Source organism: Eggerthella lenta DSM 2243, assembly GCF_000024265.1.
GTDB lineage: Bacteria > Actinomycetota > Coriobacteriia > Coriobacteriales > Eggerthellaceae > Eggerthella > Eggerthella lenta.
Map to the genome: position 1 here is coordinate 288,357 of NC_013204.1, position 115,343 is coordinate 403,699.

A 115,343-nucleotide genomic window follows, 5' to 3' on the forward strand; every position below is an offset into this window, starting at 1 on the left:
CTGGTCTCGCAATGGCAAAAAGATACCGAATTCGGAAGCGAGCGGGCGTCCCTGTTCGGCATCGGCGCATGATGCTGGAGACGGGATCGTTTTGACCGGGCGTTATCGGGAGAGGCCCTTTCCTGCTTTCTGAGGAGAGGCGCAGCGACTTCCGAATTCGACGCCTTTTCGCCATTGGCCGTGCTGTCGGTTGCACGGAGGCGGCCGCGGGCTGCGAGACGACGACGGCTGCTGCTGGCGCGAGGCATAGCCCGCGGCTCGGCGAAGCGCTGGCTATGCGCGCAAGGATCAACAAGCGTACGAATGTTTCACGTGAAACATTCGGGGTCGAACAGGAGAAGGAGCCCGAACGACGGTTTTGAGAGCCGGCGGCCACGATGCGGCTGCGACCCGTTCGTATGCAAAGCGCCCTCCGGCGAGAGCCGGAGGGCGTGAGGGGAGGGAAGGCGGTGTGATGACGCTCGGGCGTCGGGCGTGCCGGCTCCCGAGCGTTCGGCGCGTTACGCGCCGTAGTACTCCAGAGCCGACTGGGCGGCGATGCGGCCGGTGACGGTGCCCATGCACATGGACGAGCCGCTCACGGCGTAGCGCATGTAGAACAGCTCGGCGTTGCCCAGCGTGCCGCCGGCATACAGGCCGGGGACGGGCTTGCGGTCGGCGTCCAGCACTTCGGCCTTCGTGCTGATGGCCAGCTGGCCGAACGAGTCGTTCGTGTTCGGTGTGATCTGGATGGCGTAGAACGGCGCCTTCTCGATGGCCTGCAGGTCTTCGGGCTTCTTGTGGAAGTCGGCGTCCTCACCGGCCTCGCACAGCTCGTTATAGCGCTCGATGGTCTTCATCAGCGGGTAGGAGGGCAGCCCGGCCGCCTCGGCCAGCTCCTCGATGGTGTCGGCCGTGTCGACGACGCCCTTCTCCACGCCCTTCTTGATAAGCTCCATGCGCTTGTCGGGCTGCTGCGAGTCGCAGATGATGGTGAATTCCTTGCGGCCGCTTTCCACGAACGGCGTGAAGTAATCGAACTGGCTGGTCATAGACTCGTTCGCGCAACGATAGCCCAGGTCGGTGACGAACACGCCCGTGTTCACCATGCGCAGCGCGCTCAGCTCGTCGTTGAGGGGCAGCGGTTCGCGGCCCACCAGGTGGATCTGCGACAGGCCGCCCTTCAGCAGCGTCATGGCGCCGGCCTGCTTCGCCAGCTCGATGCCGTCGCCCGTGTTGCTGGGGCTGCTGAACGTGTGCCAACCCACGGCACCCGGCGCGTACAGCTCCTTCGCCCAATCCTGGCCGTCGAAGCCGCCCGAAGCCAGCATGACGGCCTTCGCGTTGATGGTGTACTCGGTCTTGCCCTGGCGCGCCTTCACGCCCGCGGCCTTGCCGCCGTCCATGAGCACTTCGATGGCGCGCGTTTCCATCATGATTTCCACGCCGTTCTTCTCGGCTTCGGCGATGAGGTTGTCCACGATGCCCTTGCCGCTGGTGGTCGACAGCATGGAGCGGTCGGACACGTTGTCGCCGGGCTTCTTGTCGAAGTCGCAGCCCAGCTCCACCAGCCAATCCATGGCCGCGCCGCCGCCCTCGGCCACGAGGCGGCAGATGTCCATGTTCGCGTCGCCGTCGGACTGATCGAAGAAGAACTGCGCCACCTCCTCGGGTGTGCCATAGTCCGTGTAGCCCAGCTCGTCCTGCTTCTTCGCGCCGCAGCAATAGAAGTTGCCGGAGCAGATGGACGAATCGCCGCCGGTCACGTTGTGCTTTTCAAGCACGACCACCTTGGCGCCGGCGCGCGAGGCCTCCACGGCCGCGCTCATGCCGGCCACGCCGCTGCCCACGATGACGAAGTCGACGTCCTTGGTTTCCTGCTTCTCGGCCGGGGTCTCGGCGGCGGCTTGGATGGTGTCGGGCTTCTGGGCGCCGGTTGCGCTCGACGTGTTGTTGGCGCTTGCGGCATCGGAGCCGCTTTCGGCGCTTGCGGGCGCCGCGGTGCTTTGCGGCGCGCAGCCGGCGAGGCCGCTTCCGGCTACGACGGCTGCCGTCGCGCCCAGTCCCATAAGGAACGAGCGGCGCGAAACGCCTGCGGATGCGATGTTCTTTCCCTCTGTGCTCATGATGATCCTCCCTGTTCGACGATGCTTCTTGTCGGCGGCCGACCCTCCTCCGGTCGATCCGCTGTCGCCATCCTGCCAGGGAACGGGGTCGCCCCGCCAGCGCCAAAGTGGGTGGATTGCGAAAACCCTCCATAGTGGAGGGGTGGAGGGTGGAGGCACGAAGGCGGGTCGGGAGGCGGAACGCTGCTGCACACCTTGTCTTCCTGAGCGCAGCGCCGTAAGGCGCGGGGTCGAAGGATCCCGTGCGGTGCCAACTGGAAGCGCCGCAGCTGCCGCCGCACGGGATCCTTCGACCCCGCGCTTAGCGGGTCTCCCTGCGCTCGCTTCGCGCGCTCGGGAGTTCGACAGTCTGCTGGCCTGTCGAATGCTGCGCTCGCTCAGGACGACAGCGGGCGTCCCTCCGCGTGGAGCTCGACGCGGTCGAGGAGGTCTTGCTTGTCGACGGCGCTGCTCTTCTGGTACACGTTGTGGATGTAGCCCTTGATGGTGTTCGGCGACAGCCCCAGCTCGTCGGCGATGTACGTGCGCGTGCGGCCTTGGCACAACAGGATCAGCACGTCGGTTTCACGGGCGGTGAGGGCATGGGCGGCGGCGAACGAGCGCAGCAGATCGACTTGCATCGTGCGCACGTCGCTCGTCTCGGGTACAGGCGACGACGACGGCGCTTCCTTCTGCGCGCGTCGGGTTTCCAGCCGCTTCGCCACGATGGGGTTGAGCGCCAGCACGAACAGCGACACAAGTGAGATGAGCGCGAGTCCCGTCACCAGCACATCCTGCGCGATCACCGCCGCGCCGAACGCGACGCCTCCGAGGATCAGCAGCGCCGACGCCCCCAGCGCAACGCTCAGGTACACCCACATTGATACGTGGTCGCGTTCGCCCAGCAGGCACACGGCGATGCGAACGTTCATGCCCGACAGGTAGAACGCCACGAACACGAGCACCGCCGCAATCACGTGCACGATGGGCGAAGTGATGAACGGCAGCGCGATCAGCGCCACGGCCACGATGGGGAACAGGATGTCGTACAAATCGCCCACCGACAACGCGTGCTTCTTGCGCACCACGTACGCCAGCATGATGCCGGCTGCCAGCAAGATGTCCAGCACGGCCTGCGCGGCGATGGGCACGGGCTCCTCGACCACGGTTGCCACCTGGCTCACCGCGCCGAACACGAACGAGAACACCGCCAGGTACGACACCGCTTTCACGAAGTCGCCCGCGCCGCCCTGCGCGAGGCTGACGCGCCGCGCCGTTGCATCCATCGGTGCCGTGCGCGCAAGCGGCAACGCCGAAACCACGATGATGGCCAGCGCGAACAGCAGCTCGAAGGTGCCCGATGCGACGAAGATGACGGCCGCCACCGCCCCGCCGCACAGAAACGACAGCGGCACGGTGCGCGCAAGCGACACCTGGCCGCGCTCGTGTAGGCTGGTGATGCGCGCCATCCATGCAAGCTCGGCGGTGGCCAATCCGTAGCCGATCAGGCTCGAGGCGGCGATGGCGTACGGCCAGCCGCCCTCGATGAGCCCCACCAGCCGCGCGAACATGAGGGCGTTGCCCAGGAAGGCTGCGGCGAAGGCGCTGACGATGCGCGCGCGGCGCGTGGGCTTGCGGCGCAGAGCGTAGGCCAGCGCGGTGCCGGCCATCGTCAGCGCGTACGCGAGGAAGAACAGTGCGCCGAACGCATCGCCCGCCCCGTGCGACAGGCTCATCTCCTGAAGGAACGTGCTGGAGATCATGAGGGGGAACGTCAGCCCGCACACGATGCCGTATCCCACGGCGCTGCCCGCGAGCGTGCGTTTCGCGCCCGCGGATTCCGGCTTGGTTTCGTGCTGCATATCCCCTCCCTCCTCGTTCCCCGTATTCTACTCGACGCGCGCGCCGAGTAGCGGACAGGTTTCGCGCGCATGCAAAACGCATAGCGCATCGGAAGGGAGAGCGGACGGTGGCGTACGAATGTTTCACGTGAAACATTCGCGTTCCGACGCGGGAGGGCCTCGGCGAGGACGGCATCGCGACCTGCCAGGCCATCATTCCGCGCCAGCATTCCTCCTCTGCTCGCGGGCCTCGTTCGGGCGTTGGCGGGCTTCCCCACGAGTGCGCGACGCTCTGCTGACCGTTCGGTTTCCGTGTGCTGCGGCCGCATGCTCGTCCGCGCGACCGCGACCATACTGGAAAGGATCACGCAGCGATAAGGAGCAGGCATGGAAGGCATAGACCGGACGGCGCTCGCGCCCGCGGACGCGGCGCGCGTGCACGAAAGCGACGAACCCGAAACCACCCCGCTGACCTCGACCGTCGACGATGCCGAGCGCGCGGCGGCCTTTGATGCGCCTTCGACCGCAGCACGCTCCGGCCATGTCTCGGCCTCGGCCACGTCCGACGCGGCCCGCGACGCGGCGGCGCGCACCCGCGCGCACGAGCTTGCCGCAGCGTCGGCGCGGCAGGGCGGCGTGCCCGCGAGCGAGCCCAAACCCGAGCATTCGCGCGGCGTGGCCGCCGTGTTCGCTGGCTTGCTGCTGGCCATGTTCGCCAGCACGCTGTCCGAGACGGTGACGGCCACCGCGCTTCCCACCATCGTGGGCGATCTGGGCGGCGTCGACCATATGCAGTGGGTGACCACGGCGTACATCCTGGCGTCCACCGTCATGATGCCAATCTACGGCAAGCTGGGCGACCTGTTCGGCCGCAAATACCTGTTCATCATCGCGCTGTCCATCTTCATCGTGGGGTCGGCCACGTGCGGGCTCGCGCCCAGCATGGACGGCCTCATCGCGGGCCGCGCCGTGGAGGGGCTCGGCGGAGGCGGCCTTATCATCCTGGCGCAAGCTACCATCGCCGACATCATCCCGCCGCGTCAGCGAGGGAAGTACATGGGCCTCATGGGCTCGGTGTTCGCGGTGTCCACGGTGGTGGGGCCGCTGTTGGGCGGCTGGTTCGTGCAGGTGACGGGGTGGCGCTGGCTGTTCGCGTTCAACATCCCGCTGGCGCTGCTGGCCATCGCGGCCGTGGCGTTCTTCCTGACGAAGCCCGTGCGGCGCGACGACCGCCCGCCTATCGACATCGGCGGCATGATGGCCATGGCCGTGTCGGTGTCGTCGCTGGTGCTGGCCACGGCGTGGGGCGGCACGCTGTTTCCGTGGATCTCGCCGCAGATATTCGCGCTGTTCGCGCTGTTCTTCGTGGCGGCGGTTGCGTTCGTACTGGTGGAACGCAAGGCGAAGGAGCCCATCATCCCCATGCTGCTGTTCAAGAACCGCAACTTCGTGGTGTGCACGGTCACCGGAATGTTCATCATGCTGGGCATGATGGGAACCATATCGTACCTGCCCACGTACTTCCAGATCGTCGAGGGGCTGGCGCCCGAGCAGGCGGGTCTCATGACGGTGCCGATGATGGCGGGCGTGCTGATCACGGCGGTGGGCACGGGCTTCCTCGCCACGAAAACGGGCCGCTACAAGTGGATGCCCATCGCGTCGTGCGCCGTGACGGCCGTGGGGTTCGTGCTGCTGTCGCAGCTGACCGTGGGCACGCCGCTGGTGGTGACGGGCGTGTTCCTGTTCGTGCTGGGCTTCGGCATCGGTCTGGGCCAGCAGATCCTCGTGCTCATCGTGCAGAACGAGTTCCCGCACGCCATCGTGGGCACGGCGACGGCGGCGAACAACTTCTTCCGGCAGATCGGCTCCACGCTGGGCGCGTCGCTGGTGGGCGCGCTGTTCACGTCGCGCCTGACTGCCGACTTGGCCGCCAAGCTGCCGCACGTGGACAACATCAACATGAACCGCATCACGCCCGATTTCGTGCAGCACCTCGACAGCGGCACGCGCGCCATCATCACCTCGGCGTACAGCGACGCGCTCGTGCCTATCTTCCTGTACGTGGTGCCGTTGCTAGTGGTGGGCTTCGTGCTGATGCTCACGCTCAAGGAGCACCCGTTGGCCACGAAGGTGAACCACACCGGCCACCCTGGCGACACGGTGTAGAGCGAGACATCAACCTACCGGCGCAGCTGCCAGAAGGCTACGGCGCTGGCGGCGGCCACGTTGAGCGAGTCCACCCCGCAGGCCATGGGGATGCGCACGGTGTAGTCGCAGCGGGCGATGGTGTCGTGCGCGAGGCCGTCGCCCTCGGTGCCGAACACCAGCGCCAGGCGCTCCTCGGCGTTGAGGGCGGGATCGTCCAGCGGCACCGAGTCGTCCGTCAACGCGAAGGCTGCGGTCTTGAAGCCCAGCTCATGCAGCAGCGGCACGCCGTCGGGCGCCCAGCCGCCCGTGCCCGTCGCGCCCGCGCCGGCCTCTTCGCCGATGCGCGTCCACGGCACTTGGAACACCGTGCCCATCGACACGCGCACGGCGCGCCGGTACAGCGGATCGTAGCAGGCGGGCGTCACCAGCACGGCGTCGATGCCGAGGGCTGCGGCCGAGCGGAAGATGGCGCCGACGTTCGTGTGGTTCGTGATGTCTTCCAGCACCGTGATGCGCCGCGCTCCGCGTACGATATCGGCCACGCTGGGCAGCTGCGGGCGGCGGAACGCTCCCAGCGCGCCGCGCGTCAGCTCGAACCCGGTGAGCTTCGTCAACTCGTCGTGCGGTGCGACGAACACGGGGACGCCGTCGCCCCAGCGCGCGGAGATCTCGTCGATGATCGGCTGCATCGCGGGCAGCCATTTCGCTTCCATGAGCAGCGACAGAGGCTCCATGCCAGCCGCCAGCGCGCGCTCAATCACCTTGCCCGACTCGGCGATGAACAGCGCTTTCTCCGGCTCCAGCTTGCTGCGCAGCTGCGCCTCGGTCAGCCGCGCGAACGCATCCAGCCGCGGATCGTCCAGCGTTTCCACGTTCTCGATCATCGGGCTGCCTCCTCGAAGCATGCCTCGCGCACTCCGCCCGCCACGTCTGCGACGTTCGCCAGACCGCGTTCGCAGAATTCGTCGCAGGTCATGATGTGGGCGCCGATGAAGGCCATGTCCTCGATGTTCGCCGCCTGCACCTCCGGCGTGCGCGACGACGTGCAGTCTTCCAGCAGCACCACATTGTAGTCGAGCGACAGCGCGTCGTAGCAGGTGGTGCGGATGCAGTTCGGCGTGGTGGTGCCGATGAGCACGACGGTGCCCACGCCCAGGCGGCGAAGCACCAGGTCCAGCTGCGTGGCGAAGAACGCGGAGAAACGCGGCTTCGCGATCACGCGGTCGCCCGGCTGCGGCGCCAGCGGTTCGTACTCGTCCAGCGTGCGCGGGCTGGCGCAGGCGCGCGACACGGGCTTGCCGCCTTCCACCCAGCCGCGATGCCGCGCGGCTTCCACATCCGAGCCGTCGGCAGCGTACTCGCGGATGGCGTGGAACACGGGCATTCCCAGCTCGCGCGCTCGGTTGAGCGCTCGCGTGCAGGCGGGCACGGTGGCTGCGGCTCCCGCCACGCATAGCGCCGACGAGGAGTCGAGGAACCCGTGTTGCATGTCGATGATGATGAGGGCTGCTTTGCGCGGGTCGATCATAGGGCGCTCCTTCGCACGATCTCGAACTGGTTCCTATTGTAGTCGATGAGGCCGTCCCTTTTCATCCGCGACAGCTCGGCGCACATGGCACTGCGGTCCACCGACAGGTAGTCGGCCAGCTCCTGGCGGTCGAACGGGATGACGAAGCGGCTGGCGTGCGCGGCTTCCGCCTGGTCGGAGAGGTACGACAGCAGCTTGGCGCGCGTCGTGCGCTTCGTGGTGTGCTCGATTTTGCGCGTCAGCGCGTGGGTGCGCTTCGCCACGATGCCCAGCAGGTTGCGGATGAGCCGGGCGTGGAACGCGCACGACGACGGGCACATGGTGGTCACGCGCCCGATGTCCAGGAACAGCACGGTCGCGTCTTCGGCTGCCACCACGTTGATGTCGAAGGCCAGGTCGGGCTCGCAGGCATACACTTCGGCGAACGATTGGCCCGGTCCGAACGATGCGAGGATGCTGCGGTTGCCCCAGTAGTCCTCCTTCTCCAGCCGTACCGAGCCTTCCAGCATGATACCCATCGCCGTGGTGCGGTCGCCCACGCGGAAGAGGTAGGAGCCTTTGGGGAATGTGCGCTTCCGCGCGCCCAGGCACTGCAGCATGGGCGCGAGGTCGGCGGCGTCGATGTTCGCGAACAGGGGCGATCGGCCGATGAGGGGCAGGTGGTGTTCCATAGGGCTCCTTTGTTGTAAATACAACGGAAATGCTTGAACCAGTATCGTAGGGTAAGCGTCATCAGGCAAGCAAGCGATGACCGAGCGCTGCGCACTGCACCGTGAACGGCATGCGGCGCGAAGGGGGGCAGTCCCCTTTCGCGCCGCTCTGGCGGGGTTTGAGCGCAGGCGCAAGAGAGGACGAGACATGGGCGATACGGCGACGATGTTCTGCTTCCAATGCGAGCAGACGGCTGGATGTACTGGCTGCACCGGGGCGACCGGCGTGTGCGGCAAGCAGGCGAGCACGGCTGTTTTGCAGGACGAGGTGACGGGCGCGCTCGTTGCTCTGGCGCGAACCGTACGTGCTGCGGGGATGAACGGGGACGCGCGGCGAACGGCGGACGATCTTGCGATGGAAGGTTTGTTCGCTACGCTGACGAACGTTGATTTCGACGATGCGGCCTTGGCCGACCTCCTCGCGCGCGTCCATGCCGAGCGCGATTCCGTTGCAGCGTCGGCGCAGGTGGGGGCTGCGCCCGACTACGATCTGGCCATGCTGTGGAACGCACCCGAGGACGCGCGTTCGCTCAAGTCGCTGGTGCTGTTCGGTCTGCGCGGGCTGGCGGCCTACGCCTATCATGCAGCGGCGCTGGGCTATCGCGACGACGCGGTGTCGTCCTTCCTGCATGAAGGCTTGGCCGCGCTGGCCGACGACGAGGCCGACGCCGACGTGTTGCTGCCGCTGTCGCTCAAGGTGGGCGAGGTGAACCTGCGCTGTATGGAGTTGCTCGATCGGGCGAACACCGAGACGTTCGGCACGCCGGAGCCCACCACGGTGACGCGCGCGGTGGAAGCCGGCCCCTTCATTGTGGTCTCTGGTCACGACCTGCACGACCTCAAGCTGCTGCTCGATCAGACGGAAGGCCGCGGCGTGAACGTCTACACGCACGGCGAGCTGCTTCCCGCGCACGCGTATCCCGAGTTGAAGCGCTATGCCCACCTCAAGGGCAATGTGGGAACCGCATGGCAGAGCCAGCGCGTCGAGTTCGCCGACCTGCCCGCGCCCGTCCTGTTCACCACGAACTGCCTCATGCCGCCGGCGGCCTCCTACGCCGACCGCGTGTTCACCACCGGTCCTGTGGCGTACCCCGGCATGATGCACGTTGAGGCTGCGCCCGACGGCGGGAAAGACTTCGAGCCGCTCATCCAGCGTGCGCTGGAGCTGGGCGGTTATGCGGCTGCAACCGATACGACCGGCACGTTCACCACGGGCTTCGGCCACAGCGCCGTCCTCGGCGTGGCCGACACCGTGGTCGACGCGGTGAAGCAAGGCGCCATCAGCCGTTTCTTCCTTGTGGGCGGCTGCGACGGTGCGCGTCCGGGCCGCAGCTACTTCCGCGACTTCGTGCAGCAGGCTCCCGACGACAGCATCATCCTGACGCTGGCGTGCGGCAAGTTCCGCTTCAACGACCTGGACTTGGGCACTATCGGCGGTCTGCCGCGCATCATGGACATGGGTCAGTGCAACGACGCGTACGGCGCCATCCGCGTGGCCGTGGCGCTGGCCGAGGCGTTCGACTGCGGCGTGAACGACCTGCCGCTGACGCTGGTGCTGTCGTGGTACGAGCAGAAGGCCGTGTCCATCCTGCTGACGCTGTTGCATCTGGGGATTCGCGGAATCTACCTGGGTCCGACTCTGCCCGCATTCGTGTCGCCCGGCGTGTTGGATGTGCTGGTGCGCGAGTTCGACGTCCGCCCCATCACCACGCCGGAGGAGGACTTGAAGGCGATTTTGGCGTAGCTCCCGACCATGCGTGCGAAGGAGCGAAGCGAGGTGCTAAAAACGAAATTGAGTTGAGAATCCGGCGGGTATTCCGAAGTTTTCTCAATTGGTTTGAGAAAACTTCGGAACGTTTCAAAGCGGAGCTGTACCAAGCGCGTCAAAGCGTGTCAAAGGGACGGGTGATTTGACACGCCTTCGATACGCTCACGAATGGCGCGAAAGGGGACTGTCCCTTTTCGCGCCACTTAGATATCCACGCCCAGGAACTGCTTCACCAGGATGCCGATGACGAACGACAGCGCCGCCACGCCCAGGCTGATGCCGGCCATCTGGCCGAATCGTTTCTTGAACGGAAGATCCTGCGCCACCGAGAGATAGTAGTTGAACACCACGAGTATCAGCAGCACGATGACTACCATGGTACCCATGGCCCACAGGTAGTGCGACTCGTCGAACAGCAGGTACGGCAGAATCAGCAGCGCTACCGTCACGAGGTAGGCGACGCCCGTGTACGAAGCCGACTTCAGCGCGTCGGGACGCCCCTCGCTCTTCGACGACAGGTACTCGCTCGACGCCATCGACAGGGTGGCTGCGATGCCGGTGATCAGACCCGAAAGCGCGATGAGACGCGTGTTCTGCATAGCCAGCGTCAGACCCGCCAGCGTACCGGTCATCTCCACCATGGCGTCGTTCATGCCCAGCACCATGCTGCCCACGTACGACAGGCGCTCCTCGTCCAGCATCGCCAGCAGCGCCTGCTCGTGCGATTCCTCGTCGGCGCGGATGCCCAGCGCCTCGGGCGCTTCTTTCGCCAGCTCCTCGTACGAGATCTGGGCCTTCTCCTCGCCCCGCTCCATCAGCTTGACGGCGAACGTGAAGCCGAACACGCGCGCGATAAGGGAGAATCGCAGCACCTTGCCGCGCTGGGGCTTCATCGCCTCGCCAGTGTAGCGCTGCCAGATGGCGGCGTGCTTCGCCTCCTCGTCGGCGATGCGCAGCAACGCGGCGCGGTTGCTCTCGTCCTTGGTGCCGGCCGCGATGCGCCGGTACACTTCGGATTCGGTCACCTCGTTCTGCTGGAAGATGCGAACCTGTGCGAGCGCTTCGGGGGAGAGCTGCGCGGTCGGGGCGGGTGCGGTATCGATCATGATGCTCCTCGCTGTTTCTTTTTCGGTTCGGCTGCCAGCATATCCGATTTTGCTATGTCGTGGCTGCTGTTTTCCGGTTGCGCCGCATCTTTCTCGCTCCGTGTCCGATCCCGTGCATCCGATGGTGCCGCCGGTGGCGAAAAAGGCTCGAATTCGGAAGTTTCGGAGCGTGCCGCAGGCGCTGCGAAAAACGCTCTTTCTCGTAATACCTGGTCATCGAAGTGCCCTTCATGGATACAGGCATGCCGTGCCCTCCTGAGGGGCGCGATGGTTTCCGAATTCGGCATCTTTTTGCCATTTCGAGCCCGGGGCGTTGCACGCTCTCAGGTCTGGGGCGTTGCACGCTTCACCCAGAGCAGCCACCCGAAGGCGGCCGCCATCAGCACGAGGCCTGCGGCGTCGAACAGGATGAAGCGCTCGATGCTGGCGGAAAGCGCGGCGTGGCCGGCGGGCAGCCCGAAGCGCAGCCACGATTCGCCGGCAAGGCCGATGGCCTGCTGCACCAGCACGATGACGGCCACGGCGCGGAAGCGCAGCGGGCTGGCGATGACGGCGGGGTAGGTGGCGTTCCACATGAGGAACGCGATGCCGAGGCCCTGCACGGCCGCGGCGCCCGGCACGCCCGCCACCTCGAACGACGGTGCGTAGGCATCGGGCCAAAGCACGAACGACGCCGCGCACTGCACGTTGATGGCAAACACCAGCAGAAACGCTGCGCGCGCCAGCCACGCGGCGCGGCGTACGCGCACGGGCAGGTCGTTCGTGTCGGCGGGTTGGTTCATACCGATATCCTTTCGCATTGTCGTGCAGCATACCACGCCCCTCGCGCGGCGGTATACTGCTGTTGAGCAACCGAAGAAAGGATCTCCATGACTGCCTCCGAACCCACGCCGCCCATCGCATCCCCGTCTCCTGCCGCGCCCCTCGCAAGCCAGCTTGCGGCCAACCCCTGCAGCCATCCGTCGTTCGACCAGTTCGTCGCCACCATCGCCGCGCTGCGCGCGCCGGACGGATGCCCGTGGGATCGCACGCAGACGCACCAGAGCATCGCGCACAACATGATCGAAGAGGCATACGAGGCGGTGGACGCCATCGAAGCCGCCGATGTCGCGCACCTGCGCGAGGAGCTGGGCGACGTGCTGCTGCAGGTGGTGTTGCAAAGCCAGATAGCTTCCGATGCCGGCGAGTTCGACATCAACGACGTGTGCGCCGACGTGAACGAGAAGATGGTCCGCCGCCATCCTCACGTGTTCGGCGAGGCGCAAGCCGCCAACGCCGGGGACGTGCTGGATCTGTGGGAACGGGTGAAGATGGCGGAGAAGGGCGCCGCCGACGAGGCGGCCGACGGTGCGGGCGAGCGGCGCGAAGGCCTGCTGGACGGCGTGCCCACCAGCTTCCCCGCGCTCATGCAGGCGCAGAAGATATCTCGCAAGGCCGCGGCCGCCGGGTTCGAGTGGGACTCGCTTGACGGCGTGTGGGAGAAAGTGCGCGAGGAAATCGCCGAGCTGCAAGAAGCCTACGCCGTCGCGCCCAAGGCGGCGAACGGCAAGGTGGACGCCGCGGCCGCTTCCGCAGGCGCGGCCGTCGACCCCGCCGCGGCCGAGGCGGCCGTCGCCGCCGTCGAGGACGAGCTCGGCGACGTGCTGTTCTCGCTGGTGAACGTGGGCCGCCGCATGGGCGTGGACGCAGAAGGTGCGCTGCGCTCCACCTGCCGCAAGTTCCGCGACCGATGGGCCTGGATGGAGCAAGCCGCCTGGCAGCAGGGTCGAACCATCGAAGACCTCTCCAGCGAAGAGCGCGAAACCCTGTGGAACGAGGCGAAGAAGCGCGAGCGATCGTAGGGTCGCCTCCTGTCGTCCTGGGCGCCCGCACCGCTTCGTTCGGGTCTCCGCTTCAACCCTTTGGCACATTTGATGGCGCAGGTGGGCGTAAAGCGCTAAACTGTATCCCCATCGTCATACATCCTACCAAGAAGGCGAGGGGGGCGATGCGTCCTGCATGGGAATTTGGAATCGAAAAAGACTCGCTGGAGGAAGAAAAAACCGACGGGGGGGGGGGGGGCTCATTCGGGCCTTCTGAGCACGACGCCCTCTCGGGTCTTCTAAACCGCAGCGGATTCAACGTGCGCGTGCGCGCATTGATCGACGCCCATCCCGATGAGGCGTATGTTCTTGTGTACGGCGACATCGATCGCTTCAAGGCGTATAACGATCTGTTCGGCACTTCGGCGGGCGATAGCCTGCTCGCTGATATCGGCGAGATGATCCGCCGCAATCTGCCGAGCAATGCGACGGCGGCTCGGTTGCGCGCCGATCATTTCATCGGCTGCTTCCCGCGTTCTCTGTTCGACGCCGATCGCATGCTCGCCGTGTTCAACGACTGGTTCGCTGCCTATCGTCAGGACTTCACCTTCTTCGTTCGCATGGGGGTGTATTCCATCGACGATCCCGAGCTGGACGTCAACCTCATGTGCGACCGTGCGCTCTTGGCGCTGCGCGCCGCGAAGAGCGGTTCTGCGGGCAGCCGCTATGTGCTGTACGACGAGACGCTGCGTGCGTCGCTGCTGAAGGAGCAGCAGCTGGCGGGCGAGATGACTACCGCGCTCGACCGGGGGCAGTTCGTGCCGTTCTTCCAGCCTCAGTACTGCTATGCGACCGGCCGTATGATCGGCGCCGAAGTGCTCGCGCGCTGGAAGCATCCCAAGCGTGGTCTGCTGGGTCCCGCCGAGTTCATTCCCGTGTTCGAGCGCAACGGCCTCATCTCCCGCTTCGATTACTATATGTGGGATCAGGCGTGCCGCTGCCTGCGCGCGTGGATCGACGCGCACGGTCGCGACGCCGTGCCGCATCTGTCGGTGAACCTGTCGCGCGCCGACATCTATCGATCCGACCTGTGCTCGTATCTCAAGGGGCTCGTGGAGCGCTACGATGTGCCGCCCAGCCTGCTGAACCTCGAGATCACCGAAAGCGCGTACATGGAATCGCCTGACCAGCTGGTTGGAGCCGTCATGGAACTGCGCCGCGCCGGCTTCACCGTGGAGATGGACGACTTCGGCAGCGGATACTCGTCGCTGAACACGCTGAAAGACGTGCCTGTGGACGTGTTGAAGCTGGACATGGGCTTCCTCGATGCGCACGAGAGCTCGCGCGGCGGCCTCATCCTCGCCTCCATCGTGCGCATGGCGCGCTGGCTGAACCTGCCCGTCATCGCCGAGGGAGTGGAAACCCAGAAGCAGGCAGCATACCTGGCCAGCATAGGGTGCGAGTACATGCAGGGCTATCTGTTCTCGCGTCCGGTAGATCGCGAGACGTTCGAGCGCATGTTGATGGACGGCGGTCGAGAGTCCGTCAAGCGGCCGATCATTGAGAATCTGCAGGATGATGCATCCGAGTTTTGGAACGCGGATTCCCCGGTAACCCATTTTTTCAACAGCTACGTGGGCGCCGCCGCCATCGCCGAATACGACAACCGAACGTTGGAGATCGCGCGTGCGAACCATCAGTTCGCTGAGCTGTTCGGCATGCTCGATGATTTGGACGCGGCGGAGAGGATACGCAAGGACCTGCTGACGCAGCTGTTGGACGAGGATCGTGCCGCGCTGCATGAGGCTATTTTGCGCGCGGTGCGCGATCGCGGCGACTCCGAGAGCGAGCTGCGTTTCCGCAGCGGCGGACGAGGGCGTTGGATCCGTGTCCGCATCCGTCTGCTCTCGCGCGCGGGCAATCTCAGCAACCTCTATTTGCTTGCCGAGGAAACCACTCAGGAGCAGGCTTTGCGCGATCGGCTGGCTGCCACGCGCGACACCATTCCGGGCGGTCTGGCGTTCTACGAGGTGGCGGATCGCATTCGTCTGTTGGATTTCAGCGATGCCGCTGCCGATATGATCGGCTACACTCGCGAGGAATACCAGGCCCGCACGTTGGACGACGCGCTTGCGGTGGTGCATCCGGAAGATCGCGCACGCGTCGAAGCGGTGGCTGCCGAACTGGATGCGGGTGCGTCGCGGTCGTCGTGCACTATGCGCGTTCTGCGCGGCGACGGCAAGGTGGCGTGGCTGCATCTTTCAGCGTCGACGATGTATCGAGACGAGACGGCGCTGTACGTGGTGGCCGTGCTCATCGACGTGACGAACGAGAAGGAGAATGAGCAACGCCTCAAGGCGCAAAGCGAGCTGCAGTGCCGGTTGAGCGATTCCGTTCCGTGCGGCATCGTGCGCTATACGGTGGACGACGAGCCCCGCGTGCTATTCGTCAACCGTACGGGATGCGAGATATTCGGGTACGCCGATTTCGCTGCATATCGTGCTGGGACGGCGGGCGGTAAGATCGTACCCATCCACGATGACGACGATGAGCTGCATGCCAAGACGGTTGCGGCGCTCAAGGCCGGGGCGGCGCCCATCGGCTTCACGTATCGTTTCGTGCGAAGCGACGGCTCGATGGGATGGATCGAGGGCACGTCGGCGCTGGAGCGCGATATCGACGGCAGGACCGTCGTCCAAAGCGCGTTCCTGGATGTGTCCGACCGCCAGCAGAAGCGCTACGAACAGGATATACACCGTTATTCGATGGTGTTGTGCTCGGTGTACGACGAGATCGTCGAGTTCGATGGCGAGAACAAGACGTACCGCTCGCTGTACTCGTCGGGCAGGACGCTCGCCGACAGAACCATGCCCATGGAAGAGGCGCTCAAGTTCTGGACCGACCATCTGCCCGAGCCGGACGATCGCTTGCGCCTACGTGCCGCGATAGACGAATGCCTTGCAGACGACGGCGCCAGCCCTATCGCCTGCACCTACCGAATGGCGTTCGAAGATAGGAGCTGCTGGTACCAGAGCATTCTGCTGCGAGTGTCGGAGTCGGCCGTGCTGTGCTGCAGCAAGGACGTGACGGAACACGTGTCGAACGAGGATCGCAGGATCATGATGCGCGTGCTGGACACCATGGGCAAGCTGCCGGTGGGCGTGGGCGTGTTCGCGAAGCGCGATGGCGAGGTGCGGCTGCGCTATGCCAACGACCGACTGAGCACCATGTTCGGCGACGGGCTTCCGGGTGCGCCCGATAATCCCGATTGGGATGCGCCGCTTGAGCTGAGCGAAGAGGTGAAGCGGCTCGATCAGCGTTGCGTCGACCAGGAATTCATCGCGGATGGGAACGAATTGGACGTAGGTCTTCGTGCGGTGCGCGATAACGGAGAGGCGATTGACGTGCGGATCCAGGGCCGCGTAGCGCGCGAGCCTGACGGCGAGCTGGTTCTGTACGCAGTGGTCAGCGACGTGACGGCGGAGCTGCGCGATCAGCGTGAACGCTCTTGGCAGAATGAGCGCTATCGCCTGCTCAGCGAGATGACGCACAAGATGAGCTTCGACTACGATTCGGATTCCGACACGGTGCTTTTGTACATGGATCGCACGGGCAAGGGCATGGAAGCCCAGGTTATCCCTCATTATTTGGAAACGCTTTCGGAAACTCGCGGCAAAATCATCCATCCTGGCAGCATGGACGACGTGCGCAGGATGTTCCAGCATGCACGGTCGGGCGCCAACGAGGTGAGCGCCGAGTATCAGGCAGACTACTTCGGCAAGGGCTATGCCTGGTACCGCGCCAATCTGTTCGTTGCCCACGACGTCGCGGGCGTGTGGCATCTCGTAGGGTTGATAGAGAATATCGATGACGAGCACGATCTGCGGTTCCGTGCGGAAAACGACGCGACGACGGGGTTGAGCAACCATACCGCCACGCAGGATCTGGTTGCCTCGGCGCTCGCCGACGCATCGGTGCGGCGGCACAGCGTGTGCGTCGCGCTCGATATCGACGACTTCAAGTAGGTGAACGACACGTACGGTCACATTGAGGGCGATACGTTGCTGCATGAGGTGGGCAAGGTGCTGAGATCGAGCTTCCGCGAAAGCGACGTGCTGGGTCGCGTGGGCGGCGACGAGTTCCTGCTGCTGCTGAAAAACATCGATCTCGAAGTGGCACTGGACAAGCTGGAACAGGTCAAGCGCCAGCTTGCAGCCGTGAAGGTCGGCTCGCAGGGAAAAGCCCTGTCGGTCAGCATGGGCGTGTATGTGCCGGAAGACGATGACCTGGCGTACCGCGACGTGTTCGTGAAGGCCGACGAGGCGCTGTATCGGGCGAAGCGTTCGGGGAAGAACCGCATCTGCGTCCACGGCCGCTAGGGTCTTTTGCGACTTCCGTCATTCCGATCGCAAGCGCCAATCGCTGATCCCCTTGCCATCCTGAGCGCAGGCGGCGGAGCCGCCGGAGCCGAAGGATCCGGCGCGCCGTCAGCCTTCTCCGCCTGGCGCATCTGATGATTGCGCGGGATTCGGCGGCCGGAACGCCGTTGACGTGACGGCTCGGCTATCATGGGATCGATAGAGCCGTGCTTGAAGGAGTATTCGTTATGGCAGACGCATCGCAGCAGCCGTCCGATCGTCGACTTGCAGTCGAGGCGCAGAGAGGCGAGGGGGCCAGCCGCTTTCCCTTTTTGTTGACCGACGACCTGCGCAGCCCCCTGGACGATCTGCAGCGTCTTCGTGACGCCGAGGTGAAAACCCGCGAGATCATCCAGAAGTACCAAGCTGCCATGCGTGAGATGATGGTGCGCTTCGAGATCCTCGACCAGGATCTCAATCTCAAGAAGCACCGCAACCCCATCCATCATCTGGAGTCGCGCATAAAGAAACCTGCCAGCATCTTCGAGAAGCTGGAGCGCTACGGCAAAGAGCCCACGCTGGAGAACCTCGAGCGCTTCATCATGGACGTGGCCGGCGTGCGCGTGATCTGCTCGTACATCCACGACGTGTACAACCTGCTGGAGCTGCTGCAAAAACAGGATGACCTGGAGATCGTCGAGATCAAAGACTACATCAACAATCCGAAGCCGAACGGCTATCGTAGCCTGCACGTTATCGTACGCATTCCCGTGTACTTTCTTGACAAGAAGGAACTCATTCCCGTCGAGGTGCAGCTGCGCACCATCGCCATGGACTTCTGGGCCAGCTTGGAACACGATCTGAAGTACAAGTCGGTGAGCGAGGTGCAGGGGATCGACTCCTACGACGAGCTCAAGGATTGCAGTCGCATCATCGAAGACGTGGAGTCGCGCATGCAGATCCTCGCTCGTGCGTTGGAGATGGAAGATTAGCGGCCGGAGCCAGCTGCATGGGCTGATGGCCCGCACCCGCGCGCCTTCTGCGCGGTTCCGTCAGCATCTTCCGAAAGAGGCAAGCCGACTTTTCGGCCTGCCTCTTTCTTGCTCTAGTTCTCGAAATACTCCGAGAAGCGGGCGGTCTGCTTGTTCTCGCGAATGACGGCGGCGCTCTTCGGCTCTTCGATGCGCATGAAGAAGAAGTGCAGGTAATGGATGAACACGTATCCCACCATGACCACCGACACCGCCGCCTCGGCCGCGAACAGGACGTTCAGCACTTCGGGTACCGCAAGGCCGTTAGCCTGGAAGAACGCGAGCGCCTTGCCGAGCGCCGTGGCCGTGATGACGAAGGGGAACGTCATGGCCGCGTAGCTGGGGTAGAACCGAAGGCGCAGCAGAACGGGGAGGCGCGACAGCACCACGGCGAACAGCACTTGCGCCAACACCAGCATCGCCAGGACGAACACGAGGTTCGGCTGGGGAGCCGTGGCCAAGTAGCCTACAAGGGACAGGCTCATGGGAGCGGTGTAGATGCAGAACAGCGGGCGTGCGCTTTCGGGGATCTCGTGCTTCATGTAGCGGTACGTCACCAAGCCCAAAAGCACGACGTAGCAGGCGAATCCGAACCAGAACAGCAGATGGCCCACTGCCTCCATGCCGAACGTCGGAGAGGTGACGGACGCTACGACGATGCCCACGTAGCAGATGAAGTAGGTTGGAAACACCTCATGCAGTTTGAAGTGCGAGATGAAGCGAGCGGTGAACCAGCCCATCAGCGCGAGGTGCGCCACAACGGCCGCCGACCATAGCGCAAATGCCGGAATGTACGCGAAGGGGGCCAGGTAGCCGGCCAGCTGCATGAGCGTCATGAAGAGGGTGGCGCTGACGCTGGCCATGATGGAGTTATGCAGGTCGTCGCGAATCATATCGGGGAACAGCGCGATCTTGGCGCCGAGCATGGCGATGAGCACCAGCGACAGGATGCCGCAGACGATGTGAACGATCTCGGTGTAGGGCTGCAGCAAGTTGCCCAACGCGGCTAAACCGAGCGCAACGCCTGCGGTGGGTATGGGGACTTTTCTGATGATCTCGCGCACGGCGCTACCTTTCTACTGTCGCGCATCTTACTCTTTGATGCGCACGATGGAGGGGTCCCGCTCGATGTTCCATCTGAAACACGCACGGGGGTCTGTCTGCGGCTTGCAAGCCTGCGACCTGGGAAGGCTCGGGACTTGCGAGTCGCTGCCCATTCTTCCATTCCCCTACGAAAAAGAAAACTTCTAAATACTTATGTTATGATTACTATATCTTATGGTTATTGTTTGTCCTGATAGAGGTCGCAATGCTGGATTTCCGTGTCGAAACGTTTCTGACCGTTTGCCGAACGATGAACTACACGCGCGCCGCTGAGGAGCTGAACATCACGCAGCCGGCGGTGTCGCAGCACATCGCGCACCTTGAGCGCGATTACGGCGTGCCGTTGTTCGCCTACCGCAACAAGAAGCTGCAGCTCACCGACGCGGGCGCGCTGCTGCGCGACGCGCTGTCCACGATGGCGCACGACGAGCGCCTGCTGCGCGACCGGATGCGCAGCTCGGCCACGGGCGCGCGCGTGGAGCTGTCGCTGGGCATGACGCTGACGGCAGGGGAGTACCTGGTGGCTGCGCCGCTGGCCGACTACCTCAGGCGACATCCTGAACTGCATGTCGCCGTGCGCTCGGGCGGCACGAGCGAGTTGCTGGCGTTGTTGAACGCAGGCGAAATAGACTGCGCGTTCGTGGAGGGCTTTTTCGACAAGAATGCGTATGCGTGGGACGTGTTCCGCACCGAACGGCTGGTGTGCGTGTGCGCGGCCGATCATGAGTTTGCCGCTCGGCCCGTGCGCGTGGAAGATCTGTTCGACGAGCGGCTCATCGTGCGCGAACCGGGGTCGGGCACGCGCGCGGTGCTCGAACACGCGCTGGCGGCTCAGAACCTTACGGTGGACGGCTTCGCGCAGGCCAGCGTGGTGGAGAGCCTTGACGTCATCAAGATCCTCGTGGAGCACGATCTGGGAATTTCGTTTCTGTACGAGGCGGCTGTGGCGCGCGAGCTGGCCGCCGGCACGCTGCGAGTCATCGATCTGGAGGGGCTCGCCATCTTGCATGACATCGCATTCATCCGCCTGAAGAACAGCGTTTTCGAGCGAGAGTTCCAGAACCTGTTCGCCGATCTCTGATCGAAGGCTTCGACGAAGCTTGCCGGTCCCTCCTTCGCCTGCTGTTCCTGCGCTCCGCTTCTCGCGCCCGTGCTCGCGCCTCCCCCGCGTTCGATCCCGCTCCCGCGCTCCCGCACCCGCTTCCTCGCGCTCGCGCACCCTGCGTTCGACCCGGCCACCCGCACCCCCGCTCCCCACGCCCGCGTCCAATTCCTCTGGGTTCGCGTTTTGCGCTCGATTCCGCGGGATCTGCGTTCGAGTCCGCTGCCCGGGTCTGCCTCGCCGTTCAGTTCTCCTGCGTCGCCCGGCTCGTGGGACGGCGCGCATCCCGGTCAGCCGGAATGTTTCACGTGAAACATCCGTACGCGTTGGAGGGGGGCGCAGGATGGGACCCGTGCCGGCGAGCGCCCTGCGACGGATCGTTTCCCTGCGCATGGAAGAAAATGCGCGCTATGCACGATTCTTCTCCCTCGCTATTTCTTCCGACCTGGTGTTTTTCTCCTCGCCTCCGTCGGCAGGCCCCGATAATCGTGCATAGCGTGCGTTCTCTGCCGCCCCGCTTCCCGGCCTTCTGCGGGCGATGCCGGCGCGAGCCCGTTCGGGCCGAACGCGGCGGCCGGCCCCCCCTCGGCTGGCGCCCCATTACAGTTAGACCCAGCCTTTGTTGGGTCTTTTCTTTCGCTCCTGCCTTAGGGGGATTACGATGAAGGGGACCCTGCGGGGTTGCTGGCCGACCCGCCCCCCGACTGGCATCCCCCCCCTCCGACTGGCGCCCCCCGACTGGCGCGGCCTCTCCGACCTCCTCTCGGACTGGCGCGCGGGTTCCCAATCCTGATCCTTGGCCGCCGTAGTGTCCCTGCCCGGCTCGTGGGACGGCGCGCATCCCGGTCAGCCGGGATGTTTCACGTGAAACATCCGTTCGCATCCTTTCTCCAAAAAACCCTCTTGACTTGGAGTCCGCTCGAAGCCCTATGATGATAGGCGAACCCATCGAGAGGAGCATCATTGAGACCGGAATTTGAGACCACGCCGAAGCTGGGCTTCGGCTGCATGCGCCTGCCGTTGCTTGATCCCGCCGACCAGCAGAGCATCGACTTGGAGCAGTTTAAGCAGATGGTGGACGCGTTCATCGAAGGTGGCGGCACGTACTTCGACACCGCGTTCGTCTACCACGAGGGCGCGTCCGAGAAGGCGCTGAAAGAGGCGCTGGTGAAGCGCTACCCGCGCGACGCGTACACGGTGGCCACGAAGTGCCTGGCCTGGGCCGCGCCCAGCGCCGAAGAGGCGAAAAGCAACCTGGCCACGTCGCTTGAGCGCATGGGGCTGGACTACGTGGACTTCTACCTGCTGCACAATGTGGGCGGCGAGCGCACGGCCAAGTTCGACGCGTACGGCATGTGGGACTTCGCGCTGGATGCCAAGGAGCGCGGCCTCATCAGGAACGTCGGCTTCTCCATGCACGACGGCGCCGATGCGCTGGACGCGCTGCTGACGGCGCATCCGCAGATGGACTTCGTGCAGCTGCAGGTGAACTACCTCGACTGGGACGACCCGGTGGTGGAGGCGCGCCGCTGCATGGAGGTGGCCGCGAAGCACGGCGTGCCCGTGGTCATCATGGAGCCCGCGCGCGGCGGCCGCCTGGTGGAGCTGCCCCAGCGCGTGGCCGACGTGCTGCGCGCGGCGAACCCCGACGCCAGCCTGGCCTCGTGGGCGTATCGCTTCTGCTGCAACCAGCCGAACGTGCTCACCGTGCTCTCGGGCATGTCGAACCTGGACCAGGTGCGCCAGAACGTGGCCGACTACCAGGCGAACCGCCCGTTCTCGCCCGAGGAGCAGCAGGCGCTGGACGCGGCCGTCGAAACGCTGCGCGGCATGGCCAGCGTGCCGTGCACGAACTGCCGCTACTGCGTGAAGGACTGCCCGCAGGGCGTGGTGATACCCACCATCCTGGGTCTGCTGAACCTGGAGCTTATGACCGAGAACCGTGATTTCGCGAAGGGCCTTTACTCGTGGCAGGCCGCCCCTGGGCCTGCCTCGTCCTGCATCGCCTGCGGCGCCTGCGAAGCGATGTGCCCTCAAGGCATCGACATCGTCCATCAGCTGGAAGTGGCGGCCGAGCACTTCGAGGGATAGCCGCCGCCCCGCTCGGGCAAAGCCCGCAGCCCGAGGTTCGCGAGCGCGCGGCCCGCGAGCCGCGAGCCCTGGTTCGCAGCCCGTGAGCCCAGCCCGAAGCCGTGCGCCGCGAGCCGCAAGCCCTAGCCCGCGAGCCCCAACCCGAAGCCGCGCGCCGCGAGCCCGTGAGCCTGCAGCCCGGACCCTGCGTGCCTGGGCTCCGCGAACCTCGAGCTCGCAGCCCTAACCCAAAGGCCCGCTCCTTCGCAAGCGCGAACGGATGTTTCACGTGAAACATCTCGAGCGAGGCAGGGCGAACGTGGTCGGTCGATGCCGCCGTCCTCCTGCGTTTCGGCTCGCTCATCGGCTCGTTCGCGGCCGCTTTACCTGAACCTTTCTCGTTCCTGATGCCCCCTTTGCTCAAACTTGGGGGCATCTTTACGCGCGCCTTCCTTCGTCCTTACCTTCCTTTCTTACGATGGTTCTCGCACGTTGGCCGCAGGGTCAACTCGTGCCGAAGACGAATGCGATCCCGGCGATTGCGCCGGGGATACGAGAGGAACGCAACTATGGCAGAAGGGTTTTTGAGCAGGCGCCAGTTCGTGGCCGGCAGCGCGGCGCTGGCGATGGCGGGCATGTTCGGCGCTTTGACGGGCTGCACGGCCGGCGGCTCCGGCGCGGCTGCGGGCGCGGACACGGCTTCGGCCTCCACCGGCGGCGACGCAGCCTCTTCCACCGATCCCATCACCATGGTGTGGCTGCCCGACAACTCCTCGGCCGACCTCACCTCCTCGCGCGAGGCCATCGGCGCGGCCATCACGGCGGCATGCGGCCGCGAGGCGAATCTGCTGACCACCACCGACTACAACGTGGCCATCGAGTCCATCGCGTCGGGCAAGGCGCAGATGGCGCTGTTGGGCCCCGAGGGCTACGTGCAGGCCAACAAGAAGAACCCGAAGGTGCTGGCCGCCTTCACGAACAGCGACGAGGACGGCGGCCTCGAAGGCGCCTGCTACTACAGCCGCATCTGCGTGCGCAAAGAGGACGCCGACCAGTACAAGAGCGGCAGCGGCTACTCCATCGAGAACATCAAGGGCAAGTCGTTCTCGTTCGTGTCCGCCACCTCCACCTCGGGCTTCAAGGTGCCGTCGAGCGGCATCGTCAGCGAGTTCGGCCTCGACAGCTCCGACGAGCTGCTGGAAGGCGGCAAGTTCTTCAGCGAAGTGCTGTTCGGCAACTCGCATGTGGGATCGTTGGTGAATCTGCTGTCCGGCGATGCCGATGCGGCCGCGTTCGACGATGTGGACGTGGATATGTACCTCGACCTCGTGTCCGGCGAGGCCAACAGCATCGGCGCGGTGTACAAGGCCAAGGACGACGCCGAGGCTCCCGTGGACTCGGTGCGCGGCAAGGAATTCACCATCATCGCCATCACGCCGGTGCTGAACTCGCCCATCTGTTTCAACGAGGAAGCCATCTCCGACGACGACCGCACGAAGATCATCGACTACTTCTGCTCCGATAAGGTAGCCAACGACAAGGCCATCTTCATCGATCCCGAGGACGAGAGCGCCAAGGGCCTGTTCGAGAAGGATTCCGAGAAGACCTGCTTCGTGAAGACCGACGATGCCTGGTACGAGCCCATCCGCAAACTGGGCGGGACTGCGTAATGAGCGAGGTGCTGGGAACACCTTCGGTCGAGCGGCAGGGCTTCGAGCCGCTGCTCCTCCTTGAGGGCGTAACGAAAAGCTACGACGGGTGGTCGAAGGCGCTTGACGACGTGTCGCTTTCCGTGGCGCGCGGCGAATTCGTCAGCATCATCGGCTGCTCGGGCGCGGGCAAATCCACGTTGTTGCGCTGCGTGAACCGCCTGATCGACCCCACGCAGGGCAGCGTCGTCTTCGACGGCGACGACGTGACGCACGTGCGCGGACGGGCGCTGCGCCAGACGCGTCGCCGCATCGCCATGGTGTTCCAGCACTACAACCTGGTGTACCGTGCCACCGCCATCGAGAACGTGCTGCAGGGGCGCTTGGGCTACAAGTCCGCCGTCGCCGGCATGCTGGGTCTGTTCAGCGAGGACGAGAAGCGCCGTGCGTTCGAGATTCTCGACCAGGTGGGTCTGGCCGACTTCGCGTACGCGCGCACCGACCAGCTGTCCGGCGGACAGAAGCAGCGCGTAGGCATCGCCCGGGCGCTCGTGCAGGACCCGCTGCTCATGCTGGCCGACGAGCCCATCGCCAGCCTCGACCCGAAGTCGTCGCGCACGGTGATGGAGCACCTGCGTTGGGCGGCCGACGAGCTGGGCGTGGCGTGCCTGGCTAACTTGCACCAAGTTGACTTCGCCATGGAATTCTCCGATCGTATCGTGGCGCTGAAGAAGGGCCGCGTCGTGTTCGACGGCGCGCCGCACCTGTTGGACGAGGCCGCCATCGCCGACATATACGGCACGAACGAGGAAGCCGAAGCCGGAAGCGACTTCGGCGAACGAAGCGTTCGGCAGGTCGGCGAGCTATCGGGCTCTCGAACGCGCGAGGCGGATCCAGAAAGGCTCGGAAAAGCGGAGGCGAAGGATTCCTCCTCGCCGGAGGTGGCGGCATGACCGAGCGTGTTCTGCAGTCGGCCGGCTTCCTTTCGCGTCTGCGCGGCAGGCGCGCGGCGCCGCGCGGCGCCTACGACCCGTCGTTCTTTCTGCGGCGCACGGCGGCCGTCGTCGGCATGGCGCTCGTGTTCGTGGCGCTGGGCGCGCTGTCGGGCACCTATGTCGGCTTCGATTTCATGCAGGCAATCCTCGACGTCCCGGGCGGGCTCGTTTGGATGGCGACGCAATTCGTCCCTTCCCTTACCTCCCTCCAGAAGCTGGACACCATCCTTCCCGCCTTGGGTTCGACGATTCTCGCCTCGATCGCCTCCAGTTGCACGGCGGCGGTTCTGGCGTATATCTGCGCGGTGCTGGGCTCGCGATCGGTGGGGGTGGGTGGGCCGTTTCCCCTCATCGTGCGGGCCGTCGCGTCGCTGTTCCGCAACATCCCGGTGGTGGCCTGGGCGTTCATCCTGCTGTTCTCGTTCAAGCAGAGCGAGTTCACCGGGTTCTTCGCGCTGTTCCTCACAAGCTTCGGTTACCTGACGCGCTGTTTTCTGGAGAGCATCGACGAGATGAGCGCGGGTCCCGTGGAGGCTCTGCGCGCCTCCGGGGCGACCTACGGCCAGATCGTGGCTCAGGCGGTCGTCCCCATGAGCATCACGTCGGTGATCAGCTGGGTCATGTACATGATCGAGACGAACATCCGCGACGCCACGCTCATCGGCCTGCTCACGGGCACGGGCATCGGATTTGTGTTCGACGTGTATTACAAAAGCTTCCGCTACGACATCGCCGGGCTGGTCATCCTATCCATCGTCCTCGTGGTCATCGCCTGCGAGCTGACCTCGAACTTCGTGAGGAGGAAGGTCATATGATGGCGAATGCCGACAAAGTGGCTGCCGAAGCGAACGCGGCGGCCATCGCCGAGGACGTCGGCATCGTGCAGGGCGCCTCGGCCGACGCGCTCGGAATAGGCGCCGGTGCTGCGGAAACCCTCGATGGCGATACGAACGACCTGTGTGGCATGGGCGCGCGCACGTCGCGCTCGGGGAAGATCAAGGTGCATGTGGCCAGCAAGTCGACCGTGGCGCTGTACGTTGTGCTGGGCGTGCTGGCAGCCATCACCGTGTTCGCGCTTGTGGTGATGGACTACGGCAAAGTGTCGTTTCCCGCAGCGATGGCCGCGGCCGTGGACGACTTCGTCACCATGATGACGCAGCCGGGGCTGGGCGGGCACTTCACGCTGCCCGACGTGATCGAAGGTCTGTTCGTGTCGCTGGCGCTGGCGCTTCTGACCACATTCATCGGCGCGGTGATCGCGTTCGTGCTGGGGCTGCTGGCGGCCTGCAACCTGTCCAGCAAGGGCATGAGCAACGCCATCAAGGTGTTCATGAGCGTGGCGCGCGCCGTGCCCACCATTTTGTGGGTGCTCGTGTTCTCGGTGGCCATCGGCCTGGGGCCGGAGGCGGCTGTCACAGGCCTTTTGTTCCACAGCGTGGCGTACCTGGTGAAGGCGTACTCGGAAAGCTTCGAGGAAGTGGACGCCGGCGTGCTGGAAGCGCTGCGCGCCAGCGGTGCGTCGTGGTGGCAGGTAGTGTTCCAGGGCGTGGTGCCCGAGAAGGTGAACGAGATGCTGTCGTGGACGTTCATCCGCTTCGAGATCAACTTCGTCAACGCCGTGGCCGTGGGCGCCGTGGCGGGCGCGGGCGGCATTGGCTACCAGCTGTTCCTGGCCGGTAGCTTCTACTACAACATCCACGAGGTGGGGCTGATCGTGTACTTGTGCCTGGCGGTGGCCGTGGTGCTGGAAGTGGCGGCCACGCAGCTGCGCAAGCGCTACATCGTGCAGCACTGATTTGTCTTGCGAGCGGGAGGGCCTGGGGGCTGCGGGGCCCGGGGCGATGCCCAGTCGCTCAAACAGTCCTCGCTTCGCTGCGAAACTCGCTTGGTGGGCACCACCCCGGGCCCCGCAGCCCCCAGGCCTCTTGCATGTTGAAACGATCGTTCTGCGCGGGGCGCTTGCGCGGATTCGCGGCCGGTGTATGAAGAGAGAAAAACTCAGATGGGAGTGGTGTTTTGTTGAAACGGTATGAGCGTACTCGTGCTTTGGTGGAGGGCGATCCGGCGTTGGCTCGGGCCATCGTGTGCGAGGTGGAGCGCGATGGGTCGCAGGGCGCCGTCGCGGTGCTCGACGAGCCGCGCGAGGAGCTGGTGATGGTGCAGGCGCGCGAGACGGCGCAGGGAAGCCTGTTCTTTCTGGGCGAGGCGCTGATGACGTCGTGCCGCGTGCGCGTGGGCGACGCCGTGGGCCTGGGCCTCGTGCTGGGCAGCGATCGGTGCCGCGCTTACGAGCTTGCCGTGGTGGACGCGGTGTTCTCCGGCGCGGCGGGCGACGCGTGGGCTTCCCGCTGGGACGCTTCCCTGCGCGCCGAGCTGGCGCGCGTCGAAGCGCGCGACCAGCGCGAGGCGCGTCGCACCGCGGCGACGAAGGTTGATTTCTCTACGATGAAGGTGGAAGCATGACGATACGAGAAGACGCTGACCTGCATCGCGCCCAGCGGGCGTTCCGCTGCGTGCTCGATGCGTTCGCGCATCCGGGAACCGTGCACCGGTTGGCGCCGGCGCCCGAGAACCCGGCGAGCCCCGTTGCGCTCGACGCGTCGTTGGAGCTGGTGGTGCGCCTGTTCGTGGACCAGGCGGTGACGTTCTGCGTGGCCGATTCCGAGTCCGACGCCGTGGCTGCGTACCTTACGAGCGAGACGCACGCGCGTCGGGTGTCCCTGCGCGATGCCGACTTCGTGGTGGTGCCCGCGCGCGCCGACGCGCAGACGGTGTACGAGGCGGTGGCGGAGGCATGCCGCGGCACGCTGGTGTCGCCCGAGAAGGGGGCGACCGTGCTCGTGGGTTGCGCCCGTTTGGCCGACGCGCCCGAAAGCGGCGAGGTTTCCCAGCCGGCCGTGCACGTGGTGGCGCTGCAGGGCCCGGGCGTGGAACGCGAGAACCGCTTCGCCGTCGATCGCGTGGACTGGCTGCGCGCCCGCGACGCGCGCGGCGACGAGTTCCCTTGCGGCATCGAAATCGTGCTGGTGGATCCGGAAGGCCGCATCGTCGCCGTGCCGCGTAGCTCGAGCGCGCGACGCCTCGCCGACCCCGCAACCGGGTTCGGCGCCGACCCCGCGTCTGACCTCGCGCCCGACGCTGCAACCAACCCAGCGCCCGGCCTCGATCCCTCGACCGATCCCGCATCGATGTTTCACGTGAAACAATCGACTCAATGTAGTGCGACAAAAGAACAAATGTTTCACGTGAAACATTCCGAGCCCGTGCCCGCCATGCCCGGCGCGTCGGGTGCTTCCCCGCGCGCGGAGATCTCCGTAGGGGCGGGCTGCTGCCCGCCCGCGGGCGCCCAGCAGGGCGCCCCTACGCAGTCTCCCGACAACGCAACGCCCGCGGCGCCCGTCGCAGCCGTCGCGCCCGCAATGCCCGCAGCGCCCGCCGCAACCGCCGCATCCGCTGCGAAGGGGGTGCGCTAGATGGGATACGTTGCCGTGCGCGGTGGCGGGAAAGCCATCGAGGAAAGCCTCAAGCTGCTGGAATACCAGCGCGTTAGCGCGTCGTCCGCCTGGGGCACCGACGAGATCGAGGGCACGTTTCCCGAACTGGTCGACCAGGTGATGGGCGAGGCCTCGCTCTATGCGCCGCGTCTGGCTGCGCTGGCGCTCAAACAGGCGCAGGGCTCGCCCGACGAGGCCGTGTTCCTGCTGCGCGCGTTCCGCTCCACGCTGGAGCGCCCCTACGTGTCGCGTCCGGTGGACACGGGCGCCATGCGCGTGAACCGCCGCGTGTCGGCCGCGTTCAAGGACGTGCCCGGCGGCCAGGTGCTGGGTGCCACGCGCGACTACAGCCACCGTCTGCTGGCGTTCGACCTGGAAACCGAGGGCGCCGAAGAGCTGGCCGAGAAGCGCGCCGAACTGGCCGCCCACTTCGAGAAGGTCGCCGAGGCCCTCGAGGCCGCGCCCGACGTTGCGCCCGCCGCTTCCCCGTGCGCGGAGATCCCCGTAGGGGCGGGCTGCTGCCCGCCTGCGGGCGCCCAGCAGGGCACCCCTACGAAGTCTCCCGACACCGCCGTGCCCGGCGCGCCCCAAACTCCCGCCACCCTTCCGCGCGTGCTGGACTACCTGCGCGCCCAAGGCCTGCTCGCGCACGTCGAAGCCGACGACGCGCCGCCGGTGGACGCCACCATGGCGCCGCTCTCGTTCCCGGCACCGCGCTCCGTGCGATTGCAGACGCTCGCGCGCGGCATGACGCAGGCCGTCGAGGCGCTGGGGTACGCCGCCATCCGCGGCTTCGGCCCTGCGCATCCCACGGTGGGCGAGCTTCGCTCCGGTCGCGTGGCCGTGGCCGTTGACCATCCGCTTGAGGCGGGCGGCGAGCAAGACGCCTACTACCTGGGTTCCGTCCCGGTGACCGAGGTGGAAAGCGTGTTCGAGAGCGAGGGCGAAAGCGATGCCGACGGCGGCACGGCGACGGCCACACGCTCCGATGGCGGCGGCCTGTCGCTGGCCATCGGCTACGGCCTGGTGTTCGGCCGCGCCGAGACGAAGGCCATCGCCATGAGCGTGCTCGACCACTGCCTGGAGCGCGGCGACAAACGGTTCCCCACCGAGGACGAGGAGTTCGTGCTGTACCACGTGGACGGCGTGGAGGCCACCGGCTTCATCTCGCACCTCAAGCTGCCCCACTATGTCACGTTCCAGTCGAAGCTGTCCAGCGTGCGCGGCACGCGTGACGAGCACAGCGAATGCGGCGAATGCGACCCGCACGGCACGCGCGTCGCGCACGACCCGCAAAGTACGCGCGACCCGCACGATCAACCCGCCGAGTCGAAGGAGGCCCGCGATGCAGCAGCGCTATAACTACGCGTTCTTCGACGAGGCGTCGAAGCGCGAGATCCGCCGCGCCCTGGTCAAAGGCGTGTCCATTCCCGGTTACCAGGTGCCCTTCGCCTCGCGCGAGATGCCCATCGGGCGCGGTTGGGGCACGGGCGGCCTGCAGATCACGTTGGCCATCATCGGTCCCGACGACACCCTCAAGGTGATCGACCAGGGCTCCGACGACAGCGTGAACGCCGTCAATATCAAGAAGCTGGTCGTCGACACCACCGACGTGGAGGTGACCGACGCCACCGAGGACGCCACGCTCATCCAGTCGCGCCACCGCATTCCCGAGCATCCGCTGGACGACGGTCAGATCCTCGTGCTGCAGGTGCCCACGCCCGAGCCGCTGCGCAGCTTCGAGCCCAGCGAGGCCGCCACGAAGCGCCTCCACGCCGAAGCCGACTACACCGGCGCGTGGCTGGAACTGTTCGACCAGATCGTGCGCTTCGATGCCACCACCACCGGCGCCGACCATCCTGTGCAGGTGTTCGGCCGCTACGTGATGGCGCCGTCGCCCATCCCGCGCTTCGACAACCTGAAGCTGAACCAGGCGCGCCACCTCACGCTGTTGGGGGCGGGCCGCGAGAAGAAGATCTACGCCGTGCCGCCCTTCACCGATGTCAAGCCGCTCGATTTCGAGGACTACCCGTTCGCGGTGGAAACCTTCGAGGGAAAGCGCTGCCGCCTGTGCGGCGCCGAGGGCGTCTACCTGGACGAGCTGGTGGACGAAGCCACCGGCGAAACCTACTACCAATGCAACGACACGAACTATTGTGCTTCGTCGGCTTGCCAGCCGACGAAGCCGGTCGACGCTGCGGCGGCTTCTGGCACCGAATCTTGCGGCTCCAAGGCCTCCTTACGTGCAGCAGCACGCTTCGTCGGCCTTTCCCCGCAATCTTCGGCACCAGAAGCCCCCTCGCTGACTCTACGAACGACCGGCAATTCTCGGAAAGGAACTTCCCATGCTTGATGCGCAACGATTCGGCGTCGACGAGGAGCCGTGCCTGTCGGTGCGCCACCTGTCGAAGCGCTTCGGCGCGGGCTGCCCGCACTGCCTTGCTCCCGCGGCGCAGCTGGAACGCAACGTATGCCCGCGTTGCGGCACGGTGCACGCCGTGCGCGACGTCAGCCTGGACGTGTTCCCGGCCGAGATCGTCGGCATCGTGGGCGAGTCGGGAAGCGGTAAGTCGTCGCTGATGAAGTGTCTGTTCTTCGACGAAGAGGCCACCGAGGGCGACGTGCGCGCCCGTCCCTTCGACGGCGGCGCGGCGAACCTGCTGCAGCTGTCGCCCCAGCATCAGCGCGCCATCCGCAACACGGTGTTCGGCATGGTGTACCAGAACCCCTACCTGGGGCTGCGCATGGATTTCTCCAGCCTGTCGAACATCGCCGAGCAGATGATCGCCGCCGGCAACCGCAACGTGGGCGCCATGCGCGTTCGCGGGGAGGAGCTGCTCGCGCGCGTGAACATCCCGCTGTCGCGCGAGGCCGAGCCGCCGCGCAACTTCTCCGGCGGCATGCAGCAGCGCGTCCAGATAGCCAAGGCGCTGTCGAACAACCCTCCCATCCTGCTGCTCGACGAGGTGACCACGGGCCTCGACCTCTCCGTGCAAGCCGCCGTGCTCGACCTCATCCAGCAGATCAGGCGCGACTTCAACGTCAGCATGCTGGTGGTCAGCCACGACCTGGGCGTCATCCGCATGCTGGCCGACCGCACGCTGGTCATGCTGGACGGCCGCGTCATCGAAAGCGGCCTGACCGACCAGATCCTGGAAGACCCCCAACACGCATACACCCAACAGCTCGTCTACTCCTTGCTCTGACGAGCAAGGAGTACGCCGACGCTGCGGGTTCTTCCGGTGTCCGATCTTGGCGCTCCAAGCCCTCGTCGCGTACCAAAGTACGCTTCCTCGGTCTTTCACGCCAATCTCGGGCACCGGAAGAACCCTCGCTGACTTACTACGCCAATATGTGACCCTTTGAAAGGAACCTGCACCATGGACACTGATTCTTGCATCATCCGCGGCGGCACGGTGGTGTGCGCCGACCGCGTGCTTCCCGACTGCGACGTCGTGGTCATCGACGGGCGCATCGCCGCCATCGAGCCGGTGGGCGCGTCCGACTTCGACGCGCAGCCCGATGCCACGATGGGCGTGCTGCCCGTGGTGGACGCGCGCGGCGCGTACGTGGCGCCCGGCCTCATCGACATCCACTCGGACTACGTGGAGAACGTGGCCTCGCCGCGCCCCAGCGTGGTCATGGACCTGTCCACGTCGCTGTACAAGGCCGACCGCGAGCTGGTGTCGCACGGCGTGACCACCATCTTCCACTCGCTGTCGGTGTACGGCGCGCACGTGTTCGACCACAAGCCCATCCGCGATTTCGGCAACGTGAGCGCCCTCATCGACCGCGTGGCCGCCCTGCGCGCGGGCGAGGAGCGCGACCACCTCATCCGCCACCGCCTGCACATGCGCGTGGAGCTGGACTCGGTGGATTTGTACGACGACATCGAGAGCTTCCTGCGCTCGGGCAAGGTGGACCTCGTGTCGTTCATGGACCACACGCCGGGGCAGGGCCAGTACCGCGACCTGCTGGTGTTCGGCGACACGCTGAAGGGCTACCGCGACGTCAGCGACGAGGACGTGCGCGACATCGTGCGTCAGCAGCAGGAGAGCCAGAAGCTCACGTACGCCCAGATCACAGCACTGGCGGCCGTGGCGCGCGAGCGCGGCGTGTCCATCGCCTCGCACGACGACGACAGCGAGGACAAGCTGGCGTTCATGGACGGCCTCGAGGCCACTATCTCCGAGTTCCCCATCTCGCTGGACATCGCGCGGGCGGCGCGGGCGCGCGGCATGCACACCATCGCAGGCGCGCCGAACGTGATGTTGGGCCACAGCCACTCGGGCAACCTCAGCGCGCGCGAGGCCGTGCAGGCCGGCGCCATCGACGTGCTGTGCAGCGACTACTACCCGGCGGCGCTGCTGGACGCGGTGTTCACGCTGCGCGATCAGTGCGGGCTCGACATCGCGAAAGCGTTCGCGCTGGTCACTATCAACCCGGCGAAGGCCGCGGGCATCGCCGACGAGGTGGGCTCCATCGCGGTGGGCAAGCGCGCCGACGTGCTGCTGGTGCGCGAGATCTCCTGCGGCGAAGGCGAAGGCTCGGGCGAGCACCCGGGCGCAAGGCCGGACGGTCGCGTCGCGCGCACGATGCCCGTGGTCACGCGCGCGTTCGTGGGCGGCCGCTCGGTGTTCCGCTCGCACTATCCCGACCAGCCGCTCGGCTACGGGCGCGACACCGAGCAGCTCGTCTCGCTCGACCAGCTGACCCGCCCTCTGGCCAAGGCGGTGTAGCATGGCGCTCCTCCGAATCGACGGCCTGTCCAAAACCTTCCTGCTCCATCGCGTGAACCGGCGCGTGCAAGGGTGCCAGGACATCGACTTCGCCATCGAACCGGGCCAGTTCGTGGGCATCACGGGGCGCAGCGGCAGCGGCAAGTCCACCATCCTGCGCTGCATCTGGCGCACAAACCTGCCCGAGCGCGGCCGCATTCTGTACGACTCGCAGCGCTTCGGCATGCTGGACCTGGCCCAGGCCACGCAGCGCCAGATGCTGTACCTGCGCGCCTACGAGCTGGGCTACGTCTCCCAGTTCCTCAACGCCCTGCCGCGCCAAACCGCCTACGACATCGTGCTGAAAAGCGCGTTGGAAGCGTACGGCGCCGACGAGCGCTCCCGCGCCGAAGAGGAGACCGAGCGCATGCTGCGCCACTTCGATCTGGACGAAGGCCTGTGGGAGCTGTACCCCCGCACGTTCTCGGGCGGCGAGAAGCTGCGCCTCAACATCGCCGCCGCCATGATCAAGCGCCCGCGCCTGCTGCTGCTCGACGAGCCCACGGCCTCGCTCGACAACGCGTCGAAGCTCAAGGTGCGCTCCCTCATCGAGCAGCTGAAAGCCGAAGGCACCACGATGCTCGGCATCTTCCACGACCTCGAATTCATGGAAGGCTTGTGCGATCATGAGTTCAACATGCAGGAGGGGATGATGGCGTGACGAGGATGCATCGCCCGTGCCCGACGCCGTGCGGTCGCGAGCAGGAAAGGGTGGCGCGCAAGAGAACGGATGTTTCACGTGAAGCATCCGGAGGCGGCGAAGGAGCCCCTTGCGGCGACGACCTTCGTGGCGGCGGCGCCTTGCGCGGTCGCGCAACGTCGTCCCAATGGCAAAAAGCATTCGAATTCGGAATCTCGAGCTGTCTTTTCGCGGCGCAGGAAAGCGGAGCGCTGGCAAAACGCCTGGTCGTGGAAAACCATGCCCCGACTTCTCGCATAGTCCAACCCTATGAGGCGGGCACGCCTTCCGAATTCGATGCTTTTTTGCCATTCCGAGCCGTATTCCGTACCGCGAAAGGGGTATTGTGATCGAAGATCTTCACGTGCATTCGACGATGTCCGATGGATCGGACACGTTCGAGCAGGTGCTCGAACAGGCGGCGCAGCGAGGCGTCGAGCGCCTGGCGTTCACGAACCACGACACCACTGCCGGGCTGACCGCCGCTCGCGAGCTGGGCGAGCGCCTGGGCGTGCAGGTGGTGGGCGGCATCGAGGTGAGCGCCTACGACTTCGAGCGCGGCCGCAAGGTGCACATCCTGGGGCTGGGCGTCGAGGAGGGCGCGCCCGCGCTGGCCGCCCTGTGCGGGTCCACGCTTGAGCGCCGTCACGCGAACTCGCTGTGGCAGCTGGACCGGTTGGTGGAAGCGGGCTACGAGGTGGACGTAGAGCGCGCGCTTGAGCTGGGCCGCGCGTCAACGTGCCTGTACAAGCAGCACCTCATGGCCGCGCTCACCAGCGAGCCGTACCCCAGCGCCGCCTACCGCACGCTGTATCGCAGCCTGTTCAAGAACGGCGGCATCTGCGACCGCGACATCGACTACGTGGACGCGCGCGACGCCGTGCGGGTCGTCGTGGAGGACGGCGGGCTGGCGGTGCTCGCGCATCCCGGCCAGCTTGACAGCTACGATCTGCTTCCCGACCTGGTGGAATGCGGTCTCGGCGGCATCGAGCGCTTCCATCCCGACCACACCTTGGCAGATCACGCTCGCTGCGCCGAGCTTGCCGTTCGCTACCGTCTCGTCTGCACGGGCGGTTCCGATTACCACGGGAAGTTCGGCAGGGTTCCCCACGTGGGGTTTCGCGTTCCGGCGTAGATTGCGCGAACCTTCCGGAGCGCTAGGGCGCGTGCCGTTGCGTGCGCAGGCCCGCCGAATCGGCCTGGGAGGCCGCGTTGCGCACCGACCGCTCCGTCCCCGCGATCGCCCGCTCCGCATCGACGCGGCCGCGCCCTGCGCCCCGCGATCGCGACCTCGTACGGGCGGGGGTTCGCGCGCTTTGGCGGTTGTACGCCGTCCGTCGACGCGCTACACTGGTCGCCATGACGCGCGACCCCTCATCGACTTCGCCGAACGCCCCTGATCCGAGGGGCGTTTTTTCGCGCGCCCGCATCGCTTCGGCCTGCCTGCGCTTCTCGCGGACCCACGCGGTGCTGCTCGTGTCGGCGCTCGCCGCGGCGGCCACCATGCTGGTCGTGCCGCCCGACGCCTCCTATCTGGGCTACTTCGATCTTAAAACGCTCGCTTGCCTGTTCGGCATCCTCGCGCTTGTCGGTGCGCTGCGCAACGCGGGCGTGTTCGAAGCAACGGCTCGCGCGATGGTGGCGCGTTTCTCCACCTGCCGCGCGGCCGTCGCGGCCATCGTGGGCATCACGCTGGTGCTGTCGATGATCGCCACGAACGACATGGCTCTCATCATGATGCTGCCCCTCTGTGCGGCGACTTTGCTCAAAGCGGGGTGGGAACGCGCGCTTCCCTTCGCGTTCATCATGCAGAGCCTGGCGGCGAATCTCGGCGGCATGATCGTGCCGTTCGGAAACCCGCAGAACCTCTACCTGTTCGAGCGGTTCGACATCCCGCTGACGGACTTCCTTGCTACCATGGCGTTGCCCTTTGCCGTGTCGGTGCTGCTCATCGGCCTGAGCTGCGCCCTGTTCGCGAAGCCGACGCCCCGCGCTTCCGAAGGGCGGCCTGCGGAGGGGCGGCACCTCGCGCGATCCGACGTCGCCCCTGTCGACCGTCGTCGCGCCATCGCGTTCGGCGCGCTGCTTCTGGTGGTCATCGCCTCGGTGTTTCGCCTGGTTCCGTATCCGGTTTCGCTCGTCGCCGTGGTAGCCGGCTTGCTCGTGCTCGACCGTCGCGCCCTGCGCTCGGTGGACTTCGGGCTGCTGCTCACCTTCGTCTGCTTCTTCGTGTTCGCGGGCAATATGGCGCGCATCCCCTCGGTCGAAGCGGTGTTGTCCCAGGCGATGGCCGATAACGCGCTGCTGGCCAGCGCGGCCGCCAGCCAGATCGTCAGCAACGTGCCGGCCGCGGTGTTGCTGTCGCATTTCACCGACAGCTATCAGGCGCTGCTCGTGGGCGTGAACATCGGCGGCGCGGGCACGCTGGTGGCATCGCTGGCCAGCCTCATCACGTTCAACCAGTATCGTGCCGTGCGTGCTGCGCTCGGGCGCCGTCCCGAATTGGCGCGCCAAACGGCGAGCGGCTTCGTCGCGCGCTTCACGGCTTTCAATTTCGCGTTTCTCGCGGTGCTGTATGCTGTGTGCGCCGTATGCGGATAGCCGCTCCATCGCTCTAGCGCGCTAAACCGCACGGCCCTCCGAAACGACCGCTCGGGGGCCATCACGCTCAACTAACCCTTCTCTTGGCGCTTAGACCTTTGATAAAGAGCGTCCGGGGCCGTATAGTAGTGCGACTGCATCATACTTATAGTGTTCGAGAAAAGCGGATGCAGTGGAAAGGGGAGGAACATGAATATCAAGAAATGGGGCGCGCTCGTCGCCGCAGGCGCGTTGGCCGCGTCGCTCGCGCTGTTCGGCTGCTCGTCCGGAGATCAGGGAACCACTACCAGCAGCACCAGCGGGAACGATGCGGGCTACACGTTGGTCAACGACGGCAAGCTGACGGTGGCGGCGTCGCTCGACTTCCCGCCGTTCGAGAATCTCAACGGCGACAAGCCCGAAGGCTTCGCGGTGGACCTCATGACCTTGCTGGCGGAAGAGATGGGTCTCGAGTGCGAGTATCTGCCGTCCACCAAGTTCGACACCATCGTGCCGCTCATCCAGACCGGCGGCAAGGCTGACGTCGGCGTGTCTTCGTTCACCATCACCGACAAGCGCCTGCAGCAGGTGGATTTCACCGATCCGTACTGCAACGTGAACCAGAGCATCACCGTGCGCAGCGATTCGGGCATCACCGACGTCGCCCAGCTTGAGGGCAAGAAGATCGGAGCCCAAAGCGGCACGACCGGCTACGAGTGGGCTGCCGAGAATATCAAAGATGCCGAGGTTACCGGTTACGACGAGATGACGGCTGTGTTCGCCGCGCTCGACTCCGGCCAGATCGATGCCGTGTCCGTGGACTTGCCGGTGGCGAACTACTACGTGAGGTCGTACTCGGACTGCCAGGTGATCAAGGAGATTCCCACGGGCGAGCAGTATGCCGTCACAGTGAGCAAGGAGAACCCCGAGCTCACGAAGGCGCTGAACAAAGCGCTGCAGGCCGTGCATGACAACGGCAAGTACGACGAACTTGCCGCCAAGTGGCTTCAGTAAATCAACCAGCGTGACATCATGAGTATCGTTCGATGCACGCGGATGCACCTGGCAAGTGCCGCAGCGCTTTTGGCCGCTGCGGCACTTGCCGTGCTGTTCGCGTTTCCGCTGAGCGCTCAGGCGATGGAGGTTGAGCGATGGACTGCCCAGCCCAACGACGACGCGCTCGAAAAGGTCATGGGCGCCACGCCCACGCGCGTCACGTGGCAAGGGCAGACCGCCGAAGACGAATCGCTGTCGGCGTTGGCTATCGATCTGCCCGAGGGCTCGTCCGTCGACGCCGAGAACGTCAAGGTTACCGTCATGAACGGTCTCGATCGCCTCGACGTCGCCTCGAAGGTGCAGGTTGACGGCGGATCGCTGGTCACGGTGACGTTCCCCGAGGCCACGCCTGCCGGCTCTCTTGTCATGGTGGAGTGCAACCGCACGCTTTTGCCGGGCGATGGGGGAACCTTCGGCCTGACGGGAAGCTATACCACGGCGGACGGGCAGACGCTCGACATGCCTGCCACCGACAAGACGTTCGACGTGGTCAGCACGTCTCCGGCCGAGCAATTGTCCACCTGGCTCGGCATGCAGGATTGGGTGAAGGCGTGGAACTCCAACAAGTTCCTCCACCTGTTCTTCGACCCCAGCATCATCGTCACCTCGGTGCCGGTGGTGTTCAGCGGATGGCTTATCGCCATCGCGCTCGTCATCGTCAGCTTTCCGCTGGCCATTCCCATCGGCCTTCTGTGGTCGTTCATGCGCATGGCGAAAAGCCGTGTCCCGCGCGCTCTGGGCGCTACGTACATCAACATCGTGCGCGGTACGCCGCTGTTTCTGCAGATATACATCGCGTTTTTCGGTTTGCCGCTGCTCGGCATTAAAATGGATCTGTTCGTGTTGGGCGCAATCGTCCTCGTGCTGAACTCCAGCGCGTACCTGGCGGAGATATTCCGCGCGGGCATTCAGTCCATCAACGGCGGCCAGTTCGAAGCTGCGCGCTCCTTGGGCATGAATGGCGCGCAGACGATGTTCTACGTTATCATCCCGCAGACCGTGCGGCGCGTGATCCCCACGATGACGAGTGAGTTCATCCTCATGTACAAGGACACGTCGCTGTTGGCCGCCGTAGGCGTCATGGAGATCATGATGTACGCGAAAACCATCACGGCCGCTACGGGCAACGTGACGCCGTACATCGTGGCCGCCGGCTTCTACCTTATCGTGACCATTCCCATGACGAAGCTCATCAACTCGATGGAGCAGCGCATGGCGGGCGGCCGCAAGAAGCGTAAGAAGGGCGTGACCATCACGTCGGAAGAGGCCGTGCTGCCCGACTCCGATGCGGCCGTGTCCAAGAGCCTGCGCATGTCCGAGACGCTGGCCGGCTCCAACCATATCAGCCATTAAGGAGGTGCGGATATGAGCGAAGAAAGCACAAATGCAGCTGACGTGCGCGTCGGCGAGCCGGTGGTCCGCATCGAGGGGCTGCGCAAATCGTTCGGCGACAACGTGGTGCTGCGCGGGATCGACCTTGAGGTGCAACGCGGCGAAGTGGTGGTCATCCTGGGTCCGTCGGGTTCGGGCAAGTCGACGCTGCTGCGCTGCGTGAACTTGCTGGAAACGCCCACGGACGGGCGCATCTTCTTCGAAGACACCGAGATCACCGCGAAGAAGACCGACATCAACAAGGTGCGCGCCAAAGTGGGCATGGTGTTCCAGAACTTCAACCTGTTCCCGCACCTCACGGCCAAGAAGAACGTGATGCTGGCGCAGCAGAAGGTGCTGCATCGCGCCAAGGAGGAGGCCGAGAAGGTCGCCGTCGAGCAGCTGACCCGCGTGGGCCTGGCCGACCGCGTGGACTACAAGCCCTCCGAGCTGTCGGGCGGCCAGCAGCAGCGCGTGGCCATCGCCCGCGCGCTTGCCATGGACCCGCACGTCATGCTGTTCGACGAGGCCACCAGCGCGCTGGACCCCGAACTCGTGCGCGACGTGCTGGGCGTCATGAAAGGCCTGGCGAAGGGCGGCATGACCATGATCGTGGTCACCCACGAGATGGGCTTCGCCCGCGACGTGGCCGACCGCGTCATCTTCATGGACGGCGGCTTCATCGTGGAGCAGGGCACGCCCGAAGAGGTGTTCGACCACCCCAAGTCCGATCGGACGAAAGACTTCCTGGGCCACATCTCATAGTTCCCGCCGCGCCCCGCCCCAGCGGGGCGCGCCCACATCCAAGCGACCGGCGCTCCGCTCAGGATGACGGCTTGCCATGGGCGACAGTCTATCCGTACAGATGTTTCACGTGAAACATCTTCGTCGGCACTTCATAGCCCCGCCGCGCCCCGCCGACCAACCGACCCGGCGGGGCGCGGCGGGGGTCTGCGTTGCACAGTTTTGCACGATATGTTGCGTCTCAAGCGCTTTCGGACGCCCTCGCGCTCCTCCGGGCGCACTTCTCGCGAGCGTTTTACCAGGTCGCGCGAAATCGGGGTTCGAGCGGTTCGGGTCGAACGCAGCATATCGCGCAAAACTGTGCAACGCGGACCCCGCACCCCCTCCCCCTCGCCCGCCCCCCTCCCGCCGGCCAACCCCCGCCGGCTAGCCCCCGCTCGCACCCTCCCCGCCGGCTAGCCCCCGCTTCGCTCCCCGTCAATTCGTCCAAAAATGTTATTCGTCCAATAACATTTTTTCTACAAATGATGGTATAATGCGCCCCATAGACATCTGTCGGTACAGACGAGAGTAAGGGGGTGTGCGATGGATATCTTCTCCGATCCTGTGCTTCTGGCGCGTTTGCAGTTCGCTTGCACGGCGGCGTATCACTTCATTTTCGTGCCGTTGACCATCGGTTTGGGACTTATCCTTGCCATCAACGAAACACGGTACTACCGTTCCCGCGACCCGAAGGACGCGGCTGCCACCAAGTTCTGGGTGAAGATCTTCACCGCGACGTTCGTGTTAGGCTTGGCCACGGGCATCACGATGGAGTTCTCCTTCGGAACGAACTGGGCGGATTACTCGAGGTTCGTCGGCGACATCTTCGGTGCGCCGCTGGCCGCCGAGGCGCTGCTCGCGTTCTTCCTGGAGTCCACGTTCTTGGGCGTGCTGCTGTTCGGGCGCAAGCGCGTGTCGCCGAAGTTCTACATGGTGTCGGCCTGGCTCGTGTGGTTCGGCTCGGCTCTGTCGGCCCTGTGGATCCTCATCGCGAACTCGTGGATGCAGACCCCGGCCGGCGCGGAGCTGTCCGCCGACGGCTCGAAGGCCGTCATCACCGACTTCCTGACCGCGGCGATGAACCCGTCGGTATGGCCGCGCTACTCGCACACCATCGTGGCCGTGCTCATCATGGGCGCGTTCGTGGCCATGGCCGTTTCCGCGTGGTACCTCATCAAGAACCGCCACAAGGAATTCGCCATGAAGACGATGAAGCTGGGCGCCGTGGTGGGCATCGTGGTCAGCTGCGTCATGCTGGTCACGGCTCATTCCTCCGCCGTCACCGTCGCCGAGGAGCAGCCCACGAAGCTTGCCATGATGGAGGGCATGTACGACTCCGAGGTGCCTCCTCTGTACGCGTTCGGGTGGGTTGACGAGGAGAACCAGAAGGTCATCACCCCGTTCTCCATCCCGGGTGGCACGAGCTTCCTTGCAACCGGCACCTGGGACACCGAGTACGAGGGCCTCAACCAGCTGGCCGCTTCCGCCGAGTACGGTGCTCTCGATCCCGAAACCGCGCCGGTGAACTTCGTGTTCCAGACGTACCACCTCATGGTTGCCATGTACGGCCTCATCATGCTCACCGTTATCCTGGCGCTCGTATTCACGCTGCGCGGCGGCAAGATCCAGAACATGAAGTGGTTGCAGCGCCTGGTGCTCATCTCGCCGGTGTTCCCGCTCATCGCCATTCAGGCGGGCTGGTTCACGGCCGAAGTCGGCCGCCAGCCGTGGGTGGTGTACCCGTCCGCAACCAGCCCCGAAGGCGTCAGCCTGCTCACGAACGAGGGCGTCTCGCAGTCGGTGTCCGCTCCCGAGCTGGTGATCACGATGGTGCTGTTCCTGGTGGTGTACGCGTTCCTCATGGTCGCGTGGGCTCGCACGATGGGTCGCTTCATCAAGGAAGGGCCGGTTGCAGAGCATGAGCCTGCGTTGGAGGGCGCCGCTGCGGGCAAGACCCCGAAGGGCAAAGCAGCCCCCTCGTTCGGCGACGACCTCGCGAAGGAAGGTGAGTAGTCATGGAAATCACGTTCTTCCAGGGGCTTTGGTTCCTCCTGATCTTCGTGTTGATCGCCGGCTATTTCGTGCTCGACGGTTTCGACCTGGGCGCGGGCGTGCTGTACCCCTTCGTGGCGAAGGGCGATGAAGAAAAGGCCGTTGTGCGCACGAGCATCGGCCCGGTGTGGGACGGCAACGAGGTGTGGCTGCTCACCGCAGGCGGCGCGCTGTTCGCGGCGTTCCCGGCGGCATACGCCACCACGTTCTCCGGGTTCTATCTGGCGGTCATGCTGGTGCTGTTCGGCCTGATCGTGCGTGCTGTTTCGCTGGAATACCGCGGCATCGACCACAAGTGGGCGAAGGTGTGGGACGGCTGCTTCTTCGTGGGCTCGCTGCTGCCGGCGCTGCTGCTGGGCGTTGCCGTGGGCAACATCTACGCGGGCATCCCCATGAGCGCCAACGGCGACTACACGGGCATTCCGCTGCTGGGCCTCATCACCCCGTTCACGCTGCTGTGCGGCCTGCTGGGCCTGTCGATGTTCCTGGCGCAAGGGGCGTCCTGGCTGGCGCTCAAGGCGCCGAAGCCTAGCGACCTGCAGGCGCGCGCCGCGAAGCTGCGCTTCCCGCTGCAGATCGTGTCGCTGGTGCTGTTCGTCGCGGTGACCGCCTATGCTCTGCTGGGCATTCAGCCGGCAATGGATCCCCTGCTGGGAGCGGTTCGCTGGTTGCTGGCCGCCCTGTTCGTGGTTGCCATCGTCGCCTCCGTGTTCTTCGCGAAGAGCAAGGACTGCGACCTGGGCGCCTTCATCGCCCAGTCGGGCGCGGCGGCGCTGCTGGTGCTGCTGCTGGCCGCTTCGATGTTCCCGAACTTCGTGGTTGCTTCGGCCGATAGCGTCGGCCCGGCCATCACGGCCATGAGCGCCGCGTCGTCCGAGCTCACGTTGATGTGGATGACCATCATCACGTGCGTGGGCCTGCCGCTGGTGCTGGTCTATCACGTCATCATCTACCGCACGTTCCGCGGTCGTGTGAAGGAAGAGGATCTGGCGCACTACTAGAGCGGATGCCGTTCCTTGCATAGAAGCGAACTGCCAGGAGCCGTCGGAAATCCGACGGCTCCTTTGCTATACTGTCGGAAACCGCACCTGAAAGGGGATTTTCCATGGATGAGCAGACCGCGCCGCAGCCGCCCGTACCGCCGCAGCCGCCCGTACCGCCCACCGTTTCCGCGCCGCCCGGTTCTCCGGCGCAACCGACGCAGCCGATGCCGCAGTCCGCGCAAGCGCCCGGATCCGCGCCTTACGGTCAGCAGCCGGGCCAGCCCTTCGGCCAGCAGCCTGCAGGCTACTATCAACCGGTTCCTCCGCAATCCAACGGCAAGGCCGTCGGCGCTCTCGTGTGCGGCATTCTGGCCATCTTGTTCTCGGCTTCTATTCTGTTCGGAATCGCGCTGGGTATCGTCGCCATCGTGCTGGCCGGCCAAGCCGTTAAGCAGGCGGGCAGGGACGGTAAGGCGACCGGTGGCAAGGTGTGCGGCATCGTCGGCATCGTGCTTTCGGTGCTGGCGTTCGTCTTGTACGTGGTTATCGGGGTTGGCGTGCTCGCCTTCGTGGTCGGTGCGTCCGACGAATACGATCGCACGTACTCGTTGGAAAGTTCCGACCTGTCGTCCATCACGCAGGGCGACCAGCAGATGGAAGCGGCGGCGTCTGAGAAGCTCGACCTGCTGAAGAGCAAGGATGCTGTGCTTATGCGGAAGATCGCCGACCAAGCCGACGAGCAGCTGGCCGACGCGACGGGATACAGCCTCACCGACTTGGGCATCGACCCCTTGACGTTCGTCGAGTGGATGCTGGTCGACTTCGACTATAAGCTCGACGGCGCCTACGATAACGGCGACGGCACGGGCACCGTGTATGCCGATGTGACGCTGCGCGATTCTATGGCCTTCGCCACCACGTTCATGGAAGACGCGCAAGCCGCCATCGACGCCGGCGACTTGCAGTCCCTCGACGAGGCCGGCGCGAAGGTGCTTCTCGGCGAGCTCTACCAGGCTGCAATGGACAAGACCACCGCCATGACCACGGATTACGTAAGCTTGGAGGTGGTCAAGAACGGCGATTCCTGGCAGGTTGACGAAGACTCCTGGGGCGACGAGCTAGATTACCTTTTCGGCCTATAAAGAATCGATTCGGCTTCACGGTTTCCGCCGTGCCCCGTATCGCACGGGGCACGGCAGTCGTCGCAACGAAAGAAGGCGCGCATCATGCGCGCCTTCTTGCTTGATGCGGGGGAGGGGAGCTAGGCCAGCTTCTGGCCCAGCTCCTTGGCGGCGGCCGCCTTGTCGAAGTTGCCGCCGGTCTTCTGGGTGAGGGCGCCCATGACGCGACCCATGTCCTTCTTGGAGGACGCGCCCGTCTCGGTCAGCACCTCGTCGATGAGCGCGGCCAGCTCGTCGCCCGACACCTGCTTGGGCAGGTAGCTTTCCAGGATGGCCACCTGGGCGGTCAGGGTGTCGGTGCGTTCCTGATCGTTGCCGGCCTTGATGGAGCCGTCCAGCGTCTCCTTCGTCTGCTTGATCAGGCGCTTCAGCATGGCGTCCACGTCCGCGTCCGTGATGTCGCGGCGCTCGTTCACCTCGATGTTCTTGATCTCGCCGTGCACCTGGCGCAGGATGGACAACTTCGGCTTGTCCTTTGCTCTCATCGCATTTTTGATCTCGTCTTGCAGCTCGTCATAGCGCATGGGAACCTCGTTTCGCTCGCAGTTTGCTGTCCTGAGTATACTGCACCGTGAAACCCCGCCCAACCCAAACGGATGTTTCACGTGAAACATCCGGAATCGTTCGGCTCTGCGGTGCGTCGTGCTGGCATGCTTGCGCGAAAGCCGCCTTCCCAACGCCCGTCGATTCCGCGGCCGCGCCGAGAAGCCTGTTCCCGCGTAGCGCATCGCGTTAGACGATGCGCCGACGCTCTGCAATTCTGTGTTGATGCGGCTCCTGGTGACGTTGCGTCGCTCTGGTATGATGAAGCAAGCATATCGACATCGACCAGAAGGACTCGCATGAAAGACTTGCCGGCGCACCAACTCGATCCGAAGGTCAAAACGGTCTGGCGCATCAACGACGCCATTTGGCTTACCGTGGTATTCCTCTGCTGCTTCGTTCCATTCGCCATCGCTGCAATGGTGGATCCGGCGACGTGGATGTTCGTCGTCCTGGTCGCCGTCGCCGTTGCGTACGCAGCTTGCTTGATCGTGTGGTTGATCGTGCTGCCGCCCATCCGCTTCATGCGCTGGCGCTACGAGCTTTCCAGCGACTACCTCGATATCGCGAAGGGAATCGTGTGGCGCAAGCGTTTCGTCATCCCCTTCATCCGCGTGCAGAACACCGACACGCGCCAGGGTCCCATCTTACGTGCGTTCGGCCTGTCCAGCGTGACGGTGGCCACGGCGGCCGGCGAGCATGAGATCCCCGGCCTCGGCGCCGACGTCGCCGAGCAGCTGCGCGATCGCGCGGCCGAGCTTGCGCGCCTGGCCCAGGAGGACGTGTGATGACGGACTATCGCCAACCGCCCCAACCTCCGCAGCCCCAGCCTCGGCCCGCTGCGCCCCAACCCCAGCCTGCTGCGCCGCAGCCTGAAGGGCCGCGGGGGAGCCATGTCCATCATAGCTATATCTGGTTGGGCAGTCTGCGCACGGCGTTCATGCTGCTGGCCATCGTGGTCTTCTCCTCGTTCTCGGCTATCATCGGCGCCATCTCCGAGGGCGAAGCCATCACGCGCGGCGACATCCCCATGCTTTTCATCGTCATCGGATCCGTGATCGCCGGTATCGTCGTGCTGGTGGCGCTTGTGGCGGTCTACCAGGTGATCTCGTACAAGCATCTGTACTACGAGCTAGGGCCCGAGGAATTCAACCTGTATTCGGGCATACTCAACAAGAAGCGCGTGCATGTGCCCTACCAGCGCATCCAGTCCGTCGACCAGCACGCCACGCTCATCCAGCGCATCTTCGGCGTGTGCAGCGTCAGCATCGACACGGCGGGCGGCGCGGCGAACAAGGCCGTCATCGTGCCGTATGTGCAGAAGACGCAAGCTGAGGAGCTGCGCCGCGAGCTGTTCGCGCGCAAGCAGTACGCCGTAGCCGTGCGCAACGGTGCCGCGCCCGATGCCGCCGTTGCGGCGATGGCCTCTGCAGCGGGCGTTCCCGCGCAAGCCTTGCACGAGGGCGCCAATGTGCTGGACGCTCCCGCCGAGATCTGGCAGGACGTGCGCGGCGTGTTCGGTGGCGCCGCGGTGGATACGGGCCGCGTGACCTACGAGTACGGCATGTCCAACAAGGAGCTCGTGTTCACCGGCCTGTCGAACAACACGGCGTTCTTCGTCGTGGTTGTCGGCATCGTCGGCGCCGTTTCCCAGTTCATGGGTCAGATGGCGCCCATCCTCTCCGGTTCGATGGAGCCGCTCGTTGGCAACGTTGTAGCCACGAGCGTTCGGCTGTTCGGGGGCAGCCTCATCGCCGCGGGCGTGGCGACCTTCCTCGCTGCGTCGCTCGTGTTGTGGCTGCTGTCTGCCATCGGCGCTTGCGTCTCGTACGGCGGCTTCCGCGCATGTCGCCGCGACAACCGCATCGAAGTCGAGCACGGCCTGCTGCAGCACCGCTTCCAGGGCGTCGACGTCGACCGCGTGCAGTCGGTGATGGTGAAGCAGAGCTTCATCCGCCGTCTGCTTGGCTACTGCGAGCTGTCGCTGGGCAAGATCGATGCGGCGGCTGAAAACTCCGACGACCAGCAGAAAGGCCTCAGCCAGCAAGGGCTCGTGATCCATCCCTTCGTGAAGATGTCCCGCGTGCCCGAGATTCTCGCGGGCATCGTTCCCGAGTTCGCCGACGTTCCCACCGAGAACATCCCGGTGGCGCCCGTGGGGCTGCGTCGCGCCCTCATCCGCCGATGCATCATCCAGGGGACGGGCTTCTGGTTGGCCGTCCTCGTGGCGGCAGGGCAGATCGCGGTGAACCTCCTGGCGGATCCGGCCGTGCCTGACGGAGCCATGACGTTGTTCTTCGTCAACAACGGCGCGCTGTTCGGCTATGCGCTTGCGGTCGTGCTGCTCGTTCTCGACGCGGTAGGAGCCGTGCTGTGGTTCCGTGGCTCGGGGTTTGCGTACAACGAGCGTTTCATGCAGGTGAGCAACGGCGGGTTCGCTCGCGAGACCATCAGCTTCCCGCGCAAAAAGATACAGTTCGGTTACACGAAGACGAATCCTTTTCAACGCAATGCCGGCACCGCTACGGTCAACGCGCGCACTGCAGCAGGGGTTGGAGGCACTACCATCAGGCTTATCGATGCCCGAGAGGATGATGCCCGTGCGTGGCTTGCTTGGCTCAAGCCCCACGGAAATGTGATACAGTAGCACCATGAACGCATCAACTACATCCGACGCCAAAGGCGCTCGAAGTACCGGCTCCGGCCGCAGTGCCGAGAGCCCTTCTTCGGTCGTGCCCGAAACAGAGCACCGGCCCGCTCCCGGTTGGACGCCTTCGCAATTCAAGCCGAACGACTACGCCAGCATGCACGCGCTGCGCAACGAGGTGTCGCATACGTCGGCCAGCGCCACGAACAAAGCTCGCGACATCCGCGAGTACACGCTGGGGGAGGAGATCGCGAACTCCGTCACCCATGGCTTGGGGGCGCTGTTGGCCATTGCGGCCATCCCCATCCTCGTGGTGCGCGCGCTCGACGACGGAGGCGGCATCTACCTGTTCGCCGCGCTCGTGTACACCCTCACGATGCTGCTGGAATATACCATGTCCACGCTGTACCATGCCATCGCGGTAGACCGTGCGAAGCGCGTGTTCAAGGTGCTCGACCATAGTTGCATCTACCTGTTCATCGCCGGATCCTACACCCCGTTCTGCCTGATCTCGCTTGCCGATTCCGGCGGCGTGTGGCTGTGCGCCTTCGTGTGGCTGGTTGCGTTGGCGGGCGTTGCCTGCGAGGCGTTCTGGGTGTTTCGTCCGCGCTGGGTGTCGGCCGTGCTGTATCTTCTCATGGGCTGGTGCGTCATCTGGTTCCTCCCTGCGCTCATCGAGGCCATCCCCGGGCCGGGCCTGTGGCTGCTCGTGGGCGGCGGCATCTGCTACTCCATCGGGTGCATCTTCTACGTGTTGAAGAAGGTGCCGTACATGCATTCCCTGTTCCATCTCTGGGTACTCGCCGGAAGCGTTCTGCAGTTTCTGGCCATCTTCTTGTACGTTATGTAAGCGGTCGCGTGCATAAGCGCGCGGGCATGACAGCCCCACGGATGCCGCGAGGACGCAGCGCGAAAGCGCCTCTCCGCGCGGCCAAAGCGCAGAGGTTGCGCATCGTCCGCTTGTCGAAGGAGTTGCAGAAGTACCATGGATATTTGGATTAGCATCGTCGTCACGTTCGTGCTGGTGCTGGTGAACGGCTATTTCTCGATGTCGGAGATGGCGTTGGTGAACGCGCGCCACGTACTGCTGCAGCACGATGCCGACGAGGGCGATAAAAGCGCCCAACGCGCGCTGGGTCTGGCCGCCGATTCGGGGCAGTTCCTGGCCACCATCCAGGTGGCCATCACGCTCGTCGGGTTCTTCGCCTCCGCGGCTGCCGCCACGAACCTCTCCGATCCGCTGGCGCAGTGGCTGTCCGGCTTCAACATCGGGTGGCTTTCCGTTATCGCGCCCGGTTTGGCCCCCGTGGTCATCACGCTCATCGTGTCATACCTCAGCATCGTGGTGGGCGAGCTGGTGCCGAAGCGCATCGCGCTGGCCGATGCCGAGCGCGTCAGCAAGATGGTGGCCGGACCGCTCATGGTGTTCCAGAAAATCGCTTCGCCTTTGGTGGCGTTGACCTCGGCGTCCGCGAACGGGCTGTCGCGCCTGTTCGGCATCAAGAACGCCGACGAGCGCCAGAACGTGTCCGAAGAAGAGATCAAGTACATGGTCACGGACAACGACGAGCTGCTCGAGGACGAGAAGCGCATGATCCACGACATCCTCGATTTGGGCGACATGACCGTGCACGAGATCATGACGCCGCGCGTGGACGTGATGTTCGCGGAAGACACCGACACGGTGCGCCAGACGGTGGAGCGCATGCGCGGCACGGGCTACTCGCGTCTGCCGGTGTATCACGAGGACATCGACCGCATCGTGGGCATCGTCCACTTCAAGGACCTCGTGGCGCCGCTCATGGACGGCAAGGAGCACGAGCCGGTGGCCGAGTACGCCTACGAGGCCATGTTCGTGCCCGAGACGAAGGATCTGTTCCCGCTGCTCGCCGAGATGCAAACGAATCGTCAACAGATGGCTATCGTCGTTGACGAGTACGGTGGCACCGATGGTTTAATTACCGTTGAGGACATCGTAGAGGAGGTCGTCGGCGAGATCGTGGACGAGACGGATCGAGAGAATCCGTTCATCGAGCAGGAAAGCGAGAACGTCTGGGTGGTCGACGGGCGATTCCCCGTCGAAGATGCCGCAGAGCTTGGATGGCCGGTGGAGGATTCGGCCGACTACGAGACCATCGCGGGCTGGCTCATGAGCATGCTCGACTCGGTGCCCCAGGTGGGCGAGGAACTTGCGTTCGACGGATACCGCTTCAAGATTCAGGCTATGCGCCGCCGTCGCATTTCGACGGTGCGCGTGGAACGACTGGACGATCCCTCCCCATCATGCGTGGACGCTGTCGAGGCGATCGACCGGGAGGAAGCGTGACGAGTGAAAAACGGCTGCTCCGTTCGCGAAAGGCGCTCATAGGCGGCGTCTGCGCGGGCGTGGCCGATTATTTCAACGTCGATCCTGTCATCGTCCGTATCATCATGGTGGTGTTCACCCTGGCCTCGGGCGGGCTGCTGGGCATCGCATACATCCTGCTGTGGATCGTGCTGCCGCTCGAACCGAAGGAGGAGGCGCCGCTCGACGTGCACCCCCAGTCGGTGCATTCCGAGACGTACGGGACGTTCGAATTCGGCGGCACCCCGCGCAAAACCGAGTCGGGGGCGCAAAATGCGCCCAATCCCGCGCAAGCGGCCGGTTGGCGCTATGCGCATCCCCCGTACGCCTCGGCCGCTCATGTGCCGCCCGAGCCCCCGGCAGGCGCATCGCGCGCCTCTGCCGCTGCGCCTGCCGATGCTTCTCGTTCGTATGCGCCTCCGGCGAGCCATTCGCATGAAGGGTGGATGCATGCCGCGCCGCAACAGCAGCCGCCGGCGAAGTCGTCGCGCTCGGGCGTGAAGGCTGCTCTGTTCGCGGGGTCGTTCCTGTTGTTTTTCGGCATGTCCGCTATGGTGGCGAGCATGGTCGAAGGCGTGGTGTGGTGGCAGTATTGGCCGCTTATCTTCGTTATCTTGGGCATCGTCGGTATGGTAGTCCCCGGCGAAGAGGGGCATCGCATGCGCCAGTTCGTGGACTCCCTTATCACGTTTTCCGCGGGAGTGGTGCTGGTGCTGATGAGCCTCGATGTCATCGGGTGGCGCTCCATCGAGTTCATGTTGGTGGGCCTATGGCCGCTGCTGCTTATTATGGTTGGGCTGCTGCTTCTGGGAGGCGCGCTCAAGTCGCCGCTGCTTACGTTGCTGGCAGGCTTGTGCTTCGTGGCGTTCTGCGTGGTGGGATTGCTGTGGTACTCGGTTCCGGGAGCGACGGAAGAGCTGGTTTTCTCGGCGCCGTACGGGCGCGAGTATCGTTTCGACATGCAGCCGTGGGAAAACATCGGTCTAAACGAGTCCGTTGTGATCTCGATAACCGAATGAGCGTGCTTGTCGCGTTACAGAGCACATAGTTCGTTCGCTTTTTCCCGTGTCCGCAACTAAGGCGAACCACCTGCTGAAATGCGCTTTCATTCACTGTCAAGCGAACAAATCGTGTAGGGCGTCTCCATAAAATTTTGCCCTCGGACCCCCTTGTCCGTTAAAATACGTTTTGTCACAACAGCATATCGCCCTTTCGGCAGCAAACCCTCACACAATTTACTACGCTGTCAACCGCTTCGGCGGCTGGGTCGTGTGCTGTTCAACGAAAGGTAACTGACGTTTTGGCTAAAAAGCGCTATATACAAAAGAAGTCGAACCTGGCTGCTAAAATTATCGCGGTCGGCTGCGCATCGTGCGTGCTGACCGGGTGCATCGGCTTCGGGTTCGCCTCTGCTGGAAGCGGCGCCGTGCACGATATCGATTCTTTCGGCATCGGCGGTGCGGACGCGAATGTCGCCATTGCCGATTCTGCCGACTTCGCCAACGTATCCGAGGGTTCCACCCGCGAGTCCACCGTGCTTACCAGTACCGCATCGCGCGACATCTCGCAAGGCATCGAAGCTATCGAAGCCGAGGAAGAAGCTGCTCGCATCGCCGCGGAGGAGGCCGCTCGTGCCGAGGAGGAGGCTCGTATCGCCGCCGCCGAGCAGGCGAAGGCCGAGCAGGAGGCCGCCGCTGCGCGCGATGCAGCCTCCGATGCCGTCGCCTCGCTTCCCGAAGTTGATTTCTCCGTGGGCAAAGAGGCTTTCGTTTCCGAGTGGACCTCCCGTATCAATGCATACTTGGCCGGCTCGCCCTTGGCGGGGCAGGGTGCCACGTTCGCCGAAGCTGCCTGGAGCAACGGCGTCGACCCGCGCTGGTCGCCTGCCATATCCAACACCGAAAGCTCCAAGGGCGCGCATTGCTTCCTGCCGTACAACGCATGGGGCTGGGGCGATAAGAGTTGGTCCAGCTGGGAAGAGGCTATCAACGCTCACGTAGCGGGCCTGGCAAACGGCTACGGCTACTCCATCACGTATGCGAACGCTGCCAAGTACTGTCCGCCTAATACGGATCATTGGTTCAAGGCGACTATCGGCCAAATGAAGATGATCTAAACGTTCCGCCGGCCACGAGCCGGCGGTTCCTTTTCCATCGTCGAATCCTTCTTCCGCATGCGTTCGAGACGATGGCCTTGCGGAATGTTTCACGTGAAACATTCGTTCCTAAGTGCCTGATTGCCACGTTACGCCTTTGTCGCCGTTCTATGGCGACGCTGGTCGTGCCCGCATCCATGCAGTATGCTAAGCGCAGCAAGAAATCGGCACCATGCGGGTGCCTGGTGAAAGGATCGGTATGAGCAACGTGATCGTCGTCGGCTGCGGCCGCGTCGGTTCCCAGCTGGCGAACATGCTGTCGGATAACGGCAACAACGTGTGCGTCATCGACAAGAACGTGAACGCGTTCGCGAACCTGGGGCGCAACTTCAACGGCTCCACGGTGCAGGGTGTGGGCTTCGACGAGGAAACCCTCGTCAAAGCCGGTGTCGAAGATTGCGACGTCATGGCCGCCGTCACCCAGTTCGACAACACGAACCTCATGTGCGCCGAAGTGGGCAGCCGTCTGTTCGGCGTGCCGCACGTCATCGCGCGCCTGTACAACCCCGATCACGAGCGCGCGTACATGCAGCTGGGCATCGACTACGTGTGCGGCACGTCGCTGGTGGCCGAGGACGTGTTCAGCAAGGTGGTGTCGGGCCACGGCGCCCATCTCGACACGTTCGGCGAGTTCGAGGTGCTGCGCTTCTCGCTGGACCTCAGCTCCACCGACAAGCGCACCATCCGCGTGGGCGAGCTGGAGCGCGATCACGACGTCCGCATCATCGCGTTCGAGCGCAGCGACGGCTCGGCCAGCTCTATTCCTACGCGCGACTCCATCCTCTACAACGGGGATTCGGTGCTCGCCTGCGTGCGCCATGAGCTGATCGAATCGTTCTCGCGCTATATCCAAGATTAAGGGAGACGGAGCATGTACATCGTTATCGCTGGCGGCGGCAAGATCGGCGAATACTTGGCTTCAGTGCTGCTTTCAAGCGGCAACGACGTGGCCGTCATCGAGGAGAATCTGGCCACGGCCGACCGCCTGTCGGTGGCGCTTCAAGGGCGCTACCTGGTCATCCACGGCGACGGCTGCGACTCGAAGTACCAGGAGGACGCGGGCATCCGGCGCGCCGACGTGTTCGTGGCCACCACCGGCCAGGACGACGACAACCTCGTGTCGTGCGAGATCGCGCAGCGCGTGTTCAACGTGCCGCGCTGCATCGCGCGCGTGAACAGCCCGAAGAACCTCCGCATCTTCAAGGAGGTGGGCATCGAGTGCGTGTCGTCCACCACGCTCATTGCGAACCTCATCGAGGAAGAGACGCTGCTGGGCAGCGTGAGCGTGGCCTCGTCGCTGACGCACGGCAACGTTACGCTTACCGAGATCGTGGTGCCGCGCATGCGCCATCATTCCAACGAGGCCGGCATCCTGGTGTCGTCGGTTCCCATGCCCGAGAACAGCCTGATCGCGGCCGTGTCGCCGAAGGACGACGACAACGTGGAAGTGGCCAGCGAAGAGACGGTGCTGTATCCCGGCGACAAGGCCATCGTCGTGGCCGACAACGAAGTGCTCGACGAAGTCCGGGCGCTGTTCAAGGGGCTGTAGGTTCCGTCGGCCTTGCGGCTAGACAGCGCCAAGCCATAAAGCGAAGTTGTCCGACCTGGTCGGACAACTTCGCTTTATGTTTTCCAGAGCGTACGGTTGCCTTGTTTCGTCTTTTGAACCCATTTTTTTGCTTTGCGACAATGGGGTTGCCGAAGGGGACGACCCCATCGGTCGAAGAGGACGGAGCGAGGAGGGGTTCGCATGAAACGTAATTTCAGCAACGAATCGGCAAGCACGAAGAGCATGTCTCGTAGGGCGTTTCTCGGAGGCAGCGCGGTGGCGTTTGGCACGGTGATGCTTTCGAGTGCGATGGGCGCTTGTTCGGCACCGGAAACATCCGAAGGGCGGGGCGCGGGCGCGTCTGCAAACAGCGAGCAGGTACTTTACGAGCTCTACGATACCGATATTCTTATCATCGGCGGCGGCCTTGCGGGGTCTCATGCGGCATTGCAGGCTTACAAGCAGGGAAAGGACGTTGCGGTCGTTGAGAAGGCTGCCTTCCATTTCGGCGGTGCTTGCGGCTACAACTGGTGCAACTGGGTGAACTTCATTCAGGCTGACACGCCGTGGGATCAATCCGAGGACTTCGTTTTGAACGAGTTGACGAACAAGAAGATCGCAAAGGCGACCCATGAAGCGTTTACTGTGGAGGAGCGCAATTTGCTGCTGCGCTACGCCCAAGAAGGCAACAACCTGTTCATGCGCGATGAAACAGGTGCGTTTGTGCCGGGCCTCGATATCCCGGGCTATCCGCTTTTCGGCATCTTCAACGGTTTCCCGCGATACTTTACCGATTCCGTGGAGCGTTCGGGCGCTCGCATCTTCGACCAGACCATGATCACCGACATCGTAGTCGAAGACGGTGCCTGCATTGGAGCGGTAGGGCTGCATGTGCCCACGGGAACGGTGCGCGTTTTTCGTGCAAAGTCGACCGTATCTTGCACGGGTGCAAGTTCGTGGATTTACGGGTGGAATACTGTGGCTCCCACTTCCATCAATTCACCGGACAACACAGGAGATGTAGATGCAGCTGCTTTTCGACGCGGTGCGGCTCTGCAGGATTCGGAGTTTTTTCAATTCGACCTCATCAGCATGTATCCGACGGGGCTTGCGGCGACGTTCGTAGGAGGCATCGGCGCTGACAATCTGTGCTGCGAATACATCTGCGATGCAAACGACAATTACTTTTTCCGTGGCATGGACTACTCCACGCTCGATCGCATCACGTTCACGCGCACAATCGCCAAGGCAATTCACGACGGCGGTGGATCGCCGAATGGCGGAGTGTACGTGGATTTCTCCAATCCCGAGGCGTTTGCGGCCATGGGGGAGGTGTATCGCCGTAACGTCGAGTTGTGGAAAGAGGTGTTCGGCATAGATGTGGCATCCACTAAGCTCGAATGCGCGCTTGAGGCTTATGAGCACGGTAGCAACCCGCGCGTTGATGAAAAGCTTATGGTGGAGGGCCTGCCTGGATTGTTCTGCGCTCGCGGTGGCGGAGTATACGGAGCGCAAGGCGGTTCATCGGTGAACGTTGCTTATCGAGACGGCTCATACGCCATGATGCAAGCTGTCGAGTATGCCGAGGGCGCGGGCAAAGACAAGCCGAAGGCGTTCACGTTCGATACGGTTGAAGAGGAGATTAACCGTTTGCACGAGATACGCATCCGTCAGACGGATGGTAAGAGGCCTCAGGAAATTACCCGTATGATACAGCGCGCTTGCTATCGGGCATGCCAGCCCACGCGAGAGACTCCTGCGATGCAGGAGGCAGTTGCCGAACTAGAGCGAATTCGCAAGGAGGAAATGCCCGCGATGAGGCTGGGAGACGCGACGCTTACCTACAACACCGATTGGAAGGCGGCCATCGAAGCCTACAACATGCTCGACATCGCCGAGGCGAGTTCGAAAGCCGCGCTCATGCGCGAGGAAAGCCGAGGCCACAGCTATCGTCCGGAATTCCCTCAGGAAGATCCAGCCAACTGGACGTGCAACATTGTCGCGAGGAACGTGAACGGCGAGATGAAGCTCGAAACCGTTCCCGTCGTCGAGCTCGACTAACCACGACCGCTCACGGACTCACAAGGAGGCGCTATGAAGATCAGCGTGCAAAAGTACAATCCCTCGGTTGACGCCGAGCCTTATTTCGGTACATACGAGATCGAGCACACCGAGCACATGACCCTGCTCGAGGCGCTGGTGGTCATCAACGACACCATCGAGCCTATCGCATTCGATTACAGCTGCCGCGGGCGCGTGTGCGGCCGTTGCGCCATGACGCTCAACGGCACACCGTGTCTCGCCTGCGTTACCCTGGTTGAGGATGCGGGCAAGAACGAAGTCACGCCACTCAAGCATTTTCCGGTGGTGCGCGACCTGATTGTCGACAAGACGAAGGTTACGGACAAAGTGAGCCGTATTCTCGCTCGTCAACGTGCGTTTGACCTAAACCTTGATGAGATTAAGGCTCCGGTCGACGCTGGTCTGTCCGAGAAGCTCGAGCCGCTCGAGTACTGCGCACGTTGCGGCGTGTGCACGGCGGCGTGCCCCGTTGTCGAGCAGAAGGGGTTTAAGTCCTATATCGGCCCAACTGGAATGATAGCCATTGCCAATCGTTTTTACGATCCTTACGATCAGGGGGATCGCGTTGTCCAAGCCGTGCAAAATGGCTTGTGGGAATGTATAGAGTGCGGTATGTGCGATACGGTGTGCAAGGCTCTTGAGATCGACCATTTGTCGGTTTGGAAGGATTTGCGCACCGCGGCCTCTGCCGAAGGGTTGAAGCCGGTCGGCATCTAAGGAGCGATCGGCAGCGTGGGGAAGGGTACTCTTTGAGAAAACCGTATGGGGATGCGGGAAGGGGGGTAGAGATGGGCGAGTGGGAGCCGAAGGGGATCCTCGACGATGAAGACGTGCGGATGCGGTTGCGGATCATGCACGCTGTAGACAAGTCTCTCGACCAGATCAAGGTGACCGACTTATGTGAAAAAATCGGTATATCTCGCCAAATGTTCTATCGGTACTTCGATAGCAAGTACAGTCTGCATTGGTGGTGGCCGATGCACGTCCACAAGTTTTACTTGATAGAGGTGGGCCGGACAATGGATTGGGAAACAGGCTATTTCCATCATCTAAAGCTGCTTTCGCTCGAGAGCGAATTCTTCAAGGTCGCAACGCAGTATACGCTCAACTTCCCAAGCCAGCGCAGTATCATGCCTCACTATCGCAAGTGCGCACTGCTCGAGACGCTGCAGGATTACAAGCATATAGCCCTTGATGACGATCTCATGTTTTGCCTGGACAGCTGGGTGAAAACCGAGACGGATATTCTGACTGAGTGGTATCGCCTGGACACGGTGCCCCCTCTGCAGGAAGCTGTCGAGAGGCTTGCGCGCGTAGCGCCGAAAATGCTGTACGATGCATTGCGCATGGATTGAGGTGTTGCCGGTGGACGTTCGGCCTCTTGTTAGGCCGGACGTCCACGAGGCGACAAGTATCGTCTTGGTGCTATCGAGTCGCGGCGGCCAGCTCTGCCAGCGCTTCGGGCGGGGTGTAAGCGCAGGTGCCGTCGCCGAGTGAGACGACTTCCACCGGGTCGCCCACGTTGATCGCGCCGCCTTCCAGCGCCACGAAGAAGATGCCCTCGCGCGGGAAGATGCAGTCGCCTGCCAGGTGGTAGATGGCGCACTTCGTGTGGCACACCTTGCCGATCTGCGATAGCTCCAACAGCACGTCCTCGCCGATGCGCACGCGCGTGCCCAGGGGCAGCGCTAACAGGTCGATGCCCTCGGTGGTGACGTTTTCGGCGAAGTCGCCCTCAACCACGTCGAGGCCGGTCGCGCGCGCTTTCTCGATGGATTCCCAAGCAAGCAGCGACACCTGGCGATGCCAATCGCCGGCATGTGCGTCGGTGTCCAGGCCCCGATGCGCGACGACGGTCGCGCCGCCTTCGCACGGCATCTTGCGCGTTCCCTTGCGCTTCGACACGTTGATCGAGCGGACTCGTCCGCGTGCGACGATCTGCTGCTTCCGTGCTTGCTCCATACCGCGGTTCCTCCCTAAAACCTAGCATAATAATGGGAAATATACTACTCGAACAAGAATAGAGAAGTCAAGCAATAAGCCGCGCTCTGAAGCGCGCTTCGGGAAGGCTGATCCGTCCGGGCGCAAAGCGGCCTAGTGGCCGCTTTGCGCCCGCGCAGCCCGCCGCCCTGGCTGCTCGGCGCTTTCCGTGAAATACGCCGCGCTGCCGTCCGTTTGCGGTATGCTGGTTGCCATCAGGCAGAACAGGGTGAAAGGGACCGGCGTGATCAACCGTTACACGCGCCCCGCGATGGGCGCCATCTGGGAGTTGGAAAACAAGTTCAACATCTGGAAGGAAATCGAGGTGCTGGCCTGCGAGGCGCAGGCCGAGCTGGGCAAGTCCGGCATCACGAAGGAGGAGGCCGCGTGGATCCGCGCGCATGCCGACTTCACCGTGGAGCGCATCGACGAGATCGAGAAGGTGACGAACCACGACGTCATCGCGTTCACCACGAACATGGCCGAGTACATCGACGCCGACGTGCCGGAAGGCACCGAGCCGCCCAGCCGTTGGGTGCACTACGGCATGACGTCGTCCGACCTGGGCGACACGGCGCTGTCCTACCAGATCACGCAGGCTATCGATATCATCCTGGAAGACATCAAGCAGCTGGGCGAGACGTGCAAGCGCCGTGCCTTCGAGTTCCAGGAGACGCTGTGCGTGGGCCGCACGCACGGCATCCACGCCGAGCCCATGACGTTCGGCATGAAGTTCGGCAGCTGGGCTTGGGCCCTCAAGCGCGCGCAGACGCGCATGGAGGAAGCCCGCAAGGTGGCCGCCACGGGCGCCATCAGCGGCGCGGTGGGCACGTACTCCAGCATCGACCCGTTCGTCGAGCAGTACGTGTGCGAGCGCCTGGGCCTTGCGGCCGACCCGCTGTCCACGCAGGTGCTGGCGCGCGACCGTCACGCGCAGGTGATGGCCGGCCTGGCTGTGACGGCTTCCACACTGGAGTCCATCGCCATGCAGGTGCGCCTGCTGCAGCAGTCCGACGTCATCGAGGCCGAGGAGCCGTTCGCGAAGGGGCAGAAGGGGAGCAGCGCCATGCCGCACAAGCGCAACCCCATCACGGCCGAGCGCGTCTGCGGCCTGGCCCGCACGGTCAAGAGCAACGCGCAGGTGGCCTTCGACAACGTGGCGCTGTGGTACGAGCGCGACATCAGCCACTCCGGTGCCGAGCGGGTCGCGCTGGCCGACAGCTTCATCGCGCTGGACTACATGTTCGGCAAGATGCAGTGGATGCTGGACGGCCTGCAAACCTATCCGGCCAAGATGGAGCACAACCTGTGGCGCACGAAGGGCCTCATCTTCAGCTCGAAGGTGCTGCTGGCCCTGGTGGACACCGGCATCAGCCGCGAGGACGCCTACGTCATCGTGCAACGCAACGCCATGAAGGTGTGGGAGGATATCCAGAACGCCGTGGACGGACCCACCTATCGCGAAAACCTCGAAGCCGACCCCGAGGCGAACCTCAGCGCCGAGGTGCTGGACGAGATCTTCGACCCTTGGGACTTCCTCACCCGTAAAGACGTGGTATTCGACCGCCTCAAGGAGCTGGAGTTCTAAAAGCTGCCGCCTACCTTACGTAGAGGCATCAGGAAGCCCCGTCCTGCGGGGCTTCCTGTTTTTGATGGGTGCGATATCTTTGTGCCGGCTTACGCAGATGGTCTGGGACGGAGAAGGCGTTTAAGCTGGTGTCCATACCCTTACGAGGCAGTACTTCCTGGCCTCGCCGTCGAGGGGCTTGTCGTCGATGTTTGTGTACGTGACCACGGCATCGCGCGAGCCGGTGGACGCCAGGTACTCGCCGTAATCGTCAGCGCCGCTTTTCACGTCGAAGGCGAACCAGTCGTTCGTGTCGAAGTTGATGCCCACGACTTGCGTGCGCGACTTCACCATGAGGTACGACCCGCACCAGGCAGGCGGCGCGGTAGGGTTGCGGCTGAAACGGAACCACGGCGCGTTGCTGTAGTCGCCGTTCGTCACGGCGCTGGCCGGGGTGTACGTGCCGATGCTGGCGATACCTCCGCCGTACTGGTAGCCGGCATCGAACGAGAACATGAACCCGGTGTTGCCGTAGCCGGCTTCCAGCGGTTTCATGGACGTGGGCAGCGCCATGGTGTCCAGCGCTTCGCCCGTGTTGGCATCCACGCGCACGAGCTGGTAGTGGATGGACGAGGTGTCCGTGCGCGGCGTGATGACCACGGAGTCGCCGGTGGCGTAGGGAGCCGTCGCCATGCGGCCGATCGAGGTCCACAGCGTCTCGATGTCGTTCGCTCCCATGGTGGCGCGCTTGAACAGCGACGGCTCGGTTTTCTTCGGACCGCTCGCTTTCGGCAACACCTGCCAGAATGCGCGGTTTCCCACGGCGGCGATGGTGGGCATCTCCCAATCGCCGTCGCCTTCTTCCACCAGCGCGGGATTGCCCAGAGCCGCACCATCGGTACGCGCGGTGTATATGCGCCAGACGCCGTCGAGGATGTCCGCCTCGGCCCAGATGAGACCCGAGGATGTGGCGCGCACGTCGTAGATTTCGAAGCCTTCGTCGGATCCGACGGCCTGCTCCAGCACCACGGTGGAGTTTCCCGAGCTCAGCGAAAGCAGCGCCACCTGGGTCAGCGGCTTGCCGGTGTCGGTGGGCAAGAGGCATGCGGCCAAATCGTCGTCGTTCGCCCAGACGAGCGAGCCGTACGGCAGCTCGTAATTCCCCACCTGGTTCATGAGCGTCGTTGGATCTTCCGCCTGGACGAACGTGTTGGTGAACTCGTCGGACGCAGACGACAGCACCGCGTCTTCGGGCACCTTGAGCACTACGAGGTTGTCATCTGGGTCGTTCTTCGTCTGCTCGATTACGACGGATGCGCCGCCGCCCACGGCCGCCAAAGCGCCCACGCCCAACGCTCCGTACAGGAAGTGGCGGCGGGTGAGCAGAACCTCGCCTCCGTTCGGCGTGGGAACGCGAACGCCGTTGCCGCCGGCGTTGCCGTTAGAGGTGCCGCGCGGAGCGGGGGACGATGGGGAGGGCGATGCGGAGGACGAGCGGCGATGCGCGCCGACCGAGCCCATGGCGCTGGCGCTGCCGTACCCCGCCACGTTGCCGACGTCTGCGGAGCCCCCGCGACGACCGCTGCCGCCGTGTGCTCCGCCGTATCCGGCGACGTTTCCCACATGCCCACCGCGCGCGTTCGGTTTTCCGCCGGCGTACAGCGCGCCTCCCCGGGAGGCTGCGCGCCTGTTCGCAAGGCGTTTCTTAGCAACGGTCGGTTTCGCGTGATTCGCGTGTGTTGATCTGCGGGTTACCATGGTGTTTATTGTGTCATTTCACGCACAGGTTAAAGCGCCCTTCGGTCTAATTGCTACAATAAACGCAAACACGACCAATACGCTCGGAACTGGTCCGCGTAGGGAACGCGGGCGCGCATTGTCCGAGATGTCAGCGAGCTTGAGGAGTGATCCATGAGCAACGAAACACGACGCATCCTTTTGGTTGAAGACGAAAAGGCCATCCGCGACGCCGTGACGGCCTATCTTGAACGCGAGAATTACTGGGTGACGGCGGTCGGCGACGGCCAGGAGGCGCTCGAGGAGTTCTCGAAGCACCACTTCGATCTTGTCATCCTCGACCTCATGCTGCCCCGCGTGCCGGGCGAGCGCGTCTGCCGCGCCATCCGCGACAACTCCGACGTGCCCATTATCATGCTCACCGCTAAGGGCGAGGTGGAAGACCGCATCATCGGTCTGGAGCTGGGCGCCGACGACTACCTGGTGAAGCCGTTCAGCCCCCGCGAGCTGGTTGCTCGCGCCCGCGCGCTTCTGCGCCGCGTGCACGCCGATTCCGAGCCGCAGCGCGAAGTGCTGGAGTTCGGCGAGCTCACCATCGACGTGTCGGGGCACAAAGTGCTGGTCAACAACGAGGAGATCGATCTCACCGCCAGCGAGTTCAAGCTGCTCACCACGCTGTCCCGCTACCCGGGTCGCGTGTACTCGCGCATGGAGCTGGTGGAGAAGGTGCTGGGCTACGACTTCGAGGGCTACGAGCGCACCATCGACTCGCATGTGAAGAACCTGCGCGCGAAGATCGGCGACAACCCGCGCAGCCCGAAGTGGCTGCACACCGTTCACGGCGTGGGCTACCGCTTCGAGGATCCCACGAAAGTTGCGCAGTAAACCGACGTGCGAGACGCAAGCGAACAGGCTGCATCGCCAGCCTCCGATGCGCAAGAAACCGCATCGCACACCCCGGTCGTCGAGCGTTTGACGGTCGAAGCCGATACGGGCACCACGGGGCCCATCGTCGTGCCGCACGAGAGCGACGGCAAAAAGCGCCGCGGCATCCGTTTCGGCTGGGACAACCTGACGTACACCACGCGCGTCACGGCCGCGTTCGCCTTCATCGCGGCCATGACCGCGCTTGTGGCCATCGGCGTGCTGTCGTTCGTGTGGGAGCAGCACTTCCAGACGTATACGCAGGCCAACATCTATAAACTCGCCGAATCCACGGCCGAGCAGATCGCGGAGATCTACTCGGATACGGGCACGCTCGACAACGTCGGCATCGCGACGGTTGCGGGCTATGCGGCAAAGCTGAACGGCGTGGGCGTCAAGATCTTCGACAACCAAACCGGCAGCGTCGTGTACGATTCCACGATTCCGCCCAGCGAAAACGGAAATGATATGCCGGGCAAGGACTACAGTCGAGGATCGCTCGCGCCTCCTCCCGGAGACAGCGACCAGCTGGCCATCGCCCCCATCATCACCGACAACGTCGCCGTCGGATCCGTCCACATGTGGGTGTACGGCTCCGAGGCGCTGCTCAGTCAGACCGACGAGGAATTCCGTAACAACTCGTACCAGGCCATGGTGTTCGCGACGGCGCTCGCCATCGTGCTGGCATCATGCATCGGCTTCTTGTTCGCACGTACGCTGGTCAGCCCCATCAACCGCATGACCACCACGGCGAAGGCCATCAAGGAAGGCGACCTGTCGGCCCGCACCGAGCTGCACGGCGAGGACGAGATCGCGCACCTGGGCGAGACGTTCGATGCGATGGCCGACTCCATCGAGCGCGACCGCGAGCTGGAGCGCCGTCTGACCACCGACGTGGCACATGAGCTGCGTACGCCGCTGATGGCCATCCAATCCACCGTGGAAGCGATGGTGGACGGCGTGTTCGAGGCCGACGAGGAGCGCCTGGAAACCGTGAACTCCGAGGTGCAGCGCCTCAGCCGCCTGGTAGACGCCATCTTGAAGCTTTCGCGTTTGGAGAGCCGCTCTACGCCCATGAAGAAGGAAGTGGTCAATGTGGGCGAGCTGATCGCCGGCATCGTGGCCACGCACGAGGCGTTCGTAGCCGATTCCGGCCTCACGCTGAAGTACGAGATGGAGCAAGGCGTGCGCGTGCTGGGCGACGCGGACATGATTCGCCAGGCAACCGCCAACCTCATCTCGAACGCGGTTCGTTACACGTCCGAAGGGGGCTTGGTTACCGTGCGCGTGAAGCGCGGCGACATCATGGCGTCCATCAGCGTGCAGGACACGGGCATCGGCCTCACGCCCGACGAGGCGAAGATGGTGTTCTCGCGCTTTTGGCGCGCCGACGCGGGACGCACGCGCGAGAGCGGCGGCCTGGGCATCGGCTTGTCCGTGGTGAAGGAGATCGTCGAGCGCCACAACGGCTGGGTGCAGGTGGAAGGCCGCAAGGGAGAGGGCGCATGCTTCACCATTCACATCCCGCTGTACCAGGGTGACGAGCAGCAGCGCGGGCAGAAATCGCAAAAATCGCGTGGGAAGTCGCGTAAAGACCAGAAATAGACGATAATAGGGCGCGCCGACGGAGAAGGGGAGCGCCGGGTGCCGCAGAGCGGCGTTTCGAGAGAGCAACGAAAGGACCAGCATGACCGGAATCGACATCAAGCCTGATGCACAAGGGAAAGTCCGCGATCTGTACGATCTGGGCGACAAGCTGCTGCTTGTGGCGACGGACCGCATCTCGGCGTTCGATTACATCCTGGAAGACGAGATCCCCCACAAGGGCGCGGTGCTCACGCAGCTGTCGTGCTTCTGGTTCGAGCTTCTGGACGGCGTGGTGGAGAACCATCTCATCTCCTCCGACGTGGCCGACCTGCCCGAGCAGTTCCAGCCGTACGCCGACTACCTGCGCGGCCGCTTCATGCTGGTGAAGAAGGCCGACATGTTCCCCGCCGAGTGCATTGTGCGCGGCTACCTGGCCGGCAGCGGCCTCAAAGAGTACCAGAAGCAGGGCACTGTGTGCGGCATCCAGCTGCCCGAGGGCCTGGTGAACTCGTCGAAGCTTCCCGAGCCCATCTTCACGCCCTCGACGAAGGCCGAGATCGGCGACCACGACGAGAACATCAGCTACGAGCGCCTCGTGGAGATCATCGGCGAGGACGACGCTTCGCAGCTGCGCGACCTTGCGCTGAAGGTATACACCACGGCGCGCGACCACGCGGCCGAGCGCGGCGTGATCATCGCCGACACGAAGTTCGAGTTCGGCCGCCTGAACGGCCAGATCATCCTGGCCGACGAGGTGCTGACGCCCGATTCGTCCCGCTTCTGGCCGGGCGATGAGTACGCCGAGGGCAAGGACCAGCCCAGCTTCGACAAGCAGTTCGTGCGCGACTGGCTGAACGCCAACTGGGATCGTCAGGGCAACCTGCCCCGCCTGCCCCAGGACATCATCGACCGCACCAGCGAGAAGTACATCCAGGCCTACGAGAAGATCACGGGTAGAACTTTCGTTCCGTTTGCCTAACGGCATCCGGAACTTCTCGACGCTGCGAGGCGTTGAGGCGTCCGGCCTTGCCGCTCCAAGCTTCGCTCACGTGCAAAAGCACGCTTCGCAAAGCTTTCACGACAATTCCGGGCACCTCAACGCCTCTCGCTGACTTTGACGGACCTGCGAGGTTCGAGGCAATCAACAAGGAGCAATAACCCATGTCCCAGCGTAACCCTATGAACGACCGGTACCAGACCGACGAGCATCGCGGCCAGACGCGCAAGAGCGCGGCCACCATGAAGCCGAAGACGAAGGCGGCTTCGTCGGTGCGCATCCAGCCCACCGTGAAGACGAAGCAGCAGAAGAAGGCTGACAAGAAGGCCGCACGAGCGAAGCAGACCGAGATCGATCGGCAGTACTACAACCCGCCCACGCCGGAATACAAGCGTCTTCGCAAAATCTGGTGGGGTCTTTTGATCGGCGCCATCGTGATGACGGCTATGTCGTGGTTCGGCCGCGCCTTCCTGCCCGAGGTGGGAACCTATGTGGTGCTGGGCCTGGCCTATGTGTGCATCATCGGCGCCTTATACGTGGACTTCTCGAAAATCCGCAAGGTGCGACGCGCCTATCAGGAAGAGATGATGTCCAAAAAAACCAAGGAGATGCGCGCAGCAGAAAAGCAGCAGAAGGCCGCGCAGCGCGCCGCCAAGCAGAAGGTGGAGGAGGCTCCGGCCGTGGAGGAGGCGCCTAAGAAGCGCGGCCTGTTCGGCAACGGGTTCCGCCTGCCGAAGAAGCAGGAGGCCGAGCCGATGGAGGCGAAAACTTCCGACAAGGATTCGACGAAGTAAGGTGGGGACCATGGTTTCTCGTGTCTACGTGGAGAAGAAGCCCGGCTTCGACGGGGAGGCGAAGCAGCTGAAAGAGGAGCTGCGCAGCCTGCTGGGCGTCGGCGCGCTTGAGAATCTCCGCATGGTGAATCGCTACGACGTGGAGGGGATCTCGGACGAGCTGTTCGCTCAGTGCGTGCCCACCGTGTTCAGCGAGCCGCAGTCCGACATCGCGACGCTGGAGATGCCCGAGGCGAACGGGGTGGCGGTGTTCGCCGTGGAGTACCTTCCCGGCCAGTTCGACCAGCGCGCCGATTCTGCAAGCGAATGCATCCAGCTGATCAGCCAGGGCGAGCGCCCCGAGGTGCGCAGCGCGAAGGTGTACATGCTGGAGGGCGCGCTGTCCGACGAGGACGTCGCCGCCATCAAGCACTACGTGATCAACCCCATCGAAGCGCGCGAGGCGTCGCTTGATGTGCGCGAGACGCTGCACCTGGAACAGCCCGTGCCGGGCATGGTGGAGACGGTGGACGGGTTCCTGGAGCTGGACGAGGCGGGCCTGGCGGCGTTCATCGCCGACCGCGGCCTGGCCATGGACCTGGCCGACATCGCGTTCTGCCAGCAGTACTTCGCCGAAGAGGGGCGCAACCCCACCATCACCGAAATCAAGATGATCGACACGTACTGGTCCGATCACTGCCGCCACACCACGTTCGGCACCGTGCTGGACAACGTGGCAGTGGAGGACGAGGCCGTGCAGGCCGCGTTCGAGAAGTACCTTGAGATGCGCCACGAGCTGGGCCGCGACGAGAAGCCGGTGTGCCTCATGGACATGGGCACCATCGGCGCGCGCTGGCTGAAGGCGAAGGGCGTGCTGACCGGCCTCGACGAGTCCGAGGAGATCAACGCCTGCACCGTGAAGTGCAAGGTGGACGTGGACGGCGAAGAGCAGGACTGGCTGTACCTGTTCAAGAACGAGACGCACAACCATCCTACCGAAATCGAGCCGTTCGGCGGCGCAGCCACCTGCGTGGGCGGCGCCATCCGCGACCCCTTGTCGGGCCGCAGCTACGTCTACCAGGCCATGCGCGTGACGGGCGCGGCCGACCCGCTGGTTCCCGTGAGCGAGACGCTGCCGGGCAAGCTGCCGCAGCGCAAGCTGGTGACCACCGCGGCCGCGGGCTACTCTTCGTACGGCAACCAGATCGGCTTGGCAACCGGCCAGGTGAACGAGCTGTACCATCCCGGCTACGCCGCGAAGCGCATGGAGATCGGCGCCGTGGTGGGCGCCACGCCGGCCGACCACGTGCGTCGCGAGACGCCCGCTCCGGGCGACGTGGTGGTGCTGCTGGGCGGCCGCACGGGCCGCGACGGCATCGGCGGCGCCACGGGCTCCTCGAAGGCGCACAAGCTGGAATCGCTCGAGAGCTGCGGCGCCGAGGTGCAGAAGGGCAACGCGCCCGTGGAGCGCAAGATCCAGCGCCTGTTCCGTCGGGGCGACGCCTGCAAGCTGATCAAGCGCTGCAACGACTTCGGCGCGGGCGGCGTGTCCGTGGCCATCGGCGAGCTGGCCGACGGCCTGTTCATCGACCTCAACAAGGTGCCGAAGAAGTACGACGGCCTTGACGGCACCGAGCTGGCCATCTCCGAGAGCCAGGAGCGCATGGCCGTTGCCCTGGCGGCCGAGGACGTGGACGAGTTCATCGGCTACGCGCACGAGGAGAACCTCGAAGCAACCCCCATCGCCACGGTGACGGAGGAGGCGCGCGTGCGCATGGAGTGGAACGGCGCCGTCATCGTGGACGTGAGCCGCGACTTCCTCAACAGCAACGGCGCGGCGAAGCACCAGGACGTGCGCGTGCTGCCGGGTGGAACGTACGAGCGCACCTGGGCGGGCGACACGCTGGCCGAGCGCATGAACGCGCTGGTCACCGACTTGAACGTGTGCTCGAACAAGGGCCTGTCCGAGCGCTTCGACTCCACCATCGGCGCGGGCACGGTGCTCATGCCGTTCGGCGGGTCGCGCCAGCTGACGCCGGCGATGGCCATGGTGGCGAAGCTGCCCGTGTTCGGCGAGACCACCACGGTCAGCGGCATGGCCTGGGGCTTCAACCCCTACCTCACCGAGGCGAACCAGTTCACCGGCTCGTACATCGCCGTGGTGGAGAGCGTGGCGCGCCTCGTGGCCGCCGGCTTCTTCCACAAGGACATGTACCTGACGTTCCAGGAGTACTTCGAGAAGCTGCGCGACGAGCCCGAGCGCTGGGGCAAGCCCGCCGCCGCCGTGCTGGGCGCGCTGATGGCGCAGGTGGACCTGGGTATCGGCTCCATCGGCGGCAAGGACTCCATGTCGGGCAGTTTCGAGCAGCTGGACGTGCCGCCCACGCTGGTGTCGTTCGCCACGGCCATCGGCTCGGTGGATCGCGCGACGTCGCCCGAGTTCAAGCAGGCGGGCAGCCGCGTGGTGCGCATCGCGCCCGCGTCGTACGACGGTGTCACGCCCGACGCCGCCGGCTTGGTGGAGGCGTTCGAGCTGGTGGAGCGCTTGATCGGCGACGGTGCGGCGCTGGCCGTGTCCACGCCGGGATACGGCGCGACGGCTGAGGCTCTGTTCAAGATGAGCGTGGGCAACGGCATCGGCGTGAAGCTGACTGATTCGGTGACGGCCGACGAGCTGTTCGCCCCGTCGTACGGCAGCTTCCTCGTGGAGCTGGCTCCGTGCGTGGAGCTGCCGCATGCGTCCGACGTCGTGCGCGTGGACGAGGTGGGCGAGACGACCGAGGCCTACGAGTTCGCCGCCTGCGGCGAGGTCATCGACCTGGTCGGGTTGCAGGAAGCGTGGGAGGGCCACCTCGAGTCGGTGTTCCCGTACCGCGCCGAGGGCGATGCCGTGGAAACGGTGTCCTTCACCAGTGCCGCGCCGCTGGTGTACAACGGCACCATCGCGCGCCCGCGCGTCATCATCCCCGTGTTCCCGGGCAACAACTGCGAGTACGATTCGGCGCGCGCCTTCGAGCAGGCGGGAGCTGTGGCCGAGACGCTCATCATCAACAATCTGACCCCCGACAAGGTGGCCGAGAGCACCGAGGCGCTGGTGAAGGCCATCGAGAACAGCCAGATCATCATGATCCCCGGCGGGTTCTCCGGCGGCGACGAGCCCGACGGCTCGGCCAAGTTCATCACGGCGTTCTTCCGCGCTCCGGCCGTCACCGAAGCGGTGCGCGACCTGCTGCAGAACCGCGACGGCCTCATGCTGGGCATCTGCAACGGTTTCCAGGCGCTCGTGAAGTTGGGTCTCGTGCCGTTCGGCGACATCCGCCCCATGGACGAGGAGTGCCCCACGCTCACGTTCAACACCATCGGTCGTCATCAGAGCCGTCTGGTGCGCACGCGCGTGGCATCGAACCTGTCGCCGTGGCTGAGCCGCTGCGAGGTGGGCGACATCCATACGGTGCCCGTGAGCCACGGCGAGGGCCGCTTCGTCGCGTCGCCCGAGCTGGCGGCCCAGTTGGCTGCGAACGGCCAGATCGCCACGCAGTACGTGGACGAGCAGGGCGTGCCGTCGATGAGCCTTGACGTGAACCCGAACGGATCGGTACTGGCCATCGAGGGCATCACCAGCCCCGACGGCCGCATCCTCGGCAAGATGGGCCACAGCGAGCGCCGCGGCTACGGTCTGTACCAGAACGTCCCCGGCGACCGCTACCAGCAGCTGTTCGAGGGCGGCGTGGGTTACTTCACGGACTAGGGGCTTCTCGCATCAAGTTTTCTCGCGCGGCGCATCTTCGGGTGCGCCGCGCTTGCTATACTGGTTGAAAAAGGCCTCGCGGAAAGGCGGCTTCATGAAGATACTGGGTTTGGGTGTTCCGGAAATGCTCATCATGCTGATGTTGCTGGTGCCCGTCGCACTCGTGGTCGCGCTCATCGTGGTGTTGGCGAAGCGCGCCGGCAGCCAACAGCCTTTGCCCGATGAGCGCCAGCGCGCGAGCGCGCTTGCCTACCAGCGTCTTTCGCAGCTTGACGACCTGTATAAACGCGGCGCCATCACCGAAGAAGAGTACGCGTTGAAAAAGCAGGAGTGTATGCGCGATCTGTAAGCCTGATCGGAAAGGCGGCTCTCATGGGGTTCATGGATGGGTTCGAGCGCGGGTTGTCTGGCAATTACCGTTACGAGATCGCGGGGAAGGCGGTGGTCTGCTCGCATTGCGGCGGCGAGGAATTCGATGAGCGCTCGGGGCAATTGAACACAGCCGGCGCGTCGCTTCTCAACCTCGATTGGGCCAACGCGACCGCGCGTGTGCTTGTATGCCAAAGCTGCGGTCATTTGGAATGGTTTCTTTAGGAGGAGCATGGATCCCGAATTCGTCAACCTAACCCCCGAGAACCTTGCCGACGAGCATCTTTCCTGCATCATTCGCGTCAGGAAGCCCCATCCCGGCGTCGAGGCGAAGCGCCAATGGCTCGCCGATCGGCTGCGCGAAGGCCATGTGTTCCGAAAGCTGCAGGTGAAAGACCCGGTTTTCATCGAGTACGCGCCGCTTGAAACGGCGTGGGTTCCCGTGCTGGGCGACAACTACCTGTACGTGTACTGCCTCTGGGCGTACGGTGCCGGCAAGGGCAAAGGCTACGGGCGCGCGCTCATGGAGTACTGCCTGGCCGACGCGCGAGTGCAAGGCAAGTCGGGCGTGTGCCTGCTGGGGGCGAAGAAGCAGAAGGCGTGGCTGACCGATCAGGCGTTCGCGCGGAAGTTCGGCTTCGAAGTGGTCGACGCTACCGACGACGGCTACGAGTTGCTGGCTCTGTCGTTCGACGGGACGGTGCCGCGGTTCGCGCCGCACGCGAAAGCCCAGGCTATCGACAGCGACGAGCTGACGATCTACTACGATTTCCAGTGCCCTTACGTGCCCGAGCGCATCGAGGCGATCCGGCGGTATTGCGAGGCGAACGACGTGCCGCTGACGCTCATCCAAGTGGATTCGCTGCAAAAGGCGAAGGAGCTGCCCGGCGTCTTTAACAACTGGGGCGTGTTCTACAAAGGGAAGTTCGAGACGGTGAACGTTCTGGATACCACGTACCTCAAGAGGATCCTCAAGAAATAGGAGCGTTGCAGACGCGACAACTCACGGTGTCCTGCGCATCATCCAGTCCGTTCCCTCTCCGAAGGCCGAGCCTTTCAAGCTATGGCTCGCCCAGGTTGGCGCCGAGCGCATCGAGGAAACCGTCGATCCCGAACAGGGAATCGATCGCGCGTTCGAGCTGGTGCTCAACATGCTTGCCGATGCGCTGAGCGACGTCGAGGCCCTGGAGGCGGGGATGTCCAGCAGCACCGCCCTGAGCGATGTCAGCACCCAGGAGCTGCTCTCGCGCCTTCGCCGTCGGACATCCCCAGCCCATTGAGCACGTAGGAGTCGCTGGACGTCCAACAGCGGTTCGCATCCTCGCACTCTTCGCTGCAAGCTCCGGGCGCGAATCGCCGGCGAGCGGCATCGCCCGTGTGCGCTCGTCGGCTCTGCGCAGCGCGGGTTCGCCGTATGTTGGCGGCTTCGTTCGGGCGCGATCGGGCTTGCCGCTCGCGTGCTTCTTCGCCGCCGCTTGCGGGTCGCTTTCGTTCTCTGCTGCTCGCTGACCGAGCGAGGCGCTACGCCCGCCATCGGTCGGCTTCGGCGGCATCGGTTCCGTGATTGAATGGCGCATCTTTTAACCGAAAACGCTCGAAGGCCTGGCGGCCCCAGAGCGGAGAAGGGAGTATGCGCATGCGGCAGCACACGACGAACCAAACAGGCGGTGAACGGCGTTCGCGCCGATTGCATCCGGCATGGCTCATCCTCATCGCCTGTTGCTTCCTGCAAGCGGGAGGCATGGGCACCATCAACAACGCGGCGGGCATCATGGTTCCCGCCGTGCTGGGCGATCTGCAGTTCTCGCAGGGCAGCTTCATGCTGTACTTCACGATCCAGGGTTTGTGCATGACGGCGGCGCTTCCCGTGGCGGGGAAGCTGTTGCCGAAGGTGAGCATGCGCGTGCTGGTGAGCGTCGGCATGGTGGCGGCCGCGCTGGCGTTCGCGTCCATGGGGCAGTTCAACGCGGTGTGGCAGTGGTACGTGGCGGGGGCGGTGCTGGGCGTGGCGGCCGCGTTCGCGTTCCTGCTGCCGGCACCCGTCATGATAGGCAACTGGTTCAAGAAGAAGGCGGGCCTTGCGATGGGCATCGCCATGGCCTGCTCGGGCATCGGCGGGGCGGTGATGAACCCGTTGGGCGGCGCGCTCATCCAATCGTTGGGATGGCGGCCCACCTATGCGGTGCTCGCCCTGATCGCAGCCGTGCTGGTGCTGCCGTTCTCGCTGCTGGTGATGAAGTTCAAGCCGGCCGACCCGCGCGATGCCTATGGAGCCGACGAGGTGGAAGACACCCCGGCGAGCAGCGGAGCCGAAACGGCGTCCGGCGTCTCGGCGGCTCGCGCCGTGCGTTCGCTGGCGTTCGCGTGCGTGTTCCTGGTTGCGGGATTCCTGTCGCTCGAGAGCGCGTTTTTGCAGCTGATGCCCACGTACGCCGGCACCGTCGGGCTCGCCGCCGTCGCAGCGTTCCTTCCTTCCATCGCCATGATCAGCAACATCGTGGGCAAGCTGGTGCTGGGGTGGCTGGCCGACGCCGTGGGGCCGCGCAACGCGACGCTGTGCGGCTTCGGCGTGGGCGTGACCGCGTTCGCGCTGTTCCTAGCCTCGAACGGCAACGTGGGGATGGTCATGGTGGCGGCCGCCTTGTTCGGCGTGCTTACGGCGATGGTGACGGTGAACGTGCCGCTGCTGGTGCGCAGCGCGTTCGGATCGAAGGATTACGGCACGCTGTTCTCGTACGTGAGCATCGGCACATCGCTGGTAGGCTCGCTGGGCATTTCGGTGTATGGGTTCCTGTTCGACCGCTTCGGCTCGTACGATCCCGGCCTGATGCTGGGCATTGGCACGGGCGTTGCGAGCGCCGCGCTGCTGCTGGTGGGTATGGCTGCGGCAAAGCGCCTGATGGGCGCCGCGCACGTGCGAAGCGGCGCGGTGCAGGCGGAGGAGCCCGCGTTCTAAGAGCGCGCTTTTTTCTTCGGGACGATGCGTTCGACGATGCCCTGGGTGACGCGGTGGCCTGCCAGCTCGGCAAGCGAGCCGAGGGCGCCGACCAGGGTTTCGCGAGCGGTCCCGTCGATGTTCTTGGCCGCCTCGCTCAGCAGGGCCACCGTTTTCGCCCCGCCGAAGAAGACCTCGGTGGCGTTCTGGGCGCCCGAGGCCTCGACGGCTTTGAACAGCGCGTCGACGATGGCCGCCGCTTCCTCGTCGGAGTAGCGCGCCAGCCATTCGGTGAGCAGCGCGTCGGTGAACCGGGCGTTTTCGGTGAGGTTGTCGAGGTAGACGAAATCGTCGCCGTCGACCTCCCACGAGAACGGGCTGTGCTGCAAAAGGCCGCGCTCGGTGCTGTGCACCACGAGCGGCGGGGTGTGCGACTCCATGAGCATACCGATGACGGAGTCCTGCGGGACGGTGCGGTGGATGCGGCCGTCCAGCTTTCTCCAATCATCGGGCGAGAACGCGCCCGCTTTGAAACCGGGGCCGTCGTGCGTGTACACGCGCTCGATGCGGTCCTGCACAGCGGCGGACGCGTTCAGCGCGGCGTACAGCGCGAGGTTGGCGCCCTTCGAGTGGCCGCCCACGAACAGCCGGCGAGGCAGGTGCGGCGCTACGGCCTCCAGGTAGCGCGCGGCTTGCTCCTGGGCGGGCACGGGCGCGGTGTAGCACATGTTGAAGTTCTCGCGCCAGCCGGTGATGGACGTGTCGGTTCCGCGGAAGCCCACGTAGGCGAATTCCTTCTTGTAGACGAACGTCATGGCGGCGAACTGCGTCTGCCGCTCGGTATCGAACAGGCTGAGGTAATCGCGGATGACCATGTCGCGAAACCGCGGGCTGGCGGCGAGTGCCAGCATATTTTCCTTCACGCGGCCAGGGATGAGGCCCGAGAACATATGCTCATAGTGTTCGGCACGCAATGTATCGAGGAAGTGGGCGGGGCGTCCCGAAGGGGATAGCAGGTTCTTCACGATGGTGCCGAGCCTGCCGAACGCCTTGCGCTCGCGCAGCGGCGGCACGATCCCTTCGGCGCGCACCATGCAGAACTGGGAAAGCGCCGCCGAATCGACCGGGTTGAACGGCTTTTCCTCGAATGAGGCGAACTCCGTGCCGAGATAGTCGAGAATGTTCATGCAGCAGCGCTCCTAGCATCCGATACCGCCTGCGTCGCCTCTCATCATACCGCGTCTCGGGCGCTGCCGGCCTTCAATCTGCCGACCTTCAACCTCTCGGCGTTTCGTCGTCGATCATGGCGAGTAGCTCCTCGCGCGAGTTGATGGCGAGCTTCGCGTAGATGTGGCGCACGTGGGTGCGCACGGTGTTCTCGGAGATGTAGAGCTTCTCGGCCACATAGCCGTGATTGTAGCCTCGTCCCAGGTAGTACAGCACCTCGCGCTCGCGCGGCGACAGCCCCCGTTCGGCTGCCAGCGTGTCGCAGCGGCGGTGGATGTACGTGCGCGAGTCGTCCGCGCCGTGAGGCTCGGTGCGCCGGCCTTCGCGCTGCCGCGAGCCTTGCGCGAACGATATGGCGATGAGCGCCAGGTACACGGTGAGCATGATGAGACAGATCGTGCGGCCGTCGGTGCCGATGACGGCGATGCCGCACAGGCCGGCCACGAACGCGAGCGCTAGCAGCGCGAGACAGGCCGGGAATACGAACGTGGCGGCAAAGGGCACGCTGCGGACGGCGCTGGCCATGCTGCACCAGATGGCCAGCGCGATCACCGCGAAGCTGGCCTGGGTGAGCACGTCGATGATACCCGCTGCGACATCGCTGTCGGAGCTGATGACGGGCAGCGCGAGCAGAAGCGCCACGGCGATGGGATACACGGCCTGGTTGAGCAATCTGAGCGGCGACGAGTTTGCCTTGCGCAGCACGAACAGCGCGACGACGATGGCCAGCAGCGACGGCCCGATGAGCGATTTCCACGCTCCCAGCGGATCGGGCAGGCGCATCTGCTCGCTCGAGATGACGGGATCCCAGGTGAGCCCGAAGATGAAGCAGGTGATGCACGCCCCTACGAGGGGCATCCACAATATGGCGGCTGCCTTGCGCAGCCGGATGCGATGGTCATCCTCGCTTGCGCTTTCGGCGCCGGCGGGGTGCGGTGCCGCAGTCTCGTCGTTGAACGTGCGGGCGACGAACAGCAGCGCCACCGATGTGACAAGCGAGCATGCGATCAGCGCCAACCCGATGGGAGAGGGGGAAAGCGGCTCGGCCGCGAAATGGACGACTGCTGCCGCCACGATGCCCCATGCGCTGTTGAACAGCAAATTCTCCGGTTCGAGCCGCGCGAACACCGAGCCCCACGCCGTGGCGAGCATGGCAAGTCCCGCTCCGAACGCCAGGCCGAACATGGCGGGCTCGGCGAACGGCAGCGTCAGCTGCGTGTACAGCGGCAGCATGAACTGCACTCCGATGGCGACCAGGCAGGCGCCTGTCACCAGAGGCGCCGTGCGGGTGAGGTCGGGCGTGCGTCGATCTGCGCGCTTGGCCAACATGGCCAGCGCGGCGAGCACGATGCCCGCGCCCGTCAGCCCCCAGCCGGCGTACACCGCGAAGGGGTGCAGCGAGGGCGTCGCGCCCGTTCCGTGCTCAGAAAAGAAGCGGATCGCATTGAGGAAGACGGAGAACAGCAGTCCCGCGCCCAGCAGCGCGGGCTTGAACGAGACGGGCGCCGGAGACGCCTGCTTCGAGTCGTGTTGTTGCGCGCTTTCCATGCCCTCCCTGCAACGTCTCGGCGTTTTCCCTCGTAGATAGCGCAAATCACTAAATTCAGCTATAGGGTGGGCGCGTGCGGCGCACCCTGCGGATTCCGAAATCATCGCTTTCAGTGATGGCGAAACCCCGGCCTGCACCGTAGTGTAGCCGAACGTCCGGCGCCGCACAACAGAAGCGGGCGACGCCGGGATCGGAACATGGGCACATGATTGAAGGGAGCGGGAACATGGGAACCACCTCGAAGCACAGCTGGTCGCGTCGCGACTTCTTGAAGGGGGCGGCCGCCGGCACGATGAGCGTCGCCGCGCTGGGAGCGCTGGGCGGATGCTCGCCGCAGCAGTCGGCCTCCACCGCCTCGGCGGCGGCCGCCGATTCCGGCGAAGCGGGCACGTACGACGTGATGCAGGAGCTGTCGACGTTCAACCGCGGCCAGAATGCCAGCGCGAAGGCGCCTACCACGCCCGAAGAGTACATCGCCCTCAAGGGCGACGGCGTGCTGTCCGCGGGCGGCGGCTGCGAGCAGCTGGGCATCAAGCCGGCCGACTTCATGCTGAACAAGCCGGCGTGGTTGGGCGACGCGCCCGTGGTCAGCGACATCGCCGATACCGAGGACTGCGACGTGCTGGTCATCGGCGCGGGCAACGCGGGCACCGTGGCGGCGCTGCGCTGCCAGGAGGAAGGCGCGAACGTCTTCTTGGCCGATATGCAGACCTACGACGAGTACGACGAATACGCCTGCGACATGGCCTGCTACAACTCGAAGCTGTTCCTGGACAAAGGCACGCCCGAGATCGACACCACCGAGGTGTTCAACGAGTACATGCGCCTCTCGCGCGGCCATGCGCACCAGAAGATCGTGCGCGACTACGCCATGCGCTCGGGCGAGATGCTCGACTGGATGGTGGGGCACATTCCCGCCGAGTACGTGGAGAAGTATGCGAAGACCTCGAACTACAAGGGCAACGACAACTTCAACGGCGAGTGCTGCGGGCAGAGGTCGTGGCCGGCCATGACTCAGTGGCGCGACGAGGAATCCAACATCAACATGTGGCCGTTCGTCATCCGCTCGGTGCACGCGGCGTTCGAGGAAGCCGGCGGCACCATCAAGTGGGGTTACCAGGGCGTGGTGCTGGTGCAGGACGGCGACGCGGTGACCGGGGCCGTCTTCCAGGATGTCGACGGCGCGTACCACCAGATCAACGCGAAGGCCGTGGTCGTGGCGGCGGGCGACTTCGGCGGCAACCCCGACATGCGCCTCGACCTGTCCGACCAGATGCGCAACCTGGCCTGGTCGTACGGCAACGACCGCACCGACGCCACCAGCATCGGGGGCATGGGCCGCGACGGCTCGGGCATCCGCATGTGCATGTGGGCCGGCGGCACGATGGAGGGCGGCCCCCGCGCCGGCCAGGCCGCGGGCATCAACGGTGTGCCGGGCTTCGCGTTCGGCGGCGCATGGCCGTGCTTCGGCAACGACGGCAAGCGCTTCATGAACGAGACCATGGTGAAGCACGGCTCCAACGGCTACCTGGACATGCTTCCCGAGGGCCAGCTGCTGGTGAACGTGACCGACGCGAACTGGGAAGAGTACCTGTCGCACCAAGGGTACGGCCACGAGACGATGGACCGCAGCTCGGACTACATGGTGGAAGAAGTGCGCGAGAACATGGCGAACTACAAAACCGGCAAGGACGGCTTCGACGTGCGCGCCTTCTCCCGCTTCGGCAAAGAGTACTCCACGGTGTACGCTGCCGACACGCTTGAGGAGCTGGCCGAGATCGTGGGCTACACCGGCGAGGCCAAGACGAACTTTCTGGCCGAGGTGGAGCGCTACAACGAGCTGTGCGCGAAGGGCCACGACGACGACTGGGGCTGCGACCCGCAGAACCTGCTGCCCATCAAGGACGCTCCCTTCTTCGCCTCGTTCGGCACCACGGGCGGCAATCCTTCCGGCGGCCTGTGCCAGCATGCGGCCATCTGCACCGACGGCCGCTACCAGGTGCTCACCGGCGAGAAGCAGCCCATTGCGGGCCTGTACGCCGCCGGCAACACCTGTGGCCAGCGCTACGGCATCCAGTACGCCACGCCCACGGCTGGCAATAGCTGCGGTTCGGCGCTGACCTCCGGCTACTGCGCTGCCGAAAGCGTCATCGAGGACCTGAAGGCGTAAAGCGGCCCGCAACCGATTCGGGGCCGGTTGGCGTATCCCTCCTCTCCCTCCCCGATGCCAGTCGGCCCATAGCGCGCGGCGGCTGCTTTCAAGTGGCCGCCGCTCCGCGCGAGCAGAAGAAGGAGCAACGATCATGACAGAGAAACGCGATGCGATCGTTCAGGTGTCCGTCCCGTTTTGCGTGGACGATCGCGCGCTTCGCCGCGAGGGCATGATCCTCGGGTGGGATAGCGCGCGCATGGCGCGCTACGCCGACGCGCTGGTGGCCGAGATCGAGGCGAACGCGGGGCAGTTCGACGATTGCCTGGTGCGCGCCGTGCAGCTGGGCGGCGGCGTGGCATCGAACGCGGGCGCGGACATCGCGCGCATCGTGCGCGCCGTGCGGCAGGTTTGCGACGTGGCCGAGGACGCGCCCGTCGCCATGCGTTCGTCCATTGCGAACGTGAGCGGGGCGACCATGCCGTTTTTCCGACGCGCCGGGGTGACGCGCTTCGACTTCGAGATGCTGTCGCTCAACCCCGTCGACTTCGTGCGGCTCAATCGGGTGGACAACCTGAACGATCTGCCCATTATCTGCGACCATTTCCTGCATTCGTACGCGAACGACACGTTGGGGCTGGTGCTGGCGTTCGGCCATGATGCTTCCGAGGGCGGGGACGGTGCGCTCAACGTGCGGCGCACGGCGCTGGCGGCCGCGCGCTCGCATGCGACCCACGCGGAGCTTGTGCGGGTGGCCGATGAGCTGGCGGCGGGTTGCGACGAGGTCGCGCGCCAGCTGGACGAGATGCGCGGCGCGTTGACCGAGCATGGCTTCATGGAGTACCTGCCTCTTCGCTTTGCGCGCGCAGGCAAGGAGGACCGTTTCGCGCAGATGGCGGCCGCTGGCGTGCCGCAGATCGGTTTCGGCTTGGGTGCGATTACGCGTATCGACGGAGCCGAGAGCGTGAACACGCGCGACTTGGCGCGCTACTGCGCCGCGGAAGGCGACTTCGCGAAGATCACCGAAGAAGTGCGGAAAACGCGTTAGGCACCGTTGCGGAGGAGCGGTTGCTTCCTTATAATAGCAGGCGAGCCGCAGGGAGCGGCTAACTCCCCACGGCTCTCGAACTCGCTACGGCGGTTCGGATGTTATTGTGCGCCCGGTTCGTCCCTCTGGGACGACCGGGGTTCGTCTTTCGACCACGCTTGAAGCGCGAGCGAGGCCGCCCCGACCGCCAAGCTGCCGAAAGCAGCTACGAGGCCGAGAACCTGCAAGATAACTCCGGTAAGGCTGAGTACAATACCATCCATGGAGGACACCCCCTTCCGTATATCTAGAATTCGGAAATGGATGTAAAGAGGGTGTGTCATCCTCCCCGCCTGGCGGGTTCGTGCTTCTTAGTATAACAACCCCATCTCACGTTTTCATGGCGCACATCCAGCGCAGATCTTCCTCGATCTTACTGAAATCCCACGCGTTTACAGTGCGGATTCCACGTTTCTTGCCGCTGTTTCTCGCGCGGATTGCACGCGCTTTGCCCTTCGTTCCCGCGTGGATCTTGTCGAAGCCGTCGCGGCGTTGCTCGGCTTCGAATATTTCACGTGAAACATTCGCTCTGGCTGTCCGTTTGACGCGCAAGCTCCGGCCGCGCGGCGTGTCGCCTAGGCGCCGCGTCTCTCAAAGCGCCGTGCCTCGTGCATCCGGCGAGGCCACCGATGGCGAAAAAGCATTGAATTCGGAAATTGCGTAGCGAACCGCAGACGTGCTGGTAATCCCAATCTATCATAGTCCCAGGTCATGAGATCGCTTGCTTCCGGCGCTGCTCGGCGGACCCATCCCGGATGACGCGATCGCTTCCGAATTCGATGTCTTTTTGCCATTCGCTGCCCTATCGGCTGCTAAACCAGGATCGACATGCACCGCCGCGCGCCGCTTCCCCTGTCGGGCGGCTGGCGATCGGGCGGGACGGGCTCCTGGCCGATGGCCGAAGAGGGCTTCCGAGCCGCCGGCGAGCTTTCGCGGGGCGGGCCGACCCGGGCTATGTCAATTCTGGTTTGACAGCGGAGGGCAGGTGGGCTGACCGAAATGGCCCGCAGAAGGGCACGCACGCCGCGCGCTGCGCGGGGAGCGGGATGTCGGACGCGGTAGGATGTCGGATAGGGGAAGCGAAAGGGTCAGGATGATATTTGAGGGCAGGCGAGCAATCCGGCCCCGCTCGTTAAAAAGCCCGCCGCGCGGGAGGCGCGACGGGCTTGCAACACGGGGTGCGGAGCGCGGACGGGACGGCTCCGCAACACGACGCTGAGGGCGAACCCGGTCTAGTTGGCCGAGTCGTCCTGCTGCCCGTCGTCGCTGTTGGACCCGTTTTTCTGGGCGTACTCTTCCGGAGTCATGACGTCCACCACGTTCACGGTCATCTCGACCACGTTGAGGCCGGTCATGTCCTTGAGGTCGCCGCCGACAACCTTTTTGATGTCGTCGAAGATCTCAGGGGCGGACTTGCCGTACTCCATGATCACGTCGAGGTTGATCTTCGCGTTCGTGTCGTCGACGATATCGGCGTCCACGCCCTTTGTCTTGTCTGCGCCGCCCAGGCCTTCCTGGATGCGGGAGAGAACGTTGCCCTTCATGTCGATGATGCCGTCGATCTTCTGAGCGGCCATGGAGGAGATCTTCTCCACGACGTTCTCGTCGATGACCAGTTTGTACACCGGCTCGGCGGAGACGGAGTCGGCCGTGGCGGCATCGCTCTTTTTCTTATCGGCGTCCATATCGGAGTAGGGGTTGTAGGTGGAAGAGGTTGCTGGCTTGGTCATAGTGCTCTGGGTCATGGTAGTTCCTTTCTGTAGCATGATGGATCGGGGGGGCGAACGCCTCGTGCTGCGCGAATCTCGCAGGGGGATGGGCGCGGCACGCGAGGCGTTTCGCTAGTTGAAACGTTCGAGGACCTGTTTCATCTGCTGGCGCGTCTTGCGGTCGCCGTCGCGGTACTTGCCGATGACCACGCCGATGGCGGCGAACACGGCCAGCAGCACGGTGGGCCAGAATCCCACGATGAGGATGAGGGCTGCCGCGACGAAGCCGATGATGCCGTACAGCACCGCATGGCTGTGGTTCTCCACGTACGGCGAGAACGCGCGCTTCATGCTGGCGTACACGCCCTTGTCGCGCTTCGTCTCGGCCGCTGCATTCGCCAGCACGTCGGACGGTGTGTCGGCCGTACGCTGCGGAGCCTTCTGCTCGTCGTGCTTCTGGTTCGAAGACGCGTAAGCGTTCGTCGTTTTCGGCTTCTGCTTCGCCGCCTGCGACTGCTTGGGCGCCGACTTCGGAGCCGGGGTGGCCGCAGGGTGGATGCGCATGGTGGACTGAGTCATCGTCGCATCACCTACTCGACCACGTGGGCGGGCACCGGTTTGGTCTGGTGCTGACGGCGCGTGTCGTCGGTATACTTCGTGGCCTGCTGCGTGAACGCGGGTGTAACCACGTCGGCGTCGCCTGCGAACGTGATGCGCACGGAGTCGACGGGGTAGCCGGTGAAGGCTTCAAGCGTCGCGGCGATCTCGTCCTGCAGCTTCGCGCCCAGCTGTCCCAGCTCGGCGTTTCGACCCGGATCGATCTTCGCGTGGATGCTCATGCGCGGGTCGTGCTTGTTCGTGATGTGAACCTTGACGTTGTCCGTGGACAGGCCGTGATGGCTCTCGACGACGTGCTTGACCGTGGACTGGATGGCGTTCTGCGTGATGGCGATGCTGCCGTTGTCGCGCTCAAGCTCCAGCTGCGAGTTCTTGCCCGGAGCAGTGATGGCGCGAATCAACACGACCAGCAGGCCCAGCGCCGTGATGCCTAGCAGAACGGCCTCGACGACGAAGAACCACGGCATGCTCATGAGCCAGGCGATTGCCGGGAACAGCGGTTCCCAGGCGAACCAAAGGGCTGCGAGCACGCCGATGCCCAGCACGGCAGCAACGACGAACACGATCATGCAAAAGCGTTTGAACTTTCCCATAGATGCCGCCTTTCTTCTAGAATGCGCACGCCCGATGGCGGTGCGCTGCCGGATAGAGTGGGACTACTCTAGAAGAAAGCCGCAACGGGCGCGCCTGGCCGCGCAAAAGTGCCGCCAGCCGTTTGCCGTGTTGTTGAGCACCCGTACCCCTTTGCATGTCCGACGGCTCGGTAAAGGGGTTCGGGTCAGTCTATTTGCGTGAACCTGAACAGCTGCGGACGGGCTATGGGCTCGGTCGGGCCGGGGTTCGCCTCCTCTTCCGCGGCTTGCGCGCGCAGGGCTTCGCCGTAGGCGCGCAGCGTTTCCTCGAGGTTGTCGACCGGGGTTATGACGTAGGTTTTCGTTTCGGTCGTTCCATCGTCGTACGTGGCCGTCACCTTGAGACGCGCCTGCGCGATCATGTCGGCGTATTTGCGGATGAGCAGCGCATTGAGGTTTTCGTGCATATTGACGTCCCATTTTCGACGATCGCCGTAGAACTCTCCCGTCGTGGCATCGTACAGCTCCGCCACCTCTCCCTCCAACGGGAACGAAACGCGCAGGGCGTGCCATATCTCGGTCTTGTTCGCGTTCTGCTCGTCGTAGTTCACGGTGAAGCTCGTGGTGCGATCTTCCGTATAGGGGTCGTCGCCCTCCTGGTAGGAGAATTCGGGCATGCGGGCGTTCGTGTAGAACAGCACGCGGTCGCCTTCCACCGTGTAGGTGAGCGAAGCGACGTTCGTTCCCGTGCAGGAGAGGTCGAACAGATGGGCCACTGAGAGGTAGCGCTGCCCCGAGTCGGGCGCGTTGTCGGCGTTGTTCGGATCTATCTCCGGGTCGCTGCGCCACACTTTCGTGAAGCCGCCGTATCCGAAGTCGTCTGTGCCCGCATCGAGGGCGAAGGAGTTTTTCGCCGTCGCATTGTCGAGTTGCTGCGAGATGGCGAACGCGACGCCGCTCGCAAGGGCAAGCACGCAAGCGGCTGCGATGACGGCCGTGACGAAGCGGCGCGTACGATAGCCGCTTTGGTTGCAGGTGCGCGGTCGGCGGGTAGGCTTCGCGTGCACCGCCTCCGCTGTGCGCAGGCGGTGCGCCTCGCGCATCACGCGATCGTGCACGCGGCCTGGCATCTCTATGTCGTCCATCAGCGCGCGGTACTGGTCCTGCTCGGGTGATTGTCCTGTCCGTTTCAAAGGATGCCCCCTTTCCCCAGCATCTTCCCGAGTTGCGTTCGAGCCCGGCTCAGGCGCGAGCGAACCGTAGCGGGCGCGCAGTGCACGAGGCGGGCGATTTCCTCGGTCGAGAATCCCTCGTAGTAGTGCAGATGCACGATCAGGCGCATCTTGTCGGGCAGGCGTCCTAGCGCTCGTCCGAGCTCGCTGTCCTGCAGGGCGCGTGCCGCATCGTCGCTGCGAGGATCTTCGCGGCCCGCATCGGGAACCGCGTCGGTGAGTTCGGCGCGTCGTTTCCAGGCCGAACGGTGCAGGTCGCGGCAGCGGTTGATGGCGACGCAGAGCAACCATGCCTTGAGATGCTCGTCGTCTTTGAAAGCGGTTGCGTCTTTCAGCAGGCGCAGGAACACGTCTTGGCAGATGTCTTCCGCGTCGTGCGGGGACTGCGTTTGGTTGAGGGCCAGGCGGTAGACGGTGCTTCCCCAGGTGCGCATGGCGCGCTCCATGAAGTCGTCCTGCCTGAGCGTTGGTTGCATACGGGGTATCGCCTCCTTGCCACCAACACGAAACCGGCTTCGGAAATGTGCCCGGAATGAGAAAAAAGCGGCGAAGCGGGATTTCTCGCCGCTTCGCCGCCTGTGAGCGCCGCCGAAGGGCGGCCTTATGTCGCGGGATCGCCTTTTCTGGCGGTTCCGCGCGACGAGACCTTTTCGCCGAGCTGCCCTGTTGCGTCCGCCGCCTTCGCTTTACGCGTAGATCTCTTTCTCCTCCACGAGGTCGTTCTTGATCTTGCCCACCAGCTTCTGCAGCGCGTCGATGCAGTTCGGTCGGATGTCGGCGCCGATGAGCACGTACATGATGGAGTCGCCCACGTTGAGCACGCCCTCGTTCAGCCACGTGCGCACGTAGTATACGCCCGGCCAGGTGAGGGCCTCTTGCACCGCTGCCTCCACGCCGGCCGCGTCGTAGGAGAATTCCACCTGGGCGACCTCGCCCAGGCCCTCGACGCCTTCGCGCACCTGCTTCTTCGGCGTGATGCGCACGATGCCGTTGTGGGTGAGGTACATGCCGCACTGCGCGGCGTTCGGATCCTGCTTCGCTTCCGCGAGCCATTGATCGATGGACGGTTCCTGCTGAGCCATGCCGCTCCCTTCCTCGAGGATGATCGCCCCATTATACGCCATTGAGAATCGTGGGAGACGTTGCCATGAAGGGGCCTTGCCGCCGTCGGCCATCGCGTACGGCTCGTGCGGGCTCGCTTCGTCATCGACCTGACGGCGGATTGGGAAGCGAGGCGGCAGAGATCGCGCGCTATGCACGATTATCGGGGCTCGTCTTCGAAGGCGAAGAAGGAAAGCCCAGGTCGGAAGAAACGACGATGGCGGAGAATCGTACATAGCGCGCGATCTCTGCCATGCGGAGACGATCCATCGCGGGACCCTGCCGGCACGGGCACCATCCTGCATCCCGCTTCGACGCGCACAGATGTTTCACGTGAAACATCTGTGCGCGGGCGGGAGCGAAGGGACGCGCGGGCGGGAGCGAAGGGACGCGCGGGCGGGAGCGAAGGGACGCGCGGGCGGGAGCGGGACGCGAGGCGCGGGGAGCATAGACGCGCACATGGGGCGCGAAACGCGGGGAGCGGGCGGATCCGAAGATGTTTCACGTGAAACATCTGTGCGCGTTGGTTAGAAAGCAACCGTCGACCTTCCATAACGTTCCCCCTGCATGGAGCGGCGCTTCGGCCGGCTTCCAAAAGCCGTTTAGCGCCTGCCGCAGGGTGGATGATTGCGACATTTTCGATCAGGGTGTCGCCGTGCGCGAGCGGGGATGATAGACTAGGCGAATCCCCAGGACGCACGAAAGGAATCGCATGTCTCTTCCCGCAGCCGACTTGAGCAAACAACCGGACAACCGCACCACCATGGAGCTGGGCGCGGTGCTTCCCTTGACCGCCGAGGTGAAGGACGACCACCTGTATGTGGGCGGCGTCGATATGGTGGAGCTGGCGCGCGAGCAGGGCACGGCGCTGTACGTCATGGACGAGGCGGACATGCGCACGCGCATGGAAACCTACCTCGCGGCGTTCCGCAGCCGCTATCAGAACTCCGATGTCGTGTACGCCAGCAAGGCGTTCCTCAACAAGGAGGCCGCGCGCATCGTAGCCGACGAGGGGCTGTGCCTCGACGTGTCAGGCGGCGGCGAGCTGGCCATCGCGTTGGCCGCGGGCTTCCCGACCGAGCGCATCTTCATGCACGGCAACAATAAAACGCCGCGCGAGCTGCGCGAAGCCATCCAGGCGGGCGTTGGCCGCATCATCATCGACAGCCGCATCGAGCTCAAGCGCATCTCCGAGATCGCGGGCGAGCTGGGCGTCGTGCAGCCTATTTACATGCGCATCACGCCGGGTGTCGAGGCCGACACCCATCAGTACATCCGCACGGGTTGCGAGGACTCGAAGTTCGGCTTCACCATGCGCGACGACTTCGCCTACGGGTGCGTGAAGGACGTGCTGGCGGCCCCGAACGTGAGGCTGGCGGGTCTGCACTGCCACATCGGCTCGCAGATATTCGCGCTGCATTCCTACCCTGAGGCCGTCGAGGTCATGGTGGAGCTTATGGCGCGCATCGAGGAAGGGTACGGCTATCGTATAGAGGAGCTGGACGTGGGCGGCGGCCTGGGCATCGCCTACACGGCCGACGACAAGCCGGCTTCCATCGACGAGTTCGCCGAAACGGTCACGTCGGCGGTGCACGCGGCGTGCGAGAAGTTCGGCGTGCCCGAGCCGCGCCTGCTCACCGAGCCGGGCCGCAGCCTGGTGGCCACGGCGGGCGTGACGCTGTACACGGTGGGCATTCTGAAAACGCTGCCGGGCATCCGCAAGTACGTGGCGGTGGACGGCGGCATGTCCGACAACATCCGCACGGCGCTGTACCACGCCGATTACGAGCCGGTCATCGCGAACAAGGCGGGTCAGCCGCGCACCGAGATCGTCACCATCGCGGGCAAGCACTGCGAAAGCGGCGACGCCGTGGTCATCGACATGCCGATGCAGCACCCCGACCTGGGCGACATCGTCGCCGTCTTCGGCACGGGCGCGTACTGCTACACTATGGCCAGCAACTACAACGGCCAGCCGCGGCCGGCCATCGTGTTCGTGAAGGACGGCCAGGCCCGCGTGACCACGCGACGCGAAACGTACGAAGACCTGATGAGCCGAGACATTTAGGAAAAGGGAGCGCAGCATGACGGTAAAACTGGGACTGGTGGGCACGGGCACGGTCGGCGGCGGGTGCATCGACATCCTGAAGAACCACCGCGAGGATTTCAAGCGCCACTACGGCATCGACGTGGAGCTCGTGCGCGTGTGCTCGCGCAACCCCGAGCAGGCTATCGCGCACGGCGTGGAGGACATCTTCACGCAGGATTACCAGGACATCCTGAACGATCCGGACATCGACATCGTGGTGGAGCTGATCGGCGGCACCACCGTGGCGCGCGACATCGTGGTGGGCGCTCTCAAGGCGGGCAAGAACGTGGTCACGGCCAACAAGGCGCTCATGGCAACGTACGGCGAAGAGGTCATGGGCGCGGCCGACGAGGCCGGCAAGGAGATCGCGTTCGAAGCCAGCGTGGGCGGCGGCATCCCCATCATCGACCCGATGAAGCACTCGCTCATCGCCAACGAGATCAGCTCGGTCATGGGTATCGTGAACGGCACGACGAACTACATGCTCACGCGTATGGTGGAGGACGGGCTCAGCTACGACGCCGCGCTCAAGGAGGCACAGGAGAAGGGCTTCGCGGAGGCCGACCCCACCGCCGACGTGGACGGGTTCGACGCCGCCGCGAAAATCGCCATCCTCGCGTCCATCGCGTTCAACTCGCGCGTGACCATCGACGACGTGCACACCGAGGGCATCCGCAACGTCACCACGATGGACTTGGACGCAGCGCGCGACATGGGCTACTGCGTGAAGCTGCTGGCGCTGGCGCACCGCACCGACGAGGGCGTGGACGTGCGCGTGCATCCCACGATGCTGCCGCTGTCGCACCAGCTGGCCACCGTTGACGGCGTGTACAACGCCATCTACGTCACAGGCGACGCCGTGGGCGAGACGATGTTCTTCGGCGAGGGCGCGGGCGCGGGCCCGGCCGCCAGCGCCGTGATGGGCGACGTGGTGGAAGTGGCGCGCCATGTCACGCTGGGCGTGGGGCCGCTGGTGGGCTGCACCTGCACCGACGAGCTTCCCATCGTGCCGATGGACGACCTCAAGACGAAGTACTACATCCGCTTCAAGGTGGCCGACCGCTCAGGCGTGCTGGCCGCGATGGCCGGCGTGTTCGCCAAGCACAACGTCAGCGTGTACTCGGTGGTGCAGCGCGGCAAGAAGGAAAGCGGCCAGGTGGATCTCGTGTACGTCACCCACACCGCGCGCGAGAAGAGCGTGCGCGACGTGCTGGCCGAGATCGCCGAGCTCGACGACGTGCTGCGCGATGAGCCCAGCGTCATCCGCGTGGAGGAGTGATCCTGCGCGCACATCGACGCCCCTCGAACGGCCTCGCCTCGTGCGGGGCCGTTCGTTTTACACTACCCCCTTAGCAGCGACCTGGGCTTCCTCTATAATCATGCCTTATCAGAGGGCATATTGGCACATCGGGGACAGAGAGGGGCGCTCGTGCAATTCGCAGTAGATTCGCTCCTCGACGGACTGTCCGAGCTCGTGTACATCAGCGACCCCGACACCTATCAGCTGCTGTTCGTCAACAAGGCCGGCAAAGAGGCTTACGGCCAGGACATCGCCGACGGAACGCACCTGTGCTACGCCGCGCTGCAGAACCGCACGTCCCCCTGCCCGTTCTGCACGAACAACCGCCCGAGCGGCGGCGCGTTCCTCGAATGGGAGCACACGAGCCCCATCACGAAGCATCACTACCTGTTGCGCGACAAGCTGATCGACTGGAACGGCAAGCAAGCGCGCCTCGAGATCGCGTTCGACATAACCGATCACGACCGCGAGAAGGAATCGTTCAAGTTCCTCGCAAGCGCGAACGGTTTGAACGTCGAATGCATCCGGGTTCTGGAGAACGACGATCTCGATGCGGCGCTCAACGCGGTGTTGGGCATGGTGGGCGAGTTCTTGCAGGCCGATCGCACCTACATCTTCAACATCGTGAGCCATCGCATGTGGAACGCCTACGAGTGGTGCGCGCAGGGCGTGTCTCCCGAGATCCAGAACCTGTCCGATTTGCCGTTGTCGCTGATCGATCACTGGATCGAGCGGTTCACCCGCGGGGAAGCGGTCATCATCAACTCGGTGGACGACCTGCAGGACGGCGAGCGCGCCGACGAGTACGAGGCGCTGTCCGTCCAGGGCATCCAGTCGCTCGTGGTCGTTCCGCTCGAAGTGGACGGCAGGCTCGTAGGCTATATGGGAGCAGACGATCCGAAGAAAGGCCGCCTGGAAATCATTGAGAAGCCGCTGGTCAGCCTGGCGTCGTTCATCTCCGCCAGCATGAAGCGCGCGATGGCGGAGCGCCAGGTTGACGAGCTGACCTGGAAAGACGGATTGACCGGTGCGTACTCGCGCAGCGCGTTCCATCGCGATTACGACTGCGGGACGTTCGAGAGCATCGGGTTCGTGCTGGTGGATGCCGACCGTCTTGCGGTGGTGAACCGGGAGCGCAGCCGCGACGAGGGCGACGAGGTCCTGCGGCGCATCTGCTCTTCCATGCGCGAGGTGTTCGGCGAGGGCGTGTACCGCATCGGCGACGACGAGTTCTGCGCGGTGGCCCTGCCGCTTGAATACGAGGAGTTCGACCGCATGACGCGCAGCCTGACGGCCCGCTTCGCCGAGGCCGGGCTGCCCGCTTCGGTGGGGCTTGCCTGGAGCGAGCGCTGCGAAGACGCGACCGTGCTGCTGAACACGGCGGGCGACCGCATGCGCCGCGTCAAGATCGGGCGGCATCGGGCAACCGATCTGGGCATCGACTTGGCGCAGGACGGAGCGGTGAACGACCTCATCCGCCCCGGCGGCGCGCGGGACGCGGTGGAGGCCGGGCTGCTCGACATCTTCCTCATGCCTCAGGTGGCAACGCAAACCGGTGCGCTGGTAGGGGCCGAAGCGCTCATCCGCTACCTCGACCCCGAGCGGGGGATCGAGGTGCAGCCGGCATCCTTCGTTCCCGCGTTGGAGGACATGGGCGAGATCGCCGATGTGGACTTCTTCGCCCTGACGCGCGCGTGCGAGACGGTTGCGCGCTGGCAGCGCGAAGGCCGTGCGGCAGTGCCCATCGCGGTGAACTTCTCGCGCATGACGGTGGGGGAAGAGGGATTTGTCGATCGGGTGGCGGAAACGGTCGCGCGCTTCGGCGTGGACCCGTCGCTCATCGAGATCGAAGTGACCGAGTCGGCGCGCGGGCGCGGAGGCGACCTGCTGCGCTGCGTGGCGGACGATCTGCGGGGCCGCGGTTTCAGCGTGGCCGTCGACGACTTCGGGGTGGACAACGCGAACGTGTCGCTGTTCGTGCAGCTGGAATTCGACGTGCTGAAGATGGACCGGTCGTTGATCTGGGGCATCGATGCCACGGATCGCACCATGCGCGTGGTGAGCGGCCTCGCGTCTTTGTGCGACGACCTGAGCATCGAGTCGGTGGCCGAAGGCATCGAGACCGAGCAGCAACTGGAGGCGCTGAAGACGACGGGATGCACGAGGGCGCAGGGGTATCTCATCGGGAGGCCGTCCGCTATCGACGAGTTCGAGCGGCGGTTCATGGCGTAAGGACGCGATGCGCCGCGAATGCGGAGCGCCTTTTCCTGTGGGCGCTTTATGGCAGCAACATGTCAGTTCGATGACATCGGCTCGTCTTGGTCGAAAAATAATCTTACTTTAATACTATATTTCTTCAGAGATCGAAAGCGGCCGTGCGACGGTCGGCGTCGTGCGCGGAAGCGCGTTTGCGCTGCGTGCGGCCAGGCAGGCATGAAGGAGAAGAGGTTCGCGTGAAGGGTTTTCTGGAGCGGTTGCAGTGGAAGCTGTCGGGCATGATGCAGGGGCGCCGCGGCGCCGACACATTCTCCAACTTCTTGGTGGTTGCGGGTATCGTGCTACTGTTCGCCTCGCTGATTCCTGGGCTTGACCTGCTGTCTTGGGTGGCGCTGATCGTGCTGGCGTATTCGCTGTTCCGCAGCTACTCGAAGAACATCGCCGCCCGCGACCGCGAGAACGCGACGTTCGAGCGCATCGTGGAGAAGCCGCGCAAGCAGCTGTCGCTGATGCGCAAGAAGTGGACGAACCGCAAGACCACGCGCTACTTCAAGTGCAAGGGTTGCGGCCAGGTGCTGTCGGTGCCGCGCGGCAAGGGCACGCTGCGCGTGGTGTGCCCGAAGTGCAAGACCGAGACGAAGCAGAAGTCGTAAAGGTCCGCCGTGGATATCGCAGCTTTCAAGCGCGAGCTGTTCGCCATCACCTACGACTTGCAGAAGATACTGCACGATACGATGACGCCGATCTGCCAGGAGCACGGCCTGACGTTGCAGCAGATGCACGTGCTGGTGGAGCTGATGCGCACGCCGGGTTTGACCGCGGGCCAGCTGAGCGACCGCGCCGGCATCCTGCGCACGAACTTCTCGCCCGTGTGCCGCAAGCTGGAGAATCGAGGGCTCATCGAGCGCCAGCGCAGCCAGACCGACCGCCGGTCGCTGCGGCTGCATGTCACCGACGAAGGCCGCGCGCTGTTGGCCAGCGTCGACGGCGAGGTGCAGCGTCGTTACGGCAGGGCGTTCTCGGCCGAGCCGCAAGAGACGTTCGATGCGATCCTCGAAGGTTTCCAGGCGCTCAGCGCCTTTTCGGGAAAGCTGGTGCGCTGAGGATGTTCGGATACGTGGTGCCCCGTTTGGAGGGCTTGGACGAAGCCGAGCGCGAACGCTACCATCGAGCGTACTGCGGGTTGTGTCGCGCGATCGGCGAGCGATGCGGGCAGCACTGTCGCTTGGCGCTGACGTACGACCTGGTGTTTTTGGCGCTGTTGCTGGGCTCGCTGTACGAGCCGGAGGAGCGCGAGGGCGAGGGACGCTGCGCGCCCCATCCGGTGAAGGCGCACGGGTTCGTGCGTTCGGCATGTATCGACTATGCGGCCGACGTGACGGTGGCGCTTGCGTACTACAAGGGCCTCGACGACTGGAACGACGATCGCAGCGTGCGGGCTCGGGCGTTTGCGGGCATGCTGGCCGGATCCTACCGTGCCATCCGCGAAAGGAACCCTCGCATCTGCGAGGCCGTCGAGACGGGCATGGCCGACATCGGAGCCATCGAGGCCGCTGCGCGCGAAGCGGGCGCCGCTCCGGGCGGCGAGGTGCCCGCTCCCGATGCGGCGGCCAACCGCTTCGGCGTGCTGATGGGCGAGCTGTTCGTGTACCGTCCCGACGATTACTGGGCGGACGACCTGCGGACGGTGGGCGCCCGTCTGGGCAAGTTCGTGTACGTGATGGACGCCGTGATGGACTACGAGGACGACCGGGCATCGGGCAGCTATAACCCGCTGGTTGCTATGGATATGAGCGCGGAGGATATGCGCGAGGATCTGCACCTGCTGGCGGCGGGCGTGGCCGAGGCGTTCGAGCGCTTGCCGCTGGAGCGCGACCTGCGCCTGCTGCGCAGCGTGGTGTACGCGGGCGTGTGGCAGAAGTACTACGCGTTGGAAAACGATAAGGAGAAGCGCCGTGGTTGAGAATCCCTACGACGTGCTGGGCGTGAGCCGTGATGCGTCCGCCGACGAGGTGAAGAAGGCGTACCGCAAGAAGGCTCGCGAGAACCATCCCGATCTGAACCCGAACGATCCTGCGGCGGCGGATCGCATGAACAAGATCAACGAGGCGTACGACCGCATCGTCAACCCCGAGAAGTACGCGGCGCGCGACCGTCGCGCCGGGGCGGCATCCGGGCCGCAGGGTAGCGCGGGCTACGGAGGCGGCGCGGGATACGGCGGAGCAGGCGGCGGAGCAGGCCAGGGGCAGGGCGCGGGCGGTTCGGGTTACGGGACCGAGGGGCCGTACGGCTGGTCGGGCGGCTTCGGGTTCGACTTCGACGACCTGTTCGGCTTTGGCGGCGCAGGTTACGGCAGCCGCGAGCCCATCCATCCCGAGGCGGCCGCGGGCGACAACGTACAGATGCGCAACGCCATCGACGCCATCAACGCCGGGCGCGGTCAGCAGGCGGTGGACATCCTGAACACGGTGACCAGCGACGGCCGCTCGGCCCGCTGGTACTACCTCAGCGCGCTGGCCAACGACGCGGCGGGCAACACGCTGATGGCGCTCGAGCAGATCAGGCGCGCGGTGCGCATGGATCCGAACAACCCGGACTACCAGCGCGCGCAGCGGCAGTTCCAGCAGACTGGCCAAACCTACCAGCAGGAAAGCCAATCGCAAGGCTTCAGCATGGGCATCGACCCCAGCATCCTCTGCTGCGGCATCTGGTGCCTGGGCCCCTCGTTGTGCCGGCTGTGCGGGATGCCGTTTTAGGTTCCGGCGGCCTGCCGGCCGTCGGAACCGCTCGACGCTGCGGCTTCCCATGGTGCCCGATCTCGCGGCGAGTCCGAGGGCTTGCGTACCGAAGTACGCCACGCCCTCGCCCTCCCCACGATCTCGGGCACCACGGAAACCCTCGCTGACGCTACGAACTACCGGTGATTCGAGTTTTCGCACTTGCACCTATGCAATCTCAACCCGAAAGGACGCACTCATGGCAACGATCGGCATCGACTTAGGAACGACGAACAGCTGCGCGGCTACGGTGGAGGGCGGCCGGCCCGTTATCGTGCCGAACGCGGAAGGGGAGCGCACCACGCCCAGCGTGATCGCGTTTTCGAAGGAAGGCGAGCGCCTGGTGGGAACCATCGCGTGCCGCCAGGCGGCGGTGAACCCCGACCGCACCATCGAGTCGGTCAAGCGCCGCATGGGCAGCGATTGGCGCGCCAACATCGACGGCAAGCCCTACTCGCCGCAGGAGCTGTCGGCCATGATCCTGCGCAAACTGCGCCGCGATGCCGAGGCGTTTCTTGGCCAGGATGTCACGCAGGCGGTTATCACGGTGCCCGCGTACTTCGACGATGCGCAGCGCCAGGCCACGAAGGACGCCGGGCGCATTGCAGGCCTCGACGTGCTGCGCATCATCAACGAGCCCACGGCTGCAGCTCTCGCCTACGGCTTGGACAACGGCACGCCGCAGAAGGTGATGGTGTACGACCTGGGCGGCGGCACGTTCGACGTGTCGGTCATCGAGATCGGCGACGACGTCATTGAGGTGCTGGCCACGTCGGGCGACAACCATCTGGGCGGCGACGACTTCGACGAGCGCGTGGCTGCGCACCTGCTGGACGCCTTCAAGCGCGAGCATGGGGTTGACCTGCGGGGCAACCAGGCGGCCATGCAGCGCGTCACCGAGGCGGCCCGCGAGGCGAAGAAGGAGCTTTCGTCGCTCGATACCGCGCATGTCAACCTCCCGTTCTTGGCGCAGGGCCCGTCGGGCCCGCTGCACCTCGAGGCCACGCTCACGCGCGCCGCGTTCAACGACATGACGCGCGATCTGGTGGAGCGCACGTCGGGTCCCGTGCAGACCGCGCTCAACGACGCCGGCATCGCCGCGTCCGAGCTGGGCTGCGTGCTGCTGGTGGGCGGCTCCACGCGCATTCCGGCCGTTCAGGACCATGTGCGCAAGCTCACGGGCAAGGAGCCGTCCGCGTCCATCAACCCCGACGAGTGCGTAGCCATGGGCGCCGCTATCCAGGGTGCCACGCTGTCCGGCACGTCGACGGGCCTGGTGAAGGCCGATAACAGCATCCTGCTTTTAGACGTGACGCCGCTCAGCCTGTCCATCGAGACGGTGGGCGGCGTGGCGACGCGCCTCGTGGAGCGCAACACCACGCTGCCGGTGCACTACTCGCAGGTGTTCAGCACCGCCGCCGCGTTCCAGACCAGCGTGGAGATCCACGTGCTGCAGGGCGAGCGCCCCATGGCGAAGGACAACAAGTCCATCGGCACGTTCAAGCTGAAGGGCATCAAGCGCGCGCCGGCCGGCGTGCCGCAGATCGAGGTGACGTTCGACATCGACGCGAACGGCATCCTCACCGTGTCGGCGAAGGATCTGGACACGGGCAAGGCGCAGTCCATCACCATCGACGACTCCGGCCGCATGTCCGACGACGACATCGAGCGCGCCATTCGCGATGCCGAGCAGTACGCCGCGCAGGACAGCGAGCGACGCGAGGCCATGCTGGCGCGCGAGGAGGCGCAGGGTCTGCTGAACGAGGTGGACCGGGCGCTCGGCCAGGTTGGAAAGCAGTTGGAGAAAGACGAGAAGAAGCAGGTCAAGGCCGACGCCGAAACGCTGCGCAAGGCGCTGTCGAAGCGCCCCGCCGGTTTCGGCAAGAAGGCGCGCGAGGCCGAGGCGGCGTCGGTTGACAACGTGTCCGACATCAAGGCGGCCGCCGAGCGCTTGAGGACATCGAGCGCCCATGTGCGCGAGCTGCTGGGGAAGCAAGGGTAGGGGGCGCGGGATCTGACATGTCGACGGCGGCGGGCGAGATGCTCGCCGCCTTGGGCGCAAAACGGCGCCCATGACAATGTTTCCCATGGAGAACTCGGAGTCAGGGCGCCTCGAGAAGCTTGCGAGCTGGGCATATGCCGATCCGCTTCTCGACGATCCGGCGCAAGGGGGCTGAAAGGCCGCCCAAAATTGTCATGGGTTGCATTTTGCGCCCACGTCCCGGCGGTCGGCGCTTTCTAGTATCATGGTTCGCAGCGGGCGCGCGGCTGCGCGGTGAAAGAGAAGGAAGGGACCCCTCATGGAGCAGTACAAGCAAGAGTTCATCGAGTTCATGGTTGAAAGCGAAGTGCTCAAGTTCGGCGAGTTCACGCTGAAAAGCGGCAGGAAGTCCCCCTTCTTCATGAATGCGGGCGCCTACGTGACGGGCGAGCAGCTGCACCGCTTGGGCTTGTATTACGCGCGCGCCATCCATGATACTTTTGGGCTGGACTTCGACGTGGTGTTCGGGCCGGCGTACAAGGGCATTCCGCTGTCGGTGATCACGGTCATCGGCTTGCAGGAGCTGTACGGCAAGGAAGCGCGCTACTGCTCCAACCGCAAGGAAGTCAAAGACCACGGCGCCGATGCGGGCAACCTGCTGGGAAGCGAGCTGCACGACGGCGACCGCGTGATCATGGTGGAGGACGTCACCACGTCCGGCAAGTCCATAGATGAGACGTATCCCGTGCTCAAGGGCGCGGCCGATGTGGACGTCAAGGGCCTCATTGTGTCGCTCAACCGCATGGAAGTGGGCAAAGGCGGCGTAGTGACTGCGCAGCAGGAAGTGCAGGAGAAGTACGGTTTCCCCGTCGCGTCCATCGTGAGCATGGCCGAGGTGACCGAATGCCTGTACAACCGCGAAGTGCAGGGGCGCGTGGTCATTGACGACGACGTGAAGGCGGCGCTGGATGCCTACTACGAGCAGTACGGCGTGAAGTAAGGCTGAGCCGACCCCCTGGTTTCTTCAGCTGTTCCCGTCCAAGCGAATGCGAAGGCCCGATCGACGCCATCATGCGCGTCGATCGGGCCTTTCAGGAGGGGAGGGGATTTTGGGGGTCGGCTACTTCGCCAGGTTCTTCGCGATCATGCGGCCGAACGTGACGGTGCGGCCGCAGGCGTTGCCGGTCGAGAGGTTCGGATACGTCATGGAGTAGTATCCGCCCGAGTCGTTGCCGGTCACGTACAGACCCTCGATCACGCTGCCGTCTGCGCGCAGCGCCTGGCCTTGGGTGTTGATGTTGATCCCGTCCATGGTGCACAACAGCATGCCGGTGTTGCGGATGCCGTAGAACGGCGGGTTTCGCACGGGTGAGAGACGGAACGGCTCTTTCCCGAAATCGGGGTCGACCTGATTATCGTAGTTCTCGTTATTGCGCTCCACCGTGGCGATGAGCGCGTCGGCGGGCAACCCGAGCTTCCCGGCCAGCTCTTCCAAGGTGTCGGCTTTTTGGATGTAGCCCTTGGCCGCCAGCTCTTCGTTCATGCCCATAACCGCCTGGATGGGGATGTTCGGCGCGGCGCCGTTGTCGAAGGGGAAGAGGCGCGAGCATCCGTGCATGTCGAATTGCTCGGCGTAGGTGGCGAAATCGGCATCCCAGAGCGTGACGTGGATGGAACCCGGCTGCTGGGCGTCGGAGTGCAGCACGAAGTCGTACGTGCCGGATTCGTTGCAGAAGCGCTCGCCGTTCAGGTTCACCTTGAGCCAGGGCTGGCTTCCCATCCAGAAGAGCGTGCCTACGCCGCAATCGGCTCCGCCAAGCGAGTCGGCCGGCAGGCCGCCGCGATCGAACAGCATGCTGGAATGCGTATCGTCCATCTTCGCACCCGCCCACAGGCAGGCCTTGATGCCGTCGCCTTCGCAACCCGGCTGCGCGGAGTTGAACCCATACAGGCTGGTGGTATGCGGCTGCAGCGCCTTCTGCATGTCGACGTTGATGCCGTAGCCGCCGGTGGATACCAGCACGCCCTTGCTGGCGTTGACCTGGATGTATCCGTTCTCGCCTTTGCCGATGGCGCCGACCACCTTGTCGCCTTCCACAACCAACTTGACCATGGGCGTGTTGTAGCGGAACGTCACATGGCCGGTCTTCTCGGCGTAATCGGACAGCACGGTGAATCCGTTAAGCGAGCCATCTTCCGGCCAGGCGGGCGAATGACCGGTTGCCCGGTGCTTGTAGTTCGTCTCGTGCTTTTCTTCGGCGGCTTCATGCCAGAGCTTCACGCCGTACTGGTCGAGCACGGTCTCGTACCAGTCGATGGTTTCGCCCGATTTTTCGTACCACGTCTTATGAAGGTTGAGATTGCATTGGCCTGCGGCGTAGTGGTTCATGTCGAGCAGGTACTCCTGCAGATCCATCGTGTATCCGCTTTCCTGCTGAAGGCGAGAGTTCACGCCTCCGACGTCGTCGCGCACGACGCCGCCGTTGTACTTCTCCAGAACGAACGTCTCGATGCCCTCTTCTCCGGCTGCGCATGCGGCGAACAGGCCGCCTGTGCCAGCGCCGACGATCAGGAATTCGGTGTCGATGGTTTCGACGATGTCGCTTTCCTGAACGGTCGGCTCCGAGCCCAGCCAATCGGACGATGTGCTGCCCGTTTCAGCGTTCGCTTCTTCGGCGCCCTTGTTCTCCTTCGGCGCGCATCCGGCCAGTCCCAAAACGGCTCCGGTGCTTGCCAAGGCTGTTCCTGCGAGGAAGCTTCGACGAGATATGCCCTGTGCATGTTTGGTGCTCATAGGTCCCTCCCTTGTTCGCGAGTTGTGCAGGCGGTGCTCCGCGCTGCGGCGGTTCGAGGGTGCATCCTAGGGTCGCCGTGGGCAAACTTCATCACCCTCAGTGGGTAATTTTTGGGTAACCCCAGGTAGAAAGCTTCTTACGCCGGTTAACCAGATGGAGTGTTTCGGCTACAATACGGGCATGTTGAGATCACGGGAGCAGAACGGCGAGGGGGTCGCGCCGCCGAAGGCGGGCTTGTTCTCGTTTGCGCAGGGCCTTGCGTTGGCGTTGCTGACGTTGAGCAGTTGGTCGCTGAACGTGCATCTGTTTCCTCTGTACGACACGCAGCTTTCCTTCATTCGAGAGCTGTGTACGTTAGCGAACGGCGCCGCGCTGGTGGCTGTCGCCGTCGTGTCGGTGCGTCGTCCGCGTGCGTTGCGCAGGCAGGTGCTCATGGGCATTGCGATCTTCGGAGCTGCGGGAGGGTCGCTGCTCGTGTGGGCGGGTGATCGGCTGGGATCGATGGGCGTCATGCTGGCAGGCGCCTGCCTGGTATCCGTTGCCGAGGGTGCGTGCGCGATCCTGGTGGGCATAGCCCTGTGCTCTGTTCCGACGAAGCTCGCGTCCATCTGCATCGTGACGGGATTGCTGGCATGCGCCGGCGCGAAACAGGCGATTGCGGTGGGCTATTCGGAGTTTGCGCTTGCCGTCCATGCAGCCCTCTTGCTAGGAGCTGCGTTGTTGGCGAATCCGACTGCTTCGGAAACAATGGCACGGCTTTCTCGCGACGAATCGCCGCACGATATGGCCATCACGCAGCCTTCGTCGTTCTTGCCGTTCGGCCATCAACTATTCGTCTGCCTCCTTCTGTTCAGCGCGGTCCAGGGCTTCATGCTCACGTTCGGAGAAACCGGGGGCATTCCTGCCACGTCGATCTGGAGCCTCGCGATTTTGGCGGTGGTCCTTGTTGTCGCATGCCTTGCTCCCCGCCGGTTGACGACCGATGCGCTTTTGAAGCTGGCCGCGCTGCTTGCGATCGCGGGGCTTCTGCTCGTTCCCGCTTCGGACTTGATTCGGTTCTCCATCTCGAACGGTTTGATCAGCTGCGGGATCGCTGCGTTCGACGTGTTCCAGTGGATCGTGCTCACGGCGTTGGCCCGGCGCAACATGCATGGTGCCGTTTCGGTTTTCGCTTGGGGCTCCGCGATGCATGCCATTGGCGTCATCCTAGGAGCCAATGCCGGCCGTTTCGTGAACCACTATTGGACGAGCGATGTGCAGGTGGTGGTTCTGGCGGTGGCTGGTATCGTGTTTTGCCTTGTCGTTGCCATGTCGGTTTTTCTGCAGCACTTCAGTTTCGAGAAAACCATCAACGGCGTGCGCGAGAGCGTTCCGCCTGTTTTGGTCGACAGCGCAGATGAAGACGATGCTTCCGAGGAGAGGGCTCTGACCGTTGACGAGCGGTGCGAGGTCCTCTCGCAGCAGAAGGGGCTCACGAAGCGAGAGACCGAGGTGCTGCACTTGCTGGCGCGCGGTAGGACGGGCGTGTTCATCCAGCACGAGCTATGCGTGTCGTACAACACCATCAAAGCGCACGTGAAGCATATCTACCAGAAGCTGGACGTCCATACCCATCAGGAGCTGATCGATCTGGTGGAGGATCTTGGGTAGCTGTCTCGCACTCGGATGCGTTAACTCTGGGCAAAATCAAGACCCTGGTCAAACTCGGATGCGAAGTTTCTGATACTCTTTCGTGGAACAAGAAGACGATTCGCCGGGCGCCGGTTTAGCGGCGTTCGGCATGCCTTGAGGGGGTATCGTATGGACGCATTCCGCATCGGCGTGATCTTCGATTGCGACGGGACGCTGATCGACTCGATGATGGTGTGGCGCGAGACGGAAGCCGGTTTGGCGCGGCGTGCGAACGTGACGTTGACGGCGGCCGAAATCGATGCGCTCACCGCGATGACCATTCCCGAGTGCGGCGCGTTCTTCCACGAGCGCTTCGGCTTGGGTTCGTCGGGTGACGAGGTGGTCGCCATGATGGACGAGCTCATGTTGGAGTTCTACCGCGAGCGCGCTCTGGCGCGGCCGGGAGCGCTCGAGTTCGTGCAGGCGTTGGCCGAGCGCGGGGTGCGCATGAGTGTGGCGTCGTCCAGCCCGCAGCCGTACTTGCAGGCCGGGCTTGAGCGCTGCGGGTTCGCGCCGTACCTCGACGCCATCGTGTCGGTTGACGACGTGGGCGCCTCGAAGCGCGAGCCCGCTGTGTACGATCACGCTCGCGAGGCGATGGGCACGCCGCTTGCCGCCACCTGGGGCGTCGAGGACTCGGTGTACGCCGTGCGCACGCTGAAAGCCGCGAACTACCGCACGCTCGGCATCTACGACTGCGATATCTCGGGCACGTGCGAGCAGCTGGCAGCCGAGGCCGAGCGGTTCATCACGACCTTCGAGGATTTGGACGTCGACACGTTCCTCGGTTGGAACTAAAAGAGGCGAGGGGTGCTTCGACTTGAAGCGCCCCCCGTTTTGTTCCCGCTAGATCTGCTTCTCGATCCAGGCGACAAGCTCGTCGTAACTCATAGTACCGTTCGCGACGGCGATGACGGTGTCGAAGAAGTCCTGCGTACGAGGCTTGAACTTTACTCCGTTACCGTGTAGGAAGGCGATGATGAGAGCCGTTCCCGTTCGCTTGTTTCCGTCGTCGAAGGGGTGGTTCTTGATGACCCCGTAGCCGTATCGAGCCGCTTTCTCATGCACGGAAGGATAAAGATCTTGTCCTCCGAAAGAGGCGAAAGGCTGAGCTAGAGCCGAATTAAGAAGCCCTTCGTCGCGAACTCCTGGCATTCCCCCGTTACGTTTCAGTTGGTCTTCATGAATGGCGAGCACGATATGCTTGGGTATGGGAGAAGGATCGCGCCCGCTCATTTCGACAGAGCCTCAAACAAATCGCGGTACTCGTCCGCAGCTTCCAAGTATGCATCTAAATACATGGTTCCATTCTCGCCGTCCGAGGCATTGTCGTCGATGGGAACGATTTTTACATAGGGTTTGCTTCCCTTGATGACCGTTACCTCGATATTGTCCTCATACACGCGCTTTGCAATGGTCGGAAATTGCGCGCGGGCTTCCGATGCTTTGACTGTGAGGGGCATGGCGATTCCTCCTTTCGGTTTTCTCCGGTTGCTATCTATGCCGATATTATAGCATAAAAAACAGCTGAAAAAAGAGCATAATCGAGGATCAAATGAAAGAGGAAGTTCTCTTATCGCCAAGGGTCTTCCTGGAAGGTCGGCTCGGGGGTTGGCGGGCGGTCGCTGAACGGGTCGTAGCCGTCGTCGTCTTCCTGGGCGGGGCGCAGGAACGGGTCGGATGACGCTTCGGACTTCGAAGCCGCGCTCTTAGTCGGCTGCGCGCCTGCGACCGGCGTCACCACCGGTCGCAGGATGTAGCGCGGTTTGCGCTGGGAGTCACTCATGGACGCTGTCCTCTTCGGTGCCTACTTTCGCCAAATCGTAGGGCGTGGTCTGGTACACATAATAGTTCAACCAGTTCGTATACAACAGCTGCGCGTGCGCGCGCCAGGTGACGCGAGGGGCTTGCGTCGGATCGTCGTTCGGGAAGTAGTGGCGAGGCAGCGGCATGTCCAGGCCTTTCGCGATATCGCGCTCGTACTCGGCCATGAGCGTGTCGGCGTCGTACTCGGGGTGGCCGAACACGAAGAAATGCCGGCTGTCGGTGCTCTTCGCGATGTAGACGCCGGCCTCGTCGGAGACGGCGATCAGCTCGAGGTCGGGGTGCGCCTCGATGTCGGCAGCGTGCACCTCGGTGTAACGCGAGTGCGGCGCTCGGAACGAGTCGTTGAACCCGCGCACCAGCGGCGACGACGGCTTCACCACTTCGTGGTCGAACACGCCGAACAGCTTGTTCTCCAGCTCGTACTTGGGGATGCCGTAATGGTGGTAGATGCCGGCCTGCGCGCCCCAGCAGATGTGGAAGGTGGAGTGCACGTTCGTGGCGGACCAGTCCATGATGCGCGCGAGCTCGTCCCAATAATCCACGTCCTCAAAGTCGAGCAGCTCAACCGGCGCTCCGGTGATGATCATGCCGTCGAAGCGCTGGTCCTTGATCTCGTCGAAGGTGGTGTAGAACGTGTCGAGGTGCTGCTCGGACACGTTCTTCGCCTCGTGGCTGGCCGTTTGCAGCAGGCTCACCTCGATTTGCAGCGGGGTGTTCGACAGTTTGCGCATGATCTGCGTCTCGGTGACGATCTTCGTGGGCATGAGGTTGAGCAGCAGCACCTTCAGCGGGCGAATGTCCTGGTGCATGGCGCGGTACTCGGTCATCACGAAGATATTCTCGCCCTCGAGCACCTCGGTCGCGGGCAGGGAGTCGGGGATTCTGATGGGCATGGGAAACCTCGCATTTCGTAGATCGTCGCGGTATCGCGCGGGCACGCTGGTGCCGGTCGTAACGGTCTGTATCATGATACCTTCTAATCAGATGACCGGTTTATCTGAATTATCGATAACATGCTATCGGAAGATAGAACTACCGTCGCGTAAACCATGATGGCATAATGAGCCGGATCGCAAGAGCGCAATCCGCAATCCCGCAACAAGGAGCATCCATGAGCGAATCCATCAGCACCACCTGCGTACAGGGCGGCTACCGTCCCGGCGACGGCGAGCCGCGCCAGATTCCCATCTACCAGTCCACCACCTGGAAGTACGACACGAGCGAGCACATGGGCCGCCTGTTCGACCTCGAGGAGGCCGGGTACTTCTACACGCGTCTGGCGAACCCCACGAACGACTTCGTGGCGGCCAAAATCGCCGAGCTCGAGGGCGGCACGGCGGCCATGCTCACGTCGTCGGGCCAGGCTGCGAACTTCTTCGCCGTGTTCAACATCGCCGGCGCGGGCGATCATGTCGTAGCCAGCTCGGCCATCTACGGCGGCACGTACAACCTGCTGGCCGTGACCATGAAGCGCATGGGCCTGGAATGCACGTTCGTTTCGCCCGACTGCACCGACGAGGAGCTGGAGGCCGCGTTCCGGCCGAACACGAAGGCCGTGTTCGGCGAGACCATCGCGAATCCGGCGCTGGCGGTGCTCGACATCGAGCGCTTCGCCGCCGCCGCGCACGCGCACGGGGTGCCGCTGATCGTGGACAACACGTTCCCCACGCCGGTGAACTGCCGTCCCATCGAGTGGGGCGCCGACATCGTGACGCACTCCACCACGAAGTACATGGACGGCCATGGCGCCAGCGTGGGCGGGGCCATCGTGGACTCCGGGAAGTTCGATTGGACGGCGCATGCCGACAAGTTCCCCGGCCTGTGCGAGCCCGACGAGAGCTACCACGGAGTGACGTACACCGAGCGCTTCGGCTTGGGCGGCGCGTTCATCACGAAGGCGACGGCCCAGCTCATGCGCGACTTCGGCGCCATCCAGTCGCCGCAGAACGCCTACCTCGTCAACCTGGGGCTGGAAAGCCTGCACCTGCGCATGGCGCAGCACAGCAAGAACGGCCTGGCGTTGGCGCAGCATCTGGCCGCGCATCCGAAGATCGCCTGGGTGCGCTACCCCGGCTTGCCGGGCGACGACCAATACGAGCTGGCGCAGAAGTACCTGCCGAACGGCGCCAGCGGCGTGGTGAGCTTCGGCGTGGCCGGCGGGCGCGCCGCGGCCGAGACGTTCATGGCGAACCTCAAGCTGGCGCAGATAGCCACGCACGTGGCCGATGCGCGCACCTGCGTGCTGCATCCGGCCAACGCGACGCATCGCCAGATGAACGACGCGGAGCTTGCGGCCGCGGGCATCACGCCCGACCTCATCCGGCTGTCGTGCGGCATCGAGGCCACCGAGGACCTCGTCGCCGACATAGACCAGGCGCTGGCGGCCGTGTAGCGAAGCATGGTAAACTGACCCGCAGAGAAGCCCCAGCGGAAAAGCCGGTTTGGAATTCGGTCGCGGAGGTGCCCCATGGAACGCAAGAAGCTTTTCGTGCGCGTTGGCATAGGCGTGGCGGGAGCGTTGCTGCTGGTCGGCATCTTCGCGGTTGCGAATGCCGTGGGCGATTCAAACGCCATGCGACGAGGCATCGACGAAGGGTTCGAGCTGAGAGGCACCTATCAGGGGGATCCCGGCCGGGACGGCATCGGCACCATCGCATTTCAGACGCTCGACGGCGAGCCCTCGTGGGAAGCGTCGAAGGCTCCGGGCGCGCATGTCAAAGGCGCGTTCAAGGAAACCGTCGATCCGAACATCTACGTGCTGGAAGACGAGAGCGGCAACGGGGTCGGCTGGGTCCATCTTGCGTACTCCGATGCCCAGGGGGCGGGAGCGCTGTACGTCCGCTACGGCGCGGGCGACCTGGTGGAGATGCGCAAGGTGGATAGGGTGCCCGGTTATATGCGCTACGATAACGAACGAAATACCTGACCAAATGCGGTTCGCTCTCGCGGCCGCGGACATTCGAGCCCGCTCGCTTCCCAGCGCGCGGGCTTTTCGCTTTTCCACGAAACGCAAGCCCTTTCACGTCCGGTGGTAAATAGTTTCTAGTCGCGTCTCGATGCCTTGAAGTGCATGCGCCGCATCTGCGAACATGCACGTGAGGGCCGGGAGGGGTGCTCATGATGAAGAAGCTCATAATGGACGATTTCTCGCTGTTGGGCAACGCTTTGGCGCTGGCTGCGAAGAAGGCGCCGACGCTCGAGTCGTTGGCGGCCGAGCTCAACGTGCGTCAGGAGGACCTGTCGCTGTGTTGGTTCGCGCTCAACAACCTGCGCCGATGCCAAGGCCGCGTGCTGCCCGTCCCCTTCGAGGCGGTTGCGGAGGGGCCGGCCGACGTTCGATCCGTTTCGGGCAACTGGTACGCCCCCACTTGGCGTTTGAACAAGCTGCTTGAAGAGTTCCAAGTTAACGAGGGATTGGCCGTGCATTACGGGAGCATTTTGAGCCATCCCGAGGGTGGTCACTTCGAGTTGAACCTTGCGGCCGACGAAGTGGTGCGCGCGGTTCGTCTGGAGAACGCCGAGCTCGACGCGGTGAGGCTCAGGCGCGTGTGCGTGCAGGCGCGCGAGCCCGCCAACGGCATCGAGCTGCTGGTATCGAATGCCGGCAAGATACTGATAAGCATCGAGGACTACCGGGAGGGGCCGTTCACCGTAGCGTTCATCGAGCGTCTGCACGAACGGCTCGTCGAAGGCATTTCCATCAAGGAGGTGCGCGAGATCGAGGGCTGTGGCGAGAGCGCGGCGGATGAGCTGCGCGCGAAGGCGCTGGAGTCGTTCTGCGCTCACGTGTGCGCGCCCGACGGTGGCCATACTTTAGTGGATGCTTTGATAGCGCTTTGCTATTTCAAGGCGTTCCACCTGTTCTCTGCCGGGAACGATGTTCTTGCCTATTTGCTGTACTTCATCGTGCTGCATCGTGCCGGCTATCATTTCTCGGCGCATGTTCCCGTCGTCAAGCTATTGTTCCCGCTTGATGACGACGATCGCGTCTGCGATTCGCCCCTTGTGCCCGAAGAGCTGGTGGTGCCGTGCGATGGCTTCTGCGATTGGACGCTCTTCTTCGAGCGGGCGGTGCAGATGCTCGTCGAGGGGCAGCGATGGTTCATGACCAAACTGGACGGCATGGCGCGCCGTCGAGAACGTTTTCGCATCATCATCGATTCCGACGAGAGCATGAACTTCCGTCAGAAGGAGGTGCTGCTGGAGGCCGTGTTACACAGCAATGCGGAATTCACCTACGGCATCCACGCGCAGCGTTACGACGTGTCGTATCCGTGTGCGCGCAGCGATTTCGCCCGTCTGCTCGATCAGGGTTTCCTTCGCCAGCACGATGACGGGATCCGCCATTTCTTCGTGGCCTCGGACGAGTTCGAGGATGTGTTCGCAACCTATGTGAGGGAGCGCTGCGCCGAAGCCCTTCACCGATACTACCGTGAGGACGGGGCGCTGCGCGACGAATGCAAAAGCCCGGACGACATTGCTGCTGAGTATAACCGGGGCGTGGGATTCTATGAAAAGTCCCTGCTGGACAAGACCTATATCGAGCATTACGACTTCCGGCGCACGCCTATCGCCGACTGTGACGGTCCGCGGAGGCGTCGCCGCTCGAACGACGAGTGACGGAGGGCGAAGGGGAAGGAGGATTTCGGAAGGGCACGGCCGATTCCATTGTCAAAGGAGGGTCAATGAAACGCATCATGAGCGGGCAATCGTGCTCGCACGGTCCAAGCAAGACGAAAGTACTGGTTGTGCTGCTGGCGATTGCGCTAGTGGCTTCGTTCGCAGCATGGGGCTGCAGCCCGAAGGCCGCGAACGACGACGCGAAAGCGCCTGAGAAAAAGGCGGAAAGCGCCGCAAGCGAGAAGGCCGGCGACGGCGTGGACGAGTTGGCGGCGTACAGCGGGTTCCCCACGGAAGGCCGCTTCATCGACAACGTGGCCGCGCTCCCCGGCTTCTACAAGAACACCGAGAAGAACGAGGCCAACGCGAAGGCGAAGGCGCCGCGTCGCTATACCGACCGCAACGGCAACCTCGTGCAACCGGTCCCTGCCGATGAGCTGGGATGGAACAATACGTACCTCGATGCCGACAAACGCGGGTGCACATCGTGCCACACGTTGGAGAACGCGCTGATGAGCCTGCCTACGTACCATCGCCTGATCTTCTTCGGGTATCCCACCGAGCAGGGCTATCAGAACTGCATCGCGTGCCACTCCGACTCGTATTCGGGGCATAAGCTGGCCGATGCCATTCACACGCTGCATATGAACAGCACGATGTTCCTGAACGACGACGACGGCAACTGCCAGTCGTGCCACTACATCAACCCCGACACCGGCGTGTTCGATCGCTGGGACGAGGTCAAGTACGACCTGTACAAGGGCATCACCGACGTGAAGGCCGACGAGCTGAAGGCTTCGGTCTCCTACGATCAGACCACGGTCACGCCGGCTGAAAACCGCATCTTCAAGACCGTGAAAGACGAGCCCAGCCAGTGGTTGACCGACGATTCCAAGCAGGATAAGTCCATCTACGAGAACTGGGTCATCTCCATCGACGGCGATTGCGAGAACCCCGTCGAGATGACGCTTCCCGAGATGGAGCAGCAGTTCGGCACCGTGAAGCAGGTCATGAAGATGGACTGCACCATCAACGGCGTGGGCCAGGCCACCATCATGCAGAGCGAGGTGGAGGGCATTCCGCTGAAGGCCATCATCGACTACGCGAAGCCGAAATCGGGCGCCAACGTGGTGAGCCCCATCGGCAGCGACGGGTACGACTACGCGAAGATGGGCATCGACTGGCTGCTTGAGAACGACGCGGTCATCGTCACGAAGATGGACGGCGAGCTGCTGCCCAACTCGCAGGGCTATCCCTGCATGATCTGGGTGAACAAGACGTCCGGCGGCAACTTCACGAAGCGCATCTCCAACCTCACGTTCATGACGGTGCCCGACGACAAGATCGACGCCGAGCTGTACGTGGGCCAGTTCACCGACGACCGCACGGGCGAGATCTACTCCAAGCCCAACAGCGGCGTGCTGAACTATCCCACCGGCATCGTGTTGTCCGGCGAGGAGGCGAAGACCGTGCATCTGGAGGGTTTCGCCGACGCATGGGACGAGCCCATCAAGAAGATGGAATTCTCCTTCGATCACGGCGAGACGTGGACCGTGGTGGACACGCCCGACAACAACGCCGACAACTGGACGTACTGGCGCATGGACTTCACGCCGCCCGCGGCCGGCGCCTACCTGTTGGACATCCGCACGACCAGCATCACGCCCGACGGCGCCGATCGCGTCTGCCAGTACGACACCCAGTTCATGTTCACGGTAGAGTAGGGGGTACGATAATGAAAACAACGACGCAACGCGGTCGTGCCACGATCTCTGCCCTCGCGGGGTTCACCATGGTCGCCTCCATGGCGGCCGCGCCGGCGGTGGCGCTGGCCGGCGAACCCGCTGCCGACGAGCCCGTGGCCGCCGGCGGCACCGAGGCCGCGACGAACGGCACGGCTGTCGAGAGCGCACAGGTCACGCCCGCCCAGGTGGAGGGCGAGTTCTCGTTCGACCAGACCACCATCACGTCCAACGAGGTGATCAAGACCTTCTTCCAGCGCGTGTCGCAGGCCATCTGCGGCGCGACGGTGCCCCTCGTGGCGGACAACCCGCTGGGCTGGAAGCTGTCCGTGTCGGGCGACGTGGAAACGGCGTTCACCGCTTCGGTGGGCGACCTCGCCAACGAGGAGTCGACCAGCAACGTGATGACCTGCACCTGCGGCGGCAACCCCGCCGGCGGGCGCGCCATCGTCACCGCGGACGTGACGGGCATCCCGGTGGAGCATCTGCTGGCGAAGGCCGGCGCGGCTCCGGGTGCGAACGCCGTGACGTTCGTGTCGGCCGACGGCACGCAGCAGACGTTCCCGCTGGGCTACGTGGTGGGGCGCCATGCGGTGCTGTCCTACGAGATCAACGACGAGGACCTGTCGGCCTCCGTGGGCGGCAGCAACCAGCTGTGGATGACGAAGACGCCGGCGAACTACTTCGTGCGCGACGTCGTGGAAATCGTGGTGTCCACCGAGGACGTCGCGCCCGCGACTCCGGGTGCGGCCGACGAGCATCCCAACAGCCCCAACGCGGGCGTGCTCGCGGGAACGCAGGGCTAGGGGGCGCACGATGATCGCTCCGATGCAGGTATCCGTGGGCAAGCCGGTGACGTTCAGCGGGTACGCCGAGGACTACGGCAAGCAGATCGTGTCGGTGCAGTTCTCGCTCGACAACGGCGCGAACTGGACCACGTACGACGTGTCGGATTCCACCGACGATCTGTGGGTGCACTGGACGTTCTCGTACACGCCCGAGCGGCCCGGGTTCTACCGGCTGCTCGTGCGCTCGGTGAACGACGCCGGCGCGGCCAGCCCGCTCGCGGACGTGGCCGAGTTCACGGCCGCCTAAGGTGGGGGAGGGGCCGGGTGCAGAGCGCCCCGGCTCCTCCTCAGCGCCGTTCCGTCCGATACTCGCGGGGAGTGGCGTTGTAGCGCCGTTTGAACGCGGCGCTGAATTTACTGGGGTTCGCGTAGCCCACCCGTGCGGCGATGGTGGCGACGCTTTCGTCGGTGACCTCGAGCAGCTTCGCGGCCTCCTGCAAGCGCCTTTCGCGCAGGTACGTGGGAACGGGCACGCCGTACACTCCCTGAAAGTAGTTGTTGAGGCTGGTCACGCTGATGCCGAACGAGTCGGCGATGTCGCGCAGCCGGTAGTCGCACCCCAGATCGGCGCACAGCCGATCATGCGTCGTCCGCGCGATGCGCATGTGCGATTTCGTGTAATACGAATGTCGGCGCCCCGTCGGCAACCCCCGCGCCTTGACGTGCAGCAGCACCTCCATGAACCGCAGCTTGCTGCGCGGCGCATCGAACGGGTCCACCAGCGCCTCGAACGACGCCATGAGCGCGTTCAGCTGGTCGTCTCCCTCGAACAGCACCGCAGGGTCGAGCTGTTCGATCCAGGAGCCGAAAGAGAAACCCGCCTCGCGCATCACTCCGTACGCCGGCTCGTTCGTCACCCCGTCGCTGAAGCACAGTTTGATGCCGCGGTATCGGCCGAGCGGGTACCGGTATTCGCTCGGCAGGCGCCGCGACGCGCTCAGGCAGCAGTCGCCCGGTTTCACGATGATCGCGCTTTCGCCCGGCATGGCCACCTCGCACCGTCCCTCCTGGCAGTAGTCCAGGGTGATCCAGCACCCGCGAACCTCTTGGGCGTTCACGAGGATGGGGCATATCTCCAAGTTGAAATCGACCGTTGCGATGAAGAGACGCGGCGAGGCGAAGAGCGTTGTCATGCGGCCGCGCCCCTGCTCGTTCTCGACGAGCAGCGTGTGGGCGCCGCCGGGCTCGACAACCACGCGCATGCCGCGGTCGAGCTGCAAGGTGCCGAATGGTTCGAGTACGTTCGTGGTGGCCTCCTGTCGGTCGGTCCTTCGTTCCTATTGTATCCCGCCGGTAGTTAGAAATGGCTAACTCGTTTGCGTTTGGAGCAGAAGAAGACGCATGGAGTTGAGTGGAGCGATCGCAAACCCTTACCCTTGTCGCGCGACCTCTAGGTACGACAAGGAGAAATCATGAGCAAATTGAGCGATGCGGCCACGGGAGACGTGGCTGTGATATCCGGAGTGGAAGGGGATGCGCGGTTCGTCGGACGCGTCACGTCCATCGGGCTGACCGTGGGCTGCGAAGTGCAGGTGCTGCAGAACGTGCGCAAGCGACCGGTGCTGGTGTACGGGCGCGACAGCGTGATAGCCGTCGATGCCGAAGACTGCGCCCGCATCGACGTGCAGGTGCGCTCGTGAGCGCGCGGGAGGCGGTGCTCGAAGAGCTGGACGCCGCGGTGTCCGCGCCATCGGGCGCAGCGGTGGTCTCCGGGGCGCCCACCTGCTCCGTCGCCTTGCTCGGTCAGCCCAACTCGGGCAAATCAACCCTGTTCAACGCGCTGACCGGTTCACGGCAGCGCGTGGGGAACTGGCCGGGCAAGACGGTGGAGAAGAAGGAGGGCGGTTTTTCGCGCGGCGGCGTCGATTACGCGGTGTGCGATCTTCCCGGCACCTACAGCCTCTCGGCGAATTCGGAGGAGGAAGTGGTCACGCGCGACTACATCGCCTCGGGCAGGGCCGACGTCGTATGCGTGCTCGCGGACGCCTCGCAGCTGGAACGAAGCCTGTACATGCTCGCCGACTTCGCGGGCGTCGATTGCGCCTGCATGCTCGTGCTGAACCTCATGGACGTCGCCGAGGCCCAGGGCAAGCGCATCGACGCGAAGGTGCTGGAGCGCAGGCTCGGGATACCGGTCGTGCCGTTCGTCGCGGCCGATCGCGCGCACTGCGACCTGTTCTATCAGGCGCTCGATCGTGCCGTCGCCGACCCTCATGCGCTTGATGCGACCGCGCTGGCCGAGGCGTGCCGCGTCGAGTTCGGAGCCGTCTACGACGACGTGCGCGCCCTCGTGCCGGAGCGGAGCGTCGGCGCGCTGACGCCGGCTTGGCTGACGGGCAAGCTGCTCGAGGGCGACGTTCCGGTCCGCGCGCTGGTCGACGAAGCGCTCGACGAACGCGATCGAGCGCGCTTGGCGGCCGCGCTCGAGCCGATCGAGCACGGCGTGCAGCGTGGAGGGACGTGCAAGTTCTCATGGATCGACGGGGTGCTCGACGGCGCCGTTCGGGGTTCCCGCACCCGCTCGACGCTCTCGAGATTCGACCGCATCGCCACGGGATCGCGCTGGGGCAAGCCCCTCGCCATCGGCATCATCCTGGTGGGGCTCCTGGCGACGTTCGTCCCCGCCATGCCCATCATGGCGGTGGGCGGCCTGTTCTCGCTCATCGGCGAGTACGCGGCCGCAGGGCTCGTCGCCCTGGGAGCGCCCGCTGTGCTGGGCAGCTTCGTGAGCGGCGTCCTGTTCGACAGCCTGCGATTCGCCACGATGATGGTGGGCTTCGTGTTCGGCATCAACCTCGTGTTCGGCGCGCTCGAGGAAGTGGGCTACATGGCCCGTATCTCGTACGTGTTCGACTCCACGATGGCGCGCTTCGGCCTGCAAGGCAAGTCCATCATGCCGTTCGTCGTGTGCCTGGGGTGCACCATCGGCGGCGCGTCGGGCACCCGCGTCATCGACTCATGGGGTCAGCGCGTGCTGACCGTCGCCATGGCATGGGCGGTGCCCTGCGCTTCCACCTGGGGCGTCGTGCCGGTGCTGGCGGTGGCGTTCTTCGGGCCGTGGTCGCCTGTCGTTGTGGTGGCCATCTTCCTGACCTCGTTGCTGCTCATGTACCTCGTGGGAAAGCTGTTCGGGCCGCACCTCGTGAGCGGCGACGAGCGCGCCGGTTTGGTCATGGAGCTGCCCCCGTACCATGCACCGCGCTGGAAGAACGTGTTCTCGACGGCGATCGCCCGCTCGAAGCACGTGTTCAAGCGAGCGGTGCGCGTGGTGTTCATCGTGACCGCGGTGGTGTGGCTGCTCGTCTACAGCCCGGACGGCAACCCGCAGAACACGGCCCTGTACGCGATCGGCGAGGCTATCGAGCCGGTGACCAGCTTCTTCGGCCTGGGGTGGCAGACGTTCATGGCGTACCTATGCGCGATGGCCATCAAGGAGTCGGCGTTGGGCGTGCTGTCGGGGCTGTTTCTGGGCACGGGGACGCTCACCACGGCCGTTGGCGGCATGGGGCCGGTGGCCGCCGACATCGGCCAGGTGATGGCGTCGGCCATCTCGCAGCCCGAGGCGCTCGCGTTCATGTTCGCGTTCACCTTCAATGTGCCATGCATGGCCTCGGTGGCGGCTACCTACGGCGAGACGCATTCGGGGAAGTGGACGGCGCTCATGATCGCGTTCTACTTCTGCGCATCGCTCGCGCTCGCGTTCGTCGTGTTCCACGTATCGTCGCTGTTCCTGGGGTAACGTCCTCCCGCGCCTCCCCGGAGCGCCTAGCGCATGGCGGCACGGTAGGCGCTGGGGGTGGTGTGGTGGGTGCGGGCGAACAGCTCGGCCAGGCGCTCGGGGCGGTAGCCGACGGCTGCGGCAACCTGCGCCACGGGCGCGTCGCCGGCGGCCAGCAGCTCGGCGGCCTTCGCGCAGCGCAAGCGCTGGCGGTACTCCACGATGGTGCAGCCGCACGCCTGCTTGAAGGTGCGCCGCAGCTTGGTCTGGCCCATGCAGGCGATGCGGGCCAGCTCGTCGGCGTCCACGGGCGCGGCCAGCTGCTGCTCCAGGCGCCGCCGCACGCGCTCGATGGCGTGCATGTCCTCGCTGGCCAGTTCGCTGGCGCGCTCGCCGGCCATCGCGCGCGACTTGTCCACGACGAGCGCCACCGCTTCCTCAACCTTGCTGCGGTAGAACAGCCGCGCCGACGCGCCGCGTCCGCGGTAGGCTTCCACCTGCTTGAGCAGCACCACCATCTCGGGGAAGTCGGAAAGCCCGTCGATGCTGGCGAACGCCTCCTCGGCGCTGAAGGCCTCATCCCGGTACACCTCGCGCAAATACTGCTCGTAAAACGGCGGGGCGAGCATGATCTCGACGTTGCGGATGGGCGTGCCGGCCCGGCACAGGCAGTCCCAATGCGGCGTGTCCAGAACGTGCCCCTCCAGGTAAGGTGCCTCCACCGTGCGGTTCGTGACGCTCTCGACGCAGCTTCCCGACAGGTAGTAGCGCACCGAGACGAAGCGCGGATGCCGGCATTGCTCGCGGAAGTCGCGGGGGAACAGCATGTCGGTCGCCGAGATGGCGAAATCGCGCTCGGCGTACAGCCAGAAGTATCCCGAGGCCACGTCGCGCGGCATGCGGAACATGCGCCCCTCGCGTTCGGGCGCGCCCACGTCCGCCGCGCACGTTTCCTCCATCTGCATGTCGGCGAGGCAGGGGAGGAACACCTCGCGCATGATGTCGTAGTCGGCGCATGCGGCAGCCGTGCCGTCCCGATTTCCGTCTGCGCGAATCAACGCGCCCTCCTTCCGTTCCAACGCGTTTGCGCGCCCGCCCTTGCGCCCGGACGCGCTCGTCTCTAAGTTAGACCAGGATAACATGATAGAGCGATAGGAGCATATATGGCATCATCAGAAAACAAACGCGAGCTCATACTCACCCGATCGCCCGGCAGGCTCATGGTGTCGTTGAGCCTGCCGGCTATCGTGGGCATGGTGGTCATCGGCCTGTACACGTTCGTCGACGCGATCTACGCAGGTCAGCTGATCGGCGTTGACGCGATGGGTGCGGTGTCCATCGCATACCCGTTCACGTTCATCAACTCGGGGCTGGCGGCCATGATCGGCATGGGCTCGGCCTCCGTGCTGTCGCGGGCCATCGGCGCGCGCGATCAGAAGAGCATCGACCAGGTGATGGGCAACCTCGTCGTCATGAACCTCGTGCTGTCCCTCGCCGTGACGGTGGTGGGCGTCGCGTTCGCCCGCCCGCTGCTCGCGCTCACGGGCGCGGAAGGCGCCATGCTCGACCTGGGGGAGTGCTACCTGCGCATCATATTCCTCGGCAGCCTGTTCGTGAACTTCGCCCAAAGCTCGAACATGATCATGCGCGGCGAGGGGGAGCTGGCCCGCGCCATGGGCATCATGGCCGGCGGCGCCATCCTCAACATGGTCCTCGCGCCGGTGTTCATCCTCGCGCTGCGCGATCAGGGGCTGGGCCTGGAAGGAGCCGCGTGCGCCACCGTGCTGTCGCAGGCTGTGCTGGCGGGCGTGATGCTATGGTGGTTCGTCAAGCGCGAGAAGACGGCGCGCATCGTGCGCGTGGCGGCGTCGCGCGCGGTGCTGGCCGAGGTGGCGAAGGTGGGCGTGTCGGCCATGCTCATGCAGGTGCTCACGCTCGTCCAGCAGGCGATCATCTACCGCGCGGCGGCCGAGTGGGGCGGCGCGGAGTGGCAGGTGCTGTTCGGCGCGGCGCTGCGCATCCAGTCGTTCGCGTTCATCCCGCTGTGGGGCATGAGCAACGGCTTCCAGCCCGCGGCGGGCACGAACTACGGCGCCGGGCTGTACGACCGCGTGAGAAGGTGCACCGTGGCGTTCTCGCTGGGGGCGACGGGGCTTGCGCTGCTGTTCTGGATACCCGCCATGCTGTTCCCCGAGGCCGCGTTGTCGCTGTTCATCACCGATCCGGCGCTCGTGGCGCAAGGCGTTGACGACTTCCGCGTGTTCTTCGTCGCCTATCTGGCGATGGGCGTCATGGTGATGGGCATCACGCTGTTCCAGTCGTTGGGGAAGGGCGGTTTGGCGGCGCTGCTCGCGCTTGCGCGGCCGTTGCTGCTGTTCGTGCCGCTCGTGCTGATCGTGCCGAACCTGGGCGGTCTCGGCATCCACGGCGTGTGGCTGGCCTGCGCGATCACCGACGGCTTGCTGGCGCTGATCGCCGTCGCCCTCATGGTGCGCACGTGCCGCGGGATGGGGAAGGGCCGCGCGCGGACGGCCGCGATCGAGGAGGGGGAAGCCGCGCGGGCGTAACGCGCAGGCGGCCCGGGTCGCGCGGCAGGCGCGCGTCCCGGGCCGTTCGCGTGTCTGCTAGCCGGCCAGCAGGTTTCCGACGCGCAGGCATTCGGCGCTGGCCTCGTCGTCGGGGTAGTCGTAGGCGATCACGGAATCGGCCACGTCGACGCCGGCTTCTTCGGCGCGCTTCTCCCACAGCTCCATCCACTCGCCGTCGTTCCACTCGTACGAGCCGAACAGCACCACCTTGTGACCGGCTAAATGGGGCTCTACCTGGTCGTACATCGGGAGGAACTCCATATCCTCCAGCTCTTCGTCGCCCATGGCGGGGCAGCCGAAGGCGAGGGCGTCGTAGTCCTCCACGCGCTCGGCGGTGAAGTCCGCGGCATGCACGAGGTCGGCCGTGCCGCCGGCCGCGCGCACGCCTTGCGCGATGAGGTCGGCCATGGCCTCGGTGTTGCCCGTGCCGCTCCAGTAGACGATTGCAACCTTGCTCATAGGGTATCTCCTTCGTGTCGAGGGATGTCGCATGCGCTCTCTGTTGAGCGAGGTGCGCGACGAAGCCGCGCCGCGCACCTCGCTCAACAGAGCCGCGTCCCGCGTCTCACGTGCCGTCCGCTCGCGCGCTAGCCGGCCGCGCGGAACGCCTCGGCGGCGGGGAAGTCCTCGTCCACCGCGGCGAGGCATTCGATGGAAACGCCCTCGTCGAACAGCTGCTGGTACATGGTGGTGCAGTTTTTGTAGCAGCAGAAGCACGTTTGGGCGTCGCGCTCTTTCGCGTATACCTTCCAGCATCCGCTGCACAGGAAGTTCTCGCCTTCGTTGTCGATGAAGCCGATGACGTCCTCGTAGGGATAGCCCAGGAAGAAGCCGATCTCGTGCGGGAACGAGCAGCGTCCCGTCATCTGGCTTTGCAGGTCGGTGCCGCAGATGCGCTTGTGCAGCTTCTCGATGCAGGCCGACAGCGACGAGGGGTCGTAGCCCTCGGCGGTCAGGAACGCGGCCACCTGCTCCTGCTGGATGGCGCGCGTGAGCAGCCGGGGCCGGTACACGTACACGAGCGCCCCGCTCGTGCGGCGGGCCAGCACCTCGATGCGCACGCCGTGCGGCGCCAGCTTGGCGCGGCAGGCGCGCAGCGCGTCGGACAGCTGGTCGTCGCGCAGGGCCGCCGCGGTCGGGCGCCGTCCGTGCTGGACGGCCGTGGGGGAGAGGGTGCTGCGGCAGGTGAACAGGTTCGCGGGTTTGAGCGCCGCGAGCGTGGGGGTGCAGTGGTGCACCAGCTTGCGTTCGAACGCTTCGCAAGGCGATAATTCCTGCTCGATTGCTTCCATGCGGCCTCCCTCGGGCAGCGCCTCCGCGGGTGTCGGATGCGCCTATAAGTTAGCTTTGGATAACATATACCCGAGTGTCGGAGGTTCGTCAAGCACGGATCCGAAAAAGCGCGAGACGCGCAACGTATGCGGCAGCGCAGGACCCGCGGACGTTGCGCTCCTCGCCTTGCGTCGTTCTCCCCGAGCTGCGCAAGGGGTCGGCATCCGGGCGTCCGAATGTTTCACGTGAAACATTCGTTCTGGTTTCATTCGAGGCGCGACCCTCGACGATCCCTCGATCGCCTCCGCTCAGGCGCTGCGGCGGCGGTAGGCGCTGGGGGGCACGCCGGTGCGGCGGCGGAAGGCTTCGGCGAACGCGCCGGGCTTGCGGTAGCCCACGGCGCGCGCGATGTGGGCGATGGGCTCGTCGGTGGAGTTGAGCAGCTCGATGGCGCGCTCGAT

Annotated in this window: 101 protein-coding genes (1 of these 101 only partly in view); 70 read left to right on the plus strand and 31 right to left on the minus strand. The window is 64.5% G+C overall.

Annotation, left to right across the window (positions count from 1 at the left end):
- Positions 1 to 500: 500 nt before the first annotated feature.
- Both ELEN_RS01085 and ELEN_RS01090 read right to left on the minus strand, forming a co-directional pair.
- Positions 501 to 2,105, minus strand: coding sequence for an FAD-dependent oxidoreductase (locus ELEN_RS01085; protein ID WP_015759883.1), 1,605 nt, complete (start codon positions 2,103 to 2,105; stop codon positions 501 to 503).
- A gap of 377 nt (positions 2,106 to 2,482) precedes the next feature.
- Positions 2,483 to 3,946: a helix-turn-helix transcriptional regulator gene (locus ELEN_RS01090; protein WP_009305785.1), complete on the minus strand. Its 1,464-nt coding sequence runs from the start codon at positions 3,944 to 3,946 to the stop codon at positions 2,483 to 2,485.
- 366 nt (positions 3,947 to 4,312) lie between these two features.
- On the opposite strand from ELEN_RS01090, the gene ELEN_RS01095 reads away from it, so the two are divergent.
- Positions 4,313 to 6,091, plus strand: coding sequence for an MDR family MFS transporter (locus ELEN_RS01095; protein WP_015759884.1), 1,779 nt, complete (start codon positions 4,313 to 4,315; stop codon positions 6,089 to 6,091).
- A 14-nt stretch (positions 6,092 to 6,105) separates the two neighbouring features.
- Here the strand turns inward: ELEN_RS01095 and ELEN_RS01100 are convergent, their stop codons facing one another.
- Genes ELEN_RS01100 through ELEN_RS01110 form a run of 3 tightly spaced genes read right to left on the minus strand, consistent with a single transcriptional unit; the run spans position 6,106 to position 8,272 of the window.
- On the minus strand, positions 6,106 to 6,957 hold the full coding sequence (locus tag ELEN_RS01100; RefSeq protein WP_009305787.1) for a TrmH family RNA methyltransferase: 852 nt from the start codon (positions 6,955 to 6,957) through the stop codon (positions 6,106 to 6,108).
- Entirely contained in the window at positions 6,954 to 7,601 is a 648-nt protein-coding gene (locus tag ELEN_RS01105; RefSeq protein ID WP_009305788.1) for a cysteine hydrolase family protein, read from the minus strand. Before ELEN_RS01105 ends, ELEN_RS01100 begins: the two co-directional genes overlap by 4 nt.
- Positions 7,598 to 8,272, minus strand: a complete 675-nt coding sequence (locus tag ELEN_RS01110; RefSeq protein WP_009305789.1) for a Crp/Fnr family transcriptional regulator — start codon at positions 8,270 to 8,272, stop codon at positions 7,598 to 7,600. Before ELEN_RS01110 ends, ELEN_RS01105 begins: the two co-directional genes overlap by 4 nt.
- 187 nt (positions 8,273 to 8,459) lie before the next feature.
- Between ELEN_RS01110 and hcp the strand changes: the two genes are divergently transcribed.
- Positions 8,460 to 10,055, plus strand: a complete 1,596-nt coding sequence (hcp, locus tag ELEN_RS01115; RefSeq protein WP_009305790.1) for a hydroxylamine reductase — start codon at positions 8,460 to 8,462, stop codon at positions 10,053 to 10,055.
- 227 nt (positions 10,056 to 10,282) lie between these two features.
- Here hcp and ELEN_RS01120 read toward each other — a convergent pair whose 3' ends face one another.
- Both ELEN_RS01120 and ELEN_RS01125 read right to left on the minus strand, forming a co-directional pair.
- Positions 10,283 to 11,185, minus strand: a complete 903-nt coding sequence (locus tag ELEN_RS01120) for a VIT1/CCC1 transporter family protein (protein WP_009305791.1) — start codon at positions 11,183 to 11,185, stop codon at positions 10,283 to 10,285.
- 323 nt (positions 11,186 to 11,508) lie between these two features.
- Positions 11,509 to 11,967, minus strand: a complete 459-nt coding sequence (locus ELEN_RS01125; RefSeq protein ID WP_009305792.1) for a hypothetical protein — start codon at positions 11,965 to 11,967, stop codon at positions 11,509 to 11,511.
- A gap of 87 nt (positions 11,968 to 12,054) precedes the next feature.
- Here ELEN_RS01125 and mazG point away from each other — a divergent pair, with 87 nt between their 5' ends.
- From mazG to ELEN_RS01145, 4 genes are all read left to right on the plus strand, one after another.
- A complete protein-coding gene (gene mazG / locus ELEN_RS01130; RefSeq protein ID WP_009305793.1) occupies positions 12,055 to 13,026 on the plus strand; it encodes a nucleoside triphosphate pyrophosphohydrolase in 972 nt (323 codons plus the stop codon).
- A gap of 287 nt (positions 13,027 to 13,313) precedes the next feature.
- Complete coding sequence (locus ELEN_RS15660) at positions 13,314 to 17,012, plus strand: EAL domain-containing protein (protein ID WP_233946853.1); 3,699 nt, start codon at positions 13,314 to 13,316, stop codon at positions 17,010 to 17,012.
- The gene (locus ELEN_RS16465) at positions 17,013 to 17,366 is read left to right on the plus strand and encodes a GGDEF domain-containing protein (protein ID WP_009608102.1); all 354 of its coding nucleotides are present in this window, start codon (positions 17,013 to 17,015) and stop codon (positions 17,364 to 17,366) included.
- Between the two features lie 227 nt (positions 17,367 to 17,593).
- Positions 17,594 to 18,337, plus strand: coding sequence for a GTP pyrophosphokinase (locus ELEN_RS01145; protein ID WP_015759885.1), 744 nt, complete (start codon positions 17,594 to 17,596; stop codon positions 18,335 to 18,337).
- A 113-nt stretch (positions 18,338 to 18,450) separates the two neighbouring features.
- Here the strand turns inward: ELEN_RS01145 and ELEN_RS01150 are convergent, their stop codons facing one another.
- The gene (locus tag ELEN_RS01150; RefSeq protein ID WP_009305796.1) at positions 18,451 to 19,440 is read right to left on the minus strand and encodes a TDT family transporter; all 990 of its coding nucleotides are present in this window, start codon (positions 19,438 to 19,440) and stop codon (positions 18,451 to 18,453) included.
- A 245-nt stretch (positions 19,441 to 19,685) separates the two neighbouring features.
- Here ELEN_RS01150 and ELEN_RS01155 point away from each other — a divergent pair, with 245 nt between their 5' ends.
- The 13 genes from ELEN_RS01155 to ELEN_RS01215 all read left to right on the plus strand — a co-directional run bounded on the left by ELEN_RS01155 (position 19,686) and on the right by ELEN_RS01215 (position 34,229).
- Positions 19,686 to 20,561, plus strand: coding sequence for a LysR family transcriptional regulator (locus tag ELEN_RS01155; RefSeq protein ID WP_009608083.1), 876 nt, complete (start codon positions 19,686 to 19,688; stop codon positions 20,559 to 20,561).
- A 984-nt stretch (positions 20,562 to 21,545) separates the two neighbouring features.
- On the plus strand, positions 21,546 to 22,673 hold the full coding sequence (locus tag ELEN_RS01160) for an aldo/keto reductase (RefSeq protein ID WP_009607989.1): 1,128 nt from the start codon (positions 21,546 to 21,548) through the stop codon (positions 22,671 to 22,673).
- Positions 22,674 to 23,221: 548 nt separating this feature from the next.
- Positions 23,222 to 24,322 (plus strand): phosphate/phosphite/phosphonate ABC transporter substrate-binding protein, encoded by a 1,101-nt coding sequence (locus ELEN_RS01165; protein ID WP_015759886.1) that lies wholly within the window; start codon positions 23,222 to 23,224, stop codon positions 24,320 to 24,322.
- The gene (gene phnC, locus ELEN_RS01170; protein WP_015759887.1) at positions 24,322 to 25,254 is read left to right on the plus strand and encodes a phosphonate ABC transporter ATP-binding protein; all 933 of its coding nucleotides are present in this window, start codon (positions 24,322 to 24,324) and stop codon (positions 25,252 to 25,254) included. The genes ELEN_RS01165 and phnC overlap by 1 nt, the downstream gene beginning before the upstream one ends.
- Positions 25,251 to 26,111, plus strand: coding sequence for a PhnE/PtxC family ABC transporter permease (locus ELEN_RS01175; RefSeq protein WP_009607962.1), 861 nt, complete (start codon positions 25,251 to 25,253; stop codon positions 26,109 to 26,111). Before phnC ends, ELEN_RS01175 begins: the two co-directional genes overlap by 4 nt.
- Positions 26,108 to 27,091, plus strand: coding sequence for a PhnE/PtxC family ABC transporter permease (locus ELEN_RS01180; RefSeq protein ID WP_009608062.1), 984 nt, complete (start codon positions 26,108 to 26,110; stop codon positions 27,089 to 27,091). The genes ELEN_RS01175 and ELEN_RS01180 overlap by 4 nt, the downstream gene beginning before the upstream one ends.
- Before the next feature lie 224 nt (positions 27,092 to 27,315).
- Positions 27,316 to 27,759 carry a phosphonate C-P lyase system protein PhnG gene (gene phnG / locus ELEN_RS01185; RefSeq protein ID WP_015759888.1) on the plus strand — a complete coding sequence of 148 codons (444 nt, stop codon included), beginning with the start codon at positions 27,316 to 27,318 and terminating at the stop codon, positions 27,757 to 27,759.
- Positions 27,756 to 28,769, plus strand: a complete 1,014-nt coding sequence (gene phnH, locus ELEN_RS01190) for a phosphonate C-P lyase system protein PhnH (protein WP_009607955.1) — start codon at positions 27,756 to 27,758, stop codon at positions 28,767 to 28,769. The genes phnG and phnH overlap by 4 nt, the downstream gene beginning before the upstream one ends.
- Positions 28,770 to 30,152, plus strand: coding sequence for a carbon-phosphorus lyase complex subunit PhnI (locus ELEN_RS01195; RefSeq protein WP_015759889.1), 1,383 nt, complete (start codon positions 28,770 to 28,772; stop codon positions 30,150 to 30,152). It abuts the gene before it with no gap.
- Positions 30,136 to 31,143, plus strand: coding sequence for an alpha-D-ribose 1-methylphosphonate 5-phosphate C-P-lyase PhnJ (locus ELEN_RS01200; protein ID WP_009608036.1), 1,008 nt, complete (start codon positions 30,136 to 30,138; stop codon positions 31,141 to 31,143). The genes ELEN_RS01195 and ELEN_RS01200 overlap by 17 nt, the downstream gene beginning before the upstream one ends.
- Positions 31,136 to 31,996, plus strand: a complete 861-nt coding sequence (locus ELEN_RS01205) for an ATP-binding cassette domain-containing protein (protein ID WP_009607953.1) — start codon at positions 31,136 to 31,138, stop codon at positions 31,994 to 31,996. The genes ELEN_RS01200 and ELEN_RS01205 overlap by 8 nt, the downstream gene beginning before the upstream one ends.
- A gap of 174 nt (positions 31,997 to 32,170) precedes the next feature.
- Positions 32,171 to 33,529, plus strand: a complete 1,359-nt coding sequence (locus ELEN_RS01210; protein ID WP_015759890.1) for an alpha-D-ribose 1-methylphosphonate 5-triphosphate diphosphatase — start codon at positions 32,171 to 32,173, stop codon at positions 33,527 to 33,529.
- Between the two features lies 1 nt (position 33,530).
- On the plus strand, positions 33,531 to 34,229 hold the full coding sequence (locus ELEN_RS01215) for a phosphonate C-P lyase system protein PhnL (RefSeq protein ID WP_009305809.1): 699 nt from the start codon (positions 33,531 to 33,533) through the stop codon (positions 34,227 to 34,229).
- A gap of 74 nt (positions 34,230 to 34,303) precedes the next feature.
- On the opposite strand, the gene ELEN_RS16100 is transcribed toward ELEN_RS01215, so the two are convergent.
- On the minus strand, positions 34,304 to 34,489 hold the full coding sequence (locus ELEN_RS16100; RefSeq protein ID WP_057385197.1) for a hypothetical protein: 186 nt from the start codon (positions 34,487 to 34,489) through the stop codon (positions 34,304 to 34,306).
- A gap of 104 nt (positions 34,490 to 34,593) precedes the next feature.
- Between ELEN_RS16100 and phnPP the strand changes: the two genes are divergently transcribed.
- The 8 genes from phnPP (at position 34,594) to ELEN_RS01255 (ending at position 44,217) form a co-directional block, all read left to right on the plus strand.
- Positions 34,594 to 35,382, plus strand: a complete 789-nt coding sequence (gene phnPP, locus ELEN_RS01220) for a phosphoribosyl 1,2-cyclic phosphate 1,2-diphosphodiesterase (RefSeq protein ID WP_015759891.1) — start codon at positions 34,594 to 34,596, stop codon at positions 35,380 to 35,382.
- 332 nt (positions 35,383 to 35,714) lie between these two features.
- Entirely contained in the window at positions 35,715 to 36,848 is a 1,134-nt protein-coding gene (locus ELEN_RS01225; protein ID WP_015759892.1) for an SLC13 family permease, read from the plus strand.
- A gap of 189 nt (positions 36,849 to 37,037) precedes the next feature.
- Positions 37,038 to 37,841 (plus strand): ABC transporter substrate-binding protein, encoded by an 804-nt coding sequence (locus ELEN_RS01230; RefSeq protein WP_015759893.1) that lies wholly within the window; start codon positions 37,038 to 37,040, stop codon positions 37,839 to 37,841.
- A gap of 18 nt (positions 37,842 to 37,859) precedes the next feature.
- Positions 37,860 to 39,236 carry an amino acid ABC transporter permease gene (locus ELEN_RS01235; protein ID WP_229040977.1) on the plus strand — a complete coding sequence of 459 codons (1,377 nt, stop codon included), beginning with the start codon at positions 37,860 to 37,862 and terminating at the stop codon, positions 39,234 to 39,236.
- Between the two features lie 12 nt (positions 39,237 to 39,248).
- Positions 39,249 to 40,019: an amino acid ABC transporter ATP-binding protein gene (locus ELEN_RS01240; protein WP_009608041.1), complete on the plus strand. Its 771-nt coding sequence runs from the start codon at positions 39,249 to 39,251 to the stop codon at positions 40,017 to 40,019.
- A gap of 564 nt (positions 40,020 to 40,583) precedes the next feature.
- Positions 40,584 to 42,053 (plus strand): cytochrome ubiquinol oxidase subunit I, encoded by a 1,470-nt coding sequence (locus ELEN_RS01245; RefSeq protein WP_009608109.1) that lies wholly within the window; start codon positions 40,584 to 40,586, stop codon positions 42,051 to 42,053.
- A gap of 2 nt (positions 42,054 to 42,055) precedes the next feature.
- Entirely contained in the window at positions 42,056 to 43,093 is a 1,038-nt protein-coding gene (gene cydB / locus ELEN_RS01250) for a cytochrome d ubiquinol oxidase subunit II (protein ID WP_009305816.1), read from the plus strand.
- A 104-nt stretch (positions 43,094 to 43,197) separates the two neighbouring features.
- Positions 43,198 to 44,217, plus strand: coding sequence for a DUF4190 domain-containing protein (locus tag ELEN_RS01255; RefSeq protein ID WP_015759894.1), 1,020 nt, complete (start codon positions 43,198 to 43,200; stop codon positions 44,215 to 44,217).
- Between the two features lie 119 nt (positions 44,218 to 44,336).
- On the opposite strand, the gene ELEN_RS01260 is transcribed toward ELEN_RS01255, so the two are convergent.
- Positions 44,337 to 44,780 (minus strand): GatB/YqeY domain-containing protein, encoded by a 444-nt coding sequence (locus tag ELEN_RS01260; RefSeq protein WP_009607949.1) that lies wholly within the window; start codon positions 44,778 to 44,780, stop codon positions 44,337 to 44,339.
- Between the two features lie 318 nt (positions 44,781 to 45,098).
- Here ELEN_RS01260 and ELEN_RS01265 point away from each other — a divergent pair, with 318 nt between their 5' ends.
- From ELEN_RS01265 to ELEN_RS01315, 11 genes are all read left to right on the plus strand, one after another.
- Entirely contained in the window at positions 45,099 to 45,587 is a 489-nt protein-coding gene (locus ELEN_RS01265) for a PH domain-containing protein (protein WP_009305819.1), read from the plus strand.
- Positions 45,588 to 45,715: 128 nt separating this feature from the next.
- Positions 45,716 to 47,446 carry a PH domain-containing protein gene (locus ELEN_RS01270; RefSeq protein ID WP_226844235.1) on the plus strand — a complete coding sequence of 577 codons (1,731 nt, stop codon included), beginning with the start codon at positions 45,716 to 45,718 and terminating at the stop codon, positions 47,444 to 47,446.
- A gap of 85 nt (positions 47,447 to 47,531) precedes the next feature.
- Positions 47,532 to 48,296 (plus strand): PAQR family membrane homeostasis protein TrhA, encoded by a 765-nt coding sequence (gene trhA, locus ELEN_RS01275; protein WP_009305821.1) that lies wholly within the window; start codon positions 47,532 to 47,534, stop codon positions 48,294 to 48,296.
- Between the two features lie 135 nt (positions 48,297 to 48,431).
- The gene (locus tag ELEN_RS01280; protein ID WP_009305822.1) at positions 48,432 to 49,772 is read left to right on the plus strand and encodes a hemolysin family protein; all 1,341 of its coding nucleotides are present in this window, start codon (positions 48,432 to 48,434) and stop codon (positions 49,770 to 49,772) included.
- Positions 49,769 to 50,809, plus strand: coding sequence for a PspC domain-containing protein (locus ELEN_RS01285; protein WP_009607976.1), 1,041 nt, complete (start codon positions 49,769 to 49,771; stop codon positions 50,807 to 50,809). The genes ELEN_RS01280 and ELEN_RS01285 overlap by 4 nt, the downstream gene beginning before the upstream one ends.
- A 281-nt stretch (positions 50,810 to 51,090) precedes the next feature.
- Complete coding sequence (locus ELEN_RS01290) at positions 51,091 to 51,906, plus strand: hypothetical protein (protein ID WP_009608045.1); 816 nt, start codon at positions 51,091 to 51,093, stop codon at positions 51,904 to 51,906.
- Positions 51,907 to 52,144: 238 nt separating this feature from the next.
- Positions 52,145 to 52,804 carry a potassium channel family protein gene (locus tag ELEN_RS01295; protein WP_009305825.1) on the plus strand — a complete coding sequence of 220 codons (660 nt, stop codon included), beginning with the start codon at positions 52,145 to 52,147 and terminating at the stop codon, positions 52,802 to 52,804.
- A 12-nt stretch (positions 52,805 to 52,816) separates the two neighbouring features.
- Positions 52,817 to 53,494 (plus strand): potassium channel family protein, encoded by a 678-nt coding sequence (locus tag ELEN_RS01300; RefSeq protein WP_009608210.1) that lies wholly within the window; start codon positions 52,817 to 52,819, stop codon positions 53,492 to 53,494.
- 201 nt (positions 53,495 to 53,695) lie between these two features.
- The gene (locus ELEN_RS01305) at positions 53,696 to 55,555 is read left to right on the plus strand and encodes an FAD-dependent oxidoreductase (RefSeq protein WP_009607984.1); all 1,860 of its coding nucleotides are present in this window, start codon (positions 53,696 to 53,698) and stop codon (positions 55,553 to 55,555) included.
- Between the two features lie 33 nt (positions 55,556 to 55,588).
- Complete coding sequence (locus ELEN_RS01310) at positions 55,589 to 56,293, plus strand: succinate dehydrogenase/fumarate reductase iron-sulfur subunit (protein WP_009607943.1); 705 nt, start codon at positions 55,589 to 55,591, stop codon at positions 56,291 to 56,293.
- Between the two features lie 71 nt (positions 56,294 to 56,364).
- Positions 56,365 to 56,931 carry a TetR/AcrR family transcriptional regulator gene (locus ELEN_RS01315; protein ID WP_009608117.1) on the plus strand — a complete coding sequence of 189 codons (567 nt, stop codon included), beginning with the start codon at positions 56,365 to 56,367 and terminating at the stop codon, positions 56,929 to 56,931.
- 70 nt (positions 56,932 to 57,001) lie between these two features.
- Here the strand turns inward: ELEN_RS01315 and ELEN_RS01320 are convergent, their stop codons facing one another.
- Positions 57,002 to 57,538, minus strand: coding sequence for an MOSC domain-containing protein (locus tag ELEN_RS01320; protein ID WP_015759897.1), 537 nt, complete (start codon positions 57,536 to 57,538; stop codon positions 57,002 to 57,004).
- Positions 57,539 to 57,800: 262 nt separating this feature from the next.
- Here ELEN_RS01320 and purB point away from each other — a divergent pair, with 262 nt between their 5' ends.
- Positions 57,801 to 59,144, plus strand: a complete 1,344-nt coding sequence (gene purB / locus ELEN_RS01325; RefSeq protein WP_009305828.1) for an adenylosuccinate lyase — start codon at positions 57,801 to 57,803, stop codon at positions 59,142 to 59,144.
- Between the two features lie 120 nt (positions 59,145 to 59,264).
- Here purB and ELEN_RS01330 read toward each other — a convergent pair whose 3' ends face one another.
- The gene (locus ELEN_RS01330; protein ID WP_015759899.1) at positions 59,265 to 60,746 is read right to left on the minus strand and encodes a twin-arginine translocation signal domain-containing protein; all 1,482 of its coding nucleotides are present in this window, start codon (positions 60,744 to 60,746) and stop codon (positions 59,265 to 59,267) included.
- A gap of 288 nt (positions 60,747 to 61,034) precedes the next feature.
- On the opposite strand from ELEN_RS01330, the gene ELEN_RS01335 reads away from it, so the two are divergent.
- From ELEN_RS01335 to ELEN_RS01370, 8 genes are all read left to right on the plus strand, one after another.
- Complete coding sequence (locus tag ELEN_RS01335) at positions 61,035 to 61,745, plus strand: response regulator transcription factor (protein ID WP_009305830.1); 711 nt, start codon at positions 61,035 to 61,037, stop codon at positions 61,743 to 61,745.
- A gap of 6 nt (positions 61,746 to 61,751) precedes the next feature.
- A complete protein-coding gene (locus ELEN_RS01340) occupies positions 61,752 to 63,389 on the plus strand; it encodes a sensor histidine kinase (protein WP_009305831.1) in 1,638 nt (545 codons plus the stop codon).
- An 82-nt stretch (positions 63,390 to 63,471) separates the two neighbouring features.
- Entirely contained in the window at positions 63,472 to 64,350 is an 879-nt protein-coding gene (locus ELEN_RS01345; RefSeq protein ID WP_009305832.1) for a phosphoribosylaminoimidazolesuccinocarboxamide synthase, read from the plus strand.
- A gap of 182 nt (positions 64,351 to 64,532) precedes the next feature.
- On the plus strand, positions 64,533 to 65,162 hold the full coding sequence (locus ELEN_RS01350; protein ID WP_009608199.1) for a hypothetical protein: 630 nt from the start codon (positions 64,533 to 64,535) through the stop codon (positions 65,160 to 65,162).
- A gap of 10 nt (positions 65,163 to 65,172) precedes the next feature.
- Complete coding sequence (locus ELEN_RS01355) at positions 65,173 to 68,889, plus strand: phosphoribosylformylglycinamidine synthase (protein ID WP_015759901.1); 3,717 nt, start codon at positions 65,173 to 65,175, stop codon at positions 68,887 to 68,889.
- Between the two features lie 94 nt (positions 68,890 to 68,983).
- Complete coding sequence (locus tag ELEN_RS01360) at positions 68,984 to 69,238, plus strand: SHOCT domain-containing protein (protein ID WP_009305835.1); 255 nt, start codon at positions 68,984 to 68,986, stop codon at positions 69,236 to 69,238.
- A gap of 23 nt (positions 69,239 to 69,261) precedes the next feature.
- Positions 69,262 to 69,483, plus strand: coding sequence for a hypothetical protein (locus tag ELEN_RS01365; protein WP_009305836.1), 222 nt, complete (start codon positions 69,262 to 69,264; stop codon positions 69,481 to 69,483).
- A gap of 7 nt (positions 69,484 to 69,490) precedes the next feature.
- Positions 69,491 to 70,240 (plus strand): YoaP domain-containing protein, encoded by a 750-nt coding sequence (locus tag ELEN_RS01370; protein ID WP_009305837.1) that lies wholly within the window; start codon positions 69,491 to 69,493, stop codon positions 70,238 to 70,240.
- Between the two features lie 79 nt (positions 70,241 to 70,319).
- Here the strand turns inward: ELEN_RS01370 and ELEN_RS01375 are convergent, their stop codons facing one another.
- A complete protein-coding gene (locus ELEN_RS01375; protein ID WP_035576727.1) occupies positions 70,320 to 70,811 on the minus strand; it encodes a hypothetical protein in 492 nt (163 codons plus the stop codon).
- An 83-nt stretch (positions 70,812 to 70,894) separates the two neighbouring features.
- Between ELEN_RS01375 and ELEN_RS01380 the strand changes: the two genes are divergently transcribed.
- On the plus strand, positions 70,895 to 72,214 hold the full coding sequence (locus ELEN_RS01380; protein WP_226844242.1) for an MFS transporter: 1,320 nt from the start codon (positions 70,895 to 70,897) through the stop codon (positions 72,212 to 72,214).
- Here the strand turns inward: ELEN_RS01380 and ELEN_RS01385 are convergent.
- Both ELEN_RS01385 and ELEN_RS01390 read right to left on the minus strand, forming a co-directional pair.
- A complete protein-coding gene (locus ELEN_RS01385) occupies positions 72,211 to 73,380 on the minus strand; it encodes an Mbeg1-like protein (RefSeq protein WP_009608095.1) in 1,170 nt (389 codons plus the stop codon). The two genes, ELEN_RS01380 and ELEN_RS01385, sit on opposite strands and share 4 nt — an antisense overlap.
- A gap of 88 nt (positions 73,381 to 73,468) precedes the next feature.
- Entirely contained in the window at positions 73,469 to 74,968 is a 1,500-nt protein-coding gene (locus tag ELEN_RS01390; protein ID WP_009305849.1) for a helix-turn-helix transcriptional regulator, read from the minus strand.
- Positions 74,969 to 75,195: 227 nt separating this feature from the next.
- Between ELEN_RS01390 and ELEN_RS01395 the strand changes: the two genes are divergently transcribed.
- Both ELEN_RS01395 and ELEN_RS01400 read left to right on the plus strand, forming a co-directional pair.
- Positions 75,196 to 77,139 (plus strand): FAD-binding protein, encoded by a 1,944-nt coding sequence (locus ELEN_RS01395; protein ID WP_009305851.1) that lies wholly within the window; start codon positions 75,196 to 75,198, stop codon positions 77,137 to 77,139.
- 133 nt (positions 77,140 to 77,272) lie between these two features.
- Positions 77,273 to 78,166 carry a hypothetical protein gene (locus ELEN_RS01400; protein ID WP_009305853.1) on the plus strand — a complete coding sequence of 298 codons (894 nt, stop codon included), beginning with the start codon at positions 77,273 to 77,275 and terminating at the stop codon, positions 78,164 to 78,166.
- 1,271 nt (positions 78,167 to 79,437) lie between these two features.
- On the opposite strand, the gene ELEN_RS01405 is transcribed toward ELEN_RS01400, so the two are convergent.
- The 6 genes from ELEN_RS01405 to ELEN_RS01430 form a co-directional block, all read right to left on the minus strand.
- The gene (locus ELEN_RS01405) at positions 79,438 to 79,950 is read right to left on the minus strand and encodes an Asp23/Gls24 family envelope stress response protein (protein ID WP_009608111.1); all 513 of its coding nucleotides are present in this window, start codon (positions 79,948 to 79,950) and stop codon (positions 79,438 to 79,440) included.
- Between the two features lie 96 nt (positions 79,951 to 80,046).
- Positions 80,047 to 80,493, minus strand: coding sequence for a DUF2273 domain-containing protein (locus tag ELEN_RS01410; RefSeq protein ID WP_009305857.1), 447 nt, complete (start codon positions 80,491 to 80,493; stop codon positions 80,047 to 80,049).
- Positions 80,494 to 80,504: 11 nt separating this feature from the next.
- Entirely contained in the window at positions 80,505 to 81,125 is a 621-nt protein-coding gene (amaP, locus tag ELEN_RS01415; protein WP_009305858.1) for an alkaline shock response membrane anchor protein AmaP, read from the minus strand.
- Positions 81,126 to 81,310: 185 nt separating this feature from the next.
- Positions 81,311 to 82,297, minus strand: coding sequence for a hypothetical protein (locus ELEN_RS01420; RefSeq protein WP_009305859.1), 987 nt, complete (start codon positions 82,295 to 82,297; stop codon positions 81,311 to 81,313).
- The gene (locus tag ELEN_RS01425) at positions 82,294 to 82,812 is read right to left on the minus strand and encodes an RNA polymerase sigma factor (protein WP_009305860.1); all 519 of its coding nucleotides are present in this window, start codon (positions 82,810 to 82,812) and stop codon (positions 82,294 to 82,296) included. The genes ELEN_RS01420 and ELEN_RS01425 overlap by 4 nt, the downstream gene beginning before the upstream one ends.
- A gap of 210 nt (positions 82,813 to 83,022) precedes the next feature.
- Positions 83,023 to 83,418 carry a molybdenum cofactor biosynthesis protein MoaE gene (locus tag ELEN_RS01430; RefSeq protein WP_009305861.1) on the minus strand — a complete coding sequence of 132 codons (396 nt, stop codon included), beginning with the start codon at positions 83,416 to 83,418 and terminating at the stop codon, positions 83,023 to 83,025.
- A gap of 731 nt (positions 83,419 to 84,149) precedes the next feature.
- Here ELEN_RS01430 and lysA point away from each other — a divergent pair.
- From lysA to pyrE, 9 genes are all read left to right on the plus strand, one after another.
- Positions 84,150 to 85,505 carry a diaminopimelate decarboxylase gene (gene lysA, locus ELEN_RS01435; RefSeq protein ID WP_009305862.1) on the plus strand — a complete coding sequence of 452 codons (1,356 nt, stop codon included), beginning with the start codon at positions 84,150 to 84,152 and terminating at the stop codon, positions 85,503 to 85,505.
- 16 nt (positions 85,506 to 85,521) lie between these two features.
- On the plus strand, positions 85,522 to 86,805 hold the full coding sequence (locus tag ELEN_RS01440) for a homoserine dehydrogenase (protein WP_009305863.1): 1,284 nt from the start codon (positions 85,522 to 85,524) through the stop codon (positions 86,803 to 86,805).
- Between the two features lie 150 nt (positions 86,806 to 86,955).
- Positions 86,956 to 89,058: a sensor domain-containing protein gene (locus ELEN_RS01445; RefSeq protein ID WP_009305864.1), complete on the plus strand. Its 2,103-nt coding sequence runs from the start codon at positions 86,956 to 86,958 to the stop codon at positions 89,056 to 89,058.
- A 221-nt stretch (positions 89,059 to 89,279) separates the two neighbouring features.
- Positions 89,280 to 89,696, plus strand: a complete 417-nt coding sequence (locus ELEN_RS01450) for a hypothetical protein (RefSeq protein WP_009305865.1) — start codon at positions 89,280 to 89,282, stop codon at positions 89,694 to 89,696.
- A 9-nt stretch (positions 89,697 to 89,705) separates the two neighbouring features.
- The gene (locus tag ELEN_RS01455) at positions 89,706 to 90,146 is read left to right on the plus strand and encodes a MarR family winged helix-turn-helix transcriptional regulator (protein WP_009305866.1); all 441 of its coding nucleotides are present in this window, start codon (positions 89,706 to 89,708) and stop codon (positions 90,144 to 90,146) included.
- A gap of 14 nt (positions 90,147 to 90,160) precedes the next feature.
- Entirely contained in the window at positions 90,161 to 91,006 is an 846-nt protein-coding gene (locus ELEN_RS01460) for a DUF5685 family protein (protein WP_231566061.1), read from the plus strand.
- The gene (locus ELEN_RS01465) at positions 90,999 to 91,799 is read left to right on the plus strand and encodes a J domain-containing protein (protein ID WP_009305868.1); all 801 of its coding nucleotides are present in this window, start codon (positions 90,999 to 91,001) and stop codon (positions 91,797 to 91,799) included. Before ELEN_RS01460 ends, ELEN_RS01465 begins: the two co-directional genes overlap by 8 nt.
- Before the next feature lie 220 nt (positions 91,800 to 92,019).
- A complete protein-coding gene (gene dnaK, locus ELEN_RS01470) occupies positions 92,020 to 93,822 on the plus strand; it encodes a molecular chaperone DnaK (protein WP_009608198.1) in 1,803 nt (600 codons plus the stop codon).
- Positions 93,823 to 94,120: 298 nt separating this feature from the next.
- Complete coding sequence (gene pyrE, locus ELEN_RS01475) at positions 94,121 to 94,801, plus strand: orotate phosphoribosyltransferase (protein WP_009305870.1); 681 nt, start codon at positions 94,121 to 94,123, stop codon at positions 94,799 to 94,801.
- A 120-nt stretch (positions 94,802 to 94,921) separates the two neighbouring features.
- Here pyrE and ELEN_RS01480 read toward each other — a convergent pair whose 3' ends face one another.
- Positions 94,922 to 96,538: an FAD-dependent oxidoreductase gene (locus ELEN_RS01480; RefSeq protein ID WP_229065490.1), complete on the minus strand. Its 1,617-nt coding sequence runs from the start codon at positions 96,536 to 96,538 to the stop codon at positions 94,922 to 94,924.
- A 238-nt stretch (positions 96,539 to 96,776) separates the two neighbouring features.
- On the opposite strand from ELEN_RS01480, the gene ELEN_RS01485 reads away from it, so the two are divergent.
- Together ELEN_RS01485 and ELEN_RS01490 are read left to right on the plus strand one after the other, a co-directional pair.
- Positions 96,777 to 98,246: a helix-turn-helix transcriptional regulator gene (locus ELEN_RS01485; RefSeq protein ID WP_226844248.1), complete on the plus strand. Its 1,470-nt coding sequence runs from the start codon at positions 96,777 to 96,779 to the stop codon at positions 98,244 to 98,246.
- 150 nt (positions 98,247 to 98,396) lie between these two features.
- The gene (locus ELEN_RS01490; RefSeq protein ID WP_009305873.1) at positions 98,397 to 99,065 is read left to right on the plus strand and encodes an HAD family hydrolase; all 669 of its coding nucleotides are present in this window, start codon (positions 98,397 to 98,399) and stop codon (positions 99,063 to 99,065) included.
- Positions 99,066 to 99,113: 48 nt separating this feature from the next.
- On the opposite strand, the gene ELEN_RS01495 is transcribed toward ELEN_RS01490, so the two are convergent.
- The 4 genes from ELEN_RS01495 to metA form a co-directional block, all read right to left on the minus strand.
- Entirely contained in the window at positions 99,114 to 99,503 is a 390-nt protein-coding gene (locus tag ELEN_RS01495; protein WP_015759906.1) for a type II toxin-antitoxin system death-on-curing family toxin, read from the minus strand.
- Entirely contained in the window at positions 99,500 to 99,730 is a 231-nt protein-coding gene (locus ELEN_RS01500) for a prevent-host-death protein (RefSeq protein ID WP_009305875.1), read from the minus strand. The genes ELEN_RS01495 and ELEN_RS01500 overlap by 4 nt, the downstream gene beginning before the upstream one ends.
- Before the next feature lie 110 nt (positions 99,731 to 99,840).
- The gene (locus ELEN_RS01505) at positions 99,841 to 100,053 is read right to left on the minus strand and encodes a hypothetical protein (RefSeq protein ID WP_009305876.1); all 213 of its coding nucleotides are present in this window, start codon (positions 100,051 to 100,053) and stop codon (positions 99,841 to 99,843) included.
- Complete coding sequence (gene metA, locus ELEN_RS01510; protein ID WP_015759907.1) at positions 100,046 to 100,987, minus strand: homoserine O-acetyltransferase MetA; 942 nt, start codon at positions 100,985 to 100,987, stop codon at positions 100,046 to 100,048. The genes ELEN_RS01505 and metA overlap by 8 nt, the downstream gene beginning before the upstream one ends.
- A gap of 218 nt (positions 100,988 to 101,205) precedes the next feature.
- On the opposite strand from metA, the gene ELEN_RS01515 reads away from it, so the two are divergent.
- From ELEN_RS01515 to ELEN_RS01540, 6 genes are all read left to right on the plus strand, one after another.
- Positions 101,206 to 102,486: an O-acetylhomoserine aminocarboxypropyltransferase/cysteine synthase family protein gene (locus ELEN_RS01515; RefSeq protein WP_015759908.1), complete on the plus strand. Its 1,281-nt coding sequence runs from the start codon at positions 101,206 to 101,208 to the stop codon at positions 102,484 to 102,486.
- A gap of 75 nt (positions 102,487 to 102,561) precedes the next feature.
- Positions 102,562 to 103,020, plus strand: a complete 459-nt coding sequence (locus ELEN_RS01520) for a hypothetical protein (protein WP_009305879.1) — start codon at positions 102,562 to 102,564, stop codon at positions 103,018 to 103,020.
- A 191-nt stretch (positions 103,021 to 103,211) separates the two neighbouring features.
- Positions 103,212 to 104,714 (plus strand): Fic family protein, encoded by a 1,503-nt coding sequence (locus ELEN_RS01525; RefSeq protein ID WP_009608074.1) that lies wholly within the window; start codon positions 103,212 to 103,214, stop codon positions 104,712 to 104,714.
- 65 nt (positions 104,715 to 104,779) lie between these two features.
- A complete protein-coding gene (locus tag ELEN_RS01530; RefSeq protein ID WP_009608157.1) occupies positions 104,780 to 106,438 on the plus strand; it encodes a molybdopterin-dependent oxidoreductase in 1,659 nt (552 codons plus the stop codon).
- 11 nt (positions 106,439 to 106,449) lie between these two features.
- On the plus strand, positions 106,450 to 107,262 hold the full coding sequence (locus ELEN_RS01535) for a molybdopterin-dependent oxidoreductase (RefSeq protein ID WP_015759909.1): 813 nt from the start codon (positions 106,450 to 106,452) through the stop codon (positions 107,260 to 107,262).
- A 10-nt stretch (positions 107,263 to 107,272) separates the two neighbouring features.
- Positions 107,273 to 107,551: a molybdopterin-binding protein gene (locus tag ELEN_RS01540; protein WP_009305883.1), complete on the plus strand. Its 279-nt coding sequence runs from the start codon at positions 107,273 to 107,275 to the stop codon at positions 107,549 to 107,551.
- Between the two features lie 40 nt (positions 107,552 to 107,591).
- Here the strand turns inward: ELEN_RS01540 and ELEN_RS01545 are convergent, their stop codons facing one another.
- Positions 107,592 to 108,524 carry a helix-turn-helix transcriptional regulator gene (locus tag ELEN_RS01545; RefSeq protein WP_035584280.1) on the minus strand — a complete coding sequence of 311 codons (933 nt, stop codon included), beginning with the start codon at positions 108,522 to 108,524 and terminating at the stop codon, positions 107,592 to 107,594.
- A gap of 192 nt (positions 108,525 to 108,716) precedes the next feature.
- On the opposite strand from ELEN_RS01545, the gene ELEN_RS01550 reads away from it, so the two are divergent.
- Positions 108,717 to 108,944, plus strand: coding sequence for a FeoA family protein (locus ELEN_RS01550; protein ID WP_009305885.1), 228 nt, complete (start codon positions 108,717 to 108,719; stop codon positions 108,942 to 108,944).
- Entirely contained in the window at positions 108,941 to 111,043 is a 2,103-nt protein-coding gene (feoB, locus tag ELEN_RS01555; RefSeq protein ID WP_114522532.1) for a ferrous iron transport protein B, read from the plus strand. The genes ELEN_RS01550 and feoB overlap by 4 nt, the downstream gene beginning before the upstream one ends.
- Positions 111,044 to 111,069: 26 nt before the next feature.
- On the opposite strand, the gene ELEN_RS01560 is transcribed toward feoB, so the two are convergent.
- Positions 111,070 to 112,080: a helix-turn-helix domain-containing protein gene (locus tag ELEN_RS01560; RefSeq protein WP_009305887.1), complete on the minus strand. Its 1,011-nt coding sequence runs from the start codon at positions 112,078 to 112,080 to the stop codon at positions 111,070 to 111,072.
- Positions 112,081 to 112,185: 105 nt separating this feature from the next.
- Between ELEN_RS01560 and ELEN_RS01565 the strand changes: the two genes are divergently transcribed.
- Positions 112,186 to 113,589, plus strand: a complete 1,404-nt coding sequence (locus ELEN_RS01565; RefSeq protein ID WP_009305888.1) for an MATE family efflux transporter — start codon at positions 112,186 to 112,188, stop codon at positions 113,587 to 113,589.
- Between the two features lie 57 nt (positions 113,590 to 113,646).
- Here the strand turns inward: ELEN_RS01565 and ELEN_RS01570 are convergent, their stop codons facing one another.
- From ELEN_RS01570 to ELEN_RS01580, 3 genes are all read right to left on the minus strand, one after another.
- A complete protein-coding gene (locus ELEN_RS01570) occupies positions 113,647 to 114,069 on the minus strand; it encodes a flavodoxin (protein ID WP_009305889.1) in 423 nt (140 codons plus the stop codon).
- A gap of 128 nt (positions 114,070 to 114,197) precedes the next feature.
- Entirely contained in the window at positions 114,198 to 114,902 is a 705-nt protein-coding gene (locus tag ELEN_RS01575; protein ID WP_009305890.1) for a DUF3793 family protein, read from the minus strand.
- Positions 114,903 to 115,190: 288 nt separating this feature from the next.
- Positions 115,191 to 115,343: the end of a helix-turn-helix domain-containing protein gene (locus tag ELEN_RS01580; protein WP_015759912.1), read on the minus strand. It continues 822 nt past the right edge of the window; 153 of the gene's 975 nt are visible here — the last part of the coding sequence; its start codon lies off the right edge, out of view — the gene reads right to left on this strand; its stop codon occupies positions 115,191 to 115,193.

Bases quoted from the DNA above. Each gene is read 5' to 3' on its own strand.
- ELEN_RS01280 (WP_009305822.1), top strand. From the start codon at position 48,432: ATGGATATTTGGATTAGCATCGTCGTCACGTTCGTGCTGGTGCTGGTG.
- ELEN_RS01120 (WP_009305791.1), bottom strand. From the start codon at position 11,185: ATGATCGATACCGCACCCGCCCCGACCGCGCAGCTCTCCCCCGAAGCG.
- ELEN_RS01485 (WP_226844248.1), top strand. From the start codon at position 96,777: ATGTTGAGATCACGGGAGCAGAACGGCGAGGGGGTCGCGCCGCCGAAG.
- ELEN_RS01260 (WP_009607949.1), bottom strand. From the start codon at position 44,780: ATGCGCTATGACGAGCTGCAAGACGAGATCAAAAATGCGATGAGAGCA.
- ELEN_RS01395 (WP_009305851.1), top strand. From the start codon at position 75,196: ATGGGAACCACCTCGAAGCACAGCTGGTCGCGTCGCGACTTCTTGAAG.
- ELEN_RS01125 (WP_009305792.1), bottom strand. From the start codon at position 11,967: ATGAACCAACCCGCCGACACGAACGACCTGCCCGTGCGCGTACGCCGC.
- ELEN_RS01425 (WP_009305860.1), bottom strand. From the start codon at position 82,812: ATGCAACCAACGCTCAGGCAGGACGACTTCATGGAGCGCGCCATGCGC.
- ELEN_RS01230 (WP_015759893.1), top strand. From the start codon at position 37,038: ATGAATATCAAGAAATGGGGCGCGCTCGTCGCCGCAGGCGCGTTGGCC.
- ELEN_RS01380 (WP_226844242.1), top strand. From the start codon at position 70,895: ATGCGGCAGCACACGACGAACCAAACAGGCGGTGAACGGCGTTCGCGC.
- ELEN_RS01215 (WP_009305809.1), top strand. From the start codon at position 33,531: ATGGCGCTCCTCCGAATCGACGGCCTGTCCAAAACCTTCCTGCTCCAT.
- amaP (WP_009305858.1), bottom strand. From the start codon at position 81,125: ATGGGAAAGTTCAAACGCTTTTGCATGATCGTGTTCGTCGTTGCTGCC.
- ELEN_RS01195 (WP_015759889.1), top strand. From the start codon at position 28,770: ATGGGATACGTTGCCGTGCGCGGTGGCGGGAAAGCCATCGAGGAAAGC.
- ELEN_RS01255 (WP_015759894.1), top strand. From the start codon at position 43,198: ATGGATGAGCAGACCGCGCCGCAGCCGCCCGTACCGCCGCAGCCGCCC.
- dnaK (WP_009608198.1), top strand. From the start codon at position 92,020: ATGGCAACGATCGGCATCGACTTAGGAACGACGAACAGCTGCGCGGCT.
- ELEN_RS01500 (WP_009305875.1), bottom strand. From the start codon at position 99,730: ATGCCCCTCACAGTCAAAGCATCGGAAGCCCGCGCGCAATTTCCGACC.
- ELEN_RS01370 (WP_009305837.1), top strand. From the start codon at position 69,491: ATGGATCCCGAATTCGTCAACCTAACCCCCGAGAACCTTGCCGACGAG.
- lysA (WP_009305862.1), top strand. From the start codon at position 84,150: ATGTCTCTTCCCGCAGCCGACTTGAGCAAACAACCGGACAACCGCACC.
- ELEN_RS01350 (WP_009608199.1), top strand. From the start codon at position 64,533: ATGTCCCAGCGTAACCCTATGAACGACCGGTACCAGACCGACGAGCAT.
- ELEN_RS01570 (WP_009305889.1), bottom strand. From the start codon at position 114,069: ATGAGCAAGGTTGCAATCGTCTACTGGAGCGGCACGGGCAACACCGAG.
- ELEN_RS01295 (WP_009305825.1), top strand. From the start codon at position 52,145: ATGAGCAACGTGATCGTCGTCGGCTGCGGCCGCGTCGGTTCCCAGCTG.
- pyrE (WP_009305870.1), top strand. From the start codon at position 94,121: ATGGAGCAGTACAAGCAAGAGTTCATCGAGTTCATGGTTGAAAGCGAA.
- ELEN_RS01520 (WP_009305879.1), top strand. From the start codon at position 102,562: ATGGAACGCAAGAAGCTTTTCGTGCGCGTTGGCATAGGCGTGGCGGGA.
- ELEN_RS01145 (WP_015759885.1), top strand. From the start codon at position 17,594: ATGGCAGACGCATCGCAGCAGCCGTCCGATCGTCGACTTGCAGTCGAG.
- ELEN_RS01410 (WP_009305857.1), bottom strand. From the start codon at position 80,493: ATGACTCAGTCCACCATGCGCATCCACCCTGCGGCCACCCCGGCTCCG.
- ELEN_RS01550 (WP_009305885.1), top strand. From the start codon at position 108,717: ATGAGCAAATTGAGCGATGCGGCCACGGGAGACGTGGCTGTGATATCC.
- phnH (WP_009607955.1), top strand. From the start codon at position 27,756: ATGACGATACGAGAAGACGCTGACCTGCATCGCGCCCAGCGGGCGTTC.
- ELEN_RS01575 (WP_009305890.1), bottom strand. From the start codon at position 114,902: ATGGAAGCAATCGAGCAGGAATTATCGCCTTGCGAAGCGTTCGAACGC.
- cydB (WP_009305816.1), top strand. From the start codon at position 42,056: ATGGAAATCACGTTCTTCCAGGGGCTTTGGTTCCTCCTGATCTTCGTG.
- ELEN_RS01090 (WP_009305785.1), bottom strand. From the start codon at position 3,946: ATGCAGCACGAAACCAAGCCGGAATCCGCGGGCGCGAAACGCACGCTC.
- phnC (WP_015759887.1), top strand. From the start codon at position 24,322: ATGAGCGAGGTGCTGGGAACACCTTCGGTCGAGCGGCAGGGCTTCGAG.
- ELEN_RS01305 (WP_009607984.1), top strand. From the start codon at position 53,696: ATGAAACGTAATTTCAGCAACGAATCGGCAAGCACGAAGAGCATGTCT.
- ELEN_RS01515 (WP_015759908.1), top strand. From the start codon at position 101,206: ATGAGCGAATCCATCAGCACCACCTGCGTACAGGGCGGCTACCGTCCC.
- ELEN_RS01175 (WP_009607962.1), top strand. From the start codon at position 25,251: ATGACCGAGCGTGTTCTGCAGTCGGCCGGCTTCCTTTCGCGTCTGCGC.
- ELEN_RS01265 (WP_009305819.1), top strand. From the start codon at position 45,099: ATGAAAGACTTGCCGGCGCACCAACTCGATCCGAAGGTCAAAACGGTC.
- ELEN_RS01360 (WP_009305835.1), top strand. From the start codon at position 68,984: ATGAAGATACTGGGTTTGGGTGTTCCGGAAATGCTCATCATGCTGATG.
- ELEN_RS01400 (WP_009305853.1), top strand. From the start codon at position 77,273: ATGACAGAGAAACGCGATGCGATCGTTCAGGTGTCCGTCCCGTTTTGC.
- ELEN_RS01440 (WP_009305863.1), top strand. From the start codon at position 85,522: ATGACGGTAAAACTGGGACTGGTGGGCACGGGCACGGTCGGCGGCGGG.
- ELEN_RS01355 (WP_015759901.1), top strand. From the start codon at position 65,173: ATGGTTTCTCGTGTCTACGTGGAGAAGAAGCCCGGCTTCGACGGGGAG.
- mazG (WP_009305793.1), top strand. From the start codon at position 12,055: ATGACTGCCTCCGAACCCACGCCGCCCATCGCATCCCCGTCTCCTGCC.
- ELEN_RS01530 (WP_009608157.1), top strand. From the start codon at position 104,780: ATGAAACGCATCATGAGCGGGCAATCGTGCTCGCACGGTCCAAGCAAG.
- ELEN_RS01345 (WP_009305832.1), top strand. From the start codon at position 63,472: ATGACCGGAATCGACATCAAGCCTGATGCACAAGGGAAAGTCCGCGAT.
- ELEN_RS01235 (WP_229040977.1), top strand. From the start codon at position 37,860: ATGAGTATCGTTCGATGCACGCGGATGCACCTGGCAAGTGCCGCAGCG.
- ELEN_RS01505 (WP_009305876.1), bottom strand. From the start codon at position 100,053: ATGAGTGACTCCCAGCGCAAACCGCGCTACATCCTGCGACCGGTGGTG.
- ELEN_RS01430 (WP_009305861.1), bottom strand. From the start codon at position 83,418: ATGGCTCAGCAGGAACCGTCCATCGATCAATGGCTCGCGGAAGCGAAG.
- ELEN_RS01320 (WP_015759897.1), bottom strand. From the start codon at position 57,538: ATGGAGCAAGCACGGAAGCAGCAGATCGTCGCACGCGGACGAGTCCGC.
- metA (WP_015759907.1), bottom strand. From the start codon at position 100,987: ATGCCCATCAGAATCCCCGACTCCCTGCCCGCGACCGAGGTGCTCGAG.
- ELEN_RS01405 (WP_009608111.1), bottom strand. From the start codon at position 79,950: ATGACCCAGAGCACTATGACCAAGCCAGCAACCTCTTCCACCTACAAC.
- ELEN_RS01385 (WP_009608095.1), bottom strand. From the start codon at position 73,380: ATGAACATTCTCGACTATCTCGGCACGGAGTTCGCCTCATTCGAGGAA.
- ELEN_RS01095 (WP_015759884.1), top strand. From the start codon at position 4,313: ATGGAAGGCATAGACCGGACGGCGCTCGCGCCCGCGGACGCGGCGCGC.
- ELEN_RS01155 (WP_009608083.1), top strand. From the start codon at position 19,686: ATGCTGGATTTCCGTGTCGAAACGTTTCTGACCGTTTGCCGAACGATG.
- ELEN_RS01085 (WP_015759883.1), bottom strand. From the start codon at position 2,105: ATGAGCACAGAGGGAAAGAACATCGCATCCGCAGGCGTTTCGCGCCGC.
- ELEN_RS01490 (WP_009305873.1), top strand. From the start codon at position 98,397: ATGGACGCATTCCGCATCGGCGTGATCTTCGATTGCGACGGGACGCTG.
- ELEN_RS01300 (WP_009608210.1), top strand. From the start codon at position 52,817: ATGTACATCGTTATCGCTGGCGGCGGCAAGATCGGCGAATACTTGGCT.
- ELEN_RS01565 (WP_009305888.1), top strand. From the start codon at position 112,186: ATGGCATCATCAGAAAACAAACGCGAGCTCATACTCACCCGATCGCCC.
- ELEN_RS01315 (WP_009608117.1), top strand. From the start codon at position 56,365: ATGGGCGAGTGGGAGCCGAAGGGGATCCTCGACGATGAAGACGTGCGG.
- ELEN_RS01205 (WP_009607953.1), top strand. From the start codon at position 31,136: ATGCTTGATGCGCAACGATTCGGCGTCGACGAGGAGCCGTGCCTGTCG.
- ELEN_RS01200 (WP_009608036.1), top strand. From the start codon at position 30,136: ATGCAGCAGCGCTATAACTACGCGTTCTTCGACGAGGCGTCGAAGCGC.
- ELEN_RS01180 (WP_009608062.1), top strand. From the start codon at position 26,108: ATGATGGCGAATGCCGACAAAGTGGCTGCCGAAGCGAACGCGGCGGCC.
- hcp (WP_009305790.1), top strand. From the start codon at position 8,460: ATGGGCGATACGGCGACGATGTTCTGCTTCCAATGCGAGCAGACGGCT.
- ELEN_RS01310 (WP_009607943.1), top strand. From the start codon at position 55,589: ATGAAGATCAGCGTGCAAAAGTACAATCCCTCGGTTGACGCCGAGCCT.
- ELEN_RS01525 (WP_009608074.1), top strand. From the start codon at position 103,212: ATGATGAAGAAGCTCATAATGGACGATTTCTCGCTGTTGGGCAACGCT.
- ELEN_RS01210 (WP_015759890.1), top strand. From the start codon at position 32,171: ATGGACACTGATTCTTGCATCATCCGCGGCGGCACGGTGGTGTGCGCC.
- ELEN_RS16100 (WP_057385197.1), bottom strand. From the start codon at position 34,489: ATGGTTTTCCACGACCAGGCGTTTTGCCAGCGCTCCGCTTTCCTGCGC.
- ELEN_RS01335 (WP_009305830.1), top strand. From the start codon at position 61,035: ATGAGCAACGAAACACGACGCATCCTTTTGGTTGAAGACGAAAAGGCC.
- ELEN_RS01495 (WP_015759906.1), bottom strand. From the start codon at position 99,503: ATGAGCGGGCGCGATCCTTCTCCCATACCCAAGCATATCGTGCTCGCC.
- ELEN_RS01105 (WP_009305788.1), bottom strand. From the start codon at position 7,601: ATGATCGACCCGCGCAAAGCAGCCCTCATCATCATCGACATGCAACAC.
- ELEN_RS01245 (WP_009608109.1), top strand. From the start codon at position 40,584: ATGGATATCTTCTCCGATCCTGTGCTTCTGGCGCGTTTGCAGTTCGCT.
- ELEN_RS01375 (WP_035576727.1), bottom strand. From the start codon at position 70,811: ATGCCGCCGAAGCCGACCGATGGCGGGCGTAGCGCCTCGCTCGGTCAG.
- ELEN_RS01100 (WP_009305787.1), bottom strand. From the start codon at position 6,957: ATGATCGAGAACGTGGAAACGCTGGACGATCCGCGGCTGGATGCGTTC.
- ELEN_RS01110 (WP_009305789.1), bottom strand. From the start codon at position 8,272: ATGGAACACCACCTGCCCCTCATCGGCCGATCGCCCCTGTTCGCGAAC.
- ELEN_RS01365 (WP_009305836.1), top strand. From the start codon at position 69,262: ATGGGGTTCATGGATGGGTTCGAGCGCGGGTTGTCTGGCAATTACCGT.
- ELEN_RS01535 (WP_015759909.1), top strand. From the start codon at position 106,450: ATGAAAACAACGACGCAACGCGGTCGTGCCACGATCTCTGCCCTCGCG.
- ELEN_RS01390 (WP_009305849.1), bottom strand. From the start codon at position 74,968: ATGGAAAGCGCGCAACAACACGACTCGAAGCAGGCGTCTCCGGCGCCC.
- ELEN_RS01165 (WP_015759886.1), top strand. From the start codon at position 23,222: ATGGCAGAAGGGTTTTTGAGCAGGCGCCAGTTCGTGGCCGGCAGCGCG.
- ELEN_RS01540 (WP_009305883.1), top strand. From the start codon at position 107,273: ATGATCGCTCCGATGCAGGTATCCGTGGGCAAGCCGGTGACGTTCAGC.
- ELEN_RS01240 (WP_009608041.1), top strand. From the start codon at position 39,249: ATGAGCGAAGAAAGCACAAATGCAGCTGACGTGCGCGTCGGCGAGCCG.